Origin of the sequence: Myxococcus sp. RHSTA-1-4, assembly GCF_020037125.1 — a bacterium.
GTDB lineage: Bacteria > Myxococcota > Myxococcia > Myxococcales > Myxococcaceae > Myxococcus.
This window is the reverse complement of record NZ_JAIQDG010000035.1, coordinates 1-114,573: the sequence shown is the minus strand read 5'-3', so window position 1 is coordinate 114,573 and position 114,573 is coordinate 1. Positions and strand designations below refer to the sequence as shown.

Genomic DNA, 114,573 nt, shown 5'->3' with positions numbered 1-114,573 from the left:
CTCATGGGTAGGCAAGCGCATCACGCCCTTGCCTACGCCTCAAGTAGGTTCTTGCCGTTACTCCAACACGCTCCTAGGTCTGTCTCGAGGTGGCGCGCCACCGCTGAATCAACGTCGCCAGCTCCTGCTGAAAACGCTCCAAATGCTTCGTCGCCGCCTCGTGCGCGCGCAGCCTGAGTGCAGCACGGTTGCCGTTGGCGTCCTCCACCTCGTCGCTATCGTAGGCGCCGTCGGATGCTTCCTCCTCGCTGCCCCCGTGCTCATCCGACGGGTCAGAGGACTGCCCACCAGTCTGCCCGAGGGCAGCGGCCGCGCGCGGCTCCCCTTCCTCACCTGCATTGGTTGAAGGGACGGCCTGGTTGTCTTCCGGACCGAATATCACCTTCTCCCACCAGTCGAGTTGCTCCCGAAGGGCAAGTTCCTCCGGCTCCAGCGCCTCCTTTTCGGCGGCGCCTACCTCGCGCGGACGCAATGCTGTCCGCAGCAGGCCGCACACAACGACGCGCGCCATACAGTCAAAAAGCGCGTGCAGCACCTGCTCTTCATCGCCTTGGCGGGCGTAGGACTCCCATGGGTTGTGGTCGGGCATGAGACGCGAGAGCACGGCAATCGCCTCCCGGTAACCGCCGAGTGGGTCGGCGGTGGCCGGCATGTCGCGGCGCTTCGCCCACAGTCGCAGGATGATGTCCGCAGCGCGCGCCACGGCGTCCGCCTTCGCGGAGCCGGTCGCCTTCTCGGCCTCGACCATCAACTCCGCAAGGTGGTGCGCGAGCCAGCGCTCCAGCATCGTCCCCCGGGCGTCGAGTTCAAGGTTGCGGACCAACTCCCGCCCAAGCGCCAAGGTGTCCTTCGGCAATGTGGAGCCCTCCGACTCCGTCGAGGCGGTAGACTCTTTCGAATCGCGCCTCTGGTGGCTCTGCGTCTTCTGCGCCAGCGTATCGTCGGGTTTCACGGCCACGTCGTGTTACCTCCACTGAAACGACGAGGTCTAACTTCTCGCCATGCAGGAATTCCAGCAACTGCTCCCGGTGCGCAAGCAGGCGCCGCCCGACGGAGCGCGTGCCGGAGTTCCGGTGGTCCTCGTCCTCCTCGCGCTCGCCCCAGGTCTCGTGGATGAACATGGGAGGTCGAGAGGCGTCTTGAAGCCAGCGCGGCGCGCCTGACGGGTCCCGAGTCAGCCTGCAGACGGACTGGACGCGCCGCCCCGGCAGCGTGTCGACGTATCGGGCGTAGCCCTTGAATGGGTCGTCCTCGTCAATGCCCTGGTCGCGCTGCGGGCTGCAGAGCCAGCCCAGCAGCCGGTAGGGGGGCTCGTCGCTCTCAAACTCGTCCTCGCCCTCGTTCGGCAGCTTGTAGTCCCAGGAGTCCTGCATGGTCTGGAGCGCGCGCAGCAGGGCTGGCGCCGTCGCGGGCTCGACAAGCGCGCTGGAGACGTGGAACTCCTGCGAGCGGTCGCCGGCGGTCGTCTGCTCGTGCCCGTCCACCACGACGTAGTCGGGCCGCTCGGGCGCTAGCATGGCGAGTCGGTGGTCCGCTTCGGTGACAGAGGCAACCCAGCTCGGCAGCGGCTCCCGGGCCAGCAACCAGTGACGCGGATGTAGCGGCTTCGGCACCAACAGGTCTGCCGACCACACTGGGGGCTCGGACAACTGGTTGCGCAGAATGCGGTTGCCCAAGTCGTTCCAGTCGTCGGTTTCATCCTCCTGCAATGGGATTGTCTTCACCAGTTCGCCCGCCGCACACCACATCGCGTGCCACTCAAGATGGGTTCTCAGCGGCTCGATGGTGGGGCGGGAGCCCTGTCGGTGGCTCGTCAGCGCCCGTTCGCGGTCGGAAAGAAACGGTCGGGGCAGTCTGGGGACCCCGTCCAGTGCCGACTGACTCCACCCCCAGGCGTCAACAATCCAGCGCTCGGCCTCATCCAGGAACCTGTCGCCGTCCAGCCCCGCGAAGGCCCACAGCATCCGCTCGTACCAGTACGGCAGGGTGTCGAGGCTGTCGAAGCGGAAGCGCCGCTCCTTCTGCTCTCGTCTGAACCCGACGCGCCCGTAGCGGTTCTTCACCTTGACCCTAGGCAGGGGGGACTGGTTCACCTTTGCGAGGCGCTCGAGCTCGGCTGAAGTCGGCTCGAGCATGCCCGCGGTGATGAGCTTGTCGCACGCATCGCGCGCGAAGGCGCGCAGGAGAAGATGCGGGAAGGCGTCGTCGAGGGCCGTTTCCAGGAGCACCCGACTGGCGACCCTTCCCATATTATTCGGACACTCGCCTGAAACCCGGTCGAGTGCAATGACCGCCCAGAGGCGGGCGGCGAGTTCGTAGAAGGCTGGTGTGGGGCCAGAGAAGACCGGCTCCTCCTCCCGCCCGTACTGGTCCCCGAAGGCCTCAAGGGTGTGCTGCTCTCCCGTGCGCGCCAGACGCCGGAGGGCGTGCGCCGCCCGCCAGCGCGCCCGAGTGTCCGGCGAGCCTAACTGTGCCACCAAGAATCGTGCGACTGCGTCTGTCGCAGTCGTGGGAAGTTGGGTGGCCGGGCCGACGCGTTCCAGGTGCTTCTCGTCGATACGCGACGCGAGCCGTGCCACATACCAGTCGAGGACGTTGGACGCCTCAGCTCCTAGCAGCATCCTACCAATGTATGCCACGAGGCCGAAGATTGCCTCGGAGGTCAAGGCGTCTACGTGCCTCTGGACCGCCTCAAGAAGGAGGTCTCGCTGCGCCTGTGCCGACAATCCCGTGCGGGACAGGAAGGGCGTGAGCTCGTCCGGGTCGTAGGGCAGAAAACGAGCAAGCCTCGGGAGCCAAGCCCTGATGAGGCCGGGCAGATGGGCCTCGCACCAGGTGGCCACACCGGGATTTCGCCACGCATCCAGCGCGCTCGCCAGCGCGGGCGCCACCTCGCCCATTTCGTCGTCGTTCCCCATCGTCAACAGGGAGTCCAGGTGGCGGCTCCTGTCGCGAATCGGCACGGAGCCGCGCGCGGAGGCCAGGATTTCGCGCTTCGAGAGGTAGCTCTTCTCCTCGCGAGCGCGGACTTGGAGTGCCTGGACGGCGGCCGCTAGGGCCGTCGCGTCCACGAGGGCCTCCGGGGCCCACGTGTACCGTGCAAGGACGTCGTTGGCCGATTCCGCCAAGCGCCCAGACGTCGGCTCTGGTTGTGGGTGAGGGAGCGTTCGCTCGAACTGCTCGCGTGCAAGCACTTCCTTGGCAAGGGGCCCAGCCGCCCCCGCTACGGCGGCGACCAACTCCGAAGGAACTCCCGCCCGCCTCGGGCGGAGGAGCAGGTCGCGCGCAGCCTCTTCCTGGAGCACACGGAGGTTCGGTTCGCCGATGGACCGTGCCTTGGAGAGCGAGGCCGCAAGAACTGTGTCGTCGTGCTCCAGTGCGAGCGCGAGCGCGGAGGCCTGGGCAGGGCTGAGCGCGTCCGTGTCCAGGGAGGCGCAGAGAACCGGGGGAAGTGTCTCCGAGAGGTTGGCCGTCCCGAGCACGTCCCACCTTGAGACGGCAGCAAGTGCGAGGGGAGTGTCGAGGCGGGCAAGGGCGCCCATGGACTGCTGCCAGGGGAAATGCCGGTCACCGTCGAGCCGGATGGCGGCGTCGGCCACGACCTCTCCGAGCGCGAGCGCGGTCCGGCGCCGGTCGGGGACTGCCGCTCCAGCGTGCTGGACGAGTTTCTCCAGCATGATGAGCTGCGCGCGACCCTCTGCGTCGAATTCCCCCGCTGCGTCGACGGCGAGGCGGAAGACTTGCCCGGCGTCGTCTGGGCTCAACGGTACGAGAAGGCGCGTGTGCCGTACCAGAGTGTTCGACTTGTCCCGGGCCCCCTTCCGGATTCCGGAAGCCACCTTCGCAGCTTCTGTGAGCGCCGTGACGAGTGCATCATGCAGTTCGCCCCGGAGCGAGAGGCGCGAAACCAGACCCTCGTCAGGAGCCTCGTGGCCCTTTCTCCAGGCATCGTCGATGCCCAAGGCGAGGCCCATCAGGAGCGATGAGTGATAGCCGGTCGCGAAGAGGACGAGCATGTGGCGCGCCGCCAGCTTTCGGGCGTCGTCGTAGCCGATGGTGTCCCGCCAGCGCCAACTGCTGCTCCCGACCGAGCCAGCGGCCCGCTTCAGTTCCTCTACAGCCTGCTCGCCCGTTCTCAGCCCCGCAAGTGCGCAGCCAACAGCGGCATAGATTGGGAACGTCGCCTCTGTGAACTCACGGAGCTCGCGGTCATGGCGCTCCGCATACCCATCGTCCGCTCCCCTCCTCTTGGTACCCTTCGACTCCTCCTGCGGCCTTGGCTCGAAAATGCCGGAGGCGGTGGGGACGCGCCCGGCGCGGGCCTCCCGTAGCACATAGGCGCGGAACACGACATCGAGCTTCTGCGGGCTCGACGTGTCGTGCCGGTCGATCCGCCGCCACCCCAGCTCCAGGAAGCGCTCGAGGATGGTATCCACGCCAACCCGCGAGGGGTCGCGCGCGGTCAGCACCTCACATCCTGTCAGGAGGAGGTCGATGAGTCGGGATTGGAACGAGTCTCGGTCGTGGAATCCGTCAAAAAAACTGGTGACCCAGCTCCGTCGGGAGAGCCTCGCAAGGCCTGTCTCCAAGAGGCCGAGGTCGATAGGGCGCCCAGCCAGAGCGAGAGGAATCCGGAGGAAGAGCCCTGTCGTGGGCCCCAGACCGTCCTCTCCGAGCAGCGCCTCCACCGCAGCGGCCCGGCCCTCAGTGATGAGGCGTGATGGCAGCACCAGGGCAACCTTGAGTTGGAGGGAACGCGGGCGCCAGCGAGTCAGCTGCCGCACGCCCGCCATCGGTCCTTCCAGTTTGAACGCGGCCTCTGCGTCTGCAGCGACTGCAGCGACGTCGAGCGGCCAAGCCTCGCGGGGGAAGCCTGCCGGACCCGGCGGGGCGGATTTCCTCGCCTCCATCCACGCGGCAATTACCCGCATCCCCTCACGGTAAGAGATGGCGTCGCCGCGCTCGGCGTGGACAACGAGTTGGTGGAATAGCAGCTGTCCGTGGTGTGGCCGGTGGTCGGGATTCGACAGGAGCAAGCGCCCGATGGTGTCGGTGGCGAAACGCGCCGCGAGGTCCGGATTGTCAGCGAGCAGGCTCCTCAGAGCGTCTTCGGTGCGGATGCCCTCCGCCCCGAGCAGGACGTAGCGCAGGGCGCGGGACGGGTTGCCAGCGGCGCGTGAGGCGGACAGGGCGAGCCGTAGCCGCTGGACCTCCGCCTCGCGCCGCTGAATGGGGTCGCGAATGGCGACCGGGCTCGGCTCCTTTTCGACCAGCGAGAGCAGGTCGGCAAAGCGCTCCGCGCCGGACAGTGCCGGGGCGACGTGCATTGCCGCATAGGAATCGTCTCGTGCCCGGGCCAGAAGCCACGTCGCCGCGAGGTCCCTCACGCGAGTCAGCTCCGGCTCGGCCCGCTTGCGGACGAACACCTCGAAGTCCTCGTCGGCGAAGCCCGCCGTCTCACCCTCCAAGCGTATCCCGGGCGCGAGGTCCGAGCACATGTCACGGACCTGGGCGTACGGCAGTTCCAGGACCGCCGCGAGCGCGGCCAGCGGGACAGGCCGGGCGAGGGCGATGAGGCCCGCGCAGAGGCTTGCCACCATCTGGGGGTTCCCGTTCTTCGCGAGGGCCTCCCGGAATCGCTCCTCGAAGACATCCGCGAGCAACTTGCCGGGGCGCAGCCGCTCCAGGGCGGCTTCCGGGGCAGCAACCTCCCCCTCGAATGCGTAGGACTGCACCCGCGGGATGCCATTGGAGAGCCGGTGGAACTCGTTGATCCAGCCCGGTGGCGCCGTCCAGCGCAGCCGGGCGTTCTCCGCAGTCTCCTCTGGCGTAAACGGCCCGAGGGGCACACGCTCATAGTGCGTCGGGAGCCGAAGCTCCGACAGGCGGCCTGTCCGCGCAGTTACGACGAAGCGGACGTTGGGCGGCAATTCCTGCAGCAGCACGAAGTCGTGGACGAAAGATGTCTCCGGAGGGACGCGCTCGCGCGCAGCGGTCACGGAGTTGTCAGCGGCATCGATGGCGACGACCAGGCGCGCCTCGGGGCTGGCCGCAGCGAGGACCTTCGCCGCGTGGTGCAGGCGGTGCATGAAGAGCCGCGGGAAGTCGGACGTGCCGCGGCGCGACAGAAGTAATGGCAGCCGGAGCTTGGCCGCAATCTCGTTCGCGAGTTGCACGAAGGCGTCAGCGGGCCTGTGCCGCAGGGCTGCTGGGTCGAGGTAACGCCCGCCGCCGTAGCAGTCGAAGACCACCATGACGGAGCCTGGCGGCAGATCTCCCTCAATCTGCTGAAGCGCCGTGGTCTTCCCCACCCCTCCCTCACCATGCAGGCAAAGGTATTGCCGCGTCCCGAGGAGTCGGGTCGCCCCCTCGACCGCCACCCGCCGAACCAGCCGCTCTGTCCGGGCGATGTCAGCCGGACAGGGAAACAGGGCGTGTGCGTCCGAGAGCCCGAGGACATGAACCAGGACGGCCTCTCGGGTGATGGGGACGCGGTCATGTCCCGGCAACATCCGTTCGCGCACGAACTGCCGGAGCGTCAGCGTGAGGTTTCTCGCATCCTCGTCGGCCCAGTCCGCAATGGCCCTCAGAACGCGGTCCTCGAGCGCGAAGCGCGAGCCCACCTTGGAATCGAGATCGAGCGAGGCCGCGAACTCATGAAACTCCTCGGGCGTAAGGCCGGAGGCATCGGCCAGCTTTACCTCGTCGGCATCCATGGCCGTCGGAGCCCGCTTCGGTGCTGTAAGTGTCACCGTGCTGGCGCGCCCGACGGCCGCCAGCAGCTCAGGGGCGACCGGCTGATTCGTAACTAGTGCAACGCCGGGCGACGGCGCGCCGGGCCGCAAGTCACGAATCGCCTTCCACGCCTTCGCCAGCCGGGCAATGACCGAGCCGTCCCTCGTATTCCCGCTCCCCATTTTGGTGGACGTCAGGCGTGCGACAGTCCACGGCTCCCCGGGTGAGTCGCCGGAGTACTGGAGCCGCTCGAGCCTGACGTGGCGCGCGGTCATCGCGCCCGGCCCACCGAAGTACAGGGCGCAGTCGACGCCGTCCCAGGTTTCCGCGCTCCCGCCGGGTTCAAGCACGCCCTCGACAGTGAGCGCCTGGAGATCATCTTCGGCATTCAGCAGCCGGATGGCCTGACGGGTGGCCCATAGCTCGAGGAAGGGCACCACCTGGTCGCGAGCATTCAGCAGTGCCGCGGGCGAGTGCGCCTGCGGAAGCGGCGTGGCCCTCGTCTGCAGTAACGGCGGCCCGGCACTGGGCACCGGGACCAGCGCAGGACGGTCGACCGCTTGGAAAAAAGCCGCGTCCTTCAGCAACTGTGCGACAGGCGTGGCGTAAAGCCTGGATCCTCCAAACCCCCGTGGCGCGGAGGGAATGATGCCCACCAAGTAGCCATGGCTGAAGACGGGCGCCCCCGACATCCCCTCCCAGGCCTCCGCACTGCTGGGAACACCTGCGGTGACGACGAGCTCCAGCTGTCTTCTCTCCAGTGCGCCATGGGGCTCGATGAGCCCTCGGACTCCCGCCGTGTCGTTGACGGGTGCCCTCCCCTCCCGCTCCCACACCGCCGCGTCGGGCAGCCCGCAGCTGTTCCACTCCACCACCTCAGCACGGGTATACTCGCCCCACTGTACTGTGCCGGTAGGCTGCAGTGGTTGGGTCAGTTGCAGGAGGCTGGCATCCCACTCCTGCGAGTGCCAGTACTCCGTCACGTCCAACCAACCACTGCCCTCCTCAAGCGTACGGACTTCCACCCTCGTGAATAGGCGTGCCCCATCATCCCCATGGAGGACATGCCATGCAGTCAGGAGAAGCGTGGGCGTGATGAGATAGGCAGTCCCCACGTGAAAAGTGGTTTCCGTGGAGACCCGTACCTTGGCCAACCGGGTGGGAATCAGCCCTCGCATTCACCGCTCCTGACTACTCAGGCTTCACCTCAGAGGTGCGACTCACCAGCGCTTCCTTCCTCTCGGGCCCTACCTGGGGCGTCAGCTTCAGCTTGAAGGTGTGCACATCCTGACCCGCCTCCTTGTGCTTCACTCCCAGATTTACCACCCAGAAGCGGATGCCCGCGTCGCCTGCGGTTTCACGAGAGACGGCCACTTTCAACTCCAGCTCGACGCCCTCCACTTTGAAGCGGAGGTTCTCCTTCTCCGCAGCCACGTTGGACTCCTGCAGCTCGCGGCGCAATTGCTGAATCATCTCGGAAAGGGGAATGCCGCCCTCCAGCCTGCTCTTGCTGTCATCGGCCACTCGTTTCCTCCTACAGGTGAATACTTCCTCATTACCACAGGGCCCCCGATAGCGTCCGGTTGCGGCGGAGAGGCGTCGTTGCGGCCTCCTGGTCGTGCTCTCCGTAGTGGCGATTGCCGTGGACGGGGCAGTTCCAAAGCACAGCGCATGAGCACAGCCGGCGCTCCGCGCGCTCGCAGCATATCCCCTCATGCACCCACCGCACGCCTGGCAGGAAGGTAACTCCCACCGTACTTGGTGGAGCAGACCTTCGGACCGGGAAGTGAAAAGCACCTTGCGAGCCCTCCTGGACCCGGCGCACGTCACCCCAACAGGGCCCCCTTTCAGATCAGGGGGCTGGCCCCGGAGCCGGACTCCTTGGAGTAGGCTCCCCATCCATGCCGAAGGCGGATGAGGAGAAGGGGGCTCCACGGATGGCACTCCCCATCAGGACGCCGTGGGAACGCTATGCTCATGTGCTCCGGCACCTGTACGACCCGGCCGAGCGGTGGGATCTGATCATTTCCGGCCTCCCGATGCCTCTGCGCCCGCGCGCCATCGAGGCCGGCTGTGATGCAGCGGACGTCCGGAATCCCAGGTCGGCCCGCTTCAACGATGCCGGGGCCGCCTGCAAGCAGCACGTGCTCACGGACCACGACCGTTTCTACTCGCCCGCGTACCTTGACTCTGTAGCATCCGCCATCCGGCTGCGTCGGCACCAACTCCAGCCTGCCAACGGTGCAACACTCTATGTGGGCGACAATGGGGTGCTCACCGTGGTGGGCGGAGAGAAGGAGGATGCGGGCTACGTCACCTCCGCGTTCCGGGTGAAGCCCCGGGGCGTGCCGAGCCACGCGGTGAGGCAGGAGGACTTCATCAGGGCCGCCGTGGACCGCATGAAGGAGTTGACCGTGTTGGGCCCTCAAGGGGGCCGGGGGGAGGGCCCATGACGGACACGGCGGGATGGCAGCGGCTCATTGCCGAGCAGGGCTTGGAGCTGCTGGAACGGTGGGAGCAAGGGGGGCTGGAGCCCGCGGAGGCCTACAGGTTGCTCGTGCTACTCGGGCGCGTGGAGCAGCTCCCCGTGCGCGCGCCCGAGCTTGAAGCGCTCCGGGACCGCGCAGCTCGCGCCAACGTGACTCCAAGGCTAGCGGAGAAGGTCTCATTGCCGGAGGGCAGCGAGCTACTGGAGGAACTCTCGCAGGCACTCGAGGCGGGGGACGGGCCGGAGGCACTGCACACCATCCTGCTCGACGTGGACGACCTTGCCACCGCGCTGGATTTATTGGGCAACAATGCCCGTGCCGTGGAACTGGCCCGCCGGGCCGCGGACCAAGTGGCGAAGGCCACCGGCCTTGCGGTGCCGCTCTCTGGGTGGGCCGAGGGCCGGCTAGCGACGATGACATCCCGCTCGGCCGCCGTGGCCCTCTGGAAGCAGGTGGCGGGGGAGCGTGCTCTCCTGGGACGGCATGTCGTATTCATTTCGCACTCGCTGCAGCCATTGCTGAGACAGGCGGCCTCGGCGTCCTGGACGCTGGAGCCTGTCTCTGGCTCCGGCTTCGAGCTGTTCGAGTCCGAGGGACGGCTCGTACTCTGGCTAGAAGTGCCGGCCGGTAGCCCACGGCCACAGGCCATCGAGCTGCGGCTCCGGGTGGGGGCCCGCGAAGGCGCTTGGTCGTATCGCGCATCGCACGTTGAGAAGGGAGGGATTTATGTCGACCTTGGCGCTCCCGAAGAGCTTCGCCAGCGCGCTGTCCAGACCCTGGGGGCGCTCCCTGCGGCGAACGAGCCCCTTGAGGTGATAGCCTGGCTCACATCGGGAGAGGGAGATGACCCGGTTCCTTCCACATGATGGTCGCTACGCCTGGAGCGTCCTCCTGGGACTTCCGGCGGGAGCCCGCCCCACCGAGAGGCTGCGGCTGGCCCGGGGACTGCCCGTGGCCGCCGAGCGCTACCGCTGCGGGCTGGAGCAGGCGCCTGCCGGGCATCTCCAGGAGGGCGTGGCGAAGCTCTGGGCCCTCGCACGACCTCGGCTCTCGGAGCCCGCGCTGACGCAGTGGCCGGCGCTGGCCACTGCCTGCCTAGCCGTGGCCGACCTCCTCTCCTTCCGGCTGGAGAGCCCCGGGAAGGAGGACTTTCTGGAGCGCGAGCCCGAGAAGAGGAAGGCTCGGGCGCTGTTCGCCGGATACCGGAGGCAGGTAGGAGCCCCCGTTCATGCGCTCGTCGGAGGCGCAGGCCCCGTCCGCGTCTTCCGGGCCGTGCGCGCCGCAGAGGACGCGGCGCCGGTGGAATCAGACCTCGGCGTGCGTTGCCGGGCGCTGGTCACTTCGTTGCTAGGGGACGACGCGTCGGCCGTCTGGAAGTTGGAGCGGGAAGACGTGCGAGGGCCGTCCTGGATGGCGGCGGTGGTGCTGAGGGAAATCGTGGCGCGCTGGCCGGAGGCGAGCGGGGGCGTGGAGGCCTTCGGAATCACCGGGGAACTCGACGCGGACGGGCTCGTCATCCCGGTAGGAGACATCCCGGACAAGGTGTCGCGGTTCTTCACCGCCCACCCGAAGGGCGTGTGCTTCGTGCCCGCCTCGCAGCTCGCCGAGGCGCGGCAGGGACTGCGTGGGCTCTTGCGCGGGCTTGTCGTGTCCTATTCCCCTGTCCTGTGCGGGTACCAGAGCGTCACCGACCTGCTGGTCCGGATGGGGGTGGTCCTTCCCCACCTGCGTGAGACGCTCCTCTTCGACCAGCTCCGGAAGCGTTCCCGGTCCGTAATGGACTGGCGGAGCCGCCGGCGCCCGGCGGAGCAGATGCTGGACCTGGAGGTCTCCATCGCGGGCAGGACGGAGCGCTCCATTCTCAAGGCCGCAGACGTGGTGGCGAGGCTGCGCTGGAAGCTACAGGAGGGCGCCAGCGTAGTGGGCGACGCGGGCTCGGGAAAGTCGATGTTCCTGCGGCGGCTCCATCACGAGCTACTGGAGGGGGCCGAGCGCTGGAGTGGCCCGTCCGTGCGGGTTGACGGGGGGCGCCTTGAGCCCGAGCGTTCCCTGCTGTCCCTGGTCGCGGCCGACCTTGGCGCGGCATGGAGTGCGCCGGAGGTGGAGGCGCTGCTGCGCTCCCCCGCGCTATCCGGGAGTGTCTGGCTGCTGGTAGACGGAGTGGATGAGCCTCCCCCGCATGTACGCGCCCTGCTGCTGAGGGAGGTGACGGAATGGCCGGGCCGCTTCGTGCTCGGCTCCCGGCCCATCAGGGAGGTGTTGCCGGGCCTGCGCCTGGACATGGAGCCGCTGTCCGCGATGCTTCGCCGGGAGCTGCTGCAGCTGGAGGGCCGTCGGGACCTGATGGAGCGCGGCTTGTGGCACTGGAATACGCCGGAGCCGGACGAGGCACCTATTGATGCGCTGCTCCATGACTTGGCGCGGACGCCGTTCGGCGTGTCGCTGGTTGCCACGCTCATCCAGCCTGAACGGCTGGAGGGGACCACGAAGCAGCGCCTGCTGGCGGAAGCGCTGCGGGACATGGTGAGCCGCGCCGTCGCGGAGGTGCGGCTCGACGAGGACTCCAGGGTGTTGTTCGACCTTCGGGGCGAGCGCCTGCTGGGAGCGGCAGCGTGGGCGATGCTGCGCGAGGCCCGGGCGGAGCTGTACTCGGAGGACTTCGACGCGCTGCCACCGGACACCCTGCGCTCGCTCCTGGCCGCCATCGAGCGAAGTGGCATCGTGCAGCGGGCTGGCCCCGGGCGCTGGGTGTTCAACCACAAGAGCTTCGCGGAGCACAGCGCCTCCCGCTACCTGTTGTCACGCGGGACTGAGGAGGCGGTGCGAGCCCTGGCGGAGGGCCTGGGACAACCCGGAGTGGACGAGGTTCTGCTGCACACGGCTCCGGAGCTTCCACGCGAGGCACTCTCCCGGCTCCTAGAGGGAATGCTCGACTGGGGGCTGCCGTTCTCCGCGCTCACCCTGGCCACGCGCGTCCTGAACGAGGTGGAGCCCTCGCGTCTGGAGCCCGCTCTGGCCACCCGGGTGCTGGAGAAGCGACTGGCCCTGCTGACGTGGCTGCCCACCACCGCGCTTCCAGGCGGGGCGGGGCGGGATGGGGGCGTGTGGCGGGCCCTCGGCCGGCTGGCGGAGGCCGGCGTCCTCCATGAGTCCGAGGCTTGCAGTCTCCTCGCCGCGTGCCACCCCGAGATACGTGAGCGGCTTCAGCCGCGCTCGGAGGATGCTGAGGAGGCTCCTTGGAGCGAGCGCTGGCGCATGGCCGAGCGGCTCGTGGAACTCCTCCCCCTGGAGTTGCCCGTCCCGGTGTTGTTGCGGTTCCAGAGTGGTGCCAAGCTGTTGGTGTCTCGGCGCGGGCGCGGTCCTTGGGCACTCACGGAGCTGGGGCCACTGCTGGACTCGCCAGACTACCGGATTGCCGGGCCCGCGCGGGCCGCGTGGTGCGAGTGTGCACCTGTCGATGCACTGCTCGAGAGACTGGAGTTGCTCTCGGTGCTTCCGACGGAGTTGGTGGAGTCACTGCTTCGGGTCGTGCTCGAGCATGGCTCGGAGCAGCACAAGAAGGAGGCGTTGCTGCGCACGGTCGTCCCGCGTAACGGCTTTCGTTACTGGGTGGAGAGCCGGGAGGCATATGACATCGCCCCCCTGGCTGAGCTGGGCTCCCTGTCCTCGGAGCAATGGCTGGACTTGTGGTCGTGGGCCTGGGCGACAGGCGCGCTGGGGGAGGGCACGTGGGACCAGCCCGCCATCGAGCGCCTCTATGCGCACTACCTGCACGACGCATGCGGTCCGGCGAGGTGGCGGGCTGTGCGCGCACTGAAGGCCTTGTCGGCAGCGGGGAACGGAAGCTCCCCTCTCCCCATGGCCGAGCTGAAGGCGCTCGTCTGGGAGGAGCCGCTTCCAGAGGTGCGGCTCGAGGCTCTGGAGGCGCTGCGAGACGGCGGTGTGGAGCCCACGCTCGCGCAGCTGTGGCCCTCGCTAGTTTCTTTGGAGGATGGCGTGCGCTGGCGGGCTTGGTCCCTCGCGCGGGAAAGCGGCTGGCACCTCTCCTTGGAGCAGCTCCTGACCATCGTGTCGCGCTACACACCCACCCCACGGCAAGGCGGCGACCCGGAGCGGTCCGAGGCGAAGACGCCGATGTCAGCGCATTTCGCGCAGCGCGCGGACGTGGCGCGCAGCCGCCTGTCCGACGCGATCCGCGAGCACTGCCAGACGTGGAGGAACCTCGAAGCCCTGTTCCGGCTGGGGGAGCAGGGGCCGCATCGAGAGGCCGTCCAGGAGGTGCTAGCGAGCCCCTCCCCGAATCTGTCCGTGGAGGAGCTGGGACGGCTCCTGCAGGAGGGCACCGAGGAGGCACGGCGCTGGGCCGCGAAGCTGCTGGGGCACGGGTGGCACATTCGTGACGGGACGGCACACGCGCTGCTAGCTCCGTTCGTGAATGACGCGGATCCGGAGCTGGCGGCGCTGGCGGCGAAGACATTGGAGCGCCAAGCGCGGTCGGCACAGACGCCTCAACGCGGGCCTGCGGCCTGGGCGGACGAGCAGTCAGTGCGAGGATTCGACCTCTTCGAGCACGAGCGTGAGCCCAGACAGGAGGTGGCACCCCTCCAGGCGAAGGAGTTGGCCGGCTTCAGCCGCTTCGAGGCCCTGTGGACCGAATTGGGGCGTAGGCCGCTGCAGCTGAAGGGGGCGCGGGACATGACACCCGCGTTCACGGACGAAGCGATAGACTGGTTCGTTCAGCTCGCCAGCCAAGCCCAGGACGAGAACCTGGAGGTGCTGCGGCCGGTGCTGGCCAAGCTGTCGGAACTCTTCCGCCCCGAGCTCATAACTGTCTTAGTGGATGCGCTGGATGACCCGAAGCGTGGCTACCTGGCCGCGGCGCTCCTGGGCACGCATTCTCCTGGAAGAGCCTTGCTGCCCGCGTTCCAACGCAGCGAGAAGGCTGCGGTCCGGGCCGCGAACGTGGCCCTGGGAACGCCTCTGGCGCCGGCGGCGCTCGACGCGTTACTCGACGTACTGGCAGCGGGAGGCTGGAAGAAGCAGTCAAGACCCAGGAAGTTGCTGGAGCCCACGTGGATAGATGCCCTTCGCTCGCTGGGAGGACTGGAGGCGCTAGCACGGCTTCTGGAGCGACAGCCTCCCGAGCACGTCTGGAAGGACGTCATCGCCCATATCGAATCCCATGGGGACGAGCTGGCGGTGCGGCTCTCCCAGGGAACGCGTGCCCGCGTTGCGGAGTGGGCGCGCACGAGGGCTTCCGAGGATGGTGAGCCCGATGCGCGGGCCTCCGCATTGGACTTGCTGACGCTGCTGGGGACGGCGGATGACGCACGCGAGTGGAGCCTGAGGCTGAAGCGGGAGGTGCTGCCCGCGTCCCTCACTGTCGCGGCGCTGGGGCTGCTCGCCCGGCTGGGCTCGCCCGCAGATATACCGGTGCTAGAGACGCTGGTGGGGTGGCCCGAGCCGGCCATCGCCACAGCGGCCGTGGGCGCGCTCGCCGAGTGGGCGGAGCCCGAACGCCTGCTGCAGCTTCTCCGGGAGCCCCCTCCCACGCTCAGGCGGCATTCCGCCGTGAGCATCTCGCGCAGGTCCGTGCGCTACTGGCGCGGCAGCATCGCCAGCGGCATCGTCCTCCGGGGGAACCGGGCGCAGGCTCTGGAACTGGCGTGGCTGCTGCGAGGCGACTCATCCGTCTGGACGCTCGCGCGCGATGAAGGCCGTTTGCCCGAGCATGCGCTGCTGGTGCTCGGGTACGTGCGGAGCGACCCGGGCGACTCGGTAATGCCTGCTAGCGTGACGGGAGGCGGCGACGAGGTCTTCCCCAGCGGTGTGCCGGAAGAGGCGACCGCCGTAGTACGTCAGCTCGCCGAGAAGCTCTCGCGCGAGGAGGTGGTGAGCGCGCTCGTCGAGGCGGCGCTCCGCGAGGACGACTCGGACGTGTCCTATTTCCTGGATGACACCATCAACGCGCTCGGCGGCCCGGGGAAGGCGGATGTGCCACGGCTGCTCCAGCATCTGCGGGAGCAGCCGGGTGACAGGGTGGCGCTAGCGTTGCTGGCCAGGACAGGCGCGGGAGAGATGGAACTGGCTGCGCTGTGGGACCGGCTTGGCGTGCCCTGGTGGCGGAGCTGATCTCCGGCCACTCGCCATGCCCAACGCAAAGCGAAAGGACGCATGGAAGGACATGATGAAGACCGCCGCCTACTGCCCCCGCCCGCTGTCCAGCTAAAAGGGCCCCTGCTCCGCCTATACTTAGTGGGCCCGGATCGGCGTGCTTCTTCCTCCCGGGATTAAAGTCGGAGTGCACGACATGCGCGAGACGTACATCATTCTTCGGACAGACCCCACTCAATCGGCGCAGGCCTTTACCCGAGGAACCGGCTTCCGCGGCCCTCCGGGTCGCCTGGACGCTCCGTTGCGGTTCAAGCTCTCCGTGGAGGCGCTCGATACGAAAGAGATAGCGGAGGTGACCCGCGACCCCTCCATCGCGGCCGCGCCGAAGATGCCTGTGCGGCTCGTCGCTCCGCGTGCGGTCGCGACGCTCCCGTCGGATATCGATGCACCCGACATCATTCCGTGGGGCCTGCAGGCCACCGGGGCGTTGACCTCCACGTTCAACGGGTCCGGGGTCGCCGTGGGCCTGCTCGATACGGGCGTGGACGCCACGCATCCTGCCTTTTCGGGAGTCCACCTGGAGGAACGCGACTTCACGGGGGAGGGGCCGGGAGACCAAGACGGCCATGGAACCCATTGCGCCGGCATCTTCATCGGGAGACCCGTGGGAGGCACGCGCATCGGAGTCGCCCCCGGAGTCGAGCGCGCCTTCATGGCGAAGGTCATCGACGCGTCGGGAGCGGGCACTTCCGCATCCGTCATGGAAGGGATTGACTGGTGCGTCGAGCGTGGCGCGTCAATCATCTCGCTGTCGCTCAGCTTCAACTTCCCGGGGATGGTGGAGGAACTCCAGAAGAATGGGTATCCCCTTGAGTTGGCGACGTCCCATGCGCTGCTCAGCTACCACCAGACCGTGATGGTGTTCGAGCGGTACGCAGCGCTCCTTGAAGCCAATGCAGCCTTCGGGAAGGGAGCGCTCCTCGTGGCGGCTGTCGGCAACGAGAGTCGCTGCGACGAGAACCCCATGTATCGCCTCTGGGCCGCTCCTCCGGCGGCAGCGAAGGGCGTCATCGCCGTGGCCGCAGTCGGCGAGCCCCGGCCTGATACGGGGGAGTACCCGCTGGCTGCCTTCTCGAACTGGGGGGCGGACCTCGTCGGACCGGGTGTCGGCATCGTGTCCGCCGCGATGGGCGGCGGCCTCCGCCGGATGGATGGCACGAGCGCAGCGACACCACACGTAGCAGGGCTCGCCGCGCTCTGGGCCCAGAAGCTTTTGTTGCTTCGGGGCACGCCTCCTCAACCGTACCTGCTGCGACAACACCTAGTTGGTTCAGGCCGGCTGGAGCTCCTGGCGAGCGACGTCAGGAGCGAGCTCGGAGGCGGTCTCGCGACCGCGCCGGGGCGATAGGCCGATGAGCTCCATCGCGGACACCGCCGAGGTTGGCTGTGGAGAATGTGGCCACCGATTCCCGTGGGACCTCTGGCTCCTCGTCGATGGCCGCGAGCGGCCGGAGCTCGTGGCTCGCTTCGCCACAGGCCAGCTCCATGCGCTCCAGTGTCCCCGATGTGGGGCCGGTGTCGCCGTGCTCGCCCCCGTCGTAGTCATCAGGGCGGAGGGCTCGACGTGTGTGCATCTTCCAGAAGGAATGCCTTCCGAGGCGAAAGACGCATTCCTGGACGAGCTCGTAGAACGTACCAATGAGCCGGAGCAGAGGGCCGAGCTGGCGCGTCTCCTGAAGGCCGCGACGTTCGAGACATTTGCGGACGTGGAGGAGATCCCGCCCCCTGTCGTCGAAAGGAGCGAGCTGGCGGTCAGCCCTCCGGCCTCGCTGGCCAACGCCGTCCTCCGCGCGGACGGGCTCTCCAGGGAGTATCTCGACCGTCATGAAGGCCGAACGCTCGCCGAGGCCACGATGGCCTGGAAAGAGATCATCGCCTCGGAAGCATTCAGTACGGCGCCCAGGGGATTCCGGGCTTTCGCGCACGGGAAGCTCGCCCTCTGCCACCAATACCGCTACCTGGAAACAGGCGACGAGCGTCGGGCGGAGATGGCCCACGCGTCGTGGCTGTTGGGCATCGCGGAGGCCGAACCCGGCACCGAGGCGCACCGCATCCTGGCCAACAACGCGGGCCTAGGCCAAGCGGACAGGTTCAATCGAACATTCGTGATCGATAAGCTTCAGGAGTCCATCCGGCTCCTCTCGCTCGCCTGCGACAGTGGTTGTCCACCAGGGACCGGACTGGGAGACAGCTTCCGGAACCTCGCCACGGCCTTCTTCGGCCGATTCCAGACCACGGGCCAACTGGAAGACCTGGATCGTGCCATCGCTCGGACGCGATCGGCCGTTGAGTTGTTCCAGCCGAGGGATGCGCGAGTGGCGGAGCTGCTGGCGAACCTGGGGGCGTTCCTGATCCATCGGTTTCGCGCTTCGCAGGAGGCTGCAACGCTGGACGAGGCGATCACCGTCCTGCACAGGGCTCTCCAAACCTGCACCGCACATGTCCGGCCGGCCATCGAAAGCAACCTGGCAGAGGCGCTGTTCGTGCGGCACGAATGGCTGGGGGAGCGGAAGGACCTGGAGGATTCGATCGCCCTCCTTCGTCGTGCCAGCGCCCAGCCGGGCATGGCGCCGCCCGAGGTCCTCCCGCTGATACAGAACCTGGGAGTCGCGCTGGTGCACCAGTACCACCTCATGGGCGACGTGCGATGTCTCGAGGAGGCCGCCGCGCTCTTCGACCGGGCGGACGCTGCGGGGGATTCAGCCTCTATTGCTCATGCAAGGGCTATGTTCGGCAGGGCCATGGCCGAGGCCTTCCATAGAACAGGGAGGCCGGAGCTACTGGATAGGGCCATCTACACGCTGCGGCTCGCCGCGGCGGGCGCTCCGGCCGGAGACTCGAAGCGCTCCGGCATCCATCACAGTCTGGGCGCCGTTCTGGACGACCGCTTCATGCGGTGGGGACGACCCGAAGATCTGCGTGAAGCGCTGGAAAACCTCCAGCGGGCCGTCGAAATCTCAAAGGCGGCGGGGAAGATCGACTCAAAACTACTGTGCAGTCTGTCCACCGTGCTGGGGCGGGTGCACAAGGGCTCCGGGCAGGAAGAGCACCTGGCGGCGGTCCTCGCGGCGGGACGTGCGGCCGTCGAGGCGAGCCGGTCGGCGTCTCCAGCGGACCAGTCCGCCGCCTACCATGCCTTGGCCAGTGGGTTGCGCAGGGCCTACGACACCCACCGGGACCCGGCCTCGCTCTTCGAGGCAATCTCCTGGACCGAGAAGGCCGCGCTGACGGCACCGCCCCACCGGCGGTTCGCCGTGGACGCGGCCCTGGCCGAGGACCTCCGTGAAGTCTATGAACTACAGCGCTCCGAGGAGTCGCTGCGACAAGCGATCGACGCAAATCGAAGGGCGGTCACGGACGCGCTCGCGCACCATCCGGCGAGCGCCCTCACGCGTGGAATCTCATGGGCGGATTGGGCCATGGGCCGGCAGTGCTGGGAGGAGGCGGTCGAGGCTACTCGGGCCGCGGTCCTGGCGGCAGAGAAGCTTGAACAGGGGCAGGCCTCCTCGGTCTACCAGGGCTATTGGCTTGAGGAGACTGCGGAGGTCTATGAGGCCTTGGCCTACGCGCTGGCCCGATGCGGCGACCTTCGTGGCGCAGTCACCGCTGTCGAGACAGGCCGTGCGCGTGTCATCCACCGGCAACTGGGGCGGACACGGCCCGAGGAGTCCGAGCCCGCGACGGGCGCTCCCATGCTGAGCTCTGGACGGCAAATGGAGGAGCGGGTGGACATCTCGTTCGAGGAGGTGCGACAGGCGGCGCCGGATGGTCGGCCGCTGGTCTACTTCATCACCATCCCCCGCGGCGCCCTGGCCCTGGTGGTCGAGCCGTCGGCGGGCACGTCCACAGACGAGGTACGTTCCATCTGGTTCGACGACTACAGCGCGGAGACCTCCAGGGCCCTGCACATCGAAGATGCCAAAGGCCGTCCCGGCTGGCTGAGGGCCTATCTGGACTGGCGCTCGGGGAGAAGTGCGCCCGAACAGCTCGCCCCCGTGGAGGACGCGCTGGTCAGGGCCCTGGACATACTTTCGACGGGCCTCGTGGGCCTCGTCGCCGATGACCTGCTCGCGAGGGGATTTGGCGCCGCTATGTTCCTTCCGAGTCCAGTCCTATCGTTGCTGCCGCTCCACGCTGTGCGCAGCCCCACGACGGGCCGCGCTCTCCTAGATGACCTCGCCGTCAGCCATGCCCCCTGTGTCACGGCACTGGGCCCGCGACGCGGGTATGGGAAGGACGCTCCAGCGACGAGCGTGCTCTCGTTGGCGGACGACAGACAGGATGGCCCCCTTGAGGCACTTCCTTTCGCCATCATCGAGGCGGATCTCGTCGCAAGCCATTTCCGGGAGCGCACCCGCCTCAACGCTTCAACCACGGGCTTAGCGGAAGTGCGTGAGCATCTCCAGGCCGCCGATGTGCTGCACTTCGCCTGTCACGGGCAGACAAATCACGAACACCCGCTGGAGAGCGGTCTGTCGGTGGCGCGTGACGGCGACCTCACCCTGAAAGAATTGCTGGCACTCCCGCCGGGGAGGCACCGGCTTGCGCTCCTCGCGGGCTGTGAGACGGCGCTCGTGAGCCTGTCCTCGCTCCATCGCGGCGTCTCGCTGACGTCCGGATTCCTCGTGGCGGGATGCCAGGCAGTGGCTGCTTCGCTGTGGGTCCTCCCGGACTGGTGCTCGGCACTGGTGCTCTGCCGAATGCTCGATGTTTGGACGGCGTCGCCTGGAAGTCTCGCCTCCGCGCTTCGGGCCGCGCAGTTGTGGCTCCGCGATACATCCTGGGCCGAGAAGCTGGCCTACCTGCGAGCCAACGAGCACGTTCAGGTGAAGCTGCGGCTGGCGAACGCGATTGAGGCGCTTGAGGAGCGCCCGGCAACCCACCATCCCTTCTACTGGGCGGGGTACCGCCTCACTGGAAACTAGACCGACGTGCATGAGCTTGAGGTGCCGAGCGCAGCGGCCGCCTGATTCAAGGACCGCAGCGTTAGCTCGGCTTGGGTCCTGGGGCCTTCGGTGAAGCTGGCGGTGCAGTTGGCGCATCGGAACTGCTCAGTGCGGCAGCCACCGCGAAGCCGATCAGGCTGAGCAACCCCACGACACCCGCGACCGCAACGGCCTGATTCCACGCCTGCGCAGGCGTCTCCACATTCGTGTGCGTGGCAGCAGCCGCCGCACTCGCTGTCCGAGCCATTGCCTCTCGGACATTGGCGCTCAGTGCTGGAACCGTCGTCCCGAGGGCGGAGGCCAATTGCTCGAAGAGGTACGCGTCAGGTTGGACCTTCCCACTCTCGATTCGCGATAGCACGGGCTGGGAGATGTTGAGCTGAGCGGCAAGCTCAACCTGCTTGAGTCCGCGCTGCTCTCGCAGCTGCGTCACGAGCTTGCCCAGCACCATCCCGAAGACTTCTTTTTCTTGGATTCCCTGGGTTTGCAAGGATGGCCTCCTGAGTAACGCGGTGCGGCCTAGCCCAATAGAATGCGCACCCTTGACACGAAAACGCAAGTGGCTGAGAATATTATTCACCTCGGCGGTCTAATTCGCATTCCGCGGTTCGGCCGCCCGAGGAATAGGTGCCATCGTGTCGAATCTGAAGAAGCGGGCGGGTAGCAAGCAGACGAGCATCGTGAAGAAGTCCCAGTCGAACATCACGCGTGTAAACGCAGCGGGAGTGCCGCTGCCGGTGCCCACGCAGCACCAGGGCGCGGTGAAGGGGGCGGTGGTCGGAGGGGGCCTCGGGGCCTCGGTGATGGCGTTCACGGCCCTCGGGCCCGTTGGCATCCTCGTGGGTGGCATCGTCGGCCTCACGGTGGGTGTGGCGGTCGGCGCCGACCAAGACGAGAAGCGGGCGCAGCGGCGCGGCTGATGGCTGGCCGGAATGAGGCGCGTCGGCGTTGCCATGTCCCACCATGGCACACAGAAGCGCGTCACCACACACAAGAGGCGACGCGGGTGCACGTGGCGAGTGGGGGCGTCTCCCCCCTCGCCTTTCGCGCATGCGCGGCCTGGCGTATCCACTTCGGCCAAGCCTGTGGGTGCTCAGCCCCGCTGGTGCTGCTGTCCGGGTCGGCGACGCAGTTGAAGCAGGCGGCGGGGTACACGGTGCCATCGTGCCCCGCCTCGCCACCCGCATTGCAGTCGTAGCCACGCGGATAACTGTGCGGCTCTCGGGGCTCGCAATTCTCCACAGCTGTATTCCAGATGCCGTCGCCGCCCACATGCGGCAGCGGCTCGGCGCTTTCCACCAAGCATTGGCACACGCGCGTCAGCGTGATGTCCCCCTCCGCTTGGCCGCTTCTCACGCGGTCCGTCCCCCGCCCTTGACAGCCCGCCACGCAAGGAGAGGTGGAACGACTGCTGTGGGTGGTACGCCACCGGGTGGGCTTCCCCCGGTTACGTAGCGCTCCCTCAGTTGCAGTTAATGTGAACCTTGAGCGCATTTGGACGGCTTCACGAATGAGGCTCGGCTGCATGCCGCTGCTGAGGCACACGAAGGGCGGGAGAACCACGAAATCGGGGCAGGCTCAGGTGTACGTCGGGAAGGAACCCTGGCACGGCCTGGGCACGCTGCTGCCGGCGACCGGCAGGTACATGGATCGTCCAGGCAGCGGGCTTCTACTCAGCGGTGGAGCGGCCCGACCACTCGCTGCCAACGGAGGGCCCATCCCGGACAAGAATGCCCTCCTCCAGGAGGACGCGGGCGAATACCTCTCCGCCGGCAGCATGGGCGCGGATGCTCAAGGCCACGTCTGCCGACAGCACGGCTACCACCACGTCCGGGAACACGGCGGTGTACGAATGGCAAGTCCGCCTCGGTGATCGGCATAAGAGCCGTGACGACCCCGCCGTTGCAGCACCTCACCCATCAACCTGCGCCCTGTGGGGCGTGCTCATGCTGCACGCCACGAGGGCCTTTCCGGGCCTGCCGTGCACGTGCGTCCTGGAGGACACCGTGAAGGACGACATTCTGGCCCACCTCTACGAGGAGAAGGTGGTGAGCCTCAACCTGGAACTGGCCAACCTGGAGCACGCCCTGCGAGGGGCTCAGCTCCTGGCCGATTTTCTCGCCAACAACGACATGCCGACTGCGGACGCCGTCCGCCAAGCGCCCCGCTCCGTCGTCGCGATCCTGGCCCTGACGGATGCACGGCTCCAGCAGCTTCGCCGGGTCATCCGGAGTGAAGCAGATGCACGGCACCTGTGGGCGCCGCACAACGCCACCAGCCCGGAGTCCCTTCCCGGGGATGCAGACGACGTAAGACTGGAGTCCCGGACCACGCCCGGTTCCACTGCCGCGCCCAGCAGCAGGAAGCACGCGAGCGGGAAGACCAAGCGCAAGCTCCAGGCGAAGCGGACCGCGAGGAAGACGGCAGCGACGAAACCGCCGGAGTCGCCAGGCGCCGAAGAAGCCACTGCCGTCCCGGTCTCCCCAGCCAAGCCTTGAACGCGCCACAACGCTGCTTCGCGCTTCCGAAAGCAAAGAGTACCGATGGGGGTATGCGTCGAAGACGAACGGAAGCACCGCGACGGAGCCTCGCGCGGCGTGATGCATCCCCGTCCTCCAACCGGTTGATGCCGGTGGCCCACGAGCCCCGGCCTTTTAGCCCACAGGAAAATGAGCCCCGATTCCGTCCTACGGGAAGGTGACGTTGCCGAGGGTGATGGTTCGCTGACCGCCCGCGTCCCACAACTTGAGGGTGAACGGCCCATGGGCTTCTTTCTCCGTCGCCTGCGCCGCCACCACGACACGGCGTGGCATCTCGGACGTCGTGGGAACGTCCTGCCAGAACGACAGTCCCTTCAACTCCTCTCCACCCCTTCCTCGTAGCATCAGCCCCTCCGCCATCCAGGATGCGGTGCCCGCGGGAAGCTCCAGCCACAACTCCACCGCCACCTGCTTAGCAGAACGGAAGCTCCTGACGGTTTGCACTCGGAGCGGATCACCAGGCTGCAGGACCAAGGCCTCGGTAATGTCCTCAAGGGTGACACCCTTCTCGCCCGTCTGCCCAGTGGCAATCAGGCCCAGGAGTCCGCCTGGCTGCTTCAGCCCGCCTTGCAGCCGGTCGAGTTGCTCTCGACACTGCTGAAGCTGCGTGTCTTTCTCCTTCACCTCGGCCCGCAGCGACACGGCGGAACGTGACTGCCGGTAGATCTCCACCTGCCTCTCAGCCAGCGCGGGATGCACCACCAGCGTGAAGGTGGCGCTGGCCGGAAGCGTCCCTCCCTTGAAGGCCACCGTCAGCCGCAGCCGCTCCCCAGCAACGACCTGCTCCGAGGGCACGAGGAGAATCGCCTCGTCCGCAACGGAGACCCACATCCGCTCGCGGCCCTCCAGCAGCGTGCCGTCCCGGTCGATGGTTGCACCGTGAATGCGGAACGCGGTGGTGAGCCCCGGGCTGATGACCACCTCATGTGAATGGTTGGCTCCGTCCTCCGCCAGCTCGATGTGGCGCACACCAGGAGTGCTTGGCGCCATCTTCGATTGCGCGGCAGCTGTGCTCCCCGCGAGGAGTGCGAGGAGCAGGGGCATGACGGAAAATGGTTGGAGCACGGAAACGTGACCTGATGGGTTGTGCCGTTGGCGCCCGCTCCTACCACGTCTTCCCGCCCTGCGTCTTTCACTGGCACTGGCGCCTCCTCTCCCTCCTCAGTCGAAGCGCTCGACCGCCTTCACGGTTCCCACGCTGAAGACCTGGGCGGTATTGGCGCCTCCGCCCGGCTTGCGCAAGAGGCCGAGCTTGAGGTCGGTGCCGTAAAGCACCATGCACACCGGTATGCGCTCGCCCTTCGGCGTTCGCGCTTCGGTCAACCGGCCGTACACGCGCCCGTCCCCGAAGACGAGCCGTCCGGAGAGGCGTGTGGGGTACGGCAGCCCTTCCCACTCTCCAATCACCTCCCACTCGGTGTAGCCCTCGCGCACCGAGATGACCTGGCGCTGCGTTCCGGGAAACTTCAAGGGGTGGATCTCGCCGACGCCGATGCCGAGTCTCTCCATGGCCCCCTCCGCCCCAGGGGGACAGCTCTCGGAGGGCGGCGCAGGACGCACCTGGGGGCCGGTGCAGGCCAGTGCCGCGGACGTGGCGCCCATGCAGAGCACCTTGCCAACGGTCCTCAGCGCCGGAGCCTTGGCGTTCATGGCGGGAGTGGTGGGTGGAAAAGCGGTCTTCAGCGTCTTCACGGCGGTCTGGTCCTCGACGTGCGTCGCGGGGGCGGCGGCCGCAGGAGTGGAGGCCACCAGGAGCGGCGCTGCGGCGGTGGCAGTCTCAGAGGACTCCACCTGCAGCGCCACTTCATAGCCGGACGACCTCACGGGTTCATTCGCCATGACAACCCGAGAAGCGGCGGGGATCTCTTTCGAGGGTGGAGCCCCAGGCCACCAGCCCAGCACCTTCGTCACCCAGAGACCAAGAGCCAGCGCAGCCACGAGGCCAGCGGAGTACGGCCAGCGACGCCTCCGTTGCTGAAACGGCTCCGGGGCCGGTCCCCTGTCCAGTTCGGCCCGAGAGCGCCGGACTCGGAGCCCCGGCATGGAGAGGAAGGGCCCCAGCACTAGCTTGCGGGGCGGGAACGTCTTGGACGCTGTAGGCCACTCCGGCCGGCGGATCCGTCGCGCACCTCCGGGCACTCCCGCGGCGTCCCGCATGCCCTCCCACTCGAAAACGGAGCGCCCCCATTCGTCGGGCGTGCCGAAGGTCACCGCGGCCACCAGCTCGTCGCGCACCTCGTGACCTGTCTGGAAGCGCGACTCGGGCTTCTTCGCGAGCAACCGCATGATGACGTCGCTGAACGCCCGAGGCATCCGGCGGTTGAAGGCCGCGGGCGCGGGCGGCACCCGACCCTCCACAGCCGCGTAGAGCATGTCGGGCGGCAGCTCGGGCGAAAATGGCCAGTGGCCTGTCACCACGCGGTAGAGAGAGACCCCGAGCGCGTACAGGTCATCTGTGGCTCGGGCCTCGTAGCGCGCTCCGGGTCGCTCGTAGTGCTTGCGGAAGAAGCGCACCGCCTCGGGACTCAGCAGGTGCAGGGTGGCCGGAGGCAACACGGCCGTGGTGACGGTGTCCGCCCCGGCGTACCGTCCCACGCCGAAATCCAGGAGGATGGGCTCGACGTCTCTCTCTCGGATGAGGACGTGCTCGGGTTTGAAGTCGCGGTGCAGCACGCCCTTGTCGTGCAGGGCCCCCAGTGCCAGGGCCACCTTGCCCACCACTTCGGCCAATTGCCGGAAGGTGGGGTTCACCGTCTCCACCCACGTGTGCAGCGCCAGGCCTGGCACCCAGTCCATGACGAAGTAGAGATACCCGGTCTGCGGATGTGGCCAGCGCCCGGTCGCGTGCAAGCGCACGACATTGGGGTGCATCGCCTTGGACATGAGGAGCTGCACCTCGCGCTCCGCCCGCTCATCCCCCGGCCTCAACGCCATCTTCATGGCGTAGAAGTCCCCTGGGCGCGCCATGTCCTCCACGCGGTAGACGGCCCCGTAGCCGCCCACGCCCAGTCGCTCCACCACGCGCCAGGAGCCCACTTCCGTCCCGGGCCCCAGGACGCCCGGATGGACCTGCCAGTTTTCCGCGTGCACGGACATCGGGGCGGCTCACCTCGGACCCAACCTAGCAGGTTCCTGGTGGCCGCTGGAACGTTCGCTACTTGGCTGGTTGGCTCATGCTTGGAGGGTAGTGGCACGAGACGTCCCTCCCCGGGAGCAAATCCGGCCAGCGCCTCGGCATAAGGCTCATGGCGGAAGCATTCGCTGGCATCCGGTCCCTTCCGGGGCCGGGCGCCTTCCTCCAACCCCAACCCGCAACACGGCGTACCGCGAGTCACACGGACCACGGAGCACCCGCTCCACGTCCTTCATGTCCGAGGTGCGCCCTCATCTCAGAGGAGGAGCACCATGTCTCACGACATCCACCAGATGGCCTACGTCGGCGAGGAACCCTGGCACGGCCTGGGCACGCAGTTGCCCACCAGCAGCACCTACGAGGAGGTGGTCCAAGCCGCCGGCTTCTACACCGCCGTCGAGCGCTCCCTCTACGCACCGCCCATGGAGGAGCCCATCCCGGACCGCAAGGGCCTCTTCCGCAGCGACACGGGCGAGTACCTGGCCACCGTCCACAAGGACTACGAGGTGGTGCAGTTCGAGGAGGTGGCCCGCACGCTGGTGGAGGCTGCCGGCGGCGTGGGCGCCATATTCCACACGGCGGGCACGCTGGGCCGCAACGGCGTGCGCGGATGGCTGCTGGGCGAGCTGCCCGAGCCGCTGCGCGTCCGGGGCGACAAGAGCCCCATCCGCCGCTACGTACTGGGCTACACCGGCCACGACGGCACCACGGCCATCACGCTCAAGAACGTGGCCACGCGGGTGGTCTGCCAGAACACCATCGGTGTCGCCCTGCACGAGAAGGACGGGGCCGAGTGGCACATCCCGCACTTCGACAACGCGAAGCAGCGGCTGGAAGAGGCCGGCCGGGCGTTCCACGAGCTGATGGACAGCTACGCGCGCTTCGGGGACCTGGCCAACCGGCTGGCGGCGATGCCGTTCACGGAGGAGCAGCTCCGCCGCGTCCTGGACACGGTGCTGCCGCTGCCCGAGGGCGAGGGCAACCACCCGCGCATCCTTCACGCGAGGGAAAAGGTGGTGGAGCTGTACCACGTGGGCGCCGGCATCGAAGGCGACATGCAGGCCACGGCCTGGGCGGCACTCCAGGCCGTGGCGGAGTACGCGGACCACCACCGGCTCACGCGCGCCGTGCAGGGCAGGCGCATGGACGCGATGCGCCTGGAGTCCATCTGGATGGGCAAGGCCGCCAGCATGAAGCGGCAGGCCCTCACCGCCATCCTGAGCGAGTCCCAGCTCCGGCTCGTGGCGTAAGGCCCGAGGCGGAAAGCTGGAAGCAGAGGTGCCTCATGGACTGGCTCCGGAAGGCGCTGACCTCGCGCCTGGTCCGGGAAGTGGCCGCCGCCATCCTCACGGTGGTGGCCGACTTCCTGGACCGACGCAGGGAAGCACGGTGACGTGGGAGGGTGGGGCTGTCCTTCATCGGCGGCCCCACCCTTCTTCTTACCGCTCAACCACCGGGTGGGCCGGGGCCTTACCCTGGTTGCAGGTGGATGTGGACGGAGGTTGCCCCACGAGTGGCCGAAGTCCCTGGGCACCTTCCTCAGGTCCGTCCCCAAAATTTGAAGTGCCGGGATCTCCCCTACCCCTCGTGCGCGAGGAGCGAGAGGGCTTACACAGGGTCCGGGTTCCGTCATCGGGACCAGATGGGTGCAGGTGGCCGGTGCCAGATGGACCCCAAAAAAATTTCGAGCCCCCCCCTCCCCGGGGAGCACGAAAAGAACCAGGGCCCTTCCAAACGGACCCAAGGCACACCTCCCCCTGTCCCCCTGCCCCAGGGGGGGCCTGCCCGAATTTCTTAGCCCTAGCAAAAGGCGAGGACAGCGAGAGCGGCCAGGACGGCTGGCGGAACGAACCCGAGGTCGGTGGCCCGGCGTTCCTGCCCTTCGACCAGTTCAGCCTTCTTTGTTTCCCTCTCCAGTCCCAGGTTGCGATTCAAAGAATCTGCTCCGGCGGGCGTAGTACCAGGGCACTGGGTTCTCGGGGGTCTGCTGCGCCACCGAGTAGGCATTGACGGCTCCGTTGATGGACCCGTGGACCATGAGATCGGCCAAGTCTTCAGCGGTGCCCTCCGTACTCGCTGTAAACCGCAGCTTGAAGCCGAAGGTTCCCCGCGTGAGGACGTGGAAGAGGTCTCCGAGGAGCTGTTCAAAGATGTCGAGCTGCCCCTGGAGTTCATCCAGCGGCTGGAAGTGTTTGCGCCGGTCGAAGCCGCGGTACTCGTACCGGTGCGCACGGACGTGATTGCGGTCCCTTTCCACGGGTTCGGTGTCCTTCATGAAGCGCTTGATGAGCGCCTCCACACCTTTTGCCGTGACGGGGTACTCATCCGGGATCAGGCGGGAGAGGGAGGCATTGATACTCCCTGCGATGCGCTCACGGACGTGCTGTTGAAACTCGGCTTCGATACGGCCGGGATCCGCACCTCGCATGTCGCCGGAGAGCATCACGGGCTGGGCCTCGATCTCCGCCGGCTCGCAGCGCCGGAGGCGGGCGCACTCCTTCTTCAACTGGCTCAACAGGCCATTTTTTTCGACGAGCCGCTCGCGGATGGAGGCAAGGTCGATGACGAAGACGTCAAAGCTGTCACGGAGGAGCTGCAACACCGCATCATTCCAGATGCCCGGCTTACGGGGGCTCGTGTTCTGGACACGGAGGCGCTCGAGCAACGTGTCGATTGACTTGGTCGTCGCCACCAGGAGTGGGTAGCGCCGTTTCGTCACCACGTAGGCATGGAGGGCCTCGTCCAAGAGGGCCAGCAGTTCATCCTTTTGCTCCACCGGGGCCGGAGTTTTTTTGGCGGTCATGCAGTACCAGCATCCCCTACTCCACCCCGGCCGCAAGTCACTGGCGCGAGCGCTCTTGCGGTAACAGTCACCTGCGGCAATGCATCCGCTTCCTCTAAACCGCCTCGACGAATCTCCTAAACATCGGAGCGGTTGTTCCTATGAAGGGGGAGGCAGCCCCACGCCTCGGTTTTTAAGGGTGGGGGCTTCCGCCGACATCCCACTCTCCCGCCCCTGGTCTTCTTCCCCGTCGCTCGCTCCTTCGCGCTGTCCCCCGTCGTGCTGCCCAAGCTTTCCCGCGCGAGGACACCCTTCAGACACGTTCGGCAGCAAGCATCGTTTGCCCTCCGGCCGCATGCTTGCTAGCATGCATGCAGATTGGAGGCAGCAAGCATGGATGAGTCTGACAAGGACAAGAAGGGCCCCTCAATCCAGTCCCTTGGGGGCATTGCCCGTCGCGAAGCGCTCACGCCAGAAAGGCGGAGTGAGATCGCATCGCGAGCAGCCAAGGAAAGCTGGGCGCGGAGAGCAAAACCGATGCGCGCCACACATAGGGGCAGCTTCGAGCAAGATTTTGGGATCGATGTTGACTGCTACGTCCTGGATGACGACCAAAAGACCGCCGTCCTCAGTCAGCGCGGAATGGCAACGGCGCTCGGGCTCGCCGGTCGTAGCGGACGCGCGTTGCACACCTTCATCGAAGGCGCCTGGCTGACTTCATCCGTTGGTCCGGAGTTGAGGGCAAAACTCGCAAATCCCCTGCTGTTTCAGTGGGCCAGCCCGAACTCGAAGGTGTCCCCAAGCATCATCCATGGGTACGACGTCACCATCCTGATCGACGTCTGCAAGGCGATCATTCAGGCGGCGAAAGGCCGCAAGCTCCAGCCAAGCCAAGAGCGCCGCGTAGCGCAGGCACAAGTCATCCTCAACGCATCAGCGAAATCCGGGATCAAAGGACTGGTCTACGCGCTGGCCGGATACGACGCCACGAAGGAGGAGGTCGTCGCGGCGTTCAAGCTGTACGTCAGCGAGGAGGCTCGCGAGTACGAGAGGGAGTTCCCCAGCAAGCTCTACGAGGAGTGGTACCGGCTCTACAAGATTCCGAAGCCCGAGAAGAACAATCCATGGAAGTTCAAGGACCTCACCGTCAAGCACGTCTACGTCCCTCTCGCCAAGAGCAACGGCAAGATCCTCCAGCTGACACGAGCGCAACGTGCCAAGACCGAGGAGCGGCATAAGAAGCTTCATCAGTTCTTGTCGGACATCGGAGTCAAGGCCTTGAGAACGCACCTCGGCCAACTGCTCGGCATTGCCCAGGTGTCGATGACTAGGGCCGAGTACGAACGTCACGTCGAGAGGATCTTCTCGGACCAGATACAGCTCTTCCAGGCGACCGTAGACGGGCAGTAGTCCCTGACCCAGCTGCGGCCGCCGCTTCTCTAGGGCATGTCCCCACCCGAGCCCTCTCAGCGCCCGGAGCCGTCTCCATGGGTGGCGCCACCGTTCCTCCTCACGGCCTGCCTCACGTTGGTGGGCCTCGGCTCCATGTGGGGCGTGGTGATGAACCGCCAGGATGCGGCGGACCGCCAGCGTCTCGAGGACGCCGTGTCGATGTCCTCCGCTCCTTCTTCGAGCATGCTGGACTCCGTGTTTAGCGGACTCGCCGAGGCGGTTTAGTTCACGACCCGTAGCTTCACGCGCAGCTCCTTCGACTCGGACTGCGCCCCGGGCTCTGCGGCGGCCACCTGGGTGCGCATCTGGCCGAGCAGCTCGGTCTGCCGCAGCAGGCTGGCCTCCAGCGTGCGCCGGTACTTCTCCAGCTTCTTCAAATCCGCGTCTTCGAGCAGCAGCACCTCGGCGGCCAGCCGCTCCCGCACAGGCCCAAGCGCGGCCTCCTCGTGGGTCTGCTTCTCGATGAGCGCGCCGCGAACCACCTTGGCCGCGTTGCCCAGCCCCACATAGGCGTCCTTCTTCATACGGACGCTCTTCACCAGGTCCTGGGCAGCGGTGAGGGCATCCGCAAGGATCTGCACCACGGCCCCCGGCAGCTCCGGCACGTCTCTCAGCTGCGCGACCACGCGCTCCACGGTGTTGAGGAAGTGTCCCGTGGACTTGGCGTCTTCAGGCGGCACGGGAACGACATCCACCGTTTCAGCCAGGGCATTCACGAGCAGCAACGCTCCGCGAGTGGACGTGAGGGCATTCCCGGCGTCCGTCTTCTCCAGTTCTTCTTCCAGCCGCGCTCGCAGCCGGTTGTTCTCCACCTTCGTGAGCCGTTCCAGCTTCCAACTCAGATCCCCGAGCTGCGCGACGATGACCGCCTCGGGCATTGAGGTCGGCACGAGCGCGGAGAAGTAACCATCCAGGTGGCGCTCGTACTCGGCGGCATCCTCACCGGGCAGCAGCAGGTGCGCGCCGCTGAACCCGTACCGCACGGAATTGAGTGAGCTGCGCTCCTTGCCGGTGGCGCTGGTGGGGCCCCGGGACTTCGCGCCGTTGATGGCGGCCTGCGCTGCCTGCACGGCGGTTCTGATGGTGGCGTTCGTCATCCTGAAATTGTGAGGCCACCTCTGTTCGCGTGGGAAGGGCGGCGTGCTTCATGGGGCTCACGTCCCGGGCACTCACGCGGACCCATGCGGTGCGGCGGGACAGGCATGATGTTCAGGACGAAAGGGACGGGCGTGCTGTCGGGGACGGTGTGGACGCGGGGGACTCCGGGGAAGAGGAGGACGCATGGTGAGCTTGAGGACGGACAGGAGACAGGTCTTGCGTTCCCCCAGAGAGAGAGCGTCCCTTCCTTCTTTGAAGAGGAACATACCTTCTGGGATGGCCTTCACGGACCAGCACGCCCTCATCCACCATCACCGCTCCGCCTTTCGGCACCAGCGTCCCCCGCCGTCTCCCACGGCCCTCGCGTCCCGTCCGTCACGGCCCCCAGCGACCTCACGGTCCCACGGGTCCCCTTCGTCCCCCGGGTCCCCACGGGCCCCGTTGTCCCGCATGCCCCCCGGTCCCGCACGTCCCATCTTCGGCGTGGCGGCGCTCCCGCCGCACGCCCACCACTTCCAACACGACCATGACACGCAGAAGAGGCCCCAGCCCCGCCAGCAAGCAGGCACGCACCAGCTTCATCTCGACACCTGAGACCTCCCGCGCCTTCCTGGGCGACGCGGGCGGTCTGAACGACGCGCAGGTAGAGGTGGCACTTCAAGGTCGCGCGCTGGCCACCGATGTCCGTTCCGTCCTGACCGCCTACGAGGACTGGGTCTTCAAGCGGATGGAACCACCCCTCCCGCTGCAACCCGAGGGAAAGGCGCTCGTCCTCCGCATTCCCGCCGCGGTGCAGAACAACCCGCTCGCGGAGATCCTCCTCGAAGGAACGATCCACATCGCACGAGTCCTCTCGGAAGCACCACCGTCCCCGGCCTACTTCGCGGAGCTGCGGAAGCAGGTGAGGGAGTGGCGCTTCTGGACGATCACCACGCTCGCGAAGTTCCTCAAGCATCCACGAAAGCTGGAGGCGGGCATCATCACGCTCGTGACCGAGGCGGCTGGACTCCCACCGCTTCAGGAGCGGCACTTGGCCGCGCTTGCCGTCCTGACGCCGGACCCGCTGGAGCCACCGCAGCCCAACCCACAGCTCGTGAAGTCTCGGACCATGAACTGGCGCTACGCGCTCGACCAGCGGTACGAGACACAGCAGGTGCTGCGACGGCTGGCGGAGCACATCCCGCCCAGCATCACCGACGGCTTCATGCTCGAAGGACTCGACTCCCATCGAAGTCAAGCCCTTTTAGAGCCGCGGAAGCAAGATTCTACGCTCGCCGAAATCCTCCGTCAATTCGAGCGGTTACACGGGGAAACAGAATTCGGAAAGCCATAACTCCGCTCCGGGAGCCTCCTGCCGCTGCAACTGCCGCAGGGAGGCACCCGTTGAAGTCCATCGACACGCTGAAGCTCCGAATCGAGCTGGCCCGCGCGAACCTCACGCTCACCGAGGTGGCGCGGCGGCTCAACATCCCGCCCACGACACTCGGAAGCTGGGTCCGTGCGGTCCATCCACCGCCCGCCGACCTCTCCGACCGCGTCGCAGCCGTCCTCGGAGTGGCTGCCCACGCCATCACGGCGGACGCCTAGCCCATGACCTGGAAGTGGAAGGGCCCGCCCGCCCTGGCCGGCGAGCGAGCCCTGATCAACCGCCACCGTGTGCTGGTGGCGCTCACCGCATGAAGCACACCGCAAGAAGGGACACTCACGATGCAAGACGTACTCTACAGCACCACCGCCGCGCCTGACACAGCAGCCTCGGAGAGCAACGCACCGCCGCGATTCCCCGACACGGCCTGGCCGGGCGTCTTCGCCAGCTACTACGACCTCGTCGCTCCCACGTGCGAGGCCAGCGACGCCTTCATCTGGGCCTCTGCCACCGGCATGCTCTCCACGCTCTTCGCACCGGGCGTGGGCATGGCGTGGGGCTCGCAGATCCTGAAGCCCACCCTCTACCTGCTGCTGCTGGGGGCCACCGGTCGCACGCGCAAGACAACGGCCATGCAGGACGCACGGCGCATCCTACTGGACCCCTTCATGCCGCGCCCGCGCTTCCCCGGGGATCCCGAGCGAATCACGGTGCTGAGCGGCTTCGCCTCCGGCGAGGGCATGGCGGACGCGCTCTCCGACCAGGAGTTCTGGCCGCCTGGCAAGAAGAAGGGAGAAGGCCCTCCCGAAGTGGCAACAGGTCGGTGCGCCTTGTTCGAGTTCGATGAATTTGCCTCGCAGCTCATGAAGTCGAACAAGGACGCGGCCGGCAACTTCACGGGCATGCTTCTGCGACTGTGGGATCTGCCGCCGACCCTCTCGCTTCGCACGCGGCGCGAGCAGGTCACCACCACGAATCCGCTCGCCGTCATTCTCGCCGCATCCACGTACTCGTTCATGGGCCGTGCGCTCTCACAGGGACACATCCGCGACGGCGTGCTCAATCGCTTCCTCCTCGTCCACGGCGAGCCCGGCAAGGCCGTCCCAGTGCGGCCTGCCATCAACCCGCAGGACCACATGGCCCTGATGACCGAGCTGCACCAGGCCCTCACGGCGGTGTGGGGGAGGCTCTTCACCCTGAGCCCTGGCGCCGAGGCGGTGCACACCACGCTTTACTGCAACGACCACCAGCAGCGGCGCGAGTCCGACCTCCTGGAGGCCGCGACCAGTCGCGCGTCCATCATGGCGATACGCCTGGCGGTGCTCTTCGCCGCGGCCCGTGGCTCCACGGTGATCTCCGACACGGACATGCAGGGCGCCTGGGACGTGATGACCTACAACCAGGCCGTCGTCGCACGGCTGCTCCAGTCCCTCCAGGACAGCACTTGGCGCGAGGCGGAAGCGCGTGTCCAGTCCGCGGCCCGAAGGGAAGCAGCCGCGAGCGGAGGCACCTTCACCATGGCGGCGGTACGGGCGCGGCTCAAGGGGGGCAACGGCCTGGACGCACGCACGTTCAACGGCTGCTGGATGTCAATGGTTCGCGCCGGGGACTTCGTGGCCGTGGCCGAGGGCAGCGACCGCTACTGCATCAACGAGGAGGTGCAGCCGTGATGATGGCTGAGACCTCCCTGGACCGTGGGATGCAGCAGGTGTTCCTCGATGCCCTCCACGCCACCGACAGACAATCCCTCAATCGCTACGTGTCCCAACGGGGTAGGGCCACGGACGCGGCGCAGAAGGAAGCGCTGAAGCGCGACTTCATGTGCCTGCCGCTCCTCGACCGTGAAGACCTGCGCGAGCTGGCCCTGGACCTGCTCCGCTCCGCGGTGGGCGCCCCCGTCACCGACACCGTCTGGATGCAGTGGCGTAGCATCGAGCACACCTGGGATGGCATCCCGTGGAAGGGAGCCTGGGCGGACTACGGCCGGCGCCACATGGAGTGGGCGCAGCTCGTGGTCGCCAAGGGACAGGGGCCCGCCTACAGCCCCACGGAGAACACCACCGGCTACCGCAACAACGCCAGCACCCAGGCGCTGTACGCGCTCCACCTGGACGCGGATGGCGTGGGGGACTGGTGGGAGCTGATCCGAGTGCTCGGCGAGCTGCGCCTCGCCTTCCTCATCCACCGCAGCGGCGGGCACACCCCCGCGCTGCCCAAGTGGCGCGTCATCCTCCCGCTGGCGCAGCCCTTCGTTGTCGGCGGCACGGAGCCCGGAGTGCTGGCCTGGCGCAACGGGTACGCCGCCGCCCGGGTTGTCTTCGGAGCGCTCGCACGCCTCACGGGTCCGGGCTTCGATCCAGCGACGGACGGGCCTCACCATCCGTGGTTCCCGGCGGCGCGAAGACGGGTGGAAGACCCGGTGCGCGAGGTGTACCAGAACCACGGCGCGACGCTGGACCTGCACGCGCTGCTGCGGGCCTTGCCCTCGGCGCATCCCACGCCACCGCGGACGAGTCCACGTCCACCTGCCAGCACGGGAACGCCAAGCCTGCTCCAGCTCGCCTTCGAGGCAGCGGGAATGCTCGGGCGCCCACTGGGCAACGGAAAGTACGCGGTGCTGTGCCCCTGGAACGAGCTGCACACCCAGCCGCTGGGACCGAACGAAGCGCCCACCAGTGCCTCGGTCATCTTCGGCTCCGCTGGCGAGGGGAACATGGGCCAGTTCCACTGCTCGCACTCGTGTGGCACCCGCAAGGCGCGGGAGGTGCTCGACGCACTTCCGGCGTATGCGGTGGAACACGCCCATGCACGGCACCAACCGCGCTGGCTGGCATCTCCGACCGCTGAGCGCGGGGACTTCTTCTCGATGCGGCCTCCCGGCCTGCTGGATGACTTCAATGACAAGCTCCCCCGCTGACTGCCCCACAGACGCCGGGAATCCGGCCTGCCCCACGAGGGAGCAGGACCGCCCGCAGCCTGAGGAGCCACATCCCGCCCGGACCGATAGCACCTACAAGGAGATGACCTCCGCGATGGACTCTAGGACCACCAGCGCCCCCGACGCGGCCCAAGCCGAGGGCCCCAAGTCGAACCAGGCCAGCGCGCCCGTCAGACGCCTCCCCGTTCCCAGGGGCGTCTGCTGTGCGCCGCCCCCGCCCCTGCCGCCGGGCTACAAGTTCCCTTCGGTGCCGGACGACTGGTACGACCAGCCCAAGGCGTGGGCGTGCCGCAAGTGCTGCCGGAACTTCGACTGGACGTACCGGCCCCCGAGGGAGGAGGAGCTGGACCTGCCCTGCGTCCGGTGCCGCGAGGTCCTGGACGTGGATGAGCGCGCCGTCGAGGTCAACCGGCTGCTGCTGGCCCACCTCCGGGCGGGCGCGATGCGGACGCTGGCCCTGCCGGTCCCCGTGGGCGTCCTCGCTCCGCTGCCGTCCCTGGAGCCCGAAGCGGCGACACCCGGCAGCACCGCCACCGCCTGCACCATCCAGGAAGCGGCGGCGCTCCTCGGCTGCGGCGCCACCAAGGTCTACGAGCTGCTCAGCCAGGGGCGCCTGCTGCCGGCGGAGAAGTTCGGCCGCAAGCGCATGGTGCTCCGCGCGTCCGTGGAGGCGCTGCTGAATGCCTCGGCCCGCCCGGCCTCACCGGAGCGCCCGCAGAAGGCGGCTCCGGCGAAGCCCCGGGCCCGGAGCGCGAAGTCAGTGGCTGCTGCCATCGCGAAGCTGCCGGTCAAGTAGCAGCACGGGGTCCTCCGGGTGCTCCAGGCGGATGGGGAGCTGGATCATCGGGGGGACCTTCACTCCCTCGTAGAACTTCTTCGTCGTCACCGCGGACTGGTGCCCGATGGTGGCCGCGATGCGCGAGAGCGGCACGCCGCCCTCCAGCGGCTTCACCTCCACCCCGCACTCCGCGGCCCAGGTGACGAAGCTGTGGCGCAGCTCCCCCATGCGCAGCGGCTCCAGGCCGATGGACTTCGCCGCCCGCTTCACCACCTGCCGGATCCACCAGTCCGCCGGAGCCGAGCCCCGGGCCTGGAGGCGCAAGGCGGCGCCCAGGGCCTGCGCATCCACGGACTGGACGTGAACCCGGCCCGACTTGTGGACGAACGTGATGGTGCCCGCGATGGCGCCCTGCCCTTGCAGCACCTTCACCTTGCCCTCTCCGCGAGCCAGGCGGTCAATCTCGGTGCCGTGCATTCCGCACTTGGCGTGGAGCATCAGCACGTCGCGCACCGGCTGCACGTCCGTGACACGGCCCGTCCCCTTCCAGCCGTACTTCTTGGACTCCCACCCCTGGATGGCGGCGTAGAGGCGCTCCACGTCCCGCATGGAGTAGCCCTTGTCGCGCATGGCCTTCTCCGGGCGGGCCGGCGGCACCTTCAGCGCGAGCGTGGGGTCCTCGGCCGTGGTGAGCACCGCCTCCTCCTCGCGCAGCCAGGAGAAGAACGACTTGATGGCCGCGATGCGGTGGCGCTTGGCGACGATCTCCTTCTTCGCGTCGTCGTACCAGCCGTTCAACACCTGCTTCAGGTCCTGGAGCCGGAGGGTCCGCAGGTCCTTCTCGAAGAGCGCCTCCGCCCACTGCGCCAGGTAGTTCCGGACGTTCTTCCGGTGACGCTCCGTGCGGCCCTGGCGCTTGAGGTGTTCGAGGAACCGCCCCACCCGCTCGGGGTCCATGTAGACCGGCGAGGTGGCGGCCTCCCGCTCGGGGGCCATCCCTGCCGCCTGGGCCCTGGCGATGTAGGCGTCCGGGTCTCTCTTGAACAGCGCCAGTTCCCCCAGCGCTTCGTTCTCGTTGCCCGCCGCCAACCGTGTGGTATAGAGCCGCCCGTGGACCTGCTTTTCGAGGACCCACACGGTGCCGCCCTGCTTGTTCATGTAGGTCCGACCACCGGCCCACTTTCCCGTCCACCGGGGCATGTCAGTTCTCCAGTCCGTACGAAGTCCGTACAAGTTGCATAACCACTGGAGAGGCAGTATTGAGGGAGTAGAAGTTCCGCAGTAATTGCCGTAGGTTAGAACTTACGGCCAGGTAGCTCACCTGGTTAGAGCGGCGGTCTCATAATCCGCAGGTAGTCGGTTCAAGTCCGACCCTGGCCACTGCCCCGGAGTCACTTTTCCAAGTGATTCCGGGGCTTTTCTTTTGCCCAAAGCGTCCGGACGGGTTCGGAGCCGTTCGCCCGCATGGGTCCCCGTACACAGAGGTGGCGGACGGCCTCGACTCGCCTGGCGGGTCGCGGGAAGCGGCAGCCTTGACAAGTAAGTAAATGTTTATTTGCATCTGACCTCCATGACGGTCCGTCGCAGCCATGAGGAGCGCAGGCGTGAAATCGCGGACGCGGCGCTGCGCATCATCGCGACGCGCGGCATCACCGCGCTCACCGTGGCGACGCTGGCCCGGGAACTGGGGCTCACCGGCGGGGCGCTCTACCGGCACTACCCCTCGACGGACGCCATCATGGAGGCGGTGGCGGTCCGGGCCGCGGAGTTGCTCGATGCGTCGCTCCCCGAGCCCTCCCTCGAGCCGCTCGTCTGGCTGGAGCGCTTCGTGGAGTCCCGCTCGCGCACCATCTCCGGCCACTTCGGGGTGGCGCGGCTGCTGCTCTCGGAGCAGCTCGCCCTGGCCCTACCGCCGGGTGGCCGGGAGCGCATCCAGGAGTCGGTGCGCAAGACGATGATGGCCATCCAGCGCACCCTGCTGGCCGGTCAGGAGCAGGGCCTCATCCGCACCGACCTCCGCGCCGCCGACCTCGTCCCCATCATCGTGGGCACCGTGCAGATGCTCGTGCATGCCCAGGCGGGGACCGTCCTTCAGAACCTCTCCATCCCGGCACGAAGCTGGGCCACCCTCAAGACGCTCCTGAGCGTCCCGGGAGATTCCAGGTCATGAGTCCATCTCTTCCGCGGCGGCTCGCGCGCGCGTGGCCGCTGCTGCTGGTGGCCGCCGTGCTGGGCGGCGCCTTCTTCCTGCTTCGGATGCGGCCGGTGGCCGCGCAGGTCGTCCGGGTCGACGTGGGGCCCGTGGCGCGCGAGGCGGTGGGCACCGGCACCCTCGAGAGCGAGGCCCAGGTCAGCACCGCCTTCACCCTCTCCGGGCGCATCACCGGCATCCGGGTGAACGAGGGCGACACGGTGCGCCCCGGGGACGTGCTCGCCACGCTCGACGCGAGCGAGCAGGAGCGGCACATCTCGCTGGCGCAGCGGGGGGTGGAGTTCGCCAACTCAGGGGTGGAGAAGAGCGAGGCCGAGGTGCAGCGCGCCCGCGCCGCCCTGGAAGCGGCGCTGGCCGACCAGCGCAGGAGCGAGGCCCTCCACGCCTCGGGGGTGGTACCGGACGCCGAGCGCGACGCACGGAACGAGCGTGCTGCCCGGGCCCGGGCCGAGCTCGACGCGGCGCTGGCCGCCCAGCGCCAGGGAGCCAGGAACGTGGGGGTGGCGCAGGAGACGGTGCGTCTCCAGGCGCGCCGCGGCGAGGAGACGGTGCTGCGCAGCCCGCTGGAGGGCGTGGTGGTGAAGCGCCTGCACGAGCCGGGAGACGTCGTCGGGCCCGGCAACGTGGTGCTCGTCATCGCCTCGACGCGCAAGGTGTGGGCGCGGGTGTGGATGGACGAGACGGTCCTCCACCTGCTGCACGAGGGGCAGGAGGGGCGCGTCGTGCTGCGCGGGGACCCCTCGCGCTCGTACCGGGCGCGCGTGGACCGCATCGCGGTGGAGGCGGACCGGCAGACGTACGAGGTGCTCGTGGACGTGGCGCTGCTCGAGCGCCCCGCGCGTCTCGTCTTCGGGCAGCGCGCGGACGCCTTCGTCATGCTGGAGGCGCGCCCCGCCGCCCCGCGCGTCCCGCAGGGCGCCTGTGACGTGGCGGCCGGCCAGTGCTTCGTCGCGAAGGGGGAGCGGGTGACGCGGGCCGACGTGCGCTTCGGGCTCTCCGGCAATGAGTGGGTGGAGGTGCTCTCCGGGCTCCAGCGGGGTGACGCGGTGCTCGTCCCGGCCCCCGGTGGCGCCGGGCTGCCCGAGGGGCGCCGCGTGGCGGGGCTGACGCCATGAACCTGGCCATGAAGGACGTGCGCCACCAGTGGCCGCGCTTCGTCGCCACCGGCGTGGGGCTCGGGCTGCTCTTCGCCATCGTGCTGGCCATGGGCGGCATCTACCGGGGCATGGTCGAGGAGGCGGTGGTGCTCGTGGAGAAGCTGGGCGCGGACCTGTGGGTGGTGCAGCGCGACACCCGGGGCCCCTTCGCCGAGCGCTCGTACGTGCCCGAGGTGCTGGCGACGCGGGCGCGGGCGGTGCCGGGGGTGCGCTGGGCGCGCGCCTTCTCGACGCTCACCCTCCAGCCCGTCCACCGGGGGCGCGTGCTGCGCCTGACGCTCGTGGGGCTGTCCTGGCCGGAGGACCGGGGGGCTTCGCTGCCCCTGGTCTCCGGGCGGGTGCTGGGCACGGCCCACCGGGAGTTGATGGTGGACCGCACGCTCGGGCTCGCCCTCGGCGAGGCGCTGCATCTGGGAGATGACACCTACCGCATCGTGGGCCTCACCCAGGGCCTCGTGTCCTCCGGCGGGGACGCGCTCGCCTTCGTGAGCCAGAGCGACCTGGAGCGCATCCAGAACCACCTGGCGCCCGAGGCCCGCCGCCTGGCCCGCGTGGCGGGCGCACCTCCCATGGACCCCGGCGTGTCCGCGGTGCTCGTGGGCGTGGCCCCTGGCGCCTCCGTCGAGGAGGTGCGCGCCCGCCTGGCGCGCTGGGGCGACGTCACCGTCCATACCACGGGGGAGCAGAAGTCCTTCCTGCTCGATGGCGTGGTGGACAAGGCGCGCCGGCAGATTGGTCTCTTCCGGGCGCTGCTCGCGCTCGTCTCGGGCATCGTGGTGTCGCTCGTCATCTTCAACATGACGGTGGCGAAGACGCGCGAGATTGCGCTGCTGAAGCTGATGGGGGCGCGGCTGGGCCTCGTCGTGGGGATGATTCTCCAGCAGGCGCTGCTGCTGTCGCTGCTGGCCTACGGGGTGGCGCTCGGGGTGTCGCGCTTCGCCTTCCCCCACTTCCCGCGCAAGGTGGTGGTGGGCCCCGAGGAACTGCTCGGAGTGTTCGCGCTCTCGGTCGCCATCGCCCTGCTGGCGAGCCTGGCGGCCATCCGCCGCGCGCTGCGCATCCCTCCCACCACCATCCTCGCGGGGTAGCCCATGCACGCCATCGAAGCCACCGGGCTGTGGAAGACGTACGGCAAGGGGGAGACGGAGGTCACCGCGCTGCGGGACGTCTCCCTGCGAGTGCGCGGCGGAGAGGTCGCCGCGCTGCTGGGCCCGAGCGGCTCGGGCAAGTCCACGCTGCTGACCACCCTGGGGCTGCTCCTGACCCCGGACCGGGGGCAGCTCTCCCTGGGCGGGGAGCAGGTGGTGGCCGACGGGCGCATCACCCGCGACGCGGCCCGGCTGCGGCGTGAGCGCATCGGCTTCGTCTTCCAGAAGGCCAACCTCATCCCCTTCCTCACCGCCCTGGAGAACGTCCTGCTGGCCCTGGAAATCAACGGGCTGCGGGGCCGCGAGGCCCAGGCCCGGGCGCGAGAGCTGCTCGACTACCTCGGCCTGGGGGAGCGGACGGCGCACCTGCCGGATGAGCTCTCCGGAGGCCAGCAGCAGCGGGTGGCCATCGCCCGCGCGCTCGCCATGAACCCGCCCCTGGTGCTCGCCGACGAGCCCACGGCCGCGCTGGACAGCCACCGCAGCCGCGACGTCATGCAGCTCTTCCGCCGCGTGGCCCACGAGCGCGGCACCGCCGTCGTCGTGGTGACGCACGACCACCGCACGCTCGACGCCTTCGACACCGTCCATGAGATGGAGGACGGGGTGCTGCGCACCGCCCCGCGGGTGCCCGCGCCCTCCCCGGCCTGACGCTGCTCACACTCCCGAGCGCTTCACGGTGGCCCACCTGGAGCCTGTGGCGCGGCGCGTGGGCGGGCTGCTCGTCAGGGCCGGCCGCATGAAGCCCCTCACTTCCTGACGGGCGCCTCATCCGGCGGCCCGGCGCACGGCAGCTCCACCGTGAAGGTGGTGCCGCTGCCCGGCGTGCTCTCCACCCGCACCGAGCCTCCCAGCGCGGAGAGGATTTCCCGCACGATGTAGAGGCCCAGCCCCAGGCCCCCGTACTCGCGCGCCGAGACGGCCCTCTCGAAGCGCCCGAAGATGTGGGGCAGCCGCTCGGCTGAGATTCCGATGCCGTAGTCCCTCACCACCAGCCGCGCCCTGCCCTCCCGCTCCTCCACCGTCACCTCGATGGGCTTGCCCGCGCCGAACTTGAGCGCGTTGGACAGCAGGTTCGTCACCACCTGCTCCAGCCGCGTGCGGTCCCACCGGCCCACCACCGGCCCCTCGGCCCGCAGCCGCAGCGGACAGCCCGCCTGCTCCAGCCCCTCCTGGAAGCGCTCCGCCCCCTCTCGCACCAGCGCCGCCAGGTCCACCTCCTCCAGATTCAGGTGCAGCCGTCCGGACTGGATGCGCGAGACGTCCAGCAACTCGCCGACGAGCCGGGTGAGCCGCTGCATCTGCCGCTCGGCGCTCTGCACCGGCGAGGCCAGCGACTCGGGCAGCGAGGGGCCCGCGCGCCGGCGCAGGCCCTGCACCGCCAGCTTCAGCGAGGTGAGCGGCGTGTAGAGCTCGTGCGCCGCCACCGTGAGGAACTCCTCGCGCAGCCGGATGGCCTCCTGGGACTCGCCGTACAGCCGCGCGTTGTCGATGAAGAGCGCCGCCCGGCGCGCCAGCTCCTGCGCCAGCTCGAGGTCCGCCTCCCCGTACTCGCGTCCAGGCGCCGACAGGCCGAAGGTGATGGCCCCCACCGTCTTCCCCCGCGCCACCAGCGGCACCGCCATGCCCGTGCGCAGGCCCAGCCCGCGAATGAGCTCCACGTGCCGCGCGTCCCGGCACGTCGCCAGGATTTCCGCCTCGGCCACCTTGGACAGGAGGTACGGCCGCCCGGAGCGCAGCGCCAGGGCCGCCGGCTGCGGCGAGTCCCAGTCCGGGGGGTACTTCTCCCGCAGCTCGCGCAGCAGGCCCTCCTTCTCCGGCTCCACGTGGGCTACCGCCACCCGGCGAATCCTCCCCTCCGGCTCCACCACGTCCACCATGCACGTGTCGGCGAGGAAGGGCACCGCCAGCCGCGCCACCCGCTCCAGCGTCGTCGGGTAGTCCAGCGACTCGGCCAGCACCAGGCTCGACTCGGAGAGGAAGCGCACCGTCTCCTCCGCCCGCCGGCGCTCCTCCACCTCCACCTTCAGCTCCTCGAAGAGGCGGCTGTTCTCCAGCGCGATGGCCATCTGCGAGGACAGCAGCTGCAGCACCCTCACCCGCTCGGGCGTGAAGGCGCGGGTGGCCAGGTTGTTCTCCAGGTACAGCACCCCCCGCGGCTGCGCCCCCCGGCGGATGGGCACCGCCAGGGCCGAGCGCAGCCCGTGCTCGGCCACGTATGCGTCCGAGGAGAAGCGCCCCTGGTGGGCCGCGTCCGCCAGCACGATGGCCTCCCCCGTGCGGTGGGCGTGCGCGATGACGGTGGCGGGCACCAGCCCCGAGGACTCCATCGGCGTGCGCTCCAGCGACACCGGCTCGCCCACCGCGCCCACCGCCCGCACCACCAGCGCGCCCTCCTCCTCCTGCACGAGCGCGCCGCGCTGGGCGCCCCCTACCTCGATGCACACCCCCATCAGCTTCTCCAGCAGCCGGCCGAGGAACACCTCGCTGGAGAGCATCTCCGCGGCCTTGAGCAGGCCCAGCAAATCCAGGGCCGACCTCCGCTCCTCCCCGCGCGCCGGGACGAGGGGAGACGCCAGCGCCTCGGAGGGGGCGAGGTCCGGGAACTCCTCCTCCAGCGCCTGCACCTTGGCCGTCGCGCCCCAGCGGGCGAAGCCCTCCAGCGCGGCCCGCAGGCACAGGGTGGCGAAGCGCTGGCGGCCGAGCGCGCGGTGGTGGCGGCCGGCCAGCTCGTTGGCCAGCGCCTCGTCCTGGCAGAACTCCTGCTGGCGGGCGCCCTCGGCGGCCTTCTCGTAGAGCTCCAGCGCCTCCAGGTGCTGGCCCTGGAGGCGGGCCACCTCGGCGCGGACGAGCTGGTGCTTGTGGCGGAAGTTCTCCGGGCAGCTCTCCGCCCACCGGCCCAGCTGCTGCTGGTGGACGGAGAGCCGCTCCAGCAGCCCGGCCCTCTCCTCCGGGGAGGCCCCGTCACAGAGCGCCGCCAGCGTCAGCGCGCTGTAGAAGGTGTGGGCCGCCACGGCGAAGAAGCCGCGGATGAACAGGAGCTGCCCCGCGGCCGCCTCGGACATGCGCCGCGCGTCGGCCAGGTCGCCCAGCAGGTAGGACGTCTGGAGGCGCAGCACCGCGTAGTGGCAGCGGTTGAAGGGGAAGTCCTGGATGGAGTCGAGGAACTGGCGCTCGTCGAAGTCCTCGTCGTCGTAGCGGGCCCGCTCGCGCGTCTGGCCCTGGAGGCAGCGGCTGGCCTGGCGGTACACGGAGATGAGGTCCGCCATGGACCACTGCCCGGCCTTGCGCGTGAAGAGGAGGGCGGAGCGGGCCTCCTCCAGGACGCGAGACAGCTCGGCGCCCATGTGGAAGAGGGTGGCCACCACGCCGCCCGCGCCGGAGTAGGCGGCGAACTGGAACTCCCCCGTCTCCAGCCCGGCGGCGAAGGCGCGGCGCAGCAGGGGCACGCTGGCGCGCAGGGGCTCGCGCCAGTGGTTGACATAGACGGCGAAGAGGGTGAGGGCCCTGCACTCCAGCCGCGGGTCCCCGCAGCGCCGCGCCAGCTCCACCCCCAGCCGCCCGAAGGCATGTCCGGTGGCGTAGTCCCCCGTGCGCTCCGCCAGAATCATCCCGTAGGAGACGTACGCCAGCGAGGCGTCCGGCGTGTTGCCGTGCTGGAGCGTGAGGTTGAGCGTCCGCACGCGGATGAAGGAGAAGAGGGCCGGGTTGGAGAAGAAGGCCGGTGAGCCGAGGCTGGCCAGCAGCCGCACGCACGCGAGCTGCTCGGACTCGTGCATCGGCGCCGCCGCGAGCAGCTCCTCCAGCGAGCGGCCCCGCCGGTTCCTCTCCACCTCGGCGAGCTCGGCGGAGAGGGCCTCGGGCACGTCGTGCTCGGGCAGCTCCAACCCGAAGAGCCGCAGCCCCTGGCGCCCCCAGTGGAAGGCCTCGGAGTAGGCGCGGTGCGCGGTGCAGGCGAGCACCAGCAGGTTGTACAGGTCCGCCTGCTCGAAGCGCGAGGCGGTGTGGGCCAGCGCCTCCTGGATGAGGGCCTCGGCCCGCGCGTGGTGGCCGGTGGCGTAGGCGCACTCGGCGGCCTCGCGGTGCAGCCGCAGCGCCAGCTCGGGGTGGGAGCGCCAGGCGTCCTGGGGGAGGAGCTCCAGGCCTCGCGTGAGGTAGGCCAGCGCGGGTCCGAAGGCCGCCGCCGCCCGGGCCCGCCGCCCTGCCCGGGCATTCAGCCCGGCCAGCCGCAGCCGCTCCGCCGCGTCCTTCACCCCGGCGGCCCCCAGGTTGAGGTGGTCCACCACCTCGAAGAGGCGCTCGTCGGGCTCGCTCTCGGAGAGCGCCTCTCCGAGCCGCCGGCCGAGCTGGAGGTGCAGGACCTGGCGCTCGTCCCTGGAGAGCAGCGAGTAGGCGGCCTGGCGCACCCTGTCATGGACGAAGCGGTACGAGGCCTCCTGCACCAGCGGGGCGTCGACGTCCTGGGGGCGGGTGAAGCGGGGCCCCTCTCCCTGGGGGACGAGCAGCCCCTCGCGCAGGGCGCTCCAGAGGGCCCCGGCCGTCTCGCCCGCGGGCTGGTCCACCAGCGCGGACAGCAGCCAGAGGTCCACCCTGTCGCGGAAGCAGGCGGCCACCTTCAGCACGCGCTGGGTGCGCTCCGGCAGCCGGCGGATGGCCAGCACCATCAGCTCCACCACGTTCTCGGTGACGCCCGAGCGCTCCACGCCGGCGAGGTCCCACTCCCACGCGCCGCGCTCGACGTCGTACGTCAGCAGCCCGGCCTGGTGCAGGTGGCGAAGGAAGCGGCCGACGAAGAAGGGGTTGCCCGCCGTCTTCTGCCACACCCGCGTGGCCAGCGGCCGCACCCGCTCCGGGGGGCTGCGCAGGGCCTCCGCGCACAGGGCGGTGAGGGCCTCGGTGTCCAGCGGGGCCAGGTGGAGGTGCTCCACCAGGGCGTCCGCCCCGGCGATGTCGGCCAGGGCGCGGGCCAGCGGGTGCCCGGGCTTCAGCTCCTCGTCCCGGAAGGCGCATACCAGCAGCACGTGGTGCAGGTCCGGCGCCATGGCCAGGCCCCGCAGCAGCCGCAGCGAAGCCGAGTCCGCCCACTGCAAATCATCCAGGAAGAGGACGAGGGGCCGGGCCTCCTCGGCCAGGGCCTGGACGAAGGCCTGGAAGGTGAGGAGGAAGCGGTTCTCGGACTCCAGCGGCTCCAGGGTGGGGACGGGGGGCTGCCTGCCCAGGAGCTGCTCCAGTTCGGGGAGGACGTCGGTGAGGACGCGGGCGTTGGTGCCCAGGGCCTCGCGCAGTGAGCGCTTCCAGGCGGGCAGCCCGGCGGGCGTGGCGAGCAGCGTGCGCAGCAGCCGCCGGAAGGCCTCCAGGAGGGGGGCATAGGGGAGGTTGCCATGCAGCTCGTCGAACTTGCCGGAGATGAAGCGGCCCTGGCCCTCGTCCTCCACCTTGCGGCGCAGCCGCTCGACGAGGGTGGACTTGCCGATGCCCGCGGGGCCCTCCACCAGCACCCGCGCGCTGGCGCCCGAGCGGGCACGCTCCAGGGCCCGCCATAACGCCGCGCTCTCGTGCTCGCGGCCATACAGCGTCTCCGGGACGATGAGTGCCTGGGCGATGTCGTGGCGCCCCAGCTCGAAGGGGCCGACGCGCCCGGCCCCCCGCCACCGGCGCTGGGCCTCGAGCAGGTCCAGCCGCAGGGACTCGGCGCTCTGGTATCGCTCCTCGGGCATCTTGGCGAGCAGCTTGAGGACGATGCCCGAGAGGGCCTCGGGGACGGCGGGGTGGACGCTGGAGGGAGACACCGGTGGCCGGGCCAGGTGGGCGTGCACCAGCTCGGCGGGGTCGGTGGAGACGAAGGGCGGGGCGCCGGTGAGCAGCTCGTAGAGGGTGGCGCCCAGGGAATAGAGGTCGGCGCGGTGGTCGACGAGCCGGTTCATCCGCCCGGTCTGCTCGGGAGCGATGTAGGGCAGCGTGCCCTGGAACTCGGCGGGGATGCCCGGGGCGTGGGCGAGGCCGGCCACCTGGGTGGAGCTGTCGAAGTCGACGAGCGTGAGGTGCTGGGAGTCCGCGGCGACGATGATGTTGGCGGGGTTGAGGTCCCGGTGGATGACGTGGCGGCGGTGGAGGGCCTCGACGGTGGCGGCGAGCTGGAGGGCCAGCACGAGGAAGGTGTCCACGCCCAGGGGCTTGCGCCGCAGCCACTCCTTGAGGGTGTGGGGCCCGGCGTCCTCGAGGAAGAGGGCCGGCATTCCCGCCACCTCTCCGAGGTCCAGGGGCTTCACCACGCCCGGTACGTCCGGCGCGTCCAGCGCGCGAAGGATGGCGTACTCGTGGCACAACATGGCGGAGCTGCTGGCGGCCAGGGGCCCGGGTTGGACTGTCTTCACCACCAGGGGGGGGCCTGTGCCCTCGCCCGAGGCGCGGAAGACGGCGAACCGGCGCCCGCGGTACAGGTCCGGGGCCATCCGGTCCTTCTGGGTCCACAGCATCCCGGCGCCTCCTCGAAGGGCAGGTTCCTCCCCGGCCCTGGGCCCCAACCGCGCTCCAGGCCCGACGAGCCCTGGTCCACCAGAGAACAGCCGGGCGGGGCCGGGCGTTCTTGGAGCGCGTCGAGGGAGGAGGCATCTGGCTGCCCGAGGCCCATCGTCGCCGGGGGCGCGGCCAGGGTCGGGCTCGCCTCTCTGCCACTTTCGCCAGAGCTGGGCTCACCAGCCGGAGGGCAGGGCCAGGACGGGTATCAGCACCACCTTGTAGGCATATCCACCATTCTGCATGCCCAGCATGGAGGCGCCCCCCGACGCATGTGAGCCTCGCCCTTCCCCTGCGCCCCGGTGCCGGAGCGGTTGTGCATGAAAAGGTGGCGTACGCCAGGGCCCGGCCCCCTTCCCCGCCGGCACCTCACAGGTACCGTTGAAGCCGCTCCTGGGCCTTCACGATGGCCGCGGTGCGGGTCGTCACCTCGAGCTTGGCGAACACGTTCCGTAGGTGCCACTTGGTGGTGGACAGCGCCACGTTGGAGCGCTCGCTGATCTCCTGGTTGCTCAGCCCCTGCGCGAGCAGCTTGAGCATCTGGAGCTCGCGCTCGGTGAGCGGCTCGAGCGGCGCGCTGGGCGGGTCCGCGAGCTCGCACGGCCCCTGGCTCCCCGCCGAGAGCACGTCCTGGAACCGCGCGGCATACCGCGAGGGCAGCCCATGGCTCAGCTTCCGCTGGCTGGCGGCCGCGACGATGACCTCCTGCAGCCCCGGCGTCTCGTCGAACACGCTGCGGTTGAAGCCGAACCGCTGCACCAGCGCGAGGCCCCGGTTCAGCGCGGCGAACGCCGCCGTGGGGTCTCCGGCCCGCCAGTGACACACGGCAATCGCCGCCAGCAGCGCGCTCTCCCGGGACACGTACCCCACGTCATGCGCGCTGGCCCGCAGCGTCTCCAGGAGCGCGTGCGCCTTGCCATGCCGCCCCCGCGCCATCAGCACCCAGGCCTGTGACAGCCCCAGCCGCTCCCAGGTCTCATCGTAGAAGCGCCGCTCGCTCCACTCCCCCCGCCGCATGCGCTCGCCCAGGCCGAACTCCTGCGCCACCGCCTTCATGCGCGCGGGCGCCTGCTCCACCAGGGAGAGCCGGATCTTCTCGCCACAGACATGCGACAGGAAGCGCGTCTGCTGGCCGCACTCGAGCACGCTGTGCAGGTAGTCCAGCAGCTGCCACGCCTCCGCGAACTTGCCTCGGATGGACTTGATGCGCGCCAGCACCAGATAGGCCATCGCGAAGGTCTCGAAAGCGGATGCCTGCGACAGCAGCGGGAGGACCTCGATGCAGAGCGCCTCGGCCTCGTCCAACAGGTTCTGCTCGTAGCGGGTGTTGGCCAGCGCCGTCGCCGCGTTCACCCACACCGGGTTGCGCCTTCCATGGCTCGCGCGCTCGAACGCCGCCTCGCACCGCTCCGCCGCGTCCTTCATGTTCCCCTGCGCCCGGTCCGCCAGCGCGACGAGGACGTCCGTGTAGCCGTTGATGAACGGGCTGTTGAGGCCCTGCAGCGTCTCCCGCGCGCTCAGCGCGAGCCGGCGCATCGCATCGAACCGGTTCATCCGGAGCGCCTGGTAGGCCTTCGCCGCCAGCACCGCGCCCGCCAGGAAGACATCCGAGTCCTCGTAGCCCGACCATGTGTCCTGCTCGATGCCGGAGCCCGCGGCCGAGTCGGACAGGATGGCGTGGAACAACGTGAGGTGCTCGAGCTGCTTCGACAGCCGCTCGTGCTCCGGGTCGGACGTGGCGTACGCGGTCGCGAGGCGGTGCTTGGCATCCTGTAGCGCCGACGAGGCCTGGGCGAAGCGCCGGGACAGGATGAGGCACGCGATGTGCGCCACACACACGGCCGGCGAGCGGATGACCTCCTCCGCCGTCAGCTTCGCCGTCCAGTGGAGCACGGAGGCAATCTCCCCCTCGCGCATCCACGCCTCCACACAGCGCGCCGTGAGCTGGAGGCACCAACTCCGCTCTCCGGAGGCGAACGCGTGCGTCAGTGCCTCGTCCGGCATCTGGTGCTCGGCGAACCACGCGCTCGCCGCCCGGTGCAGCCAGGGGATGCGGTCGCCGAAGTCGCACGCGAGCTGGGTCCGCAGGAAGTCGAGGAACAGCGAATGGTACCGGTACCACTGATGCTGGGTGTCGAGCGGTTGGATGAAGAGCTGTGCCCGCTCCAGGTGCGCCAGCAGCGCCGGACCGTGGGTGATGCCCAGGAGCGCATTGCAGAGCTCCCCGTGGAGGTGGTCCACCACCGAGCTCAGCACCAGGAACTCGTGCACCTCCGCGGGCTGCTCACGCAGCACCGCGTCCGCCAGGTACCTCGCCACGTCGCGGTTGGAGCCGATGGCCCTCCGCAGCGCGTCGCTCACGCCCGCGTGCTCACCCGCCGACAGCAGCGCCAGCTTCACGCCGGCCACCCAGCCCTCGGTACGTGAGCGCAGGTACTCCACGTCCTCGGGCGCGAGCTCGGCGTCACACAGGCGCTGGCCCAGCTCCCGGATGGCCTCGCCGTCCAGGCTCAGGTCGCGGCTGTCGAGCGTCACCAACTGCTCGGTGAGCTTCAGCTTCGCCAGGTCGAGCTCGGGCGTGTTGCGCGACGAGACGACCCAGTGCACGTGCGGCGGCGAGTGGTCCAGCAGGTACGAGAAGGCGCGCACCAGCGCGCGCTCGCGCAGCACGTGGAAGTCGTCGAGCACCACCACCAGCTCACGTCCCAGGTTCCACAGGCTCCGCAGCACGACGGAGGTGGCATGGTCCAGCGGCAGCGCCACCTGCGCGTCGAGCTGGCTGGCGATGTACGCGTCGAACTCCGGAGCCGTCCGCCGGATTGCCCCCACCAGGTATGAGAAGAACCGCTCGGGCGTGTTGTCCTGCTCGTCCAGCGACAGCCAGGCGAGCAGGTGGGGCACCCCCGCGTCGCGGTACCACTGCGTCAGCAGCGTCGTCTTGCCCCAGCCGAGCGGCGCCGTCACCAGCACCAGCTTCCCGCCGACGCCCCTGTCCATCTTCCGCAGCGGTGCCCCGCGCGTCACCAGCACCGACGCCGACTGCGGCGGTGACAGCTTCGTCGGGAGCAGATGCGAGAGAGGCTCTCCAATGGGGGCCACGTGCTCCGCGGCGCTCCTCGGGGAAGGTGATGACGCACGACGACGTCCCGTTGCGTTTCGAAGGCTCGGCATTGGCACGTTCCCCTGCGGCCGATTGCATTGCCCAGTAGAGCACGGACTCCTGGCGTCTTGCCCTTCTTGCGCGGAAAACAAGTGTTGCTGAGGTTTCAACGCGGCGCGCCATGGACATGGCGCATTGCGTCGACATGAAGTTTCGCGTGCGGGAGGGGGCGTCCCCCTCCCTTCGGTGGGGGCGATGTCGCGGCGCGGCTTGGTACTCCCCGTCCGTTGCGGTTCGGACTGCAACGATTCCCCAGCCTGAGGAGGACCACACATGGGTATCCAGCCAGTGGGCGCGAGCCTGAGCCGTTGGCGCGCTCGAGCCGCTTCGTTGTGCGTCGCCGTCGCGTCGTTGGTGTCATTCACCGCCGCCGCGCAGACCCCCACGTTCATCGAGTTCGACAGCGGGCACGTACGCCCGCTCGCGATGTCTCCGGATGGAACGAAGCTCTTCGCCGTCAACACCCCGGACAACCGGCTGGAGGTCTTCTCCATCACCAGCTCGGGCCTGTCGCTCATCGCCGAGGTCCCGGTGGGCATGGAGCCCGTCGCCGTCGCGGCGCGCAGCAACACGGAAGTCTGGGTGGTCAACCACCTGTCGGACAGCGTCAGCGTGGTGAGCCTCAGCGAGACGCCGCGCGTGGTGCGCACGCTGCTCGTCGGCGATGAGCCGCGCGACATCGTCTTCGCCGGCACCAACGGATATGCCTTCATCACCACGGCGCACCGCGGCCAACATCGCACGGACCCGTCCATCGCCAGCGTCCCCGGCGCGGGTGACCCGCAGCTGACCACGCCGAGCGTGGGCCGCGCGGACGTCTGGGTCTTCAACCCGGCGTCCCTGGGCACCACCCTGGGCGGCACGCCCCTGCGCATCGTGACGCTCTTCGGCGACACGCCGCGCGGCCTCGCCGTCAGCCCGGACAAGAAGACCGTCTATGCGGCCATTGCCCAGTCCGGCAACCAGACGACCACCCTCAACCTGGACAGCGTCTGCGACGGCTTCTACGAGAACATCCCGTGTTTCTCCTTCCCCGACACCTACCCGTGGGGGAACAACCTCATGCCGGGCGGCCTGCCCGGGCCGAGCACGAACGCCGCGGGCGCCAAGGCGCCGGAGACGGGGCTCATCGTCAAGTGGAACAACAACACCGGGCGCTGGGAGGACACGCTCGGCCGCAACTGGAACAACGCCGTGCGTCTGCGCCTGCCGGACAAGGACGTCTTCGCCATCGACGCGGACCGCCTCACCGAGACGGCCTTCTACACGGGCGTCGGCACCTCCCTGTTCAACCTGGCCACCAACCCGAAGACGGGCACGCTGTACGTCTCCAACAGCGACGCCAACAACCTGACGCGCTTCGAGGGCCCGGGCGTGTTCGGCGGCAGCACGGTGCAGGGCAACCTGGCGAAGATGCGCATCACCGTCATCGCCGGCGGCGCGGTCTCCCCCCGTCACCTCAACAAGCACATCGACTACTCGAAGCTGGCCGGGAAGCCCGGCTTCGACCCCACGGCCAAGAACCACAGCCTCTCCACCCCCACGGACATGGTGGTGTCGAGCAACGGCGCGAAGCTGTACGTGGCCGCGTTCAGCTCCAGCAAGGTCGGCGTCTTCGACACCGCGGCGCTGGAGGCCAACACCTTCGACCCCCGCACGGCGAGCGCCAACCACATCCCCGTCACCGGCGGTGGCCCCAGCGGCCTGGTGCTGGACGAGGCGCGCAACCGCCTCTACGTGATGACCCGCTTCGACAACGCGGTGAAGGTCATCGACCTGGCCACCAAGGCGCAGGTGGACGCGGCGCCGCTCTACAACCCGGAGCCGGCCTCCGTGGTGCAGGGCCGTCCGTTCCTCTATGACGCCAACTTCTCCTCCGCCAACGGCGAGTCGTCCTGCGCCAGCTGCCACATCTTCGGCGACAAGGACGAGCTCGCCTGGGACCTGGGCAACCCGGACGACGAGGTGTCCAACAACCCCATCGAGCTGCGCCTCGCCAGCGACCTCGAGATTGGCGCGTTCCGCGTCTTCACCGGCCACCCGGGCTCGGACGTCAACGGTACCGGCGACCAGCACTCCTTCCACCCCATGAAGGGCCCCATGACGACGCAGACCCTGCGCGGCATGACCCACCAGGGCGCCATGCACTGGCGCGGGGACCGCTCGAGCGGCTTCTTCGGCAGCGACCCGTACAACGAGGAGCTGTCGTTCAAGAACTTCATCGTCGCTTTCGAGGGGCTGCTGGGCCGCGCGTCCATGCCGACCGAGGCGGAGATGGACAAGTTCACCGCCTTCCAGCTCCAGGTGCAGCTGCCGCCGAACCCCGTCCGCCGGCTGGACAACACGCTCACCGCCTCGCAGCAGGCCGGCAAGGACTTCTACTTCGGCAGCCGCCGCGTGGACGGCCTCGCGATTGGCGATGACAACGGCTTCAACTGCAACGGCTGCCACACCATCGACGGGGCGCAGGGCTTCTTCGGCACGGACGGCAAGGGAAGCTTCGAGGGCATCACGCAGATCATCAAGATTCCCCACGTGCGGAACATGTACACGAAGGTCGGCATGTTCGGCTTCCCGGACAGCCGGTTCTTCAAGGACCCCGAGTCGGGACCGATGGGAGATCAGATCCGCGGCTTCGGCTTCACGAACGACGGCGCGGTGGACACCCTGTTCCGCTTCTTCAGCGCCATCGTGTTCTCCAACACCAGCATCGGTGGTCCGCTGGTCGGCTTCGAGAACTCCACCCAGCGCCGCAACGTGGAGGCCTTCATGCTCGCGGCCGATACCGACCTGGCGCCCATCGTCGGCCAGCAGGTCACCCTCACCAACACCAACGCCGCCGCCGTGGGCCCGCGCATCGACCTGCTCATCGCGCGCGCGCGGGCGCCGTTCGCGTCGAAGATCCTCGGTGGCAACACCTACGAGGCCGACCTGGTGGCCAAGACGGTTGTCGCTGGCAAGGCGAAGGGCTTCCTCTACGACCGCACCGCCGGGACGTGGAAGCCCGACGACGGCACCGCCAACATCACCACCACGGCCCTCCGCGCCCTGGCGAACACCGCGGGCCAGGAGGTGACCTTCACCGCCGTTCCGCCGGGCTCCGGCCTGCGCATCGCGCTCGACCGGAACCTGGACGGCCGGCTCGACGGCCAGTGAGCCGCGAGCGCTGAAAGCCTGTCGCAGGCCCCCGCCCCGCCCCCGGTTCTTCCGGGGGCGGGGTTTTCGTTCCGCTCAGGTCGCTACCCCGCAGACCCCGTCCAGCGCGGTGCCGGAGCCACCCTCGCAGGCGCCGCTCTCGCAGTCCCGGTCCGTGAAGCACGCCTCGCCGTCCGCCCGCTTCTTCACGCACGTCCCATACCGGTCGCCGGGCGTGAAGTGGTTGGAGCACGTCAGCGCCTTCTCGCAGTCGGCGGCCACCGTGCACTCGCCGCCCTCGCCGCGCGGCGGGTAGTCGCACACGCCTCGCGGCGCCGGGCCGTCCTCCCCATTGGGGAAGCTGCACACCAGGTCCTCCGGACACGCCGTCTGCGCGTCACACGAATCGCCCAGGCCCGAGGCGCAGCCCGCGGCCAGCACCACCGCGCACAACCAGGGAATCACCATCCGGCGCATCACAGCGAGGCCTCCAGGGAAATCACCGCGGAGCGGCCCGGCTCATCCACGCCGGAGCCATGGGTGCGGTACGTGGCATCCAACAGGTTCTGCAAGGTGAGCGCCGCCGACAGGCGCTTGCCCAGCTTCGCGCCGGCCCGCGCGTGGAAGACGATGAAGGCCGGCGTCCGCGCGCAGTCCGGCACCTCCGCGCACGTGCGGATGTCCAGCAGGTCCGCCGCGGAGAATGCATCCTGGGCCAGCGCCCAGCGAGACATGCCCTCCAGGAAGAAGACCTCTCCCGGCTCCCACGTGGCGCGCACCAGGCCGTTGAGCGGCGGCGTGCGGGACAGCGGCTCGGTGATGAACGGCTCTCCCTCCACCGTGAGGTCCTGCCGCCGCGTCTTCGTGTGCGTGTACGTGGCGTGCGTCGCCAGCGTCAGCGACGGCAGCACCTTCACCGACACCGAGGCCTCCAGCGCGTGAATGTCCGCGCGCTCGAGGTTCTGCCGCGTGCGGTACGGCACGCCGTCCGGGGTGAGCTGCTGCCCGTCCAGCAGCGTCGGGACGTTGCCCACCAACCCTTCCACCATCGTGAAGGCGTAGAAGAGCTGCGCGCCCACCGGCCCGCGCTCCACCCGCGTGCCCAGCTCGGCGGTGTAGGACTGCTCGGGGTGCAAGTCGCGCCCGGGCACCAGGAAGCCCGGGCCATCCGCGCCCAGCCGCAGGTAGTCGTCGATGTTGGGCGCCCGGAAGCCCGAGCCCAGGTTGAGCAGCACCGAGACCCCGTCCGCCACCCGCTGCCTCACACCCAGCTCCCCGGCCAGGCCCACCGAGCTCTGCGTCGTCGCGGGCAGCACCGGCAACGGGACGCTCGCGTCCGGGAACTGCTCCGCGAGCCGCGAGTCCTCGGGCAGCGACACGCGGTGCAGCTGCGCCCGCAGGCCCGCGTGGTACGAGAACGGCCGCTCCACGTCGCTGGAGAGCACGCCGAAGATGCCGGTCGACACCGAGGTGGGCGACCCCGGGTAGCGCGCGTCCTCCGGCAGCGGCGAGAAGTCCGGCTCGGGCGCGGACAGCGGGCTGCGGCCGGCGGTGCTCGACGCCTTGTCGTGGAAGACCTCGGCCCCGAAGAGGGGCACCGGCGCTCCCGGCAGCGCGGAGATGGCCGGCGCCTCGCCCTCCGCGCGCAGGCCCACCGTCCACACATTCACGCTGTCCCGCTCCAGCCTGTCTCGCGCCACGCGGAAGCGGTCCACCTGCTCGCTCTGGCGGTGCACGCTGAGCTCCACCGCGCCGCGCCGCAGCCAGCCCGGGCCCGCGTGCTCCAGCCGCGCGTGCGCGAAGTCGCGCTCCTGGTCGCTGAACCGACGGAAGTCTCCCGGCGCCGAGCGGTCCAGGCGCGGCGCGTCCGACTGCCGCACCCCCTGGTACTGGAGGTAGAGCTGGAGGCCCGGCCGCAGGCGATGGCGCACCTTCAGCGCCGCGTCGCCCTCCTGGTAGCCCGTGTACCGCTGCACGCCCACGCGCGCACCGCCGCGCAGGTCATTGAAGTCCCGCAACGTGAGCGCGCCGGCCACCGCGGTGTTCCGCAGCGACACGCCCGCGCGCACATGCCCCTGGAGACTCTCGTCCGCGCTGCCCGCCTGCGCGCGCAGGGCACCAATGGGCGTGGTCTCCGACGCGAAGCGCGGCCAGAAGGTGCGCACGTTGACGACGCCGCCCAGCGCGTCCGAGCCGTACAGCACCGAGCCCGGCCCGCGCACCACCTCCAACTGCTCCACGAGAAACGGGTCCACCGTGTTGAGGTACTGGTTGGGCCCCGAGCGCACCGTGCCGTTGTTCAGCCGCACCCCGTCCACCAGCAGCAGCACGTGCTGCCCGTACAGGCCGCGGATGATGGGGGCACCGCCACCGTGGTTCGTCTTCTGGAGGAAGACGCCCTCCGACTCGAACAGCGCCTCGGGCGTGGTGCGGGCAGGCCGGCGCGCCAGGTCGTCTTGCGACACCACCGACATCGCACGCGGCTGGCTGGACGTGGGCCGGGGCCGCCGGGTGGCGGTCACCACCGTCCGGGGGATGACCGGCTCCACTTCGGTCTCCGGCTCGACGGCGCCACCCGGCACGGCGGGGGCCGCCGGGTCTCCGGAGAGCATCTCACCCGCTCCCATGGCGGAAGGGGCCTGCCCGGCGGGAGCGTCCGGAGGCGCCTCGGTGGAGGGGGCCACCTCCGGGGAGGAAGGTTCGGAGGCCGGCGCGTCGGCCGGCGCGGAAGGAGGCTCCACGGGGGTGGACGCCGCCGGGCGCTCCTCGGCGCGGGCCGTGACGAGGGGCGCGCCGGCGAGTGCACAGCACGCCATCAGGACGAAGGGTCGAAGGTGCATGGGGCTCCGGGAGTCTCCTACGGCTGTTCCTCCCAAGGGAAGGCGGCGCCTCCCCGGCCCGCTCTCACGCCCCCGTGTCCCGCCTGGCCATCCGCATCAGCCCATGCGCAAGGCCGTCCACAGGGACACGGCGCCGAAGAGGAAGAAGAGGCTGGCGGCGGCCCACCGCACCCACTTCATCTGCACGCGGCCGGCGAGCCTGTCCCCGAGGAACACGGCGAGTCCGTCCGACAGCAGCATCCCCGCGGTGGTGCCCAGCGTCACCGTCAGCGGCGCCTGGTAGCGCGCGGCCACGGCCATGGTGGCCAGCTGCGTCTTGTCTCCCATCTCCGCCAGGAAGAAGAGCACCACCGTGGTGAGGAAGGCGCCGAAGCGAGGCGGCTTGCCTCCGTCCTCGTCCAGCGTGTCCGGCTTGAGCGTCCACAGGCCGAAGCCGATGAACATCACCGCCAGCAGCACCGCCATCAGCCGGGCCGGCACGTGCGTGGACACCCAGCTTCCCAGGCTGGAGGCCAGCGCGTGGTTGGCCACCGTGGCCACGAAGATGCCGGCCAGCACGGCCCAGGGCTTGCGGAACCGCGAGGCCAGGGAGAACGCGAGCAGCTGCGTCTTGTCCCCCATCTCGCTGGCGGCCACCAGCACGAAGGAACCCACCATCGCTTCGAACATCACTACCCCTCGCTCATGAATGGCCGAGGTGGACTCGTGGGAGCGCCAGGGAGAGCGCGCACGACGGACCTCGGCCAAGGAAGAAGCAACGCATCCCTGTCCGAAGGTCTCGTTCGTCCCGCGCGAGGCGGGGTGGGGGCCCGGGCTGTCGCCAGCCAGTATGTCGAGCGTCCCGACGCCAGCGGCGCTGGCGTGAACTACTCCCCTAAGGCGAGGGCCCAGGTACCAGCAGAGCCCTCTTCCGTCAACGCCCGGGACGGGCCCGTGCCTCCGTCCGCCTCCCGACGCTTTTTTTGACGGAGCGCCTGACCGCCCGCCTAATGCCGGGGACAGGTCGGTAGCGGCCTGTAGCAGTCACGCCCGGAGGAAGTCCGATGCAGGATGGAAGCGCCAGCCCCCTGAGCCCCGAGGCTCCATCGTCACCGGTGGCCTCTGAGGCGCCTGTCGACGCGCGCGGCCCCGAGGCCGACATCGTCTCCACCCACGTCCTGGTGCCGGAGGAGCAGGTCCAGAAGCTGCGCGAGCTGGCCCGGCGCACCCGCATCCACCAGAGCGAGTACCTCCGCGAGGCGGTGGACGACCTGCTCGGCAAGTACGGCCGCGCCACGGCGAAGCCGGAGGGCCAGTCGTGAGCGCCGTTGCCCTCGCGCCCCGCACCTCCACGTCGCGCACCCGCGAGCCTGTACCCACCGTGCTGGTCCGTGACTCGGATTCCGTGCGCACCCCGCGCACCCGCCTGGCCTCCGAGCGGCCCGCCTCCATCCGCGAGGCCATCATCCGCTGGCTCGACCAGGAGCTGTGAGCCCGCCCCCCGGCCTCCCTCCCTGGAGGCCGGCCTCGGTCGCGGGCTAGGCTGGGGACTCCCCCTTCCCAGGAGTTCCCACACCTCATGCGCACTTCCTTGCTGACCGCCGCCGCCCTGGCCTTCGCCGCCGCCGGCTGTGCGACCTCGGGTGGCTTCGACAAGCTCTACCCCGGCATGTCGTCCCAGCAGGTCGTGGAGGCCATGGGCAGCGGTCCGTCTCGCGCGCAGGAGTTCCCGGACAAGTCCACCGCCTGGTACTACGGCGAGGACCGCTGCGTGCTCATGCGTGAGGACAAGCTGGTCGCCAAGGCCACCTCCGAGGACAACACGTCCATCGACACGCCCGTCGTCTCCGTGCGCGACACGTCGAAGGCGCTCTGCGCTCCGGAGGGCTACGTCTCCTCGGAGAAGCGCCAGCAGGAAATCGACACCCCGTTCGGCACCTACAAGGGCAACATCGACCCGTCCGCCGCCGTGAAGAAGGTGAAGGACATGGTGACGGGCCAGGAGGAGCCGGCCGGGAAGTCCGAGCAGGCCACCACGCCGGCTCCGTAGTCCTCCCCGCCGCTTCGCACTCCGGGGCCGCGCGCGTTGCTCGCCGCGGCCCCGTTCCATTTCCGGGGTGGAGGCTCGCGCGGCGCGGCTCAGGCGGAGGTCGCCGGGGCCTCGCCTTCCTTGTCGAGCTTGCCGGCGATGTCCCGGAAGGACATGTGGCCGATGGAGAGCAGGATGAGGCCGACGGCCACCTGCTGCACCGTCTGGGACAGCCACATGACGTTGGCGTAGGCCAGCCCGCTGGCGTTCACCACCGAGGCCGGCAGGAAGAGGCTGAGCCCCACCTTGGTGGCGGCCTGGAAGGTCCCCATCATTCCCGGCGCGGCGGGAATCATCACCCCCACCACCAGCACGCCGAGGACGACGTAGGCCTGGAAGAGCGACAGCGTCATGGGCTGGCAGGTGGAGCCCGCCGCCGCGCCCGAGCAGTCGAAGGCATTGCCGAGCAGGGCCATGCCGGCCCCGTTCATGCCCCAGTACAGCGCCGTGTAGAGGAAGAAGAGCGCCACCTGCCGGCCGTTGGGGAGCTGCCGCATGGCCCCGACGAAGGTGTCCACGATGTCGGCGACCTTGTGGGCCAGGCCGGGGGCGAAGCGGCCCACGGTGGCGCGCACCAGCCGCACGGTGCGCTCCTGCTGCCAGAGGCCGAAGAGCAGGAACATCAGCCCGCCGCCGAACACGCCGAACAGCACCCAGGAGCCCCACTTCACGTAGCGGATTTCAGGCGTGTCGGTGGGGACGAAGAAGAGCAGCACCCGCATCATCGCCGCGACGAAGAGGCCGTCGACGATGCGCTCCAGCACCACGGACGTCATGGCCGCGCTGCGGCGGATGGAACTGCGCTGGGCGATGAGGAAGGGCCGGGCGAACTCGCCCAGGCGGAAGGGCAGCACCAGCAGCATCATGAAGCCGATGCCGGAGGCCTCGTTGAGCTTGCGGAAGGGCACCCGCTCCAGGCCGGACAGCAGCGCGCCCCAGCGCAGGGTGCGGAAGACGTGGATGGCCATCAGGATGCCGAAGTACGGCACCAGCCACGCGTAGTTGGCCGCCTTGAGGCTGGCGACCTGGGTGGCCCAGTCCGTGTCCCGGAAGGCCCACCACATGAACAGGAACGTGACCAGCAGACTGGCCAGCAGCTTGACGGCGCGTTTCACGGCGGCCGGGTATACCGTCAGTCCGGGTCAGACTCCAGCGGTTCACCGGCCAGCAGCCTGGAGGGGTTGTCTCGCATGAGACGGGCGAATGCCTGCTCCCCTCCCCTGCTTCGTAGCTCACTCAACGCACGGCCCACCCAGTCCCGTGCGCCCACCGGGGCGTGCAGGTCCGTGGCGGCCACCGCGTAGAGGCCATCGTCCAGGAAGGCACGGGCCAGCTTCTTCGCCATGGCGCCGTAGCGGCCGGTGAGAGCCCCCACGTCCAATTGCAGCAGCGCGCCGGCCCGCACCGCCTCCGCGGCGCGGCCCTTGCGCTCGAACTCCAGGCAGCGCTCGGGGTGGGCCAGCAGGGGGATGATGCCCTTGGTGCGGATTCGGAAGAGGATGTCCGGCAGGGCCGGGACGGGGGCGGTGTAGGGCAGCTCCACCAGGACGTAGCGGCCCGGCCCCAGCGTGCGCGCCGCGGGCGTGCCCAGGCTGCGCAGGAAGGCGTCGTCCAGCACGTTCTCCGCGTTGCGGCCCAGCGACAGGGGGATGTGCTCACGCTCCAGGGCGGCGGAGAGCTCGGCGCGGCGCGTGTCCACGACGTCCACGGGGGCGTATTCGGGACGGGCATGGGGGCTGGGGGCGACGGTGGAGAAGCCCAGGTCCACCAGGGCGCGCGCCATCTCCAGCGCGTCGTCCAGGGTGCGGGCGCCGTCATCCACTCCGGGGAGCAGGTGACAGTGCAGGTCGACGAAGCCGCTCACGCGTCTCCGCCCTGCCGGTCGGGGTGGCTGGAGGGGGGCAGCTCGTCCTCCCGCTCATCCATCTGCCGCTCGGGCACGCGGTACTCCTCGCCCAGCCAGCGGCCGAGGTCCACGGCGCGGCAGCGCCGGGAGCAGAAGGGAAAGGAGGCGTTCTCCCCTCGCGGGGGAACGGGCTTCTGGCAGATGGGACACTTCACGGTGCTCATGATGGACGGTGTCTAGATAAGCGTTGACGCTCTCGCGGGCCAGGATGTTTCGTGACCGCCCTTTCCAGGGAGGTCTTGAGCCATGAAGGTCCTGCGCATCACCGAGCCCGGTGGTCCCGAAGTGCTTGCCCTGGAGGAACGGCCCGAGCCCGCGCCGGGTCCCGGCGAGATTCGCGTGCGGGTCCGCGCCTCCGCGCTGAATCGCGCGGACCTCCTGCAGATTCGGGGCTTCTACCCCGCCCCGCCGGACGTGCCGCCCGACGTGCCGGGCCTGGAGTATGCGGGCGAGGTGGTGGCGGTGGGCCCCCGCACCCGGCGCTTCAGGGTGGGAGATAGGGTGATGGGGCTGGTGGGCGGCGGCGCGTGGGCGGAGTCGCTCATCACGCACGAGCGCGAGGCGCTGCCCATGCCGGAGGGAATGGACTTCGCGGACGCGGCGGCGCTGCCGGAGGCCTACCTCACCGCGTACGACGCGCTGGTGCTCCAGGGCGAGCTGCGACCGGGAGAGACGGTGCTCATCCACGCGGTGGCCAGCGGCGTGGGCTCGGCGGCGGCGCTGCTGTGCAAGGCGTCGGGAGCGCGCGTGGTGGGCACGGGGCGCAGCGCGGCCAAGCTGGCGCGGGCCTCCGAGTGGGGCGTGGCGCGCACGGTGCTGTGTGAGTCGTATCCGCCGCGGTTCGCGGACGCGGTGAAGGCGGAGACGGGCGGCCGGGGCGCGGACCTGTGCCTGGACCTGGTGGGTGGGGACTACCTGCCGGAGACGCTGGACGCGGTGGCGCCCCGGGGGCGGGTGATGCTGGTGGGGCTGGTGGCGGGCAACAGCACGGAGCTGAACTTGGGGACGGTGCTCGTCAAACGGCTGCGCGTCACCGGCACCGTGCTGCGCAGCCGGCCGCTGGAGGAGAAGATTGCGCTGTCGCAGAGCGCGGAGCGGCACCTGCTGCCGCTGTTCCGCTCGGGCGCGCTGCCGCCCGTGGTGGACGCGGTGGTGCCCATGGCGGAGATACGCCCGGCGCTGGAGCGCATGGCGCGCAATGACTCCGTGGGCAAGCTGGTGGTGCGGTGGGAGTGAGCCGCGCCGCTCAGTGTGCATCTCCGCGCAGGTAGTCCCGCACGTCCACCACTTCGTACTCGGGCGAGGTGCCCGCGACGAAGTGGAGGATGGGCAGGTGGCCCGCGCCGATGATGAGCAGGATGCGCTCCTCCGGTGAGGACGTGAGGCGCTGGAGGTTGCGGAAGATGCGCAGGTTGCGGTCGTACCAGGCCGCGCGCAGGTCCGCGCCGAGGTAGCCGTCCTCACCGTCCACCTTGAACAGGCCGATGGAGTACGAGCCGTGTCCCTGCCGGCGCAGCTCCGGCGAGTTCATGTATCGCAGATGCTCCATCAAGGACTGGCGCGTCTTCAGCGCGTCGTAATGCGCGTAGAGGCTCTTGAAGCGCTCCTGCCACCGCGCATCGAGCGACGCCACCTGCTTCTCGTCCACATTGTCGAACAACGGGAAGAACATCGGGTGCGGGTCCGCGTCGATGGCGTAGACCTTCGCGTGGCCCAGCTTCTTCGCCAGCCGGAAGCCGACCTGGTCAATCTCGTTCGCCGTCAGCTCCGCGCGGCCCGCCACGTAGTCCTGGTACCGCGCGTCCAGCACGGCCTGCTTGTGGGCCTTCATCTCCACGGCGATGCGCGTCGGCTGGAACTTCGCGAGCGCGTCCACCAGCGCCTCGACTTCCCGCTGCCGCTCCGGAGAGAGCACGTCCACCGCGTGCTCGGGCCTGTACCTGTCCTTCCCGGCGTCCTTGAAGTGGAACGTCCCCAGCATCATCAGCCGCGCCTTCGGCTCGTTCGCGCCGAGGAGGTCGGGCGGGGCCTCCTCGCTCCGCGCCGCGGCCTCCGCGGGCTTCGGGCTCGGAGTGGAAGCACAGGCGAGCAGTGTGCCCACCATCAGCAGGGGGGCAAGGCGCGGGAGGCGCTTCACGGGGCGTCCTTTCGGAAGAGGCAGGCCGGCAGCGCACTCTACGGCGCGCCCCTCTTCCGATTGCGACCCACCCGGGACGTCAGCCCCTCGTACTGTTCAGTCCCACGGCGATGCGGCCGTCCACCAGGGGCTCGCCCGGAGCCGGGCGTTGCCAGCAGACCCGCCCGGCCTGCTCCGGTGAAAGGCACGGCACCTCAGTCACCTCCAGCGCCGCGCCCGAGGACCGTGCCCGCCGGGTGGCGGCGGCCCGCGTGAGCCCGAGCAGCATGGGCGTGACGGGCGGTACGCCCTTCGGCTCCTCTTTGAGGAAGAACGCGCTCACCTCGTTGGTGCCGCCGGGGACGAAGGTGAAGCCCTCCGGGCCCGCGGACACCTGGCCGCGCAGCACCAGCTCCACCGGGCCCAGCCGCAGCGGTCCGTTGCCCAGCCGCGCATGGACCCGCGCGAGCGCCTCGCGCAGGTCCACCAGCAGCGCGTCCAGGTCCATGGCCTCGCTCATCGGGCTCTCGGCCTCTCCCACTTCACTTCAGGGGCTCGAGGCCCGACGACTGCCGGGTGATGGGGCTCGTCGTCAGCACGGGCTCGACTGTCCGGGTCATGGTCGAGGACTGGACCTTCAGCCACAGCTCGCCGCCCGCGGGCAGCACCGTTCCAGGCTCCGCGGAAGCAGCCACGACGAAGTCACCGTCCTTCGCGTCATCGGGGAAGCGGTGCGGCACTCCGAGCGCCAGCAAGAGGGTCCGCGCGTCCGCCACCGTCCGGCCCACCACCGCCGGCACCACCACCAGCGCCTCCGCCTGCGGCGACGGCGGCACCGGCACCACGCGGAACTTCAGCCGGGACTGCGCGGACAGGCTGTAGCTGAAGCGGTTGGTGTAGCTGGCGTCCATCGGCGCGCCGTACATCTTCAGGCGCGTGCGCCCCTGCCCCTGCAGCTCCGCGGTGATGGAGAGCGCCACGGCGATCTCCGCCTCGGCCTCGGGGATGTGGTACCAGGTCGGCCGGTAGCCGATGCGCTGAAGCTCCGTCGCGAAGCTCTCGTCCGAGGCATAGAGGGCGCGCAGCCGCTCCAGCGTGGCCTCGTCCAGCTCCTGCTGCGCCTGCGCCACGCCGCGGCCCACCGCGGAAATCAATGAACCCAGCGGCGCGCTCAGCGCCTCCAGCTGGGGAAGGTCGTTGGTGTCCGCCATGGTTCAGCCCTCCATCGCGCGGCCGATGAACAGCTGCACGGATGCGGTGGTGTCCTCGACGCCGGGCTTCGGTAGCTGGCGCAGCACCCGGCCGTGCTGTCCGCTCTCCTTCGTGAAGATGGGCGAGAGCGCCACGCGCAGCCCGGCTTCCGCCGCGAGCCGCCTCGCCGCCGCGGGCGTCAGCCCGTGGAAGCTGGGCACCGGACGCGCCACAGGCTCCGTTGCCGGCTCCGTCGGTATCTCGAGCTGCTCGACGAACTGCGCCTCCGTCTCCGACGTGCCCTCGGCCGTCGTCTCCGTCCAGCGCACCCGCACCTGGGTCAGCTTCATCGTGGTCAGCGAGGCCTTCACGGACTCGATCTGCTGGCCCGCCGACTTCAGCCGGTCCTCGATGGCCACCTCCACCAGCGTCGCGGGCTCGGTGGCCGTGGCGTCCGTGGTGGTCGCCGTGGCCGTGGTGGCGGTGCTCGCCGCCGTGGGAGCCACCGCGGCGGGGACGGCGGCGATGCCCTCGCGCACCGGGTCCAGCAGCACCAGCGTGCCGAAGTCGATGACCGTGCTGCTCATCTTCACCGGGTACGTGGCCACCATGCCCTCGGCCAGCCGCAGGTGCGAGCCGAAGGTGGCGCTCGTGACGTCCACGTCCAGCAGGCCTTCCGCGTCCGTCACCCCGGTGTCGCGCAGCTCGAAGGTGCCGGCCGTCTTCCCGGGCACCCACCACATCACCTTCATGCCGGCGGCGGGTGTCCCCGCGGCCTTGCGGAAAAGGGCCCTCACCCTCATCGCGGCACCTCGCAGGACAGCGCCAGCGTCTTCCCCGCCGCGTCCACCGTGAGCGCGAGCACGCCGGCCTTCTCATCGACCGCCACGCGCACCATCGTGCGTGCCTCACCGGAAGCGTCCGTCTTCACCACCGCGAGCGTCACGTCCGTGTCCGGGTGCGGCTCCACGCCGGCGAGCGACAGCGTCGTCCTCCGGTCGAGGTTGAACTCCACCTCCACGTTCGGCAGCGCCTCGCCCGCGGCGTTGCGCAGGCGCGCCACCACCATCGGCAGGCCGCTGGCGTCCTTGGTGACGCTCGCGTCGAGCACCACCGGAGGGAGGCCCTCGTTGGCCGGCACCGCGACGAAGCTGCCGCGGATGATGCTGACCAGCTCCGTGCGCGTCTGCGACGTGGCGGTCTCCGCCAGCCGCACCGGCCGCATCTTCAGCACCTTGCCCGTGGTCGGCGTCGGCCCGGACACCGTGGTCGTCTCCACCCGCAGGTCCATCCGCAGCTCGAAGTCCAGCTTCGGCACGTAGTAGGTGAACTGCCGGCCGGGTGCTCCCGCCGAGGAGATGGCCCCCAACTCCGCCTGCGCCTTCGCCAGGCCGTCCGCCAGCTCCAGGAGGTACTCGTCCAGGGTGCCGAACAGCTCCTGCGCCTGCTGTGTCGTGTCACTCATCCCACGCTCCCCGGCGACCGCGCTCCCGCTGCGCGTCGCGTGCCGTGTCGCGCTCGGCCATCGCATCGCCGCCGTCGCGCTCCAGCTCCATGTCCATTTGCCGTTCCATCGATTCCAGGTCCATTCCGCCCGCCGCCAATCCCCGCTCCATCAACGTGCTCGCGTCCGGCGAGCGCATGTCCATCCTTCCCAGCCCGCGCGCGGCCAGCGCCAGTCGTCCCAGCCCCGCCCCACCCGCCTTCCCCACGCCAGCTCCCGGCAGCGGCAGCCCGCGCGCCAGCGGCATCGGCTTGCGCGCGGCCGAGCGGGCCTCCTCCGCCACCTCCGACAGCCGGCGCGCCGCCTCCTTCGCCCCGGTGCCCGCCGCCCCGGACCCGAGCCCGGGACGCTGGAGGACGCGCTCCGCCAGCCGCGCCGCCAGCTTCCCGCGCTCGCGGGCCTTGCGCGCCCACTGCTGGCGCAGTGACGCCTGCTGCTGCTCCCGGCGGCGGTTCGCCCGCGCCGTCTCCTGGCGCTTGCGCCGCAGCTCCTCCACCCGCTCCGCCTCGTCCGCCTCCGCCCGCCTCCGCGCGTACAGCTTCTGCTCCAGCAGCCGCCGCGCCGTGTCCCGCTCGTGCTGCTTCCGGTCCGCGATGCGCGACTCCGGTGTGTGCTCGACGACGGGAAACTGCCTCGCCATCCGCGCGTCGACGGGCGCCTCCTCCACGCCCATCAACGCCTTCATCGTCCCTTCGAGCTGCTTGCGCTCGCGCAGCAGCGCGGCCAGCTCGGAGTCGACTGCCGCCACCTCCTCCAGAGACGGTGGCGCCGCGGGCTCGGGCGTACGGCTCGCGGCGGCCTCCCCCGTGGTGGGGGCCTCCTCCTCCGCGAGCAGGTCTTCCCAGCGGACGTGTGACATGGAGCGTGCCCGTCAGCCCACGTTCTGCACGGCGGAGTCCACCTTCCCGCTGATGCTGTCGCCCTCCGCGGTGCCCTTGAGACTCTTGGCGATCTCCGCGCAGATCTGCTGCAAGGCGGCCGGCGGGGGGATGGGCACCAGCTTGGTGCGGATGAGGCTCGAGCCCTCGGCGGAATAGCTGTACTTCTGCGAGTGCTTCGCCGTCACCGTGGTGACGTGGCTCTTGTGGCCCTTCACCAGCGTGGTGAGGATGCCCTTGTCACGGTCCACCTTGCGGTCCCGCGTCTGGGTGATGTCCTCGTTCGACTCGTGCATGGAGATCTCCATCTTCACCTCGATGATGGTCTCCACGAACTGGTAGAAGGTCGGCGTGAAGCCGAGCAGCAGCAGCGGGTAGTCGGTGCTGCCGAGCTTCACGAAGCCGGCCCCGTCCCGCACGGCGTTGCCGCTGTCGTCGATACGGTAGCCCGCCATGAGCTGGGCAATCTTCAGCGACGAGCTGTCGAGCGCGTACTGGGCGTCAGCGATGGCGTTGCCCAGGTTGCGGACCATCTCCCCGAAGGGGACGTTGAGCAGGTCCTGACCGATGGTGTTCGTGGCCATGGTGCGCGCCTCCTGCTACAGCGGCTTGATAGGCGTGGTGGTGGTGGTGGTGCCGTCCGTCGTCGTGGTGCCCGTCGCAGCGGCCTTGGCGGCGGCGAGCGCGCGCACCCGCTCCTCGAAGAGGGCCGGCGGGGGGATGGGGACGAGCTTGGTGCGCAGCAGGCTGGCGCCCTCCACGCTGTAGTCGTACTTGCGCGTGTAGCTGGCATCCACCGTGCTGACGATGGCCTGGGGCGTGCCGCCCCGCTTGAACATGCGCAGCGAGGCGGGGCTCTTGGTGGTGGTCTGCCGCGCCACCTTGCTCTCCACGCTCTCCGTCATCTTCACGGCGATCTTCACTTCGATGATGGTGTCGACGAACTGGTAGAAGTTCGGCGCGAAGCCGAGCTCCATCATGGACACCGGCGAGCCCGCGAAGGACACCTTGGTGTCCACGCGGATGGGCTTGCCCGCGGAGTCCAGCTGCACGTTGCCGTCGGCGTCGCGCAGCAGCGCCTCGCCGCTCATCATCTCCGCGACGAGCATCCCGCTCTTGTCGAGGTCCATCTGGGCCTCGGCGATGGCGTTCGCCATCTCGCGAATCATGTCCCCCATGGGGACGTTCAAGAGTTCCTGGCCGATGTTGGGCATGGTGTTGGAGTCCGTCAGGCGGGATTCGTGTTGGTCGTGGGCGCCGGCTGCGAGGCGACGGCGATTTCATTGAGCAACTGGTGCAGGCGGGCGGGCGGCGGCAGCGACACCAGCCGGGCGGCGATGGAGCTGGCGCCCTGCACCTCGAAGCCGTACTTGCGGCTGTACTCGGCGTTCACCGTCACGGAGAACACGCCCTGCATGCCCCCCGTCACCGAGCCGCCGACGGAGAACTCCGTCGACTCGCGGATGGTGAAGGTGAGCTTCGCCTCCAGGGTGGCCTCCGCGAAGGAGTAGAACGTCGGGGTGAAGCCGAGCGACAGCAGGCTCCACATCTGCCCACCGAGATTGACGGTGGGCTCCGACATGCGCTTCGCGATTTCCAGCGAGTTGGTGTCCAGCGCGTGCTGGGCGTCCGCCACCGCGCGCCCGAGCCGCTCGATGAGCTCGGGCAGCGGCGCGTCCAGCACCGTCATCATGGCCCGCTGGCCCTGAGTGGTGTTGTTGGTTGGCATGGGGCGTCCTCAGGGGTACCAGAGGCTCAGGTAGTCGCCGATGGCCTGGAGGAACTGCGGCGGCGCCGGCACCGCCACCAGGCGCGCCTTGATGGAGGAGCTGCCGGAGACGCTCAGCTCGTGCTTCACCGCCAGGTGCGCGTCCACGTTGAGCGCGCGGAGCTCGCGCCCGGAGCTCTCCTTCCGGTCCACGGAGCTGCGGCCGCCGAGGCGAGGCCCGGACAGCAGGAAGGCGTTGGTGTTGCTGGTGCCCAGCATGGTTCCCGAGGGCCCGGAGAGCGTGACGGTGTTGCCGGCCGCCTGCGCCTGGAGTCCCGCCGGCAGCAGGCCCGAGGTGGCGCCCGCGGTGATGGCGTTGGCGAGGTTGCGGGCGGTGTCCGCGGCGGTGATGCCCAGCACGAACTGCCCGGCCTGCGGCGTGGTGCCCGACTCCACGGCGACGAGCTGCGTGTTGTCGATGACGATGGTGTCGCGGGGCTGCGGCGTGGCGGGCGGGCGGCCGTCGCCGAAGCGCCGGGCCACGCGGATGGTGCCGGCGGCGGACAGGGCCGGCGCGGTGGGCGTGCGCGCGAACAGCGTGTACATGGCGTGGTCGCCCGTGCCGTAGAGGTACACGCGGTCGCCGCGCGAGAAGGCGCCAAAGGCGGTGTTGGCGTTGGCGTCGCGGATGGCGCGGGCCAGGTTGGCGGCGGTGGACTCCGCCGTGGCGCCCACCGTGAAGGTGGTGCCCTGGGTGTAGTCCGTGCCCATGAAGGTGACGACGGGCGTGGTCGGCGCGTTCGCCGCGGCGCGCGTGCGCGGGACGATGCGGGCGTCCCGGTCCGCTCCCGCCGGGTCCCACGCTCCGGTGGTGACGGCGGCGGCAACGCGCGCCACCAGCACGCCGTCCACCCCGGCGAAGCGCAGCACCACGCGGCGGTTGGCCGCGAGGTCCGTCGAGTGGAAGGAGGCCGTCTCACCCCGGCCCACGGCCGTCAGCCGCGAGGAGGGAACGCCGCGCGCCTCCAGCGCCCGCTTCACGGAGTCGGCGCGCTTCTGCGACAGCGTCTGGTTGTAGGCCACGGTGTTGCGCACATCCGCCCAGCCCTCCAGCGTGAGGCTGGCGGAGGGGTGCTCGGTCAGCAGCGCCGCCACAGCGTCGAGGATGGCGGACGGCTCGCGGTCCGTGCCGTAGGTGGTGGTGGGCGTGTCGTGCTCGTTGTCGTCGAAGTAGAGGGCGCGGTTGCACGTGCCGCCCGCGACGACGAGGAAGGCGCCCGGGTCCACCTGCTGGCCGATGTCCGCCAGCGCCGCGCCCACCGTGGACGCGGTGCTGGTGTAACGCGTGCCCGTGGTGGCGGGCAGCACCAGCGTGGGCGCCGGAGTCACCGAGCCCAGTCGCGCCACCACCAGGTTGTCACCCGGGGCCGCCTGCGGCGCGGTGCGCACGGTGATGACCGAGCGGTTGATGACGTACAGGTCCGGGCGGTTGGTGCTCGCGGTGACGCCCGACTGCATCTCCCACTCCATGAAGATGCCTTGCAGGTCTCCCGCGGTCTGGTTCGTCCAGACGGAGTTGTTGCGCAGGGCCACCAGCAGCTCCTGCGCCGTCTCCCACAGCGAGGCCTGCCGGGCGACGGGGATGCCCGTCGCGTTGGGGCCCGTGCCGCCGTCCAGCGCGTAGCTGGTGGTGCCCACGGTGAGCTGCCCCGGCCCGTTCGACGCCAGCGCCACCCGGGCGAACGGGGGAATGCCCTCTCCGTCCTGCACGGTGATGGTGGCGGTGCCCGTCGAGGCGCTCGTCTGGAGGTCGTAGTTGCCCGACTCGCTCTCGTTGTCGTAGTTGAAGTTGACGTCGAGGTCGACGGAGGTCGAGTAGTAGACGTGGAGGTTCATCTCCAGGTCGGCGTACTGGAAGTGGTAGAACGCCGGCTGCAACCCGAGCGACAGCAGGTTCTGCGTCATGCCGGGGAGCACCGTCTGCCCCAGCTTCAGGGTCTGGTTGACGCTGTTGGTGTCCAGCTTCTCCTGGGCCTCTGCGATGGCCAGGCCCATGTCGCGGATGAACTCGGAGATGTTGAGATCCGCGAGGATCTTCCCTGCTTTCGGCATGGTCTACCCCGGTGTGGTGACGAACGATGGAAGTGCGACGGCGATGTCCGGCCGCACGGCGTCAGGCCGGACGGTCCAGTAGGGATGACGGTCCTGCTCCAGTGAGACTCGGCGCGCGTCCACGTGCAGTCCGGCGCGCACCCACGACAACACCCGCTCCGCGACGGGGAGGTGCCCCGCGCCCGCCAGCTTCACGGCGGACTCCAGGCGCTCCCGGGCCTCGGCGGAGCGCCCCTGCTTCGCGAGCGCCAGGCCGTGCCGCTCCAGGTGCGCGGCCAGGTCCTTCCGGGCCAGCTCCCCCTCGGGAGGCTTCTGGGCGTAGTGGGCCTCCACCCGCTCGCAGAAGGCGATGACGGCGTCGTGGGCGTCCGTGCGCTCCAGCGACTCCAGCACGCACCAGGCGTAGTGGCGGAGGCAGGCCTCGGCCTCGCCCTGGGCGGAGGCCAGGCGCAGCGCCTCGCGGTAGTGCCGGAGCGCCTCGGCATGGTCTCCCGCCAGCGCGCGCACCTTGCCGTGCTCCGCGACGCGGTAGTGCAGCGCGGGGCCACTCATGGCTCCACCAGGGAGGCGCGCGTGCCGCGCGAGCGCAGCTCCGCGACGAGCCACCGCGCCCGCGTGTCCCCCACGGGCGGCGTGAAGGTATGGGGCAGCCGCGAGAGGGCGGTGCGCACATCGCTGGCGGGCAGGTTGAGCGCCGCGGAGAGCAGCTCGCTCGTCCCGCCCGGGTCCTTCGTCTCGTCCACGCGCAGGCGGAAGCTGCGGAAGCTGACGAGCTGCACGGACAGCTTCGCGCCCGCCGCCTCCAGCGCGGCCGAGCGCGCCGCCACGTCCTCGCGCCGCAGGCCCGCGTGCAGCACCACCGGCAGGCGCGAGAGCACCCGGGGCACCAGCGCCTCGGGCATGCCCGTCTCCTGGATCAGCACCCGCGCGAAGTCGGCCCCGGCGGGTGCCTCCACGAGGCTCACGTCGAAGCGCTGGAAGGCATGGTCCAGCACCCGCACCAGGCCGCGAGAGCCCAGCTCCCGCCACACGCGCTCCGCCTTCGCGTGGTCCAGGTTGCTCGCCAGCAGCGGCGGCTCGCCCGGCGTCACCCCCAGCGCCTCCAGCACCGGGCGCACCACGGCCACCCCCGAGGCGTCCGAGCCCACGTAGAAGATGTCATAGCGGGCCGTGGGCGCGTGGCTGGCGTCCACCTCCACGCCCAGCGGCGTGAAGCGCGCGCGCAGCGCGTCCACCGTGGCCTGCGACACGGCGCCCAGCACCGTGGCGGGCGTGGCGCAGAGGGCGGCGGCTGCCTCCGCCTGCGTGCAGCCCAGCACCGTCACCAGCTCCGCGCAGGCTTCCCGGAACCGCGCGCCGTCCCGCACGTACAGCGCCACGTCGAAGCTCGGGCCGGCGGCCGGCGGCTCCGCCCCATCCGGCTCCACCACCACGTCCAGCCCCGCGCCCCGCAGCGCCTCCGACAGCTCCGTGGCCAGCGTCTCCGGAAGTCCTCCCGCCAGCACCGCCGGTGCCCGGAAGATTCGCGACGCCAGCTCCGCTGGGGGGAGGTCGAAGTGCGGCACGAGCGCCCGCAGGATGCTCGCAGACCCTTTGTGCAACGAGCGCACAGTGATGCGGTGGAGACTGTTCATTCAGTGCACAGACAACGACAGTAATTGTTGTGTTGTCAACATTGTGCAGTACAGCTGGTGCGGGTCCCCGGTTGCAAGGCCCCCCGAAATCGGGGGTACTGATACATTTTTCAAATCTTGGAGGATGGGTGCGCCGCATCCGGGGGGAATGACGCAGGCTGGCATGGAAGCGTCCGGTTCCCGAGGCCTCCGCCTGCCCGGCGATGTCCGTTGCACCCCCTGGCGGGGCCCTTATCCTGCGCCGCCATGCCTACCCACTTCGACCCCAGCGCCGCCGCCCAGCCGGGTTCCGGCGTCTTCGGCCTTCCCCACTCGCCCGATGAGGCCCACGTCGTCCTCATCCCCGTCCCCTTCGAGGCCACCACCAGCTACGGCGGCGGCACCTCCGAGGGCCCCGCCGCCGTCCTGGACGCCAGCCGGCAGGTGGACCTCTTCGACGTGGAGACCGGCCGGCCGTACGAGCGTGGCATCGCCATGCTCCCCGAGTCCCAGGAGCTCCGCGAATGGAACACCCGCGCCAAGGAGCGCGCCCAGGTCGTCATCGAGGCCGGCGGCGTCCACTCCGGCGAGCCCGAGCTGCTGAAGGCCGCCAGCGACGTCAACGCCCTCTGCGAGCAGATGAACGAGCATGTCTACCGCACCGCGAAGCACTGGCTGGAGCAGGGCAAGCGCGTGGGCGCGGTGGGCGGTGACCACTCCATCTCCTTCGGCATCATCCGCGCCCACGCGGAGAAGTACCCCGGCATGGGCGTGCTCCACCTGGACGCGCACGCCGACCTGCGCGTGGCGTACGAGGGCTTCACCTGGTCCCACGCGTCCATCATGTACAACGTCGCCGAGCGCCTCCCTGGCGTGAAGACGCTCGTCCAGGTGGGCCTGCGCGACATGAGCCAGGAGGAGTACCGCTACATCGAGGACTCCCAGGGCCGCGTCCACGGCTTCTTCGACTCCACCCTCCAGAACCGGCGCTTCGACGGCGTGCCCTGGAACCGGCAGGTGGATGAAATCGTCGCCCTGCTGCCCCAGCAGGTCTACCTGTCCTTCGACATCGACGGACTGGACCCCGTGCTCTGCCCGCACACGGGCACCCCGGTGCCGGGCGGCCTGTCCTTCCCCGAGGCCGTGGCCCTCATCTCCGGCGTCGTCCGCTCCGGCCGCACCATCGTCGGCTTCGACCTCACCGAGGTCTCTCCGGATCCCGAGGGCGGCGAGTGGGACGGCAACGTCGGCGCCCGCCTCCTCTACAAGATGATTGGCTGGATGCTGAAGTCGCAGCGGGCCTGAAGCTTCGGGACGGGTCGCGCACGGAGGGTTGGCATGAAGGCTGGAGTCATGAGGTGGAGCCTGCTGGTGGTGGCGCTGCTGGCCACGAGCCCCGCGAGCGCGGACCTGGCCCGGCGCCGGGACGCCATCGTCGAGGTCGTCCAGAAGGTCTCCCCGGCCGTCGTCTACATCGGCACCGAGCAGGAGGTGGAGTCGCGCTTCCGCGGCCGGCGCTCGCCGCTGGAGGAGTTCTTCGGCGGACTGGGCGGGGACGAGGGGCGGCAGAAAATCGAGGGCCTGGGCAGCGGCGCCATCATCGACCCGTCCGGCATCATCGTCACCAATGACCACGTCATCCGTGGCGCCTCCGCCATCCACGTGGTGCTGGCGGATGGACGCTCGTTCGACGCGGAGGTCATCGGCAGCGACGCGGCCAATGACCTGGCCGTCCTCAAGGTCAACGCGAAGGAGCCGCTGCCCGTCGCGAAGCTGGGCACCAGCTCGGACCTGATGATTGGCGAGACGGTGGTGGCCATCGGCAGCCCCTTCGGCCTGAGCAAGACGGTGACGTCGGGCGTGGTGTCCGCCGTGGGGCGCACCTTCCGCGCGGACGGGCGCGTCTACAACGACTTCGTCCAGACGGACGCGGCCATCAACCCCGGCAACTCGGGCGGCCCGCTGCTGAACGTGGACGGGGAAATCATCGGCATCAACACCGCCATCTTCGGCGGCGGCGCGCAGGGCATTGGCTTCGCGATTCCCGCCGACAAGGTGCGCCGCATCGTCGACGAGCTGACCCGCTTCGGGAAGGTGCGCCCGGCGTGGGTGGGCATCGACACGGTGGACCTGACGCCACGGTTGGCGCGGCAGCTCGGGTGGGACCGCTCCTACGGGGCGCTGGTGACGGGCGTGGAGCCCGACAGCCCCGCGGCCAAGGCCGGCGTGAAGCGAGGTGACGTGGTGGCGGAATTGGGCGGCTCGCGCATCCAGGACGCCGAGGACTTCGACACCCGCGTGCGCGGCTACCCTGCCCGCTCCGCCTTCCCCCTGATCCTCTTCCGCGAGGGCGGCCTGCGCACCGTCCAGGTGACGCCCGTGGAGTTCCCCGCCCGCATGGTGGAGGGCCTGGCGTGGGAGCGGCTAGGACTGAGAGTGAAGGACGGACGGGGAGCGCTGGTCATCTCCGGCGTGCGTCCGGGCTCGGTGGCGGCCGACGTGGGGTTGGAACCGGGTGACATCATCCTCCGGGTGAACAATCAGCCGGTGGCCACGGCGGAGGCCTTCCGGGAGGCCCTGCTCACGGCGAGACGCGGACGGAGCGTGTTGCTCCTCGTGCGGAGGGGCCGGTACGGCTACCACATCACCCTGCCTTTCGAGCAGGACGCGGGACAGCGCCTCTAGGGCGTTTCGGACGGCCCGGCGGGCCTGGATTTCTGGGCCCGCGCGACTCGCACTAGCATGGGGCGTATGAGTTCGGTCCGTTACCAGTCCCTCGGCCCCCTGGGTGCCGGTGAAGGCTCGCGCGCCTTCCTCGGCCTGGCCCTGGAGGACGGCGCGCCCCCCCGCCCCGTGGTGCTCATCTGGGCACCACAGGAGATTGTCCAGAATCCGGAGCTGACGGCGAAGCTGACGCGCGAGACGTCGCGTGCGCTCGTCTTCGAGCACCCCAACATCCTCCGCGTCCACGGCCTCGCCATGCAGGACGGCGGGCTGGCCCGTGTCACCGAGTTCGCCGACGGCGAGCCCCTGCGCCGCCTGCTGGAGGTCCACCCGCGCCTGCCGCCGCAGTTCGCCGCGCTGGTCATCGCCGACGCCGCCATGGGCCTGCACTACGCGCACATGGCCGGCAACGACGACGGCACGCCGCTGGTGCACGGTGACGTCCGCCCGGAGACGCTGATGATCTCCTTCGGCGGCGTGACGAAGGTGACGGGCTACGGCGCCCTCGGCGTGGCCCCGCGCGAGCGCGACGGCAAGCGCGTGAAGAACCGGCGCAAGTACAGCGCCCCCGAGCAGCTCCTGGGTGGGCGCGAGGCCGTCAACGTCCAGTCGGACGTGTTCCTGCTGGGGCTCGTGCTGCACGAGGCCCTGTCGGGGAAGATGCCGTTCAAGGAGTCCGCGGACCCGGACAAGGCGGTGCTGAACCGCTCGCTGCCGCCCCTGCCCCAGGACGTGCCGCTGAAGCTCGACGCGGTGGTGCGCAAGGCGACCACGAAGCGCGCGTATGACCGGTATTCGTCGGCGCTCGCGTTCCGTGAGGCGCTGGTGGAGGCCGTGGGGACGCTGCCCACGCATGCGCAGTTCGCGGAGTTCATCGCGAAGTCCTTCCCGCCCGAGAGCGAGGCGCGGGCGGCCCGGCGGAGGGTGATTGAAGCCGGCATCGCGGACGTGATGCAGAAGGCGGGAGTGTCGCCTCCGGTGGTGGCGGAGTTCCTCGCGAGCGGCGTGCTGCCGGCCGGAGCGCTGCCGGCGAAGTGGCCGGCGCTTCCGGGACAGCTCGCCGTGACGGGGCCCGTGAACATGGGCGGGGGCTCGGCGGAGCCGGCTCCGGCGGCCGCCGCCAGCGCAGGCCCGGCGACGGGTTCCAATGCCCAGGTGGCTCCGGCTTCCGGTTCCTCCGCGCAGGGGCCGGAGAGTGGGTCTCATGCCCAGGTGCCGGCGGCCTCGGCAGCTTCCGCACAGAGCCCGGGCAGTGGGACTCATGCCCAGGTTCCGGCGGCCTCGGCTGCTTCCGCACAGAGCGCGGGCAGTGGGACTCATGCTCAGGTTCCGGCGGCGGCGCAGTCCTCTGTCTCCGGCACGACGGGCTCGAACGGAACGGTGGCTCCGGCGGCGCAGTCCTCTGTCTCCGGCACGACGGGTTCGAACGGAACGGTGGCTCCGGCCACGCCGGGCACCGCATCCGGTAGTTCGGCACCGGCTGCTGGAGGCGCGACGCCCGTGGGGAGCGCACAGCCGGCCGCGGCTCCGCTACCCGTTCCCCCTCCAGCGCAGAAGCCATCGAGTGCGTGGATGGGGGCCGTGGTCGTGGGCCTCGTGCTGGTGCTCGGCGCGGGCGCGGTCGTGCTCAAGCGGCTGCCTTCCGACATCGAGGCGGAGGTCGATGCGGGCGCCGCGCTGGCGTCCGTCACGCCCGCGGATGCCCTCGCCGACGCGGGGACGGACGCGGGAATCCAGTACGTCAAGGTCGAGACGGGCATCCTGGACCTCACCGTCGAGCCTCGCGTGGAAGCGTCCGTGCCGGGAACGTACCTGGGGCGCACGCCGCTTTCCGCGACCCTGCCCGCGGGCCGGCACGTGCTGACGCTCAGCAATCCCGTGCTCGGCATCCAGGTGACTCGTACCGTCACCGTTCCGGCGGGTGCACGCACCGGGCAGCAGTTCTATCTGAACAAGGGCTTCGCCACGGTGCGTGCGCCGAAGGGCGCCATCGTCACCATCGACGGCCGTCTCGTGGGCGCCGCGCCCGTCGAGGAGCTGGACCTCTACGAGGGCTCGCACCAGCTCCTCGTCGTGGTGAACAACGCGCGCTGGCAGCGGTCCTTCAAGCTCGAGCCCGGCCAGCGCGTCTCCTTCGACGTCGAGTTCGAGGAGCCCCCCGAGGCGGAGTGAGCCCGCTGGAGCCCCCGCGCCGTCACCCGAGGCGCGGGGTCAGCTCCACAGCAGCGCGCGGAGCCGCTCCGCGTCCACCGGCTTGGTCAGCAACGCGCTGGCGCCGGCCGCGAGGCACTTCTCGCGGTCATCCTTCTGTGCGCTGGCGGTGACGGCGATGATGGGCAGGGCGGTGAAGCGCGGGTCCTGGCGGATGGCGCGCATCGCCTCGTAGCCATCCATCTCCGGCATCCTCAGGTCCATGAGGACGGCGCCCACGTCCGGGTGCGCCCGCAGCGCCGCGACGCCCTCCTTGCCGTTCTCCGCGTGCAGCACCTCCAGCCCCATCCCTTCCAGGAGGCTGGTCAAGGCGAAGCTGGTGCGAATGTCGTCGTCCACGACGAGCACCTTGCGCCCGATGCGCTCCGCGGACGACCGTGCCACCCGGTCGTTCACTGGCCGGGGTTCAGCGGCCGTGACACCGGAGGATGCCGGGGCCCTCTCGGTGTCCTGTGCCCGTGGCGCCTCCTCGATGCCGGGTGGCAGCGGCACCGAGCGCACGGCACGGCTCGTGCCACCCGCGGCCACGCTCTTCGCCTCGCTCGGACCGGCGTACGTCCTGGGCAGGTAGAGGGTGAACGTGCTGCCCTTCCCCGGCTGGCTCTCCACTCGGAGCTCACCGCCCAGAAGCCTCGTGAGCTCGCGGCTGATGGACAGGCCCAGGCCGGTGCCACCGTACTTGCGGCTGGTGCTTCCGTCCGCCTGCTGGAAGGCCTCGAAGATGAGCTGCTGCTTGTCCTCAGGAATGCCGATGCCGCTGTCCACCACGCTGAAGGCGACCACGCTGTCGGCCCGCCGGAGTACCTCGCTGTCGAAGCGAAGCGCCCCACCCCGCACAGGAGCGACGTGCAGGTCCACACGGCCCATGCCGGTGAACTTGAAGGCATTGGACAGCAGGTTCTTGAGCACCTGCAGCAGGCGCAGCGGGTCGGTGCGCATGCCCGCGGGGAGTCCCTCCGCGAGCGTGACGCTGAAGCCCAATCCCTTCTGCTCGGCCACGTGCCGGAAGCTTCGCTCGACGTACTCCTTGACCTCGCCGAGTGACACGTCGCCCGGCTCCACCCGCATCTTCCCGGCCTCCACCTTGGACAGGTCGAGGATGTCGTTGATGAGGTCGAGCAGGTCGGAGCCCGAGGCGTAGATGGTCTTCGCGTAGTCCACCTCCTTCGGGCTGAGGTGGTGGTCCTTGTTCTCCGAGAGGACCCTCGCGAGGATGAGCAGGCTGTTGAGCGGCGTGCGCAGCTCGTGGCTCACGTTGGCGAGGAACTCGCTCTTGTACCGGGACGCGAGTGCCAGCTTCTCCGTGAAGCTCACGTTGTCGTTGAGGTCCTTCCACAGGCCCGACATGCCCTGCGACTCGGGATGCGCGCCGGCCTTTCCTTCCGGGCCCACCTGCTTCGCGACCCGGTTCACCTCGGCGGCGAAGGCCTGGAGCTGGTCCACCATCGTGTTGACGGTGTTCTTGAGCGTGAGCGGCTCGCCACGCACGTCCACGGAGACCTTCTCGGACAGGTCTCCCCGGGCCACCGCTTCGCTCACCCGGGTCAGGTTGCGCACCTGCGCGGTGAGGCTCGCGGCGAGGGCATTCACGCTGTCCCCGAGCTCCTTCCAGATGCCGGACAGGCCCCGCACGTCGACCTGCTCACCCAGCCGCCCCTCGATGCCCACGTCCCGGGCGACACGAATCACCTCTCCGACGAACGCGGAGAGCCGGGTGTTGCGCTCGGCGCTGGTGTTGAAGGTCTCCGCCAGCCGGTCCAGGAGCGGATGCGCGCCGTGCGCCGGAAGGCGGTGGCTGAAGTCTCCCTGGTTGGCGGCCTCCATCGCGGCGAGCAGGGCGCGGAGCTGTGCCTCCTGGCTCGGCGTCTCCCCGCCATTCCTCTCGTCCATGGGAGCCTCCTGATGCGCGGCGATGCCCTATGCGCTCTTCCGGCGCCGCATCATCGCCTCGTACGAGCGGCCCACGCTCTGCGAGAGGATGAGCAGCTCGCCCACGTCCGGCGGGGTGAGCTGGTCCGGCCCGTTGTCCACGTACAGCAGGTGCACCACCTTGCCGCGCACCAGCAGCGGCAGGATGACCGCCGTCGTCGGGAAGCCGCCGCCCAGCAGCTTGTAGAACACCGCCATGGCGGCGTCCCGCTTCACCGGGCCGATGTAGTGCGAGCGCGTGTCCCGCACCAACCGGAACGTGCTCTGCTCCCTCAGCGCCACGCCGATGCGCCGCACCGCGGCCTCGCGCACGCTCGCGCCCATTCCGTGCCAGCCCGTCACCAGGCTGCCCTGCACCGACAGCAGCAGGTTCCGCTTCCACTTGCCCAGCGCGAAGCGCAGCACCGTGCGCGCCACGTCCTCGCGGTCCGAGCTGCGCGCCAGCTCCGCCTGTGCCTCCGCGAAGGTGAGCGGCGTCGGAGGCGGCTCCGGTGGCTGCTGCACCGGCACCTGCGCCGCCGGAGGCACCACCGCGGGGACCGCCGCCATCGGAGCCACCGGCGCCACCGGGCGCTGCGGCTGCGCCACCGGAGGCACCCCGGTGTAGGGCGGCGGCGTCATCGGGAAGGGCTGCGCGGGCACCACCGGAGCCCGAGGCGGCTGCGCCACCGGGGGAGCCACGGGCGCCACCGGCGCCACGGGCGTGGGTACGGGCTCCACCACCTCCACGCCGGTGATGACCTCCTCCGCCTCGCCCAGGTCCCCTTCGTAGTCCGCGCCACCGCGCAGCGCCTGCGCGTAGACGGACTGGAACTCCTCCTCGCTCATCAGGTCTGGCGCCTTCTCGGACGCCTTCGCCAGCTCCGGCGAGCCCGGCTTGGGCCTCGGACGGATGGCGTTCATGTCGATGGCGCGCAGCGGCCGGAACGCCTTGCAGTGGCGGCGCAGCAGCTGGTTCATCCGGAACTCGGGGATGACCACCGGCACCACCCGCTTGCCCGTCTTGAAGGCAATCGCGTCCAGCGTCTCGAAGTCATGCGGGTTGATGACGGCGATGCTCAGCCGCGTCGCGTCCACCCGCATCGGCAGGTATTCCTTGTCGTCCGCGTGGTTCGCCGACACCAGCGCCAGCGCCTTCGGGTCCGGCACCAGCTCCCCGGACGCGTACGCGGTGTTGTGCATCTGCCCGAGCGACTTCGCCAGGTCCTGCTCGGACAGCAGCCCCAGCTCCAACAGGTTCGTCCCCAGCCGGCCGCCCTGCACCACCTGCGCCTCGAGTGCCTCCTCGAGGCCTTCCGCGGTGACGAGACCTTCCTTCAGGAGCAGTTCACCCAGGCGCATGGGCTCCGCTTGTAGCCGTGCCTCGTCCCGCTCCGCAAGCGCGCCCACCCCCCGCGCACGGCGGCGCTAGTCCTCGGGGTGGTGGCTGAGCGCCACGCGGTTGCCCTCCGGGTCCCTCACGTACACCGTCCACCGCGTCTCGTGCTCCAGGGGCACCCCCGCCCGGGCGAAGGCCTCCACCGCCTTCGCCCGGGAAGCCTTCGGAATCCGGAACGCCAGCATCAGCAGGCCCGGCCGGTCATGCCGGAAGGGCAGCGGCTCCGGGTCCACGCCCGCCGCCTCGATGGCCAGGAAGCCCCCCCCGGGCACGCCCACCCAGATGCTCCGCAGGGAGCCGTCCGGCCGGAAATGCCGGGTCAACTCGGGGAAGCCCAGCACCTCCCGGTAGAAGGCGGAGACCCGCTCGATGTCCCTGGCCTGGATGGCCACATGGTGGAAGCCCTGAACGTCCATGGAGCGGATGCTATGGTCTGCGCGCCCATGGCGCGACTGCTCATCGTCGAAGACAACCACGAGCTGGCCTCCCTCATCGTCTCGGCCGCCCAGGGCCGGGGCCACGAGGCACGGGCGGCGTATACCGGCGAGTCCGCCCTGGAGGCGCTCAGCCCCGGCTTGAAGTGGGACGCCGCCCTGGTGGACCTGCTGCTTCCCGACATCCGCGGCAGCGAGGTCCTGGCCGCCCTGCGCGCCCATGGCATCCCCGCCATCGCCGTCAGTGGCGTCTACAAGGGGGACCGCTTCGCCCAGGAGGCCGTCCAGGTCCACGGCGCCCGCGCCTTCTTCGCCAAGCCCTTCGAGCTGAACACCGTCATGGACGCCCTGGAGCAGGCCGCCGGCGCCGCGCCCGTGCCTCGCGCCCCGCCCCCCGTGCCGGAGGAACCCCCACCTTCCGACGAGCTGCTCGACGACGAGGACCTCATCGTGCTGGAGGAGGTCCTCCCCGACTCCGGCGATACCTCCGCGCCCTTGCAGGCCGTCTCCGAGACGGAGGCGCTGCCCATCCCCGACGACGGCGAGCACGCCCTCCCCCTCCCCTTCGAGCACCGCCAGCAGGTGTGGAGCGGCGTCACCTCCCTCGCCGCCCCCGCGCGCGGCACGCTGCCCGAGTGGTCTCTCGGGGGGGATCTCAAGGACACCTCCGTCCCCCGGCTGCTCAATGCCTATTACGAGGCCCGCCACCACGGGGAGCTGAAGCTCAAGCATGGCTCCGTCCTCAAGGTCGTCTATTTCGAGGCCGGCCTCATCGTCTACGCGGCCTCCAACCTGGCCCAGGAGCGCTTCGGCCGCTTCTGCGTCCGCCGGGGCGTGCTGACCGAGTCCCGCCTCGCGGAGGTGGCCGCGCACGCCAGGGAGCACGGCCTGCGCACCGGCGAGGCGATGCTGCGCCTGGGCATCCTGGACGCCGCGCGGCGCCAGCAGCTCCTGGAAGAGCAGGTGAAGGAAATCGTCGGGTCCACCTTCACCTGGACCGAGGGCAACTACGGCTTCAGCGCCATGCGGCCCCAGCGCGCGGACCTGGTGAAGCTGTCCGTGTTCCCCGGTGACCTGGTGCTGGAGGGCGTGGAGAAGACGGAGACGCTGGTGGCGCTGCGCCAGCGAATGCCGCCCTCGCGCCGCCTCTTCCCCACCGCGGACCCGCCCTACGGCCTTCACGAGCTGAAGTTGCACGGGCCCCAGGCGCTGCTGCTCGCGTACGCGGACGGCAGCAAGACGGTGGAGGACCTGCTCGCGCTCACGGATTTGTCCGAGCGGCAGGCGCTCGCCACGCTGCGCGCGCTGGAGCTGCTCGGCGTGCTGGAGGAGCGGCCCGAGGCCCCGAGCCGCCGCCACCGCATCACCTTCGGCCTCTAGCCCTCCGCGCCGGCCCGCCTCCGCCGCAGCAGCCGCGCCAGCGCCACCAGTCCGAACACCGCCGCGCCCGAGCCACCGCCCGAGCACCCGCAGCCGGACGAGGGCGCGTCGGGGATGCTCCCGGACACCAGCACCCGGTTGAGGAACACCTCGCCGCCATGGCGCGCCGAGCCCAGCAGCGCGGGACGGACCACGTACGTCAGCGTGCCGGTGGCTCCGGCCTCCAGCGTGATGCCGTCCACCTCGAAGCCTCCGTCCACCGCCCGCTCCACCACGGGCCGGCCATCCACCTTCACGCTGCCGGGGACCCACTCCACGCCCTCCACGCGCTCCAGGTGGACGAGGCCGCCCACGCGGCACTCCGAGGTGTTGCGCAGCCGCGCCACCACTCCCACGAGGCCCGTCTCCGAGCCCAGGGGCGACTCCGTCTCGTGCACCACGTCCACGAAGGGCGCCACGGTGATGGGCACCACGTGCTCCGTCGTCGCGCTCCTGCCGTCGCCCGCGTCCGCGGTGACGCGCAGGACGACGGACTCACCCACCAGCGCCTCCAGCTCCGTGCCGCTCGTGGCCACGGAGACCTGCTCGCCGGACAACGTGCCCTCCTCGAGCGCGGGACCGGACACCTGCGTCCAGGTGATGGCCACCTCGCGGCAGGCGTTGGAAGGAATCGTCTGCGTGAGCGTGGCCGTCGCACCCTCGCCGCAGCGCGCCTCCAGCGCCTCCCCCTCCAGCGCGCCCAGCGCGGGCTGGAGCGCCTCGGTGGACACGCGCAGCTCCGCCGTGCCCCCGTTGCGCTGGGCTCCGCCGCTCTCCTCGAAGAGCTCGCCCCGGACGACGTACTCCTGGACCGTGCACGCCGCCGGCAGGGGCGGCCTCCAGCTCCCGGGCACGTCCACCACCGCGTCGGCCAGCGTCCCGCCGGCCGTGTCTCGCAGGAACATCCGGGCCTTCAGCGTGTACTCGGCCGGACAGAGCAGCGTCGACCCGAGCTGGATGTCCACCTGACCGTCCCCTCCTCGCACCTCCGTCAGGTTCAACCCCGCCGCGGTGACGTCCTCCACCGGAGGCGCCACGTCCACCCGGACCGTGGACTCGGCCCCCTCCTGCACGCCACCGGCGCCGGTCTCCATGCGGTTCCGGGCGATGAGCTCCAGGCTCGCGCGCGTGCACGCCGCCGCCTCCACCCGGAGCCGCTCGCCCACCACCGGAGACTCCGGCGAAACGGTGCCGCCGTTCGCGTCCTTCACGGAGAGGCCCACGGGCACGGCCATGCCGAGCCGCCACACCGTCTCCACCGGGGGCAGTCCCGCCGTACCGGTACACTCGTGCAGGGCCTCGGGCACCACGTCCACGCCCGCGTCCGGGCCCGAGGCCAGCGCCAGCCTCGCCCCGGGGCCGAAGGGCACGCTGGGCCTGCCCCAGGGCGCCACATCCACCGTGAAGAGCGTGGCCGCGGACCACACGCCGCCCTCATCCCGGGCCTGCACGGTGTACGTGTACGTCGCGCCTTCGGACTGGCACACGACGGCGGGAGGATTGAACGTCGCCGTCCCGGAGCCGTCCGTGACGAGCGCGGGCGTCCCGCTCCACACATAGTCCCTCGGCGGGCACGGGCCCGCTCCCGGGGATGCCGTGAAGACCCTGGCCGAGCCACCCGCGACAGTGGATGCGCGCGAGGGTGACACCCCTGGAGCGGCCGGTCCATTCCGGTTGACGACGCGGACGCTCACCCCTCCATCCACGTCGTGGTCCTTCAGGCCATCCGAGGCGAAGAGCTGCAACACCCGGGTCTCGTCCTTGCAGACCTCCCGCGCGGAGAGCCGCAGCTCCAGCTGGTCCGGCTGCGCCACGGCACTCACGTCCAGCAGGCCCGCCGCCGCCGTCGCATCCATGGAGACACGCACCGCGTCTCCATCACCATCCGTCGCGACGACCTGATGGACGGTGGGCCCGCTGCTCTCGTCGACGTTCAGGGCCCCCGTCCCCGCCGTGAACTCAGGCTTCGCCGCGTTGCTGTAGACGACGACGTTGAATGCGGTCGCGCGGTTCAGCGCGATGGCGCAGAAGGTGGAGTCCACGCAGCTCACCTCCATCGGAGCCCCCGGCAGGCCCGCGAACGCGGGGTGGACGCGCCACAGGGTCCCTGCATCGGCCGCACTGTCCGCGGGGACGGCCCCGAGCACCACGTTGTTCCCGCTGCCGTCCGTTCCCACCGCCAGGCCGTAACCCTCTCCGAGCCTGCTCCCCTTGCCGGTGTTCACGTCCACCGAGGCGATGGACACCGACGGTGAGCCCTGCACCGTTACCGGTGAGAATGGAGAGACGGGCCCGGGAGACGATGGTGGCGTGAGCTGCCCCCGGAAGAGCCCGCTGGCGTTGCCGATGAGCGCGACAGGGTCCGGCCCTTCCGTGGCGAAGAGGTCTACCGTGGAGTGCTCGACGGTCGCAGGGATGCCGGCGACGACGACCTCGGACACCAGGTCATGCCCGCGAAACCAGAGGAGGTGCCGCATGGAACTGTTGTCGGTGACCTGGAAGATCGCATGCGGCGCGCCCCCGTTGGTGTCCGTCACGCCCAGCACATAGGTCGGGCGGTAGGTCGGGTTGACCAGGAGCCTGTCCCACGGCGGACTGGCTGCCTGACCTTCCCCCGAGAAAAGGAGTTCGAGCTCGTCGGGTTCGGTCAGCCCCATCGAGTAGCCGGTGCTCGACGGCGTGATCCGCACCCGCTGGACGTCGTGAAAGGTGGTGTTGGGGTTATCAGCAATACCTCCAGACAGACAGTGGAGGGGCGGGCTGAGCAATGCGCCGTCTCTTCTCACAACGGCGAAGCAGCCGGAGGGGGACAGGAATGTGCCGGGCGCGAAGAACTCGAGGATGTCCCCGGTCACGGTGCCGTTCTCCCAGAGCCGCGCCGCTTCCGTCGTCGCCACCGAGACGACACCGGGCCGCCAGGTATTCACCCACCGGGGGACACCATCCACGCTGAACACGTCCCACTCGGCGGACGCCGCGGTGGCCACACCCAGGCAGAGGCTGAAGACGATGGCGGCGCGCACGGCTTGCTCCTAGTAGGCCACTTCGGCTCGCAGGTAGAGCCGGTCCTGATTCTCCGTCGAGTCGTCCGTCAGACCCAAGCCACTGAAGCCCAGCAGTGTGTACCCGGTGGCGAGTCGTAGACGCTCGTCCACACGGTATGCCACTTCCGCCCTCACGGCGGTCAGCCGCTCGCCCTCCGGGGAGGCGGTCCGCCGCGCCAGCTCGGCTCCCACCTCCAGTCCACCCACCACCCGCACCGCCGGACGCAGCGTGCCGGTCCACACCCAGCGCACGGAGTCCTCCAGGCTGGAGCGGCCCGCGTGCAGCCCCGCGGCCACGGAGAGCCGGTCTCCCACCCGCACCGCGGGCAGCAGCGAGAAGACGTGCAGCCCCCGGTCGCCGAAGGCGGCGCGCGTTCCCGGCAGCAGCTCGCGGGTGAGGCCATAACGTGCCACCAGCAGCCAGGGGCCGGGCCGCCAGGCCACCGCCGCGTAGCCCTCCAGCAGCCGGGCCTCCAGCGCGTCCTCGTTGACGGTGCGGGCGAAGTCCACGCGGCCGGAGGCCGTCACGTCCTCGCGCAGCTCCGCCTGCGCGGCCAGCGCCACCACCGCCTGCACGCGGTCCACCGGAGTCCGGGGGCCCCGCTCCGGAATCCCCTCCTCCCGGCGCAGCTCCACCCGGCCGTCCAGCCGCAGGCGCTCCATCACGAGCTGCCCGAAGACACCGCCCACGTCCCGTTTCAGCTCGCTGTCCACGTCCAGCAGGCTGCGCACGCCCCGCTCGTAGCGGGCGCCCACGCTGAAGCCTCCCGTCACCCGCTGCTGGAGTCCCACCGCGCGCGCCAGCCGCACGGCATTGGTGTCGTGCGCGCCCACGTCCTCCACGAAGAGGGCGGTGCCGCTGTCGGGCAGCTCGGTGCGCGCGCCCGTCAGCGTGCGGCCCCGCCCGAAGTCCGGACCGTCCACGTCCACCGAGTAGCCGCCGTAGTACACGTCCTCGCCGCTGCGCGACTCCACGTTGGCCCACGCGCGCGGGCCCAGCTCCGGCCCCCAGCCGCCGTGCACGCCCACGCGGGTGTCGCGCGCCACGTCCACGTCCGCGCCCACCGAGGTGAAGGTGTCGTCCACCCGGCCCGGGCCCTCGCCATGCAGCGCCAGCGCCTGCCGGTGCGCCGCCCGCAGCAACACCCTGTCCAACAGGCGCAGGGAGCCGGCGACGCCCGCCGACGTCCGGCCGCCGAAGAGCGCCGGGCCCACGCCGGGGACTTCCGCCGCGCTCAGCCGCGAGTCGCGCACCTCCAGGCTCGCGCCCCAGCGCGCTTCCTCCCAGCCCACGCCCGCGGCCAGGGTGCGCGCCGAGAAGGGCGAGTCCACGAAGGGCTCGCGCGGGTCGGCCGAGCGCCGCTCATCCGCGAGCAGCGTCAGGCGCAGGCGCCCCAGCGGCTGCCGCACGCGCAGGGAGCTCTGCCGGAAGCGGGCCGCCTCCGTGTGCGCCCCGTCCGAGAAGCCCTTCGCCCGCAGCCGGAAGGCCGCGTCCACCGCGCCGCCTCCGCCCAGCGGGCCCGGGCCGCGCACCCGCAGGCCCAGCGCCTCGCCGCCCGTGCCGAGCTCCGCCGCGGGCCGCAGGAAGCTCAGGCCGCCGTCGTCCGACACACCGAAGAGGCCCGCCTCCACCGCCGTGCCCCGGCTGGAGGCCACCTCCGCCGTCAGCGTGTACGCGCCCACCGCCGCGCTCGCCCGGCCGGTGTAGAGCGTGTAGGGACTGCCCTCGCGGTCCTCTCGCACCGCGCCCACTCCCACGCGCGCGCCGAGCCACTCGGCCCACACCTCGCCGCCCGCCGCGTCCCTCGCGTCCGCGGGCCGCAGCGCCGCGTAGTCCACCACCAGCACCGGCTCCGGCGACTCCGTGGGCGAGCCCGTGCGCAGCCAGGACTCGCCCGCGAGGAAGGACAGCGGGCGCGCCAGCAGGATGCGGCCGGAGAAGTAGTCGATGTCGTAGTCGCGCCCGCGCACTAGGTGCCGCTCCGCCAGCGGCAGGCCGGTGACGCCATCGCGCACCTCCAGGCGCACCAGCTCCGAGCCCTCGGCCACCGACACCGCGCCCAGGTAGTAGAGGCTGCCGCCGGTGGCGCGCAGCTCCTCGTGGGCGGGCACCGCGGCCAGCGGGCGGCTGGGGTCCGCGAGGCTCCCGCCGAAGGCATCCACGCCCGCGCGCGCCACCGTGTCCGCCGCTCCATCCGTCCTCAGCTCCGCGTAGGGGCCGAAGAGGGGCCGGTGGTAGCGGCCCACCTCGCGGTCGTGCAGCAGCGCCCGGTAGGTGCCCAGGCCTGCGCGTCCGTACTGCTCGTGCCGCGCTTCCAGCCGCAGCCGCCCCTCCGCGGCGTTGGGCGTCAGCGACACCGAGTCGTCGCCCCACTCCGCGGGCGTGAGGTCCGGGTCCGCCCAGCGCTCGAAGCGCTCGGGTACGCGCGGGCGCAGCCAGTCCGGCAGGCTGGCGCCGTGCAGCGTGCGCCCGTCCGTGTCACGCAGGTCCAGCTCGCCCACCAACTCGAATTCGCCCAGCCGCGCTTCCACGTGCGCGGAGCCCCGGCCGCGAAGCTGCACGTCGCCGTCCGCGGGCGCCCAGGTGGCCTCCACGTCCAGCAGGCCCACGGCGAAGGGGCGCGCCGTCGCGGCAATCTCCAGCGTCTCGGCGCGCGGCGGCTCGCCCGGCACCTCCAACTGGAGCGGCACCGCGTTGCGGCCCGGCGCCAGCGCCACCGGCACCTCCACGCTTCCCTCCGGCCCCACCACGCGCTCGCCCTCGGGCGTGCGCACCCGCGTGCCCTCCGGTGCCGCCACGCGCACCCGGGTGGTGCCGCTCGGCGCGGGCTCATCCCGGCCCGCGGGAAGCTGGAGCGAGCCCGCGGGCTCCATCGGCCGCGGCGCCACCAGCCACCCGCCGTCGCGGGCCACCACGTCCACCCGCTGGCGGAAGAGGCGCACCGCGCCGTCCGGTGCGGTGGCGGTGATGGCCAGCGCGTTCTCCCCGGCCACCAGCGGCACGAGCGCGCGCCACGCGCCCTCCGCGTCCACCTCCGCCTCCACGCCCGACACGGTGACGCGGTCTCCCGTCGCCGCCTGTCCGGCCACGCGGAAGCGCACCGCGCCCTCGCCCGCCACCAGCTCCGCCACCGGCGGCGCCGACGCGTAGGAGAGCACCACCGGCGGCGCCTCCACGGCCACGTCACGCACGGCGAAGTCCTGGAGGACGACGGCGCCCCACGGCACCTCCACCGTCGCGGCCTCCGGGCTCACCCGTGTGGCCGCCGGCAGCGAGCGCGGGTCTACCTTCAGACGCTGGCGCCCCGGGCGCAGGTGCAGTCCGCCGGTGGCGTCCGGCACGCGCGAGTCCACGCCGTTGACGTGGTAGCGGCCCCGCGCGTCCGTGCGCACCTCGCGGCCGGTGGTCAGCACCAGCCGCACGTCCGGCAGGCCCGGCTCCTCGGGGCCACAGCGTCCGTCGCCGTCCACGTCCCGGCACACCCGGCCGGCGATGGTGGAGGCCAGCGACGCCGTGTCCGCCGTCAGCCCCTGCGCCGCCGCCCCCAGTGGGGGCAGCACCAGGGCCGCGAGCAGTCCTGTCAGCCGCCTCATGGCCGCACCTCGGCCACCGCCGTTACTCCCGTCGTCACGTCCGCCACGGAGACACCCACCGGGCCCCTGGCCCGTACCGTGAAGGAGGTGCGCCCGCCGCGGACCTCCTCGTCCACGCGCTCGCCTCCGGACAGCGCCACATGCACCCTGCGCCCCTCCAGCACCTTCCCGCGCGCGTCCTCCACCCAGTACGTCACGCGAGTCCCCTCCACCTTCAGTCTCACATTGACGGGGACCTCGGGAGCCAGCCGCACCCGCTGCGACACGGCGTCCGGCACGAGCGCCGCCTCCAGCGGGTACACCGGCCCGTCCACCCCGAGCACGTGCACCGTGCGCGTCAGCCCCGGCCACACCGCGTGCGTCACCTCCAGCGTGCCGGGCCGGAGCGGGCCCAGGCGCAGCGTGCCGTCCGCGCCCGTCACCACTGGCTGGCCATTCACGCGAAGCGGCTGCGCGGGCACCGGCAGCCCCGCCAGGTCCGACACGCCCGCGTGCAGCGCGCCGCCCTCCCGCCACACGGCGATGCGCGCGGGCTCGCTCCCCGCGGGGCCCCAGGCGCGCGCCGACAGCGTCACCTCTCCCGCCCCGCCGGAAGGCGGCGGCGCCCAGGTGCTAGTGAAGGTGCCCGGCGGCGATTCCACCGGCGGCGAGAAGGTGCCCACTGGAGCCTGCTGCTCCACCACCGCGCCGGGCCGGGGCCGGCCGAAGGTGTCACTCGCCGTCACCCGGACTTCCGTGCTGGAGCCGTGGTGCACCAGCACGTCGGACACGGCCAGGCCCACCTCCGCCACGGGCCCCTGCACGAGCTGCAGCTCCAGTTGCTCGCGCGAGCCGGCGCCGCGCTGGGGCCACGCCGCGTCGATGCGCTCGTCCCCGGCCAGCGCGCGGGGCGCGGTGTAGCGCCACTCCAGCAGGCCTCCCGGCGCGCGCTCCGGGCCCGTCAGGGTGCCGTGGCGTGCCTGGGCCGTCACCTTCGCGTCCTCCACGGGCCGGCCCATCGGGTCGCTGGTGGCGCACACGAGCCGCGCCCGCGAGGCACCATCCGCCGGCAGCCGCTGCGGCTGGAGCACGCACGCCAGCCCGTCGGTGGGCGGCAGCATCAGGTCGATGGGCATGCGCCGCACGTTGCCCGCCCGGTCCACCACACGGCCCTGGCCGAAGCGGTGGCCCGGCGGGACGATGATGGGGAGGCGGAAGCGGCCGTCCGGTCCCGCCGCCACCGGACCGAACTGCTCACCCGCGATGTCGATGGCAATCTGCGCGTCCGGCTCGGTGGTGCCCGGCAGCGTCACCGACGCGGCCAGCGGCACCAGCACCCGGCCGTAGGCACCGTGGATGGACTGCGGGCTGGGCCACGCGGAGAACGCCACCAGGATGGCCACCTCCGGGTAGCGCGTGTCCGGCAGGACGTAGCGGGCGCGGTAGGTGCCGGGCCCGGTCCGCTCCAGTCCCTCCACCCGGCCAGTGCTGGCACGCACCACCGGCGGCGCCCCGCTGTCGTCGTCGGTGCCATCCGGCCGCACGAGCCGCACGGTGAGCAGCGCCTCCTTGTCCCGGCCCTTCACCGGCGCGGGCGGCTCCAGCGCCAGCCGCACCTCGGTGGCCGGCGGCCCCAGCACGTAGCGCGCCCGCACCTCCAACCCGTCCACGCGGGCGCGCACCACCACGTCCCTCGCGCCCGGACGGGGCACCACCACGAAGGTTCGCAGCGGCGGTTGCGCGGGGCCGTCCCGCAGCTCCGCGCCCTCGGCCACCACCGCGGCAGCGCCCACCGGCACCGGCGCGCCCGAGGCATCCTTCCTCACCAGCGCCACGGGGAAGCCGTCCGGCGCCACGGCGGACGAAGGCCCGAGAAGCTCGAGCGTGTCCGCCCAGGCCGGGGCGCACCACAGCAACAACAGTGAGAGGAGGAACCGGTTCAGGCAGCTCAGTCTACAGGGCGCCGCCCCTGCGCCGAAGTCCCTTCCGCACGCGCACCACCGCGCGCCTGGGTCGCGCCAGCCACAGCGCCAGCACCATCATCCCCACGAGCGCCATCAAGCCGCCGCCCGTGCTGCTGCAACCCCCGTTGCCCGGGCCGGGCTCCGGCGTCTGGCCCTCGGGGCTGAAGGTCATGGATGACACCGCCTCGGAGGCCTCGTCCTGGGGCGTCACGGGCGTCACGGGCTGGCCGGGGATGATCTCCATCCCCGGAGCGGCCTCCTCGCCGGCGTCCTGCGTCTCCTCACAGGCCGGCGGCATGCCGTAGACGCGGAGGCGGAAGGCACTTCCAGGGCTTCCGGAGATGACCGCCGTCAGCGTGTTGGTGTTCTCGCTGCTCATCACCATGCCCACGGCGATCAGCGGCATGTCCGGCTTGAAGTGGGAGGGGTTCACCTTCTCGTGCTCGTTCAGCCACACCCATCCGGAGGTGGCGGGCTCGGCGTCCTGGCCGTTGTCCACGCACAGCACGCCCACGCCCGTGCCCTCGAAGTCGAGCGACATGCCATTGGACTCGCCGGTGGTGCGCACCAGCCGTGTCGACGTCAGCAGCGGCCAGTTCTGGGGGTCCACGCACACGTCGATGGGAAGCCGCCCCTCCTTCGTGGAGGTCTGGCAGGGCGCCTCCTCCGGCAGGCGGAAGGTGAAGGAGTGCACGTTGAAGTCGCCGTTCTCCGCCGCCGTCCACACCACCCGCACCGTGCCGTCCGGGGACATGCTCAGGTCATTGAGGTTCTCGTTCTCCGGCCCCTGGGTCAGCATGTACAGCGCCTGCGACCGCAAGTCGTAGAGGGCGATGTCGAAGTCGCTCTTGTCCGGGGCCCTCCGCTCGAAGGCCACCAGCGAGCCGCTGATGCTGGGGTTGGCGTCCAGGCCCGGCAGCTCCAGCCGCTGCTCGGCGCCGCCGCCCACCGGCTTCCAGTAGATGTCCCGGTCCGCCACGCCCTCCACCGTGCGCGTGCTGGCGTAGACCACCACCTGGCCGTTGGTATCCGGCTGCGACTCCTCGCCCTCGGTGCCGGTGAGCGCCTGGGTGGTGAGGCCGGTGTCCGTCCACCGCGCCTCCCAGATGTCGCAGGCCAGGCCCTGCATGTTGCACTTGGCCCAGACCACCGTCCTTCCGTCGGGGGCCACCGCCGGCGTGCGGTCCTGCTGGTCGTCGACCGTGAGCCGCGTCAGGATGCCCCGGTCCAGGTCATACGCGGCGATCTCCGGCTGCAGCGTGTTGCCGGTATAGCCGAAGTCCTGCCACGCCACCGTGCGTCCGCCAATGACCGCCGCCCGCCGGCTGCTGCCCTCCTGGGGCGCCAGCTCCACCGGCGTGGACTCGGTGCTCACGTCGAACGTGTAGATGGCGCTGCCCGTGCCCACGCGGGTGAAGACCACCGTGTCCCCACTCACGTCGGACACGAAGTCGAACGCGCCGTTGTTGGGGATGGCCGCGTCCCTCCCCGCCACCAGGTCGTGGTAGCGGATCTCACTCCTGCCTCCGGATTCGTTCGTATAGGCCACCAGCGGCCCGCTGACGTGCGGGTCCGTCTGGTCCCCCGGCCCCCCATTGACGACCGTCCGCGTGCCGCTGATGGGCGCGCGCGCCTCGGGGATGACGGCGAAGGACAACGCGGGGAAGAACCAGGCGACCAGGGCCAGAGTCCGCAGCATCGGAAACGACCTCCCGGAGACTCCGAGACAAACGACCCACGCCCCGCACAAGGCACAGTGGGCCCGGAACATCCGGTGCTGGCTTCCCACGGCGGTCACGGCCGGCCGTACTTCAGGCCCCGCGGCTTTGCGCACCAGGACTTTCGTCCTGGATTGCCCTTGAACAGGAACGTCTGGAGGGGAGTGTATGGAGCACGCTCGCCAGGGGTCAAGGCGAGCGTCCGATTGACCGACACGGTTCTACCGGGAAGCGTCGTTTGCCTGATTCCAGATGTCCTGGGTGTCCGTCTTCAGGGGGGGTGGCGTGGTGTCCACCACCACCTCCTGACGCTCCCGCTGTTCAATACGGCCCACTCCGACGGCGCGGACATCCACCGTGTTCCGGCCCTCGCGCAGGGACAGCTTGCGCTCGAAGTGGCCCTGGGCGTCCGGGGTAATGGAGACACCGTCCACCTCCACGCGGCTGCCGGGGTCGGTCTGCCCGCGGACGACGAGCCCGCGCTCGCGCCGGGTGCGCTCCGCGGGCCAGTCCACCTTGAGGAGGAGGCTGCTGGGGATGGGCGCGGGCTCGGAGGGCGCGTGCCCGGGGCGGATGACGGCCTGCTGGCCCGCGCGGACGATGACCACCTTGCCCTGCCCGAGCAGCGTCACCTCGCCCTCGCGCGTGCCCACCGCCACGGTGCCGCGGCCGTTGTTGCTCATGGTGAAGGCGCCGCTCTGCTCGAGCGTGGCCACCGCGTCGGCGTTCGCCGCCTTCACCTCGAAGGTGTGCCGCTGCCCGGGGCGCACGACGGCTGTCGCCATACCGTTGGCGAGCAGGATGCGGGACACGGACTCCGTCAGCCACTCCACGGAGATTTCCGTGCCGGGGTCCATGCGAACCTCCACGGCCTTGCCGCCGATGAGCATGGCGTACGAGCCGTCCTGCGTGCGCACCTTCTCGTTCTGGCGCAGCGTGGTGCCCACCGTCGCCGCGCGCCAGGTGCCGTCCGAGTGCAGCACCTCCACGGTGCCGGACACCTCGGTGATCTCCAGCTCCAGCGGCTTCTTCTCCACCGGAGCCTGCACGGCCACGGGCGGAGGAGGAGGTGGTGGCGGCGGAGGCGGCTCTCGAAGGAAGACGAACCACCCGGCCGGCAGCGCCGCGAGGATGAGCAGCAGGCCGACGAGGAAGGGCGTCTGGCGCCGGGATGGGCGGGAATCGGCCATGGGCAGCCTCCCTAGCTATCACACCCCCGCCCGGGGGCTCACGCCTTCGGCAGCATCACCGTGAAACAGGCCCCCTGCCCTGCTTCCGAGCGCACCTCGATGGTGCCCTTCGCCTCCGTCACCACGCGCCACACCACGCTCAGCCCCAGCCCCACGTTGGACCACACGTCCTTGGTGGTGAAGAAGGGCTCGAAGATGCGGGGGCGGATGTCCGGGGCAATGCCCTTGCCGGTGTCCTCCACCTCCAGGAAGGCCCGCCCGTCGCGCTCCCCGGTGCGCAGGGTGAGGCGCTTGACGGGTGCCTTCAGCATCGCCGTGCGCGCGTTGGACAGGAGCGCCAGCACCACCTGGGACAGGTGCCCCGGGTCCGCGCGCACGCGGCCCAGGCCCTGGCCCAGCTCCGTGACGAGGGTGATTCCCTCGCCGCGCGTCTGGTGCTCGGTGAGGCTGAGCGCGTCGCGCACCACGGCGTTGAGGTCCACCGGCCGCAGCTCCGCGCGCTCGCGCTGCTGGGAGAAGCGCAGCAGGTTCTGGGTGATTTCCTTGCAGCGCTTGGCGCTCTGCTCGATTTTCCGCAGCGTCTCCAGGTCGGGGTCGGCGTCGGCGCGGTCCAGCATCAGGAGCTGCACGTTGCCGAGGATGCCGGCCAGCGGGTTGTTGATTTCGTGCGCCACACCCGCGCCGAGCTGCCCCACCGCGGCCAGCTTCTGCGCCTCCAGGAGCTGGGCCTGGGCGGCCTTCAACTCGGAGGTGGCCTCCTCCACCCGGGCGCGCAGGTCGTCGTTCCACCGCAACAGCCGGGTGCGCGCCGCCTCCAGCTCGGCGCCCATGCGGTTGAAGGTGGTGGCCAGCTCGCTCAGCTCGTCATGGCCCTCCACCTTCACGCGCTTGTCCAGCTCCCCGCGCCCGTACGCCTCGGCACCGGCCACCACGTCCGCCAGCCGGCGGTTGAGGCGGCGGGTGAAGAGGGCTCCCAGCCCGAGCAGCACCACGAAGGTGGCGCCGATGGAGGCCAGCACCGTGCGCCGCATGGCGCGCACCGGGGCCAGCGCGGTGGCCTCGTCCACCTCCACCACCACGTCGAAGCGCAGCCCCTGCGGCACTCGCGCCACGCTCACCCGCCGGGCGGGCGCCTCCACGCGGAAGCTGCGCACGGCGTCCGGCAGCGGGGCGGTGGGGGTGAGCAGGTGCGCGGCCAGCTCCGGCGCCAGCACCTTCATCCGCCGCTCCGGCTCCGAGCTGGCCAGCACGCGCCGCGACTCGTCCACCAGGTCGATGCGCCCCAGGCCGCCGGCCGCGCGCCTGCGCAGCACCGTCTCCAGCGAGGTGAAGACCACCTCCGCCACGGCGTAGGGGGCGCGCTCTCCGTCCGCCAGCTTCACCGCCACGGCCACCGCCGCGCGCCCGTCCTCCGTGTGCACGTACGCGCTGCCCAGCGCCACCTGCCCCTTGCCTCCACCGCGCAGCGTCTGCACCGGCATGGAATGCACCAGCCGCTCCAGCCCGTCCGCCATGAAGGCCGGGTGTCCGTCCACGGCCTGGGGGCGGAAGACGGGCGTGCCCAGCGGGCGGCCGTCCGCGTCCAGCTTCAGCACCGCGCTCACCGCCGGGGACTGGCGGTACAGCAGCCGCAGGCCGCCCTCCGTCTCCGCCTCGGTGGCGGCCTCCCAGTCGAAGGACTCCGCCGAGCGGGCCAGCGCGTCCACCACCTCCATCAGCGAGGCGCTCACGGCCTCCGCGGTGGCGGCCGCCTGGTCGCGCTGCGCGGCGTCGATGCCGCGGGCCAGCTCGGCCTCGGCGCGCGAAAGCAATAGGAATCCGACCGCGGCGAGGGGGAGCACCGTCGCGGCCAGCATGAAGAGGACGAGCTGCTGGTAGAGCCTCATCCGGCCACGGAGCGTACCACCCGCTCCCGGTCGCTGCGCAGGAAGACGGAGCCGGCAATCGCCTTGGCCCGCTTCTTCATGTCCGCCGCGCGACGCGCCAGCTCCGCGTGGTCCTGGGTGCCGTCCGTCATCACCGCCACCACGGACACGCTCATGATGGGGAAGCGCCGCTTCTCCCCGAAGCGGTCCTCCGCCTCGATGTGGCCGCGCTCCCGGTCCTGCCGGTCGTAGTAGAGCGGAATGATTCTGTCGAAGGTCTCGATGGCCTTCTGGCAGATGCGGTCCACCGACTCCGTCGAGGTGATGAACACGAAGTCGTCACCGGCCACGTGGCCCAGGAAGTCCCCGGGCGCGCCCTCCTGCGCGAAGATTTCCCGCATCAGGTCGCCCGTCTGGCGCACCACGCCGTCCGCCTTCGCGAAGCCGTAGTAGTCGTTGTAGGCCTTGAGGTTGTCCAGGTCGAGGTAGCAGAAGGCGAAGGGCCGCCGCGCCATCAGCCGCCGCTGCACCTCGCGCTCAATCGCCGTGGAGCCCGGCAGCTGCGTGGTGGGCGAGGCGGACAGCTCCTGCTCCCGCCGCCGCATCACGCTCTCCACGCGCGCGCCCAGCTCCAGCGCGTCGAAGGGCTTGGTGAGGTAGTCGTCACCGCCCAGCTTGAGGGCGCGCACCTTGGAGGACGTCTCCGCGCGGGCGGAGATGAAGATGACGGAGATGTGGCCGCTGGCGCGCTCGGCCTTGATTTCCTCCAGGAAGACGAAGCCGTCGCCGTCCGGCAGCGTCACGTCCAGCAGGACGACGTCCGGCCGGCGCTCGCGCAGGGAGCGGCGCCCCTCCTCGATGGAGCCCGCGAGCGCCACGTCGAAGCCGATGTTCTCCAGCACCTCGCGGCAGATGGTGGCGATTTTGATGTCGTCGTCCACCACCAGCACGCGCCCGTGGGCCGGGCCCGCGCGGCCGCGCACCAGCGAGTCCACCGTGGCCAGCAGCTTGTCCGGCGCCAGCGGGCGCACCAGGAAGGCATCCGCCCCGGCGCGGAAGGCGCGCTGGCGCTCGTCGAAGGCGGACGTCAGCAGCAGCGGAGCGCGGCGCGTCTCCGGGTCGTGCCGGAGGATTTCCGCCAGCCGCAGCCCGTCCACGTCCGGCAGGCGCACGGACACCAGCACCATGTCCGGGTGGTACTTGCGCGCGGCGGCCACGCCCTCGTCCGCGCTGAAGGCCAGCCGCACGTCGTAGCCGCGCGCCGTCATCAGCGCCTTGGCGATGAAGCCCACCTCCGGCTCGCCCTCGATGACCAGCACCCGGCCCCGGTTCTCCTTCCGGCGGGGCTGCGCCGGCACCTCCGCCGACTCGTCGGGGTGGCGCAACTCGGGCGGCGGCTCGGTGGGCAGCACCGCCATGAAGCGCACGCCCTCCACGCACGGCTCGCACCAGATGCGGCCGCCGTGGGCCTCCACGATGTTGCGGCAGATGGCCAGCCCCAGGCCGGTGCCGCGCACGGTGCGGTTGGCCTGGGTGCGCGCCTGCTCGAAGCGGTCGAAGATGCGCTCCAGGCTGTCCTCGGCGATGGAGTCGCCGCTGTTCCAGCAGGAGATGACCACGTAGCCCGGCAGGCTGGAGGTGGCGTGCAGCTCCACCCGCACGTCGCCGCCCTCCGGGGTGAACTTCACCGCGTTGTTGAGCAGGTTGTTGAAGACCTGGTTGAGGCGGTTCGGGTCCGCCATCACCCGCAGCGGGTGCCGCGGGAGGATGGACTTCACCAGGATGCGCTTCTCGCCGAAGGCCGGCTGGTACTTCTCCACCACGCGTTGAATCAGCTCGTCCAGGTACGCCACCTCGAAGTTCATCCGCAGGCGGCCCTTGGCGAACTTCGACAGGTCCAGCAGGTCGTCGACGATGCCGTTGAGCTTCTCGGTGGAGTCCTTCGCCAGCGACAGGTAGCGGCGCTGCCGCTCGTTGATGTCGCCGGCCATGAAGTTGAGCACCAGGTCCAGCGCGCCGGAGATGGACGTGAGCGGCGTGCGCAGCTCGTGGCTCACCATGGAGACGAACTCGTCCTTGCGCTCCTCCAGGCGCTTCTGGTCGGTGATGTCGCGCAGCACCACGCACACCCCGCGCAGCGTGCCGCGCGCATCGCTCACGGGCGTGACGGTGACCTGCACGTGCCGCTCGAAGAGCTTCACCTCCTCGCGCAGCGCCTGGCTGCCGCTGAACTCCCAGCCGCGCACCAGGTGGAAGGGCTGGAAGCCCAGCCGCTCCTCCATCATCTTCGTGGTGAAGTCCGCCGCGTCGTCCCCCGCCTGCAACAGGCGCCGCGCGGCCGGGTTCATCACCACGAGGTCGTTCTTCTCGTCGGTGAGGACCACGCCGTCCGCCATGGACTCCACCATGCGCTCCATGCGGTGGCGGGCTTCCTCTTCCGCCGAGCGCAGGGACTGGATGGCGTCCGCCGTCTGGTTGGCCAGCACGTCTAGGAGGACGCCGTCGTCCTCGGTGAAGGCGTCCGGCCGCTGGCTGAACAGCGACAGCATGCCCACCGGGCGCCCGCCGGCCACCAGGTTCACCGTGAGCTGGCTCGGGTAGACGGTGGCCGCGGTGGCGTCCTGCGTGGTGGTGCCGGCCACGCGGGTGATGACGCGGTCCTCCGGCAGGAGCAGGCCGCTGCTCTTGCGGTATGCGCCGAGCATGGACTCCTTCACGCCCAGCAGCGCCTGCTCTCCCACCGTGCCCTGGCAGCGCAGCCGCAGCGTGGCGCTGCGCGACTCGTCCGGGGCGATGAGCGCCGCGCCGCAGTCGTACGGCAGCACCCGCGCCACGGCGATGAGCACCCGGTCGATGATGTTGTCGTAGCTGGCCGGGTCGTTCGCGGACGCGCGGCTCACCTCGTAGAGGACGAAGAGCGCCTCCACGCGCTGGTGGAGCTGGCGGATGAGCCGCTCCTTGTCCCGGCGCAGCTGGGTGAATTCCACCGCGTTCTTCACGGTGATGAGCAGGTCGTTCACGTCCCACGGCTTGGTGATGTACCGGTACACCTGGCCGCGGTTGATGGCCGCGATGATGTCCTCCGGGTCCGTGTACCCGGTGAGCAGCAGCGTGGTGACGTCGAGGCCCTCCGCGCGCGCGGTGGCCACCAGCTCGATGCCGGACATCTCCGGCATCCGCTGGTCCGTGACGAGCACGTCCACCGGCTCGCGCCTGAGGATTTCCAGTGCCTCCGGCCCGCTCGTGGCCGTGAGGACGCGATACCGGCGTTGGAACATCCGCGTGAGGATGTCCAGGACGTCGGCCTCGTCATCAACGAACAGCAACGTGTGGCGGGGCTCGGACAAGGCGGGTGGAATTGTACGCAGAGATCAACGTCCTTCCTCAAGGTGTGAGAAAGGCGACTGTCGAGCACGCACGGTGAGTGCGCGGGGGGGCACCGGACGGATTGACTCTACACGTATGTTCAGGAAGAGTGGCACTGAAAGCCTGTACCCTGGACGTCCGAGCCCCTGGCAGGACGGCAGCCGAGTGAGGGAGCGCATGGAAGAGCTCACGGAACGCCAGCGCGAGATTCTCAGCTTCATCGTCAAGGAGACGGAAACCCGGGGCTTCCCGCCGACGATTCGGGAAATCGGGGAGCACATGGACATCCGCTCCACGAACGGGGTGAACGACCACCTCAAGGCGCTGGAGCGCAAGGGCTACCTGAACCGGGGTGAGCAGCAGAGCCGCTCCCTGGTGCCCACCAAGCGGGCGCGGCTGCTGCTGGGACTGGGCGCGAAGAAGGACGCCGGCATGGTGGAGGTGCCCCTGCTCGGCAAGGTGGCGGCCGGTGCGCCGCTGCTCGCCCAGGAGCACATGGAGGACTCGGTCAAGATTGACAGCTTCCTGCTCGGGGGGGTGAACGGCCGCGAGGTCTTCGCCCTGCGCGTCAAGGGACAGTCGATGATTGACGACGGCATCCACGACGGGGACTACCTCTTCGTGAAGAAGACGCCGGCGGCGCAACCCGGGGACATCGTGGTGGCCCTCATCGAGGACGAGGCCACGGTGAAGCGCTACTACCCGGAGGGCGAACGCATCCGCTTCCAGCCGGCCAACGCCACCATGCAGCCCATCTACGTCAGCCGCGCGGAGTTCCGCTCGACGATGATTCTGGGCCAGGTGGTGGGCGTGTACCGCAAGCTGCAGGGCGGGCGCGCCTGAGTCCCGCCCTCGCGGGCTGAGGCCACGCCCGGGCGTCCTGGTCCGGGCCGCTTGGGCTCAGGGGCACTTCTTCACACCGGCATCGGCCGCGGTGGCGCGGGCGCACGCGGCCTGGAGCACGGCCGTGTCCTTCAGCTCGCGCGCCAGCCGGGCGGTGGTGAGCTGCAATTCCGCGTCCTTCACGTGGTCCGGCTCCGCGCTGAGGCTGGTGAGGATGCGCAGCGCGTCCGGCTTGCGGCCCAGCGTGGCGAGCAGCTCGGCCAGCTCTCGCAGCTCGCGCGTGTCCTTTCCGGAGACGGACTCCAGGGCGGCCGTGAGCTCGTCCTCGGCGGCCGGGCGGTTGTCCATGGCGAGGTGGATGCGGGCGAGCGCCACGTGGACGACGGCGCGGTCCTTCACACGCAGCGACTCCTTGTACGCGGCGATGGCGTCGCCCGGCTTGTCCAGCCGCATGTGGATTTCCCCCACCAGCTCCCAGAGCGTCGGGTCTCTCGGGGAGCGGCTCGCGGCCTCCTGGTAGGCGCTGGCGGCCTCGGGGAGCTTGCCCGCGCGCACGAGGGCGTCCCCCAGCGTGGAGAGCACCTCGGGTGAGCGGATGCCCTCGTCCACGGCCTTCCGTGCCCGCGTGAGCACCTCGTCGTAGCGCTTCTGCTGGCCGAGCACGTCGAGCGCGCGCATGAGGAGGGCGGACTTCGCCTCGCCGGACGCGGCGGCGGAGGCGAGCGTGAAGTGGCGCACGGCCTCGTCATGCTCGCCCTTCTTGAGGTGCAGCTCGCCCAGCGCCTCCAGCGCGTTGAAGTCGTGGGGGAAGAGGGCAATGGCCTTGCGCAGGGAGCTCTGGGCCTCCGGCACCCGGCCGAGCTGGGCCTGGATGAAGCCCAGGCGGCTCCAGTTGGTGGAGCGGCGCGGGTCCTGCTTGACGGCGAACTCGAACTCGGCGAGCGCCTCGTTGAGGCGGCCCATGGAGAGGTAGACCTCGCCGCGGGCGGCGGGCAGGCGCGAGTCGTTGGGGACGAGCTGCTTCATCGCCTCGAAGGACTTGAGCGAGGCCTCGAACTGTCCCTGGAGGTACTCGGCTGTGCCCTTGAGGTAGAGGCCCTCGGCGTGGTCCTTGGTGCTGACGGGCGGAGGGCCCTCGTCACACGCGGCGGCGGCGAGCAGGACGAGCAGGGGCAGGACGCGCAGGCGCGGGAACATGGATGGGGGCTCCGACTCTCAGAAGTGGTAGGCGATTCCCGCGTTGACATCCAGGTTGAGGCCGTCGCCGAGCTGCGAGTCCGCCAGTCCGAGCACGGCCTGCGCGACGTTGGTGCCGAGCTCGAGCTGGAGGCCCACGTGGCCGGCGATGAGGTACTCGAGGCCGACGAAGCCGACGACGGTGGGCAGCGGGCCGGTGGACTGGAAGATGCCGAAGTCGCCGAAGGACAGCTGCACGCCCAGGCCGAAGCCCCAGTAGGGCCGGAGGGGCTTCTCCACGTTGTGGTAGTGGCGGGCACCCACGATGCTGGGGAGGACGTTGAGCCCGCCCTTCGCGCCCTCGGTGTTGGAGCGCACGTAGGTGAAGCCGAGCTGGGCGATGAAGACCCACTCCGGGTGGAACCAGTAGCCCACCTCCAGGTCGGCGCCCGGGTTGAGGGTGGCCAGCTTGTCGATGAAGTTGTTGTTGATGCGCAGGCCCAGCGTGAGGCCACCGCCGCCCGTCGTCGCGCCACCGAGCAGCGGGCGGGCCGTCGGAATCTCCCCGGGCGTGACGAGCGCGGCGAGGAGCTGGTCGGCGACGGCCTCGGTGGTGCGCAGCAGGGTGTCCGCCTCGGGGGCCTCCGCCCGGGGCCTGGCGAGGCTCCGGCCACCCACGGTGTCCACCAGGCTGGCGGTGAGGAGGTACCGGTCGCCGAAGCGGTCCAGCCGGCCGGTGATGATGTAGCGGGCGCCGGTGATGGAGGAGAGCTCCTGGAGGCACGCGCCGCGGTCGCACGTCTTGATGCCGAGGAGCTGCCGCTGGCGCTCGGCATCGAGCACGGCCTCGATGTCGCGCTGGGAGAGGACGCGCAGCCGCGGGGACTCGGCGAGGCGCGAGGCGATGAGCGAGGTGACCCCGGGCGCGGAGTCACGGGCCGGCTCGTTGGACTCCAGCGTGAGCACCGCGACGATGAGGGACTCCTTCTCGGGCGCGGGAGCCTGCGCGAGCGCGGTCGTGGTCAGGAGGACGAGGAGGGACGCAAGCAGCGGGAGGGAGCGCGGCACGGGGCGGCACTCTACCCTCACCTCGGCTCCTGACGGAGGGCCGGGCCGCTTCCCTGCCCCGCCTCCGTGCCCGCCATGGGCCGAGGGGACGGCCAGGCGCTCGGACCGGACCTCAGGACGAAGGCATGGGCCCGAGGTAGTCGAGCGGGTCCACCGGCTTGCCGTCCAGGCGCACCTCGAAGTGCAGGTGCGGGCCGGACGTCTTGCCGGACTCCCCCACCGTGGCGATGACCTGTCCCCGGAGCACCCGCTGCCCCGTGCGCACGCGCAGGTCCTTGTTGTGCGCATACAGCGTGATGAGCCGGTTCGAGTGCTCGACGATGGCGATGTTGCCGTACCCGCGCTGCTCGCCCGCGTAGAGCACCGTGCCCTCCTGCGCCGTCTTCACGGGCGTGCCCGAGGGCGCGGCCAGGTCGATGCCGTCATGGGGCTCGCGGCCCTTCTTCCCGAAGCGCCCGTACAGCACGCCCTTCAGCGGCCAGTCCAACATGCCCTGCGTGGCCAGGCGCGGCCGGGGCGCCCCCGGACGCGATACGGGCCGGGAGCGGGATGGAGGCTCCTCGCGCCGGGCCACCACGGGCGCACTGCCCCGCCGGGAGGGAGACTCGGTGGACGTCCGCACCGGCTCCGGGTCCGCCTCGGCCAGCACCTCCGGCGCCTCCTCCGGCACGTTGCGCTCCACGCCGGGGATGATGAGCTCCTGCCCCACCGCCAGCGTCCACGGTGCCTTGATGTTGTTGGCGGACCCCAGCTCCTCCACCGTGAGTCCGTACGTCTTCGCGATGCGGTACATCGTCTCGCCCGCCGCGACGCGGTGACGCACCGACACCAACTCCGGCTCCAGGTGCGCGGACCTCAGGGCGAACGGCAGCGCGCTCCCCTTCCCCGGCGAAGCCCCGGAGCTCGAAGCCCCCGAGCCCGAGGAGGCCCCGCTGCTCTCGGGGGGCCTCGAGTCAACCGCGGGCTCCAGCCCCGTGTCCGGGCCGGGCGCGGCGGCCCGGGTGCCCGCGCAGCCGGCGAACAGCACGGCCACGAGCAGCACCCGGAGCGCCCCACCCGCTCGGCTGGACACGGAAGGCCTCAACGCTAGGCACCATCCGATTCGTGCCGCTGGAAGCCGTCGAGCCGCCACCCCGTGACGTCGGGGATGCGCTGGTGGTCCGTCAGCTCGAAGTGCAGGGGCGTGACGGAGATGCGCCGGTCCAGGTGGACGGCGTTGCAGTCACTCCCCGGGATGTCCTCGTGCTGGTACTCGCTGCCGCCAATCCAGTAGTACTTCCGGCCGCGAGGGTCTTCCTTCTCCACCACCTCGTATCCGTAGGTGTGCCGGCCCAGGCGCGTGACGACGTAGCCGTCCGGCTCCACGCCTCCGGGGATGTTCACGTTGAGGAGCATCTTCGGCGGCAGCGGCCGGGCCAGCGCGCTCTGCACCAGCGCGCGCGCGAAGCGGGCGGCCGGGCCGAAGTCGAACGGCCCCCGCGTCACGAGGCTGAAGGCGATGGCGGGAATCCCGAGCAGGGCCCCCTCCATCGCCGCCGCCACCGTACCGGAGTACATGACGTCTTCCGCCAGGTTCGCGCCGTGGTTGATGCCGGACACCATGAGAGTGGGCCGAGCATCCTTCAGGATGTGGTTGACCGCCAGATAAGCGCTGTCCGCCGGCGTCCCGTCGACGGAGTACCACCGCTCGCGCACCTGCTTGATGCGCAGCGGCCGGTGCAGGGAGATGGCATGGGAGGCGGCGCTCTGCTCGCGGTCGGGCGCCACCACCCACACCTCTCCCAAGGGGCTCACCGCTTCCACGAGGGCCTTGATGCCCTCGGAGAAGTAGCCGTCGTCGTTCGAGACGAGGATGCGCGGTTTCGAGTCGCTCACGGGCTCACTTCTTCTGCGCCAGGGAGCGGAACACGGACTTGCCGGCGTAGCGGGCGGCCGCGCCCAGCTCCTGCTCGATGCGCAGCAACTGGTTGTACTTGGCGATGCGGTCCGAGCGCGACGCCGAGCCCGTCTTGATCTGCCCGCAGTCCAGCGCCACGGCCAGGTCGGCGATGGTGGTGTCCTCCGTCTCGCCGGAGCGGTGGCTCATCACGGACGTGTAGCCCGCCTTGTGCGCCATGCGCACCGCGTCGAACGTCTCCGTCAGCGAGCCAATCTGGTTCACCTTCACCAGGATGGAGTTGGCCACGCCGCCCTGGATGCCGCGGCCCAGGCGCTCCACGTTGGTGACGAAGAGGTCGTCGCCCACCAGCTGCATCTTCCCGCCCAGCGCGTCGGTGAGCTTCTTCCAGCCCTCCCAGTCATCCTCCGCCATGCCGTCCTCGATGGAGATGATGGGGTAGCGCTCGGACAGGCCGCGGTAGTAGTCGAGCATCCCGGCCGCGTCGTACTCCTTGCCCTCGCCCTTGAGCTTGTACTTCTTGGAGCCCTTGTCGAAGAACTCGCTGGCGGCCACGTCCAGCGCGAGGAACAGCTGCTCGCCGGCCTTGAAGCCCGCCTGGTCAATGGCCTCCATGATGAGCTTGAGGGCCTCCTCGTTGGCCGGCAGGTCCGGGGCGTAGCCGCCCTCGTCGCCCACGCCGGTGGCCAACTTGCGGCCCTTCAGGATCTTCTTCAGCGCGTGGAACACCTCCGCGCCCCAGCGAAGGCCTTCCGCGAAGCTGGGGGCGCCCGCGGGCACCACCATGAACTCCTGCACGTCCACGCGGGTGTCCGCGTGCGCGCCGCCGTTGAGGATGTTCATCAGCGGCACCGGCAGGGTGCGCGCCTGCGCGCCGCCCACGTACCGGTACAGCGGCAGGCCGTGCGCGTCCGCCGCCGCGCGCGCGCAGGCCATGGACACCGCGAGGATGGCGTTGGCGCCCAGCTTGCCCTTGGTGGGCGTGCCGTCCAGCTCCAGCATCTTCTGGTCCACCGCGAACTGGTCCGCGGCGTCCATGCCCACCAGCGCCGGGGCCAGCGTGTCCATCACGTTCTGGACGGCCTTGCGCACACCCTTGCCCAGGTAGCGCCCCTTGTCGCCGTCACGCAGCTCGATGGCCTCGTGCTCGCCGGTGGACGCACCGGACGGCACCGCCGCGCGGCCCCGGGAGCCGCCCGCCAGTAGGACCTCGGCCTCCACGGTGGGGTTGCCGCGGGAGTCGAGCACTTCACGCGCCAGAATCTGAGCAATCTCGGTCATAGGCGGTCGTTTCTAGAGGAGGGTCCGGGAGCGGGCAAGCATGCTCGTCGTTGACACTGCTACAGTGTCCACCCGCCGAATGCCGCCCAACCGCCGCAATGCCGCCCCCCGGGGGCCCGACCCCCTCCTTGCCCAGCGACGCCGGGGCGCCCTGCTGGGCCTGGCCGTGGGCAACGCCCTGTCCGTGCCCACCGCGCATCGGCCCTTCATGGCGCCGTCCTTCCCCACCCCGGCCGAGGGCCCCTACCTCAAGCTGATGGGCGGCGGCCCGCATGAGCTGCGTAAAGGGCAGGTGACGGAAGAGGTGCAGCTCGCGTGCTGCCTCGGCCACAGCCTGAGGGACCTGCGGCGCTACGACGCCGCGGACGCGCTCCGCCGCTACCGCGCCTGGCAGCCGCACGCCTTCGACGTCAGCGAGCCCATGAAGGACGTCCTGGAAGAGTGCAACTCCGGGCTGCCACCGCTGGCCGCCGGCCGGCGCGTGTGGCTGCGTGCCTTCCGCCAGCCCGCGTTCCCCGGGAGCCTGGCTCGCACCGCGCCGCTGGGCGTCTACCTGGCGGGCGACGCGAACGCGCGCACCCAGGCCTCGCTGGAGGACTCCGCCCTCACCCACTTCGACCCGCGCTGCCAGCTCGCCTGCGCGGCCTTCAACGCCGCCCTGGCGCGCGCCGTCACCAGCGGCGCGGAGCTGAAGAAGGAGGACCTCCTCACCGCCGCGGACTCCGGCCTGCTGCTGGCGGGCGCCGCGCTCGGCCGCTCCGCGAGCGACTACGTCCAGGAGGTGACACAGGCGGCCCGGCTCCTGCGCGAGGATTTGGAGCTGGCCCAGAAGCAGGACCCCCAGCTCTACGGGCCGGAGCTGCACCTGCACCGGCCTCAGCACGCGGTGCGCGTGGCCTTCCGCCTCGCCTTCTGGGAGCTGCTCCACGCCCCGAGCGCCGAGGCCGCGCTGCTGGACGTCATCCACCGCGGCGGCGACACGGAGGCCCACGCGGCGATCACCGGCGCCCTGGTGGGTGCCTTCCACGGCGAGGAGGCCCTGCCCGCCGAGTGGCGCAAGGGCGTGCTGGAGGCCCTCTCCACGGTGAAGGGCCCTCTCTGGGACGTGTACCACCCGAGGCACCTGCTGGCGCTCGTCCCCGCATGACGCCTGAAGGGCCCGGGCTCCGAGCCTCCGGCCCCCTGGACGCGCGAAGCCCGCGGAGGTCGTCCTCGGAAGGACACCTGCCGCGGGCTCGGTGACACACGGCGCGGCCGTGGGGCCGCGCGCTGGAATCAGGACAGCAGGTCGATGACCACCACACCCCGCTGAGGCTTCTCCTCCTCGGTCTCCGTCCGACGCCGGGGGCGATCGTCCGGAGCGGGCAGCGGCAGCTCCACCGCGGGCCTCTCATGGTCCTCGCGACGGCGCTCACGGCGCTTGATCTCTTCGATGATGAAGGCGTCGAGCATGGGTCTTCCGTCTCCCTCAGCCTACGTACCCCGATGTACGCCCGCCGTCCCGCCCAAAAACCACGTCCACGAATCTCAGATGCAAATTAAGAACCCCGGTTCTTCACTGGGTACGCCACAGCCATCTCGCACGGTTGCTCGTCCGCCACCCGACATCCAGGCCAGGGCAACCGTGGCATGGATGTCATGGGGCCCGAAATCCGGTCGGGACGATGTTCATTCTAATGCCCTCGAAATAGCCCGCAAGCGGTCCAACTCCCGGGCAGACCCCGGGCATTCGGGGCGGCAATCCACCCCGCTCCCGGGCCCTGCTTGCCTGCTTGCTTCGAGCCGGCTTTGACGGTGTGCGTCAGGGTCCTTCCTGACCTGGGAGGGAGGCCTCAGGCCCCTTCTGCGCGGCGCTTGAAGGCGTCCAGCATCTTGGGGAGCGAGCTGTCCACGAGGGCGTTGACGATGGCCTTGGGCACGAGGGCGCCCAGGGCCATCTCCACGGTGTAGGTGGCGCGCGTCTTGCCCTCGCCCTCGGGCTCCAGCACCCAGCTCCCCTTGTTGTCCTTCATCATCTCACCCTCGATGAAGGACCAGGCCATGCGCTTGGGGCGCTCCTCGTTGACGCGGATGGAGTAGCGGATGGTCTTCACCACGTCGACCTTGTAGTGGACGTCGACCTGGCCGCCCTGACGGTTGGAGGTGCGGATCTCCTTCACCTCCGGGAGGAACTCCGGGTAGCGCTCGTACTGGGTGATGACGTCGAAGACCTTCTCGACGGGAGCGTTGATGACGATGGTCCGCGTGGCGCCAGGCATGGGTGTCTCCGTCTCCGACTACAGGGCGTGAGGTGTGGCCTAGAAAGCGTACCCCGGCTTCTTGTCGAACTTGTGCAGGGACTGGATGAAACGCACGGTGCCCGTCTTGCTGCGCATCACCACCGAGTGCGTCTCGCAGCCGCCGCCGAAGAAGCGCACGCCCTTGAGGAAGTCGCCGGAGGTGACGCCGGAGGCGGCGAACATCACCTCGCCCTTCGCCAGCTCCTCCGCCGTGTAGATCTTGGACATGTCGGTGATGCCCATCTTCTTCGCGCGGTCGATCTCCCCCTGGTTGCGGGGGACGAGCCGGCCCTGCATGTCGCCGCCGGTGGCGCGCATGGCCGCCGCGGCGATGACGCCCTCGGGCGCGCCGCCGATGCCCATCAGCACGTCCACGCCGGTGCCCTCGAAGCAGGTGGCGATGGCGCCGGCCACGTCACCGTCCTCGATGAGGCGGATGCGGGCGCCCGCCGCGCGGACCTCCTTGATGAGGTCCGCGTGCCGCTCGCGGTCCAGCACCACGACGGTGAGGTCCTCCACGTAGACCTTCATCTTCTCCGCGATGTTGCGGAGGTTCTCCGTGGGGGACTTGCGCAGGTCGATGGCGCCGCGGGCGCGGGGGCCCACCGCCAGCTTCTCCATGTACGTGTCGGGCGCGTTGAGCAGCCCGCCCTTGCTGGACATGGCGACCACGGAGATGGCGCCCGGGCGGCCGTAGGCGCACAGGTTGGTGCCCTCCAGCGGGTCCAGGGCGATGTCCACCTCGGGGGCGCTGTCGCCGCGCTTGCCCACCTTCTCACCGATGTAGAGCATGGGCGCCTCGTCGCGCTCGCCCTCGCCGATGACGACGGTGCCGTCGATCTGCAGCGCGTCGAAGGCGCGCCGCATGGCGTCCACGGCGGCCTGGTCCGACTCGTTCTTGTTGCCGCGGCCCATCAGTCGCGCGGAGGCGATGGCCGCCATCTCGGTGACGCGCACAACCTCCATTGCCAGGTTGCGATCCATGTCGTGTGCTCCTTGGTATCCGTGAAGACTCAGGTGGAAGGGGTGGAGCCCGGCGAGGGCTCGGAGGGTTTCATCAGCTTGAGGATGGCGTCCGGCAGCCGGGTGGGCTTGCCGTCGCGCCCCACGCAGGCGTGCAGGGTACGCCCGGTGCACAGCAGCGTGCGCGGCTCGCCCTCCCGGAAAAGCTCGTAGGTGAACACGATGGAGGCGCGGCGCAACTCGCTCACGTCGACACGGACGACGATGAGGTCGTCATAACGCGCGGGCGCCTTGTACTGGCAGCTCGCCTCGGCCACGGGCAGCTGGGTGCCGGCGCGCTCCAATTCGGCATAGCTGCCGCCCCGGGCGCGGAAGTACTCGCTGCGGGCGAACTCGAAGTAGCGGAAATAGTTCGCGTAGTAGACGACACCCATCTGATCGGTGTCGCCGTAGATGACGCGAAGCCGGGCCTCGACCATGAGAGCGGGGAAGGTAACAGCGCACCCGTCAGCGTCCAAGCAGTCGTGCCGCTTGCCGGTTGCTTCCCGCCATCCGACCGGGGCAGTTTTCTAATACGTATGATTCGAGCCCTCCTCCTGGTGACGGCCCTGGCCGCCCTGCCCGCCTCGGCCCGGCCTCCGCGGCTCACGCTCCTCGTCTCGGTGGACGCGCTCGGCAGTGATGTCCTGCTGCGCAACCGCTCCCGGCTCCAGGGGGGCCTGGGGCAGCTGCTCACCGCGGGGGCGTTCTACCCGTACGCCCGCTATGGCTTCGCCGAGTGCCGCACCGCGCCGGGCCACGCCACCCTCTCCACCGGGGCCAACCCCTGGCGGCACGGAGTCGTGGACAACCGCTGGGTGGACCGCGCCACCGGCAAGCCCGTCAACGTCTACGTGGACCCGGCCCACCCGGTGCTGGAGGTGCCGCTGACCCCGGGGCAGGACGCCAGCCCGGCCAACCTCATGGTGGAGACGCTGGCGGACCGGCTCCGGGTGGCGACCCAGGAGCGCGGCAAGGCGGTGGCGGTGTCCCTCAAGTCCCGCGCGGCCATCGCCCTGGCCGGGCGGCTGGGCCAGGCCTGGTGGTTCGACGACGGCGTGGGGAAGTTCGTGACGGGTACCTGGTACACCAAGGAGTTCCCCGCGTGGGTGAAGGAGCTGAACGCGCGGAAGCTGCCGGAGTCGTACTTCGGGAAGAAGTGGGAGCTGATGCGGCCACGGGCGGAGTACGTGGGCGAGGACGAGCGCAGCCATGAGGCGGACGCGTACGGGCTGGGCCGCACCTTCCCACACCCGCTGGACGGCGGGCTGCCGTCTCCGGGGCTGGTCTTCTACCGGGCGTTTGGCGTGTCCCCGGACTCCCATGACGTGCTGGTGGAGGCGGCGAAGGCGGCGCTCACCGGCGAGGGGCTGGGCAAGGACGAGGTGCCGGACCTGCTGGCGGTGAGCATCAGCGGGACGGACCTGGTGTTCCATGAGTTCGGCCCCTACTCGTGGGAGATGCAGGACTCGCTGCTGCGGCTGGACAAGGCGCTGGGGGACCTCATCGCCGCGGCCGAGCGCGCGGCGGGAGGCCGGGCGAACCTGGTCATCGCGCTGACGGCGGACCATGGCGGGGCGGCGGCGCCGGAGCAGTGGGCGGCCCAGGGGCTGCCGGCGCAGCGGGTGAGTCCGGTGGTGCTGGCGCAGGCGCTGACGCAGGAGCTGCGCAGGCAGTTCGGCGGCGACGTGACGGCGACGCTGGAGGAACTGGACGTGTACCTCTCCGGCAAGTCGCTGGAGGGCGGCAAGGTGGACGGCGCGGCGGTGCGGCGCGCGGCGGCGGCGTGGCTGGCGAAGCACCCGGCGGTGCTGACGGCGGTGGCGCGGGACGACCTCTTCACCGCGCCGGACGTGGCGGGGCACCTGGCGCCGCTGCGCAAGGGCTACTACCCGGAGCGCAGCGGGGACGTGCTGTTCATGGTGAAGCCCTTCCACCTGCTCTACACGGACGCGGAGGGCACCAGCCACGGCACGCCGTACTCGTACGACTCGCAGGTGCCCGTGGTGTTCGCGGGCAAGGGCATCAAGCCGGGCACGTACATGGAGGAGATGGACCCGGTCGACGTCGCGCCCACGCTTGCGGCGCTGATGGAGATTGGAATGCCCGCGGCGGCGGAGGGCAAGCCGCGCGCGGAGGTGCTCACGGGGAAGTGAGGGGGCGCGCTACTTGAGCACCTCCACGGTTGTCACCGACGACAGGTGGAGCCCCGGCGGGCCCGGGACGGCGCGCACGCGGACGAGGGAGGGCTGCTCTTGTCCGGTGAGGAAGGAGCCATCACGCCGGACCGCCATCCAGCGGTGGTCGTGCTCGAGTCCCGGCGACTCCACGGTGGCGTGTTCCAGCGGAAGGCCCGCGCCGGATTGGGGGAGCGGAAGAGCTCCTGAAGTCGAGGCATGCGTTCGTGAGAGAGCGGGTGGGCGCGCGAATCCATACCGAGGGCAGGCCTTCGCTACATGTCAAGGGCCGAAGGCACAAGAGCTCGCCCACCGGGAAGACGTGGCGCGGAGCAGCAATGCTCCAGAGACCCGAGCAGCGCCGCCCCGCCGGGATCCCTATCTTTCCGCCAGAGATTGGTGGGAGGTGACGGGCACGGGCGTGAGCTGCAGCGGGTGCCATCATGTACAAGATTGAAATCGCCAGTGAGGAGCTCTCGCCAAGCGACCTCCGTGCCGCTGTCGAGGAGACGGCCACGCGGAACGATTGGGCAGCGCAGGGAATCCTGCTGCGCCAACCACGGGTGCGAGATGGCGGGCTGAGCCTCATCATCGCCCTCACCGTCCTCAACTCGGTGACGGTGACAGCCTTCATCAAGGGACTGTTCGACCTGCGCAAGACGCACAAGGCGCAGCAGATCTCCGTCCGGGTCAAGCGAGGAGATGCCGAAGTCGAGGTGAAGATTCCGCCGGACTACTCAAGCGAGAAGGTGAAGGAGCTGGCGGATGAGGTTCAGCGCCTCCTATCGGAGCCGGTCATCATCAAATGATGCTTATCCAAGCCCGTACATCAGGAACGGAGCCCAGAAGTATTCATGGTCGTACGCGCCGTGCTCCAGGTGCCGGAACCCGCTGACCGCGTCCTTGAGCGCGAGTGCGAACCCTGAAGGCTCGGGCAAGGTGGACCGGAAGACGCGTCGAAGCAGTGCGCCGAGATAGACGCTCGCGAAGTGGGGCGCACCGCCGTCATCCACCGGCCAGAGCGCACTCGTTATCCGCCGGCACCCCCGCAGCGCCAGGACCGCGTTGTAACCCTCGATTTCCTTGCTGAAGCCGCTGGCCGGGTCGATTTTGCCCAGCCAGCATGCGTTCAGGACGAGGAGGCGAATCCGCGAGAAGTCATAGGGCTCCGCGAGTAGGCGAGAGATACCGACCGCACCGTCACGGAGGTACAGCGCCTGTTCCTCGATGGGGAGCCCGTCGACCTCATCCTTGAAAGAGCCTCCGTGGCCCATCAGCCAGAGGAGGTTGCCGCTGCCGTGACGAGCGAGGAGGTTCGCCCGAGTTGCCTGGCAATTCATGTGCGCCCGCTCGCCATGCACCCACCAGCTCGCCGGGCCTGTCGCCTCGATGAGCCTCCTCGCCTCCTCGTGAACTCCCTCCAGGAGACCTCCCGCCGCGTCCCGCGCATTGGCCACCAGAACGCCGCGCAAGGAGTCCTGACCGCCCTCGTCCTGAGCGGCCTGCAGCTCGAGCGTGCGTAGGGAGAGCCCATAACGCACGGAGCGGAAGTGCTCGTAGAGGCGCTGAGTCCTCTGGCGGGCGGGCCTCTCCAGGGGCATCGCGTGGAGGGGAAGCTCAAAGAGGGGTCCATCGGGGACAATCACCAGGTGCAACGACTCCAGAGGCCTCACGTTCCCCCGCAGCCAATCCAGGAGGCGTGGGCCATCGAGCGTGATGAAGGCTCGCGAGTAGATGCTGGTCAGGTTGAAGGAGAGCGCGGTGAGGCTGTGGGCCTGGAGGGGGGGCGTGCCGGGCTCCACGAACTCGCTCTTGTCCTGGATGGATTGGATGACCTCGACTTGCTGGCGGACGAGCATGAGGAGTAGAGGCCGGCAGCGTGGCACGCGGAAGATCGCTCCCTCCCGGGTGATGACGTGTGGCGCACCGGCCTCGTCGAGGCGTACTGGAATGACGAGGAGGTCGTCACCATCGAAGTAGAACTTCAGGAGCAGGGTGTCCCGGCTACCCAGGAGCCGTTTCAGTCCATTCACTGTGGCGGGAGCTGTATACCGGTCGCGCTCCGAGACTCCCTCACCTGGCAGCTCCCGAATCGGGCGGCGGTGGGAAGCCGAGGCGACTCCGCGCGGCGCTCCCCGGACGCGGCTCCTGGAGACGGAAGGAGCCGCCTGGGGGACCTGCTCGAACAACTGCTCCCAGTTCGGTGGCCCGGCTTGCCATTCCGCCTTGCGCATCAGGTTGTGTTTGCAAGAGCCAGCGTGGCGGCGCAGCCCCTCTCGGATGGCAACGCACTTGATGGAGTCCAGCAACCCCAGCATCTCCCAGAGGAGCCGCTCGCGCTCACAGATGGAAGCAGAGGCCGTGAGGAGCCCCTCCCCGGCATGGAGGGCCAGAGGGAAGAGGCCCGCGAAGCGCCCGATCTCCGCCGCGATTCCCTCCATCAGGGGATTCGCCCGAATGCTGTCCAGAAGCGCGTCCCGTGCCCGGCAAGCATGGCTCCAGGCCGCGTGCAGGTCACCATTCTGGAAGGTCTCCTCAGTTAGGCGTGCCTCGACGAGGCAGTGCACCTCGGGGCAGGACTCGGTTTCCGAGCGGAGCACATCGAGTGCCTGGATGAACCGGGAGTACGCGGCGGGCCGCTCCCCCATTGCCCGAAGCACGTTGCCGAGGGAGGAGGAGATGATCGCGAACTGCCTTGGTTCCGTTGCCGGGCTCAGGAGTGCCAGCACCCGGTGGAAGAGGGCCGCGGCTTCCTCCATGTCCCCAAGCAGGAAGAGCAGGTGCGCATGGACGGAAAGCGCGTCCATCATCTTCTCGCGGTCACCGGACGCTTCAGCCAGCACGACGGCGCGCTCCAGTAGCGGGCGGGCCTCGGCAAGACGCCCCGTAAGGCCGAGCAACTGCCCACGGCTGACGAAGAGACGGTAGCGGACCGATGGCTCCGTGATCTGGGACTCCAATGCCCAGGCGCCTTCCAGCGCCTCCACTGCGGCCTCGTTGGCTCCAGCCGTGCGCAGGCCGTTCGCGCCTTCGATGTAGGCGATACAGCGCGCATTCGGCTCAGGGACAGCCGGCGCGTCGCGCAGGGCGTGGCGGAACTGGCGCACGGCACCCTCCCGGTCCCCCGCCTCTCTGAGCGCCATGGCGCAGCGAGTCCGCAGCACGGACCGAAGCTGTGGAGCCTGCTCCTGGCCCGCCCGCTCGGCGGCAGCTCTCGCCCAATGGCGGGCCTGGGCCGTGTCGCCATCGGCTCGGAGTGCCTCTGAGAACGTGAGCATGGCGTCGACTTGGCGGGAGGGAGACGTGAGCCGCTCCTTGTTCTCCGCCACGCTCCTGAGCCAGGGGATGGCGGCGGCCGATTCGCCGCGCTCATGGAGCCAGTTCCCGTAGTCCAGAAAGGCCGTGTAGCGGGTGGAGGTCTCTGGCGGAAGCTCGCGCGCCTCCTCCGCGGCGGCTTCCAGCCAGGGGCCAGCTTCGGCCAGCCGGTCATCATCCACCAGCGCGGTGCCGTAGCGGTCACAGGCAAGACACCGGAGGTCCCGGCGGCCGGTGTCTCGTGCGGCCTCGGCGGCGCACCGTGACAGCTCAAGCTTCAGGTCCGGCACATCATCGAGCAGCTCGGCGCACCGCAGATAGCCAATGCACCGGCTGTCCAGCGGCGCAATCCGTTCCAGTTCCGGGCGCAACTGGAGCAGCCGCTCACGTGCCTCGTCCGAGCGCCCAAGCTCCTGGAGCGCCGCCGCTCCCTCCATGGCGGCGTAGCACATCCCGAACACATCTTCTGTCTGCCGGAGTTCCTCGGCAGCCTGCTCGAAGAGGGAGACGGCCTCCTGATAGCGCCCCTCCTCGGACGCGTGCATTGCGAGTTCAAGGCTTGCCGTGGTGCCCATGGCCATTCCTCATCAGAAAGCTCGAAGGCTGTGTAACGAATCGGGCCTCATGTCCGCATGAATAAAGGCCTCGGGGGGCAGGTTCTGGCTTCTGGAATCACCAGAAGGGGGGCCAGGACTGGAGAGGGACCTGGACACGGACATGCCATATTCGATGGTCGTCGCGGAGCCGGCCGGTCTTATCGCAGGGGTCATCGTCGGGCGGGTGGGAGGACACCTCGGCCGCTTCATCGCGGAGGAGTGCGGCCTGCCCACCTGGTTCGGAGGGATGCTGGGAGCCGCAGGTTGCCACTACCTGAGCGCCGCCCTCACCAAGCTCATCATCAACGCGGGCACGGCCGATATGGCGGGGGCGGCGGCGAACGTGGCGTTCACTAGGAGCGTGTTGGAGTAACGGCAAGAACCTACTTGAGGCGTAGGCAAGGGCGTGATGCGCTTGCCTACCCATGA

The 114,573-nt window shown here is 70.1% G+C and carries 82 protein-coding genes, 1 tRNA gene and 1 pseudogene; 34 read left to right on the top strand and 50 right to left on the bottom strand.

Annotation, left to right across the window (positions count from 1 at the left end; all coding sequences use genetic code 11):
- Positions 1-73: 73 nt before the first annotated feature.
- From K8638_RS35770 to K8638_RS45405, 3 genes are read right to left on the bottom strand one after another with little or no spacing between them, the layout of a single operon-like run.
- Complete coding sequence (locus K8638_RS35770) at positions 74-856, bottom strand: hypothetical protein (protein WP_223759200.1); 783 nt, start codon at positions 854-856, stop codon at positions 74-76.
- Positions 807-7,913, bottom strand: coding sequence for a trypsin-like peptidase domain-containing protein (locus K8638_RS35765; protein ID WP_223759199.1), 7,107 nt, complete (start codon positions 7,911-7,913; stop codon positions 807-809). Before K8638_RS35765 ends, K8638_RS35770 begins: the two co-directional genes overlap by 50 nt.
- A 13-nt stretch (positions 7,914-7,926) precedes the next feature.
- Positions 7,927-8,259 (bottom strand): trypco2 family protein, encoded by a 333-nt coding sequence (locus K8638_RS45405; RefSeq protein ID WP_223759198.1) that lies wholly within the window; start codon positions 8,257-8,259, stop codon positions 7,927-7,929.
- A gap of 413 nt (positions 8,260-8,672) precedes the next feature.
- Here K8638_RS45405 and K8638_RS35755 point away from each other — a divergent pair, with 413 nt between their 5' ends.
- The 5 genes from K8638_RS35755 (at position 8,673) to K8638_RS35735 (ending at position 20,323) form a co-directional block, all read left to right on the top strand.
- On the top strand, positions 8,673-9,188 hold the full coding sequence (locus K8638_RS35755) for a hypothetical protein (RefSeq protein ID WP_223759197.1): 516 nt from the start codon (positions 8,673-8,675) through the stop codon (positions 9,186-9,188).
- Entirely contained in the window at positions 9,185-10,090 is a 906-nt protein-coding gene (locus K8638_RS35750) for a hypothetical protein (protein ID WP_223759196.1), read from the top strand. The genes K8638_RS35755 and K8638_RS35750 overlap by 4 nt, the downstream gene beginning before the upstream one ends.
- A complete protein-coding gene (locus tag K8638_RS35745; protein WP_223759195.1) occupies positions 10,068-15,356 on the top strand; it encodes a hypothetical protein in 5,289 nt (1,762 codons plus the stop codon). The genes K8638_RS35750 and K8638_RS35745 overlap by 23 nt, the downstream gene beginning before the upstream one ends.
- Before the next feature lie 178 nt (positions 15,357-15,534).
- On the top strand, positions 15,535-16,746 hold the full coding sequence (locus tag K8638_RS35740; RefSeq protein ID WP_223759194.1) for a S8 family serine peptidase: 1,212 nt from the start codon (positions 15,535-15,537) through the stop codon (positions 16,744-16,746).
- A gap of 4 nt (positions 16,747-16,750) precedes the next feature.
- A complete protein-coding gene (locus tag K8638_RS35735) occupies positions 16,751-20,323 on the top strand; it encodes a CHAT domain-containing protein (protein WP_223759193.1) in 3,573 nt (1,190 codons plus the stop codon).
- A 61-nt stretch (positions 20,324-20,384) separates the two neighbouring features.
- Here the strand turns inward: K8638_RS35735 and K8638_RS35730 are convergent, their stop codons facing one another.
- Entirely contained in the window at positions 20,385-20,834 is a 450-nt protein-coding gene (locus K8638_RS35730) for a helix-turn-helix domain-containing protein (protein ID WP_223759192.1), read from the bottom strand.
- 145 nt (positions 20,835-20,979) lie between these two features.
- Here K8638_RS35730 and K8638_RS35725 point away from each other — a divergent pair, with 145 nt between their 5' ends.
- Both K8638_RS35725 and K8638_RS35720 read left to right on the top strand, forming a co-directional pair.
- The gene (locus K8638_RS35725; protein ID WP_223759191.1) at positions 20,980-21,264 is read left to right on the top strand and encodes a hypothetical protein; all 285 of its coding nucleotides are present in this window, start codon (positions 20,980-20,982) and stop codon (positions 21,262-21,264) included.
- Between the two features lie 1,086 nt (positions 21,265-22,350).
- A complete protein-coding gene (locus tag K8638_RS35720) occupies positions 22,351-22,842 on the top strand; it encodes a hypothetical protein (RefSeq protein WP_223759190.1) in 492 nt (163 codons plus the stop codon).
- Positions 22,843-23,031: 189 nt separating this feature from the next.
- Here K8638_RS35720 and K8638_RS35715 read toward each other — a convergent pair whose 3' ends face one another.
- Together K8638_RS35715 and K8638_RS35710 are read right to left on the bottom strand one after the other, a co-directional pair.
- Positions 23,032-23,928: a DUF2381 family protein gene (locus K8638_RS35715; RefSeq protein WP_223759189.1), complete on the bottom strand. Its 897-nt coding sequence runs from the start codon at positions 23,926-23,928 to the stop codon at positions 23,032-23,034.
- A gap of 117 nt (positions 23,929-24,045) precedes the next feature.
- On the bottom strand, positions 24,046-25,980 hold the full coding sequence (locus tag K8638_RS35710; protein WP_223759188.1) for a serine/threonine-protein kinase: 1,935 nt from the start codon (positions 25,978-25,980) through the stop codon (positions 24,046-24,048).
- A 309-nt stretch (positions 25,981-26,289) separates the two neighbouring features.
- Here K8638_RS35710 and K8638_RS35705 point away from each other — a divergent pair, with 309 nt between their 5' ends.
- On the top strand, positions 26,290-27,267 hold the full coding sequence (locus K8638_RS35705) for a DUF932 domain-containing protein (protein ID WP_223759187.1): 978 nt from the start codon (positions 26,290-26,292) through the stop codon (positions 27,265-27,267).
- A gap of 641 nt (positions 27,268-27,908) precedes the next feature.
- Here K8638_RS35705 and K8638_RS35700 read toward each other — a convergent pair.
- The gene (locus K8638_RS35700; RefSeq protein ID WP_223759186.1) at positions 27,909-28,820 is read right to left on the bottom strand and encodes a hypothetical protein; all 912 of its coding nucleotides are present in this window, start codon (positions 28,818-28,820) and stop codon (positions 27,909-27,911) included.
- Positions 28,821-29,192: 372 nt separating this feature from the next.
- Here K8638_RS35700 and K8638_RS35695 point away from each other — a divergent pair, with 372 nt between their 5' ends.
- Positions 29,193-30,209 (top strand): P63C domain-containing protein, encoded by a 1,017-nt coding sequence (locus tag K8638_RS35695; protein WP_223759185.1) that lies wholly within the window; start codon positions 29,193-29,195, stop codon positions 30,207-30,209.
- 81 nt (positions 30,210-30,290) lie between these two features.
- Entirely contained in the window at positions 30,291-30,476 is a 186-nt protein-coding gene (locus K8638_RS35690; protein ID WP_223759184.1) for a hypothetical protein, read from the top strand.
- On the opposite strand, the gene K8638_RS35685 is transcribed toward K8638_RS35690, so the two are convergent.
- Positions 30,473-31,321: a hypothetical protein gene (locus K8638_RS35685; protein ID WP_223759183.1), complete on the bottom strand. Its 849-nt coding sequence runs from the start codon at positions 31,319-31,321 to the stop codon at positions 30,473-30,475. The genes K8638_RS35690 and K8638_RS35685 overlap by 4 nt on opposite strands.
- 554 nt (positions 31,322-31,875) lie before the next feature.
- Here K8638_RS35685 and K8638_RS35680 point away from each other — a divergent pair.
- From K8638_RS35680 to K8638_RS35660, 5 genes are all read left to right on the top strand, one after another.
- A complete protein-coding gene (locus tag K8638_RS35680; protein WP_223759182.1) occupies positions 31,876-32,682 on the top strand; it encodes a hypothetical protein in 807 nt (268 codons plus the stop codon).
- A gap of 50 nt (positions 32,683-32,732) precedes the next feature.
- Positions 32,733-32,936, top strand: a complete 204-nt coding sequence (locus tag K8638_RS35675) for a helix-turn-helix transcriptional regulator (RefSeq protein ID WP_223759181.1) — start codon at positions 32,733-32,735, stop codon at positions 32,934-32,936.
- A 120-nt stretch (positions 32,937-33,056) separates the two neighbouring features.
- Positions 33,057-34,385, top strand: coding sequence for a DUF3987 domain-containing protein (locus K8638_RS35670; protein WP_223759180.1), 1,329 nt, complete (start codon positions 33,057-33,059; stop codon positions 34,383-34,385).
- Positions 34,385-35,632 (top strand): hypothetical protein, encoded by a 1,248-nt coding sequence (locus tag K8638_RS35665; RefSeq protein ID WP_223759179.1) that lies wholly within the window; start codon positions 34,385-34,387, stop codon positions 35,630-35,632. Before K8638_RS35670 ends, K8638_RS35665 begins: the two co-directional genes overlap by 1 nt.
- A 115-nt stretch (positions 35,633-35,747) precedes the next feature.
- Positions 35,748-36,449, top strand: a complete 702-nt coding sequence (locus tag K8638_RS35660) for a helix-turn-helix domain-containing protein (RefSeq protein WP_223759178.1) — start codon at positions 35,748-35,750, stop codon at positions 36,447-36,449.
- Here K8638_RS35660 and K8638_RS35655 read toward each other — a convergent pair.
- A complete protein-coding gene (locus K8638_RS35655) occupies positions 36,411-37,631 on the bottom strand; it encodes a site-specific integrase (protein ID WP_223759177.1) in 1,221 nt (406 codons plus the stop codon). The genes K8638_RS35660 and K8638_RS35655 overlap by 39 nt on opposite strands.
- A gap of 106 nt (positions 37,632-37,737) precedes the next feature.
- On the opposite strand from K8638_RS35655, the gene K8638_RS35650 reads away from it, so the two are divergent.
- The 5 genes from K8638_RS35650 to K8638_RS35630 all read left to right on the top strand — a co-directional run bounded on the left by K8638_RS35650 (position 37,738) and on the right by K8638_RS35630 (position 41,599).
- A tRNA-Ile gene (locus tag K8638_RS35650) sits at positions 37,738-37,811 on the top strand.
- Between the two features lie 190 nt (positions 37,812-38,001).
- A complete protein-coding gene (locus tag K8638_RS35645; protein WP_223759176.1) occupies positions 38,002-38,601 on the top strand; it encodes a TetR/AcrR family transcriptional regulator in 600 nt (199 codons plus the stop codon).
- Positions 38,598-39,758: an efflux RND transporter periplasmic adaptor subunit gene (locus tag K8638_RS35640; RefSeq protein ID WP_223759175.1), complete on the top strand. Its 1,161-nt coding sequence runs from the start codon at positions 38,598-38,600 to the stop codon at positions 39,756-39,758. Before K8638_RS35645 ends, K8638_RS35640 begins: the two co-directional genes overlap by 4 nt.
- On the top strand, positions 39,755-40,888 hold the full coding sequence (locus K8638_RS35635; protein ID WP_223759174.1) for an ABC transporter permease: 1,134 nt from the start codon (positions 39,755-39,757) through the stop codon (positions 40,886-40,888). Before K8638_RS35640 ends, K8638_RS35635 begins: the two co-directional genes overlap by 4 nt.
- 3 nt (positions 40,889-40,891) lie before the next feature.
- Positions 40,892-41,599, top strand: coding sequence for an ABC transporter ATP-binding protein (locus tag K8638_RS35630; protein WP_223759173.1), 708 nt, complete (start codon positions 40,892-40,894; stop codon positions 41,597-41,599).
- A gap of 98 nt (positions 41,600-41,697) precedes the next feature.
- Here K8638_RS35630 and K8638_RS45020 read toward each other — a convergent pair whose 3' ends face one another.
- Both K8638_RS45020 and K8638_RS35615 read right to left on the bottom strand, forming a co-directional pair.
- Positions 41,698-47,424, bottom strand: a complete 5,727-nt coding sequence (locus K8638_RS45020; RefSeq protein ID WP_305071215.1) for an ATP-binding sensor histidine kinase — start codon at positions 47,422-47,424, stop codon at positions 41,698-41,700.
- Positions 47,425-47,833: 409 nt separating this feature from the next.
- A complete protein-coding gene (locus tag K8638_RS35615) occupies positions 47,834-50,563 on the bottom strand; it encodes a LuxR C-terminal-related transcriptional regulator (protein ID WP_223759172.1) in 2,730 nt (909 codons plus the stop codon).
- Between the two features lie 334 nt (positions 50,564-50,897).
- Here K8638_RS35615 and K8638_RS35610 point away from each other — a divergent pair, with 334 nt between their 5' ends.
- Positions 50,898-53,780, top strand: a complete 2,883-nt coding sequence (locus K8638_RS35610) for a YncE family protein (RefSeq protein WP_223759171.1) — start codon at positions 50,898-50,900, stop codon at positions 53,778-53,780.
- 75 nt (positions 53,781-53,855) lie between these two features.
- Here K8638_RS35610 and K8638_RS35605 read toward each other — a convergent pair whose 3' ends face one another.
- The 3 genes from K8638_RS35605 to K8638_RS35595 all read right to left on the bottom strand — a co-directional run bounded on the left by K8638_RS35605 (position 53,856) and on the right by K8638_RS35595 (position 57,268).
- On the bottom strand, positions 53,856-54,236 hold the full coding sequence (locus tag K8638_RS35605) for a P2X purinoceptor (RefSeq protein ID WP_223759170.1): 381 nt from the start codon (positions 54,234-54,236) through the stop codon (positions 53,856-53,858).
- Positions 54,236-56,599, bottom strand: a complete 2,364-nt coding sequence (locus K8638_RS35600) for a TonB-dependent receptor (RefSeq protein ID WP_223759169.1) — start codon at positions 56,597-56,599, stop codon at positions 54,236-54,238. Before K8638_RS35600 ends, K8638_RS35605 begins: the two co-directional genes overlap by 1 nt.
- A 96-nt stretch (positions 56,600-56,695) precedes the next feature.
- The gene (locus K8638_RS35595) at positions 56,696-57,268 is read right to left on the bottom strand and encodes a TMEM165/GDT1 family protein (protein WP_223759168.1); all 573 of its coding nucleotides are present in this window, start codon (positions 57,266-57,268) and stop codon (positions 56,696-56,698) included.
- Between the two features lie 374 nt (positions 57,269-57,642).
- Between K8638_RS35595 and K8638_RS35590 the strand changes: the two genes are divergently transcribed.
- The 3 genes from K8638_RS35590 (at position 57,643) to K8638_RS35580 (ending at position 58,628) form a co-directional block, all read left to right on the top strand.
- Complete coding sequence (locus K8638_RS35590; RefSeq protein WP_223759167.1) at positions 57,643-57,900, top strand: ribbon-helix-helix domain-containing protein; 258 nt, start codon at positions 57,643-57,645, stop codon at positions 57,898-57,900.
- Positions 57,897-58,070 carry a hypothetical protein gene (locus K8638_RS45015; protein WP_223759166.1) on the top strand — a complete coding sequence of 58 codons (174 nt, stop codon included), beginning with the start codon at positions 57,897-57,899 and terminating at the stop codon, positions 58,068-58,070. The genes K8638_RS35590 and K8638_RS45015 overlap by 4 nt, the downstream gene beginning before the upstream one ends.
- 87 nt (positions 58,071-58,157) lie before the next feature.
- The gene (locus K8638_RS35580) at positions 58,158-58,628 is read left to right on the top strand and encodes an outer membrane protein assembly factor BamE (protein ID WP_223759165.1); all 471 of its coding nucleotides are present in this window, start codon (positions 58,158-58,160) and stop codon (positions 58,626-58,628) included.
- Positions 58,629-58,717: 89 nt separating this feature from the next.
- Here K8638_RS35580 and K8638_RS35575 read toward each other — a convergent pair whose 3' ends face one another.
- From K8638_RS35575 to K8638_RS35565, 3 genes are read right to left on the bottom strand one after another with little or no spacing between them, the layout of a single operon-like run.
- Positions 58,718-59,782: a lysylphosphatidylglycerol synthase transmembrane domain-containing protein gene (locus K8638_RS35575; RefSeq protein WP_223759164.1), complete on the bottom strand. Its 1,065-nt coding sequence runs from the start codon at positions 59,780-59,782 to the stop codon at positions 58,718-58,720.
- Positions 59,783-59,799: 17 nt separating this feature from the next.
- The gene (locus K8638_RS35570) at positions 59,800-60,531 is read right to left on the bottom strand and encodes a CpsB/CapC family capsule biosynthesis tyrosine phosphatase (RefSeq protein WP_223759163.1); all 732 of its coding nucleotides are present in this window, start codon (positions 60,529-60,531) and stop codon (positions 59,800-59,802) included.
- A complete protein-coding gene (locus K8638_RS35565; protein ID WP_223759162.1) occupies positions 60,528-60,737 on the bottom strand; it encodes a DNA gyrase inhibitor YacG in 210 nt (69 codons plus the stop codon). Before K8638_RS35565 ends, K8638_RS35570 begins: the two co-directional genes overlap by 4 nt.
- Positions 60,738-60,819: 82 nt before the next feature.
- On the opposite strand from K8638_RS35565, the gene K8638_RS35560 reads away from it, so the two are divergent.
- Positions 60,820-61,809 (top strand): NAD(P)H-quinone oxidoreductase, encoded by a 990-nt coding sequence (locus K8638_RS35560; RefSeq protein ID WP_223759161.1) that lies wholly within the window; start codon positions 60,820-60,822, stop codon positions 61,807-61,809.
- Between the two features lie 10 nt (positions 61,810-61,819).
- Here K8638_RS35560 and K8638_RS35555 read toward each other — a convergent pair whose 3' ends face one another.
- The 12 genes from K8638_RS35555 to K8638_RS35500 form a co-directional block, all read right to left on the bottom strand.
- Positions 61,820-62,710: a DUF5694 domain-containing protein gene (locus tag K8638_RS35555; RefSeq protein WP_223759160.1), complete on the bottom strand. Its 891-nt coding sequence runs from the start codon at positions 62,708-62,710 to the stop codon at positions 61,820-61,822.
- A gap of 79 nt (positions 62,711-62,789) precedes the next feature.
- Positions 62,790-63,209: a hypothetical protein gene (locus K8638_RS35550; protein ID WP_223759159.1), complete on the bottom strand. Its 420-nt coding sequence runs from the start codon at positions 63,207-63,209 to the stop codon at positions 62,790-62,792.
- Between the two features lie 22 nt (positions 63,210-63,231).
- Positions 63,232-63,900, bottom strand: coding sequence for a PASTA domain-containing protein (locus tag K8638_RS35545; protein WP_223759158.1), 669 nt, complete (start codon positions 63,898-63,900; stop codon positions 63,232-63,234).
- Positions 63,901-63,903: 3 nt separating this feature from the next.
- Positions 63,904-64,677: a PASTA domain-containing protein gene (locus tag K8638_RS35540; protein WP_223759157.1), complete on the bottom strand. Its 774-nt coding sequence runs from the start codon at positions 64,675-64,677 to the stop codon at positions 63,904-63,906.
- A gap of 2 nt (positions 64,678-64,679) precedes the next feature.
- Complete coding sequence (locus K8638_RS35535; protein WP_223759156.1) at positions 64,680-65,345, bottom strand: hypothetical protein; 666 nt, start codon at positions 65,343-65,345, stop codon at positions 64,680-64,682.
- A complete protein-coding gene (locus K8638_RS35530) occupies positions 65,338-66,243 on the bottom strand; it encodes a hypothetical protein (RefSeq protein ID WP_223759155.1) in 906 nt (301 codons plus the stop codon). The genes K8638_RS35535 and K8638_RS35530 overlap by 8 nt, the downstream gene beginning before the upstream one ends.
- Before the next feature lie 12 nt (positions 66,244-66,255).
- Entirely contained in the window at positions 66,256-66,846 is a 591-nt protein-coding gene (locus K8638_RS35525) for a hypothetical protein (RefSeq protein WP_223759154.1), read from the bottom strand.
- 15 nt (positions 66,847-66,861) lie between these two features.
- The gene (locus K8638_RS35520; RefSeq protein ID WP_223759153.1) at positions 66,862-67,476 is read right to left on the bottom strand and encodes a hypothetical protein; all 615 of its coding nucleotides are present in this window, start codon (positions 67,474-67,476) and stop codon (positions 66,862-66,864) included.
- Positions 67,477-67,490: 14 nt separating this feature from the next.
- Entirely contained in the window at positions 67,491-67,991 is a 501-nt protein-coding gene (locus K8638_RS35515; protein ID WP_223759152.1) for a hypothetical protein, read from the bottom strand.
- A gap of 9 nt (positions 67,992-68,000) precedes the next feature.
- The gene (locus K8638_RS35510) at positions 68,001-70,082 is read right to left on the bottom strand and encodes an OmpA family protein (protein ID WP_223759151.1); all 2,082 of its coding nucleotides are present in this window, start codon (positions 70,080-70,082) and stop codon (positions 68,001-68,003) included.
- Positions 70,083-70,085: 3 nt separating this feature from the next.
- Entirely contained in the window at positions 70,086-70,634 is a 549-nt protein-coding gene (locus K8638_RS35505) for a hypothetical protein (protein ID WP_223759150.1), read from the bottom strand.
- Positions 70,631-71,683 (bottom strand): hypothetical protein, encoded by a 1,053-nt coding sequence (locus tag K8638_RS35500; protein WP_223759149.1) that lies wholly within the window; start codon positions 71,681-71,683, stop codon positions 70,631-70,633. Before K8638_RS35500 ends, K8638_RS35505 begins: the two co-directional genes overlap by 4 nt.
- Positions 71,684-71,962: 279 nt before the next feature.
- Here K8638_RS35500 and K8638_RS35495 point away from each other — a divergent pair, with 279 nt between their 5' ends.
- From K8638_RS35495 to K8638_RS35485, 3 genes are all read left to right on the top strand, one after another.
- On the top strand, positions 71,963-73,000 hold the full coding sequence (locus K8638_RS35495) for an agmatinase family protein (protein ID WP_223759148.1): 1,038 nt from the start codon (positions 71,963-71,965) through the stop codon (positions 72,998-73,000).
- Between the two features lie 33 nt (positions 73,001-73,033).
- Positions 73,034-74,380: a trypsin-like peptidase domain-containing protein gene (locus tag K8638_RS35490; RefSeq protein WP_223759147.1), complete on the top strand. Its 1,347-nt coding sequence runs from the start codon at positions 73,034-73,036 to the stop codon at positions 74,378-74,380.
- A gap of 66 nt (positions 74,381-74,446) precedes the next feature.
- Complete coding sequence (locus K8638_RS35485) at positions 74,447-76,591, top strand: serine/threonine-protein kinase (protein ID WP_223759146.1); 2,145 nt, start codon at positions 74,447-74,449, stop codon at positions 76,589-76,591.
- Between the two features lie 39 nt (positions 76,592-76,630).
- Here K8638_RS35485 and K8638_RS35480 read toward each other — a convergent pair whose 3' ends face one another.
- The 3 genes from K8638_RS35480 to K8638_RS35470 all read right to left on the bottom strand — a co-directional run bounded on the left by K8638_RS35480 (position 76,631) and on the right by K8638_RS35470 (position 80,353).
- Positions 76,631-78,520 carry an ATP-binding protein gene (locus K8638_RS35480; RefSeq protein WP_223759145.1) on the bottom strand — a complete coding sequence of 630 codons (1,890 nt, stop codon included), beginning with the start codon at positions 78,518-78,520 and terminating at the stop codon, positions 76,631-76,633.
- Between the two features lie 27 nt (positions 78,521-78,547).
- Entirely contained in the window at positions 78,548-79,900 is a 1,353-nt protein-coding gene (locus K8638_RS35475) for a general secretion pathway protein GspE (RefSeq protein ID WP_223759144.1), read from the bottom strand.
- Between the two features lie 66 nt (positions 79,901-79,966).
- A complete protein-coding gene (locus tag K8638_RS35470) occupies positions 79,967-80,353 on the bottom strand; it encodes a VOC family protein (protein ID WP_223759143.1) in 387 nt (128 codons plus the stop codon).
- 12 nt (positions 80,354-80,365) lie between these two features.
- On the opposite strand from K8638_RS35470, the gene K8638_RS35465 reads away from it, so the two are divergent.
- Entirely contained in the window at positions 80,366-81,751 is a 1,386-nt protein-coding gene (locus K8638_RS35465; RefSeq protein ID WP_223759142.1) for a response regulator, read from the top strand.
- On the opposite strand, the gene K8638_RS35460 is transcribed toward K8638_RS35465, so the two are convergent.
- From K8638_RS35460 to K8638_RS35430, 7 genes are all read right to left on the bottom strand, one after another.
- Positions 81,748-84,813: an MYXO-CTERM sorting domain-containing protein gene (locus K8638_RS35460; protein WP_223759141.1), complete on the bottom strand. Its 3,066-nt coding sequence runs from the start codon at positions 84,811-84,813 to the stop codon at positions 81,748-81,750. The genes K8638_RS35465 and K8638_RS35460 overlap by 4 nt on opposite strands.
- 9 nt (positions 84,814-84,822) lie before the next feature.
- The gene (locus tag K8638_RS35455) at positions 84,823-88,428 is read right to left on the bottom strand and encodes a flagellar motor protein (RefSeq protein WP_223759140.1); all 3,606 of its coding nucleotides are present in this window, start codon (positions 88,426-88,428) and stop codon (positions 84,823-84,825) included.
- The gene (locus K8638_RS35450; RefSeq protein WP_223759139.1) at positions 88,425-90,326 is read right to left on the bottom strand and encodes a hypothetical protein; all 1,902 of its coding nucleotides are present in this window, start codon (positions 90,324-90,326) and stop codon (positions 88,425-88,427) included. The genes K8638_RS35455 and K8638_RS35450 overlap by 4 nt, the downstream gene beginning before the upstream one ends.
- Positions 90,327-90,360: 34 nt before the next feature.
- On the bottom strand, positions 90,361-92,070 hold the full coding sequence (locus K8638_RS35445) for a hypothetical protein (RefSeq protein ID WP_223759138.1): 1,710 nt from the start codon (positions 92,068-92,070) through the stop codon (positions 90,361-90,363).
- A gap of 240 nt (positions 92,071-92,310) precedes the next feature.
- Positions 92,311-93,279, bottom strand: coding sequence for a FecR domain-containing protein (locus K8638_RS35440; RefSeq protein WP_223759137.1), 969 nt, complete (start codon positions 93,277-93,279; stop codon positions 92,311-92,313).
- Positions 93,280-93,317: 38 nt separating this feature from the next.
- A complete protein-coding gene (locus K8638_RS35435) occupies positions 93,318-95,165 on the bottom strand; it encodes an ATP-binding protein (protein ID WP_223759136.1) in 1,848 nt (615 codons plus the stop codon).
- On the bottom strand, positions 95,162-98,491 hold the full coding sequence (locus tag K8638_RS35430; RefSeq protein ID WP_223759135.1) for a response regulator: 3,330 nt from the start codon (positions 98,489-98,491) through the stop codon (positions 95,162-95,164). Before K8638_RS35430 ends, K8638_RS35435 begins: the two co-directional genes overlap by 4 nt.
- Before the next feature lie 196 nt (positions 98,492-98,687).
- On the opposite strand from K8638_RS35430, the gene lexA reads away from it, so the two are divergent.
- Positions 98,688-99,353, top strand: a complete 666-nt coding sequence (gene lexA / locus K8638_RS35425) for a transcriptional repressor LexA (protein WP_223759134.1) — start codon at positions 98,688-98,690, stop codon at positions 99,351-99,353.
- Between the two features lie 57 nt (positions 99,354-99,410).
- Here the strand turns inward: lexA and K8638_RS35420 are convergent, their stop codons facing one another.
- From K8638_RS35420 to eno, 5 genes are all read right to left on the bottom strand, one after another.
- On the bottom strand, positions 99,411-100,550 hold the full coding sequence (locus K8638_RS35420; RefSeq protein WP_223759133.1) for a lipopolysaccharide assembly protein LapB: 1,140 nt from the start codon (positions 100,548-100,550) through the stop codon (positions 99,411-99,413).
- 18 nt (positions 100,551-100,568) lie between these two features.
- Positions 100,569-101,597, bottom strand: a complete 1,029-nt coding sequence (locus K8638_RS35415; protein WP_223759132.1) for a hypothetical protein — start codon at positions 101,595-101,597, stop codon at positions 100,569-100,571.
- Between the two features lie 112 nt (positions 101,598-101,709).
- Complete coding sequence (locus tag K8638_RS35410; RefSeq protein ID WP_223759131.1) at positions 101,710-102,681, bottom strand: M23 family metallopeptidase; 972 nt, start codon at positions 102,679-102,681, stop codon at positions 101,710-101,712.
- Positions 102,682-102,683: 2 nt separating this feature from the next.
- Positions 102,684-103,472: a 5'/3'-nucleotidase SurE gene (gene surE / locus K8638_RS35405; RefSeq protein WP_223759130.1), complete on the bottom strand. Its 789-nt coding sequence runs from the start codon at positions 103,470-103,472 to the stop codon at positions 102,684-102,686.
- A 4-nt stretch (positions 103,473-103,476) separates the two neighbouring features.
- Positions 103,477-104,775 carry a phosphopyruvate hydratase gene (gene eno, locus K8638_RS35400; RefSeq protein WP_223759129.1) on the bottom strand — a complete coding sequence of 433 codons (1,299 nt, stop codon included), beginning with the start codon at positions 104,773-104,775 and terminating at the stop codon, positions 103,477-103,479.
- A 79-nt stretch (positions 104,776-104,854) separates the two neighbouring features.
- Between eno and K8638_RS35395 the strand changes: the two genes are divergently transcribed.
- The gene (locus tag K8638_RS35395; protein ID WP_223759202.1) at positions 104,855-105,922 is read left to right on the top strand and encodes an ADP-ribosylglycohydrolase family protein; all 1,068 of its coding nucleotides are present in this window, start codon (positions 104,855-104,857) and stop codon (positions 105,920-105,922) included.
- A gap of 128 nt (positions 105,923-106,050) precedes the next feature.
- On the opposite strand, the gene K8638_RS35390 is transcribed toward K8638_RS35395, so the two are convergent.
- The 4 genes from K8638_RS35390 to K8638_RS35375 all read right to left on the bottom strand — a co-directional run bounded on the left by K8638_RS35390 (position 106,051) and on the right by K8638_RS35375 (position 108,496).
- Complete coding sequence (locus tag K8638_RS35390) at positions 106,051-106,227, bottom strand: hypothetical protein (RefSeq protein WP_223759128.1); 177 nt, start codon at positions 106,225-106,227, stop codon at positions 106,051-106,053.
- A gap of 380 nt (positions 106,228-106,607) precedes the next feature.
- Positions 106,608-107,033 carry a type II toxin-antitoxin system RatA family toxin gene (locus K8638_RS35385; RefSeq protein WP_223759127.1) on the bottom strand — a complete coding sequence of 142 codons (426 nt, stop codon included), beginning with the start codon at positions 107,031-107,033 and terminating at the stop codon, positions 106,608-106,610.
- A gap of 39 nt (positions 107,034-107,072) precedes the next feature.
- A complete protein-coding gene (glpX, locus tag K8638_RS35380; RefSeq protein ID WP_223759126.1) occupies positions 107,073-108,038 on the bottom strand; it encodes a class II fructose-bisphosphatase in 966 nt (321 codons plus the stop codon).
- A 29-nt stretch (positions 108,039-108,067) separates the two neighbouring features.
- Positions 108,068-108,496: a thioesterase family protein gene (locus K8638_RS35375; protein ID WP_223759125.1), complete on the bottom strand. Its 429-nt coding sequence runs from the start codon at positions 108,494-108,496 to the stop codon at positions 108,068-108,070.
- 99 nt (positions 108,497-108,595) lie between these two features.
- Between K8638_RS35375 and K8638_RS35370 the strand changes: the two genes are divergently transcribed.
- The gene (locus K8638_RS35370) at positions 108,596-110,212 is read left to right on the top strand and encodes an alkaline phosphatase family protein (protein ID WP_223759124.1); all 1,617 of its coding nucleotides are present in this window, start codon (positions 108,596-108,598) and stop codon (positions 110,210-110,212) included.
- Between the two features lie 9 nt (positions 110,213-110,221).
- Here K8638_RS35370 and K8638_RS35365 read toward each other — a convergent pair.
- Positions 110,222-110,404: pseudogene (locus K8638_RS35365) on the bottom strand (MOSC N-terminal beta barrel domain-containing protein); the annotation flags it as partial.
- Positions 110,405-110,676: 272 nt separating this feature from the next.
- On the opposite strand from K8638_RS35365, the gene K8638_RS35360 reads away from it, so the two are divergent.
- On the top strand, positions 110,677-111,042 hold the full coding sequence (locus tag K8638_RS35360; RefSeq protein ID WP_223759123.1) for a hypothetical protein: 366 nt from the start codon (positions 110,677-110,679) through the stop codon (positions 111,040-111,042).
- 3 nt (positions 111,043-111,045) lie between these two features.
- On the opposite strand, the gene K8638_RS35355 is transcribed toward K8638_RS35360, so the two are convergent.
- Positions 111,046-114,123 carry a CHAT domain-containing protein gene (locus K8638_RS35355; RefSeq protein ID WP_223759122.1) on the bottom strand — a complete coding sequence of 1,026 codons (3,078 nt, stop codon included), beginning with the start codon at positions 114,121-114,123 and terminating at the stop codon, positions 111,046-111,048.
- Positions 114,124-114,265: 142 nt separating this feature from the next.
- On the opposite strand from K8638_RS35355, the gene K8638_RS35350 reads away from it, so the two are divergent.
- The gene (locus K8638_RS35350; RefSeq protein ID WP_223759121.1) at positions 114,266-114,517 is read left to right on the top strand and encodes a hypothetical protein; all 252 of its coding nucleotides are present in this window, start codon (positions 114,266-114,268) and stop codon (positions 114,515-114,517) included.
- Positions 114,518-114,573 lie beyond the last annotated feature (56 nt).

Coding starts and splice junctions, on each gene's coding strand:
- K8638_RS35765 (WP_223759199.1), bottom strand. CDS start 7,913: ATGCGAGGGCTGATTCCCACCCGGTTGGCCAAGGTACGGGTCTCCACG.
- K8638_RS35755 (WP_223759197.1), top strand. CDS start 8,673: ATGGCACTCCCCATCAGGACGCCGTGGGAACGCTATGCTCATGTGCTC.
- K8638_RS35750 (WP_223759196.1), top strand. CDS start 9,185: ATGACGGACACGGCGGGATGGCAGCGGCTCATTGCCGAGCAGGGCTTG.
- K8638_RS35745 (WP_223759195.1), top strand. CDS start 10,068: ATGACCCGGTTCCTTCCACATGATGGTCGCTACGCCTGGAGCGTCCTC.
- K8638_RS35740 (WP_223759194.1), top strand. CDS start 15,535: ATGCGCGAGACGTACATCATTCTTCGGACAGACCCCACTCAATCGGCG.
- K8638_RS35735 (WP_223759193.1), top strand. CDS start 16,751: ATGAGCTCCATCGCGGACACCGCCGAGGTTGGCTGTGGAGAATGTGGC.
- K8638_RS35715 (WP_223759189.1), bottom strand. CDS start 23,928: ATGCCCCTGCTCCTCGCACTCCTCGCGGGGAGCACAGCTGCCGCGCAA.
- K8638_RS35710 (WP_223759188.1), bottom strand. CDS start 25,980: ATGTCCGTGCACGCGGAAAACTGGCAGGTCCATCCGGGCGTCCTGGGG.
- K8638_RS35705 (WP_223759187.1), top strand. CDS start 26,290: ATGTCTCACGACATCCACCAGATGGCCTACGTCGGCGAGGAACCCTGG.
- K8638_RS35700 (WP_223759186.1), bottom strand. CDS start 28,820: ATGACCGCCAAAAAAACTCCGGCCCCGGTGGAGCAAAAGGATGAACTG.
- K8638_RS35695 (WP_223759185.1), top strand. CDS start 29,193: ATGGATGAGTCTGACAAGGACAAGAAGGGCCCCTCAATCCAGTCCCTT.
- K8638_RS35680 (WP_223759182.1), top strand. CDS start 31,876: ATGACACGCAGAAGAGGCCCCAGCCCCGCCAGCAAGCAGGCACGCACC.
- K8638_RS35670 (WP_223759180.1), top strand. CDS start 33,057: ATGCAAGACGTACTCTACAGCACCACCGCCGCGCCTGACACAGCAGCC.
- K8638_RS35665 (WP_223759179.1), top strand. CDS start 34,385: ATGATGGCTGAGACCTCCCTGGACCGTGGGATGCAGCAGGTGTTCCTC.
- K8638_RS35660 (WP_223759178.1), top strand. CDS start 35,748: ATGGACTCTAGGACCACCAGCGCCCCCGACGCGGCCCAAGCCGAGGGC.
- K8638_RS35655 (WP_223759177.1), bottom strand. CDS start 37,631: ATGCCCCGGTGGACGGGAAAGTGGGCCGGTGGTCGGACCTACATGAAC.
- K8638_RS35645 (WP_223759176.1), top strand. CDS start 38,002: ATGACGGTCCGTCGCAGCCATGAGGAGCGCAGGCGTGAAATCGCGGAC.
- K8638_RS35640 (WP_223759175.1), top strand. CDS start 38,598: ATGAGTCCATCTCTTCCGCGGCGGCTCGCGCGCGCGTGGCCGCTGCTG.
- K8638_RS35635 (WP_223759174.1), top strand. CDS start 39,755: ATGAACCTGGCCATGAAGGACGTGCGCCACCAGTGGCCGCGCTTCGTC.
- K8638_RS35630 (WP_223759173.1), top strand. CDS start 40,892: ATGCACGCCATCGAAGCCACCGGGCTGTGGAAGACGTACGGCAAGGGG.
- K8638_RS45020 (WP_305071215.1), bottom strand. CDS start 47,424: ATGCTGTGGACCCAGAAGGACCGGATGGCCCCGGACCTGTACCGCGGG.
- K8638_RS35610 (WP_223759171.1), top strand. CDS start 50,898: ATGGGTATCCAGCCAGTGGGCGCGAGCCTGAGCCGTTGGCGCGCTCGA.
- K8638_RS35605 (WP_223759170.1), bottom strand. CDS start 54,236: ATGCGCCGGATGGTGATTCCCTGGTTGTGCGCGGTGGTGCTGGCCGCG.
- K8638_RS35600 (WP_223759169.1), bottom strand. CDS start 56,599: ATGCACCTTCGACCCTTCGTCCTGATGGCGTGCTGTGCACTCGCCGGC.
- K8638_RS35595 (WP_223759168.1), bottom strand. CDS start 57,268: ATGTTCGAAGCGATGGTGGGTTCCTTCGTGCTGGTGGCCGCCAGCGAG.
- K8638_RS35590 (WP_223759167.1), top strand. CDS start 57,643: ATGCAGGATGGAAGCGCCAGCCCCCTGAGCCCCGAGGCTCCATCGTCA.
- K8638_RS35580 (WP_223759165.1), top strand. CDS start 58,158: ATGCGCACTTCCTTGCTGACCGCCGCCGCCCTGGCCTTCGCCGCCGCC.
- K8638_RS35565 (WP_223759162.1), bottom strand. CDS start 60,737: ATGAGCACCGTGAAGTGTCCCATCTGCCAGAAGCCCGTTCCCCCGCGA.
- K8638_RS35560 (WP_223759161.1), top strand. CDS start 60,820: ATGAAGGTCCTGCGCATCACCGAGCCCGGTGGTCCCGAAGTGCTTGCC.
- K8638_RS35550 (WP_223759159.1), bottom strand. CDS start 63,209: ATGAGCGAGGCCATGGACCTGGACGCGCTGCTGGTGGACCTGCGCGAG.
- K8638_RS35545 (WP_223759158.1), bottom strand. CDS start 63,900: ATGGCGGACACCAACGACCTTCCCCAGCTGGAGGCGCTGAGCGCGCCG.
- K8638_RS35535 (WP_223759156.1), bottom strand. CDS start 65,345: ATGAGTGACACGACACAGCAGGCGCAGGAGCTGTTCGGCACCCTGGAC.
- K8638_RS35530 (WP_223759155.1), bottom strand. CDS start 66,243: ATGTCACACGTCCGCTGGGAAGACCTGCTCGCGGAGGAGGAGGCCCCC.
- K8638_RS35525 (WP_223759154.1), bottom strand. CDS start 66,846: ATGGCCACGAACACCATCGGTCAGGACCTGCTCAACGTCCCCTTCGGG.
- K8638_RS35520 (WP_223759153.1), bottom strand. CDS start 67,476: ATGCCCAACATCGGCCAGGAACTCTTGAACGTCCCCATGGGGGACATG.
- K8638_RS35515 (WP_223759152.1), bottom strand. CDS start 67,991: ATGCCAACCAACAACACCACTCAGGGCCAGCGGGCCATGATGACGGTG.
- K8638_RS35510 (WP_223759151.1), bottom strand. CDS start 70,082: ATGCCGAAAGCAGGGAAGATCCTCGCGGATCTCAACATCTCCGAGTTC.
- K8638_RS35505 (WP_223759150.1), bottom strand. CDS start 70,634: ATGAGTGGCCCCGCGCTGCACTACCGCGTCGCGGAGCACGGCAAGGTG.
- K8638_RS35495 (WP_223759148.1), top strand. CDS start 71,963: ATGCCTACCCACTTCGACCCCAGCGCCGCCGCCCAGCCGGGTTCCGGC.
- K8638_RS35490 (WP_223759147.1), top strand. CDS start 73,034: ATGAAGGCTGGAGTCATGAGGTGGAGCCTGCTGGTGGTGGCGCTGCTG.
- K8638_RS35485 (WP_223759146.1), top strand. CDS start 74,447: ATGAGTTCGGTCCGTTACCAGTCCCTCGGCCCCCTGGGTGCCGGTGAA.
- K8638_RS35480 (WP_223759145.1), bottom strand. CDS start 78,520: ATGGACGAGAGGAATGGCGGGGAGACGCCGAGCCAGGAGGCACAGCTC.
- K8638_RS35475 (WP_223759144.1), bottom strand. CDS start 79,900: ATGCGCCTGGGTGAACTGCTCCTGAAGGAAGGTCTCGTCACCGCGGAA.
- K8638_RS35470 (WP_223759143.1), bottom strand. CDS start 80,353: ATGGACGTTCAGGGCTTCCACCATGTGGCCATCCAGGCCAGGGACATC.
- K8638_RS35465 (WP_223759142.1), top strand. CDS start 80,366: ATGGTCTGCGCGCCCATGGCGCGACTGCTCATCGTCGAAGACAACCAC.
- K8638_RS35455 (WP_223759140.1), bottom strand. CDS start 88,428: ATGAGGCGGCTGACAGGACTGCTCGCGGCCCTGGTGCTGCCCCCACTG.
- K8638_RS35445 (WP_223759138.1), bottom strand. CDS start 92,070: ATGCTGCGGACTCTGGCCCTGGTCGCCTGGTTCTTCCCCGCGTTGTCC.
- K8638_RS35440 (WP_223759137.1), bottom strand. CDS start 93,279: ATGGCCGATTCCCGCCCATCCCGGCGCCAGACGCCCTTCCTCGTCGGC.
- K8638_RS35435 (WP_223759136.1), bottom strand. CDS start 95,165: ATGAGGCTCTACCAGCAGCTCGTCCTCTTCATGCTGGCCGCGACGGTG.
- lexA (WP_223759134.1), top strand. CDS start 98,688: ATGGAAGAGCTCACGGAACGCCAGCGCGAGATTCTCAGCTTCATCGTC.
- K8638_RS35420 (WP_223759133.1), bottom strand. CDS start 100,550: ATGTTCCCGCGCCTGCGCGTCCTGCCCCTGCTCGTCCTGCTCGCCGCC.
- eno (WP_223759129.1), bottom strand. CDS start 104,775: ATGACCGAGATTGCTCAGATTCTGGCGCGTGAAGTGCTCGACTCCCGC.
- K8638_RS35395 (WP_223759202.1), top strand. CDS start 104,855: ATGCCGCCCAACCGCCGCAATGCCGCCCCCCGGGGGCCCGACCCCCTC.
- K8638_RS35390 (WP_223759128.1), bottom strand. CDS start 106,227: ATGCTCGACGCCTTCATCATCGAAGAGATCAAGCGCCGTGAGCGCCGT.
- K8638_RS35385 (WP_223759127.1), bottom strand. CDS start 107,033: ATGCCTGGCGCCACGCGGACCATCGTCATCAACGCTCCCGTCGAGAAG.
- glpX (WP_223759126.1), bottom strand. CDS start 108,038: ATGGATCGCAACCTGGCAATGGAGGTTGTGCGCGTCACCGAGATGGCG.
- K8638_RS35375 (WP_223759125.1), bottom strand. CDS start 108,496: ATGGTCGAGGCCCGGCTTCGCGTCATCTACGGCGACACCGATCAGATG.
- K8638_RS35370 (WP_223759124.1), top strand. CDS start 108,596: ATGATTCGAGCCCTCCTCCTGGTGACGGCCCTGGCCGCCCTGCCCGCC.
- K8638_RS35360 (WP_223759123.1), top strand. CDS start 110,677: ATGTACAAGATTGAAATCGCCAGTGAGGAGCTCTCGCCAAGCGACCTC.
- K8638_RS35355 (WP_223759122.1), bottom strand. CDS start 114,123: ATGGGCACCACGGCAAGCCTTGAACTCGCAATGCACGCGTCCGAGGAG.
- K8638_RS35350 (WP_223759121.1), top strand. CDS start 114,266: ATGCCATATTCGATGGTCGTCGCGGAGCCGGCCGGTCTTATCGCAGGG.